The organism is Escherichia sp. E10V10 (assembly GCF_004211985.1).
Classification (GTDB): Bacteria; Pseudomonadota; Gammaproteobacteria; order Enterobacterales; family Enterobacteriaceae; genus Escherichia.
The window spans coordinates 173,015-266,296 of the sequence record NZ_RHJO01000005.1 but is presented as its reverse complement, the minus strand read 5'-3'; the positions used below and the strand labels follow the sequence as shown (position 1 = coordinate 266,296).

Genomic DNA, 93,282 nt, shown 5'->3' with positions numbered 1-93,282 from the left:
AAAATAATTTTCCGAATGCGCGTTTTTTCAGCAAAACACCTGTAAGCGTGCCATAAAACAAGCAATTTGCCGTTTTTGCAACCGCAATCACACTTCCAGGTGGCATACTAAAGAGGAATAAAAAGAAAAAGGAAGATAAGTAATGCCTTTAAGCGCACAACAGTTAGCTGCACAGAAAAACCTTTCATATGTTCTGGCTGAGAAGCTGGCACAACGAATCTTAAAAGGTGAATACGCACCTGGCACCATTTTGCCGGGTGAAATTGAACTGGGTGAGCAATTTGGTGTGAGTCGTACTGCGGTACGCGAAGCGGTCAAGACGTTAACGGCAAAGGGGATGGTTTTACCGCGTCCACGAATTGGTACTCGGGTCATGCCACAATCCAACTGGAACTTTCTTGATCAGGAATTACTCACCTGGTGGATGACAGAAGAGAACTTTCATCAGGTCATTGATCACTTTTTGGTTATGCGTATCTGTCTGGAGCCGCAAGCCTGTTTACTGGCTGCAACGGTAGGAACAGCAGAACAGAAGGCGCATCTCAACACGCTAATGGCCGAAATGGTCGCATTAAAAGATAACTTTCGCCGAGAACGTTGGGTTGAGGTCGATATGGCCTGGCATGAGCACATCTATGAAATGAGCGCCAATCCGTTTTTGACCTCTTTCGCTTCGCTATTCCATTCGGTTTATCACACTTACTTCACGTCAATAACCAGTGACACAGTGATAAAGCTGGATCTGCACCAGGCGATCGTCGATGCGATTATCCAAAGCGATGGCAACGCGGCATTTAAAGCTTGTCAGGCGCTACTACACACTCCGGATAAGTGATAATAACCAGACAAAGGGACATTGAATGAGCGAGAAAAAGAAGCGCAGTATGGCGGGTTTGCCATGGATTGCGGCGATGGCTTTCTTCATGCAGGCACTTGATGCCACCATCCTGAATACAGCCCTACCCGATATCGCTCATAGTCTTAATCGCTCCCCCCTCGCTATGCAATCGGCCATCATCAGTTACACGCTGACGGTGGCGATGCTTATTCCGGTCAGCGGATGGCTGGCCGATCGCTTCGGCACACGCCGCGTTTTCACCATTGCCGTTAGCTTGTTCACGTTGGGTTCTCTGGCCTGCGCACTCTCAAACTCGCTGCCACAACTGGTTATCTTCCGTGTTATTCAGGGGATAGGCGGCGCAATGATGATGCCGGTCGCTCGCCTGGCGTTACTGCGCGCATACCCACGCAATGAACTCCTCCCGGTACTGAATTTTGTCGCCATGCCGGGTCTGGTAGGGCCGATTTTAGGGCCCGTTCTTGGGGGCATGTTAGTCACGTGGGCAACATGGCACTGGATCTTTTTAATCAATATTCCCATTGGTATTGCGGGCCTTCTTTACGCTCGCAAACATATGCCCAACTTCACCACAGCACGTCGAAAATTTGATATCACTGGTTTTTTACTGTTTGGTCTTAGCCTTGTGCTCTTCTCAAGTGGAATAGAACTGTTTGGTGAGAAAATTGTTGAAACCTGGATTGCCTTAACGGTCATTGTGGCCAGCATAGTGTTACTGCTTCTCTATATTCTCCATGCGCGACGAACGCCAAACCCATTAATTTCATTAAATTTATTTAAAACCCGCACTTTCTCGATCGGTATCGTAGGCAATATTGCAACCCGTCTGGGGACCGGCTGTGTACCGTTCCTTATGCCATTGATGTTACAGGTAGGATTTGGTTATCAGGCGTTTATTGCCGGCTGCATGATGGCACCGATAGCGTTAGGCTCCATTATTGCGAAATCGATGGTTACGCAGGTTTTACGGCGTCTGGGCTATCGCCATACGTTAGTGGGAATTACGGTGATTATTGGTTTGATGATCGCCCAGTTCTCATTGCAATCTCCGGCAATGGCGATCTGGATGCTAATTTTGCCGTTGTTTATTTTAGGGATGGCGATGTCAACGCAATTTACCGCGATGAATACCATAACACTTGCCGATCTGACCGATGACAACGCCAGCAGTGGTAACAGCGTCCTGGCGGTCACGCAACAGTTATCGATCAGTTTAGGCGTAGCCGTTAGCGCAGCCGTTCTTCGCGTTTACGAAGGGATGGAAGGTACGACGATTGTTGAACAATTCCACTATACGTTTATTACGATGGGGATTATTACGGTTGCTTCAGCAGCGATGTTCATGCTCCTGAAGGCAACTGATGGTAATAATTTGATTAAACGCCAGCAAAAATCTAAGCCGAGCCGCGCGCCATCAGAATCGGAGTAAGTTGTAATCGTTGTTGCTGTAAGGTTGGCTGCGCCATTCGATGGATGAGTACATCAATCGCCAGCTCTCCCAATTCATCTTTCGGTTGATGGATAGTGGTGAGCGGTGGCGTCATATAACGTGCCAGTTCAATATCGTCATAACCAATCACCGCGATATCCTGCGGGACATGCAATCCAGCCTGGTACAACGCCTGGTAAACACCCACTGCCATTGCGTCATTTCCGGTAAAGACCGCCTGAGGACGCAGCGAATGTGATAACAGCTGTCGCATAGCGTTAAACCCGCCGTTAAATTCAAAATCGCCAGTCACTTCATAACCATCAGGAATGTCGAGGCCAGCACGTTTCATCGCTGCCCGATAACCTTCCAGTCGCAAGCGTGCAGGCGTTTTATCCAGAGGTCCGGTAATACAGGCGATACGAGTATGACCTTTGTCGATCAGATATTGCGTCGCTAAATCTCCGCCCAGCAACGAGTTATCCTGAATGAGATCGCTGTCGCCATCGAACGGCGCCCAGTCCATCATCACGGTTGGCACTGTCGGATAACGTTGCATGATTTCACGCGAAGGCTGATGCGTTTCGGTGCACAGTAACAGCAAGCCATCAACGCGTTTTTGCATCAACGTTTCCAGATTACGATTCATTCGCTGCTCATCGCCTTCGGTATTACAAAGGACAAGACTATAGCCGCGTTCGAAGCAACTGCGTTCAACACCACGCACCAGTTCAGAATAGAAAGGATTAGTACTGGCGGTGATCAACATGCCAATGGTATGTGTTTGATTAAGCTTGAGACTACGCGCCAGAGCTGATGGCGCGTAATTGAGTTCTTTAATCGCCGCTTCAACTTTGGCGGTAATCGCTTCACTGACGAAGCGATCTTTATTGATGACGTGAGAAACTGTTGAGGTAGAAACGCCCGCCAGGCGGGCAACATCTTTCATTGTAGCCAAGCGTCACCTCTGCCTGTCTAAAAATGCGTCGATCTCTTCACGCCACGGTACGGAAGGTTGTGCGCCTTTACGTGTTACGGCAATCGCAGCTGCGGCATGGGCAAAACGAATCGCCTCTGGCAATGGTTTTTCTTCCAACAACGCCGTGATTAACGCGCCGTTAAAGGTATCTCCGGCAGCAATGGTATCGACAGCCTGCACCCGGAATCCAGGAACGCGCTGACCTTCACCATTCACGCTAGCCCATACACCACGACTTCCTAAAGTAATCAGTACAGTTCGGATACCTTTCTCATGCAGTACCTGCGCCGCCTTCGCTGCATCTTCATCACTTTCAACACGAATACCGGTGAGCTTTTCTGCTTCCGTTTCGTTTGGCGTAATAATGTCCACCAGCGCCAACAGTTCGTCAGGAAGTTCGCGAGCCGGAGCCGGGTTAAGCGCAACGATAGTCTTATTTTGATGGGCGATTTTCGCCGCTGCCATCACACTTTCGAGTGGTGATTCCAGCTGCATTAATAATGCTGAGGCATTCGCAATACGCTCGCGTTGTGCTTCTACCAGCACAGGGGAAAGGGCGGCGTTAGCGCCGGAATGAATACCGATGACGTTCTCGCCTTCACTATTAACAAAAATCAGCGCCACACCTGTTGATTCGCCTTTGATCACGCTGACCGGAGAAATATCAATGTTATCAGTAGCGAGCTGCTGACGTACGCTCTCGCCAATACTGTCATCGCCCGTGCAGGCTATAAACGCGATATTCGCACCGCTACGCCCTGCTGCCACCGCCTGATTCGCACCTTTGCCGCCAAATGCGACTTGATAGTGGTTACCGGTTACGGTTTCGCCTGGAGTAGGAAAAGATTGAAGATTAAGGATATGGTCAGCATTAATGCTGCCAAGAACAACGAGGCTGCCTGCGTTTTGCATATTCGGGATGTCCATAAAATGCGCCACCGGGTTAGGGTGGCGCGTGCCCTGCTTTTCTTTATATTACACGTTCATCTGTCGATGACGTATTGATGCCACTATCAGGTTATAAAACCTGACCAAGACTACTACTGCTTAACAACCAGTTTCAGATCAACCGGATATTTCGCCTGAACTTTTTCGCCTTTCAGAACTTTATCCGCGGTTTCGACACCTTTCGCGCCAATCTGATCGGGTAACTGAGCGATAGTCGCTGCCAGTTTGCCATCATTTACTGCTTTTTCGCCATCAGGTGTACCGTCAAATCCGACGACCATCACATCCGATTTACCAGCAGTTTGCAGCGCACGCAGTGCGCCCAGCGCCATTTCATCGTTCTGCGCAAACACTGCCTGCACATCCGGATGAGCGGTCAGTAGGTTCTGCATTACGTTCAAACCTTTGGTACGGTCGAAGTCCGCCGGCTGGCTGGCAAGGACGTTAAATTTGTGAGCAGCAACAGCCTGCTGGAAGCCTTCGCCACGTTCACGGGCTGCGGATGTACCGGCAATGCCTTGCAGCTCGATAACTTTGGCACCTTCGCCCGCTTTCTTCGCGATGTAATCACCGGCGATTTTGCCACCCAGTACGTTATCAGAAGCAATGTGGCTCACCACTTCGCCTTTCGTGGCCTGACGGTCAAGGGTGATAACCGGGATGTTCGCCTGGTTTGCCATCTTCACGGCGTTACCCACCGCGTCGGAGTCAGTCGGGTTAATCAGCAGAATTTTGGTGCCGCGAACGGTTAAGTCCTGCACGTTCGCCAGCTCTTTCGCCGGGTTGTTCTGGGAGTCCAGCACCACCAGGTTATAGCCGAGTTTATCCGCCTCTTTCTGCGCGCCATCTTTCAGCGATACAAAGAACGGGTTATTGAGTGTGGAAACCACCAGCGCAATGGTGTCTTTTGCCATTGCATTCGCACTAACGGTGGCGCTTAGCGCAACAGCAGAAACCAGGGTAGCCAGTTTTTTCATGTTCATATTCAAGATGTCCTGTAGTCGTTATTACTGCTTTTTGTTGTCTACCAGCACCGCCAGCAAAATCACCACAGCTTTGACGATCATCTGGTAATAGGAGGAAACACCTAACAAATTCAATCCATTATTAAGGAAGCCAAGAATTAATGCGCCGATCAACGTCCCAACAATGCGACCTTTTCCGCCCGCCAGGCTCGTACCGCCCAGAACCACTGCCGCAATAGCATCCAGCTCATAGCCAGTCCCCGCCGTGGGTTGTGCAGAGGAGAGACGCGCCACTTCAATGATCCCGGCCAGCGATGCCAGCAGACCACAAAGAGAATAGACGATGATTTTGATTTTATTGACGTTGATACCAGAAAGACGCGTTGCCGCTTCGTTGCCGCCCAGCGCATAGATGTAACGCCCCAGACGCGTGTGATGCAGCATGTACCAGGCCGCGAGGAAGACAATTCCCATGATCCAGACTGGCGTCGGTACGCCCAGCGGACGACCAATACCAAACCAGCCAAACAGATCGGCGTTCTCAGTAAAGCCGGTATTCACTGGGCTACCGTTGGTATAAACCATGGTCACACCGCGCAGTAAAAGCATCATAACCAGCGTAGCGATAAACGCCTGGACGCGGCCTTTCGCCACAATCACCCCTGTTACCGCACCAATTGCGGCACCTAATGCCAGTGCGGCAGCGACAGCCACCAGCGCATTGACTTCAATGCCGACGATAGACGCAGCAACTGCGCCAGTCAGCGCCAACAGAGAACCGACGGACAGGTCGATGCCCGACGTCAGGATCACCAGCGTCATGCCGACCGCCATAATGGCGTTCACCGAGGTTTGCTGGAGAATATTGAATAAGTTATTGATGGTGAAAAAGTTCGGGCTTAACGTCGAGACAATCGCGATCAGCACCAGCAGAGCGATAAGCGATTTCTGCTCCATCAGCCACGCTTTCGTGAAATAACGGCGACCAGAGACAGTCTGGGTTGTCATTTTTTTACTCCTGATTCACGCGATTAAGCTTGCCCACAGCGGCAGCCATTAACACTTCCTGGGTGGCTTGCTCACGAGTAAATTCCCCGCTGAGATGCCCTTCATGCATGACGATGATGCGATCGCTCATGCCTAATACTTCTGGCATCTCCGATGACACCAGAATGATGCTCAAGCCATCGGCTTTGAACTGGTTAATCAGTTGATAGATCTCTTTTTTCGCGCCGACATCTACACCACGGGTAGGTTCATCAAGGATAAGTACTTTCGGGCGCGTCATCAGACCGCGGGCAATCGCCACTTTTTGCTGATTGCCACCGGAGAGCAGGCCAATTGCCTGTTCCATTGACGGCGTTTTCACATTGAACAGGCGAATAAAATCACTCACAGCCTGTTGTTCATCGGCATGCTTCAAACTGCCGCCAGTACGGCTGAAGTAGCGCAGCGCAGTCAGCGACATATTTTCTTTTACTGACATGCCCAAGACTAAACCGTCGCGTTTACGGTCTTCAGAGATATACACAATGCCGTTTGCCAGGCCATCCTGCGGTGAACGAGTAATAACTTCATGCCCATCCAGCGTGACATAACCGCTGGTGCGCGGTAGTGCGCCGTAGAGCACTTTCATCAGTTCGGTACGACCTGCGCCCATCAAACCAGAGACGCCAAGAATTTCGCCTTTGCGTAAAGTAAAAGAGACATCGTTAACGCCAGGTCCGCAGAGATTATCGACTTTCAGGCGGATATCTCCCGGCGCTTTGTCCAGGTGTGGATACTGCTCTTCCAGCTTGCGGCCCACCATCATCTCAATCAGCGAATCTTCGGTCAGTGATGCCACTTCACGCTCGGCAATAAATTGCCCGTCACGAAAAATGGTAACGTCATCGCAAATCTCGAAGATTTCTTTCATGCGGTGGGAGATATAGACAATGCCGCGCCCTTGCGATTTCAGCTCGCGAATGACGCGGAACAGGGATTCGGTTTCGGTATCAGTCAGCGCATCTGTCGGTTCATCCATAATGATGACTTTCGACTCAAAGCTCAGCACTTTGGCAATTTCAACCATTTGCTGGTCACCGATGGAAAGATCGCCCACCAGCTTGTCGCTTTTAAAGCGCAGGTTAAGTTTAGCCAGCAATTTATCCGCTTCGGCATACATGGTTTTCCAGTCAATTTTGCCAAAGCGATTAACAAACTCACGACCGAGGAAAATGTTTTCGGCAATGGTCAACTGCGGGATCAGGTTCAGCTCCTGGTGGATAATCCCAATCCCGGCTTCCTGGGAAGATTTCGGCCCGGTAAATGTCGTTTCTTTCCCCAGCCATAAAAGCGTACCGGCATCGCGAGTATAGATACCGGTAAGCACTTTCATCATGGTGGATTTACCCGCGCCGTTTTCGCCTACCAGCGCCATCACGCGACCCGGATAGACATTTAACGCGGCGCCCGAGAGGGCTTTTACGCCCGGAAAGGCTTTATCAATGCCTTTAAGCTGTAGTAATGCTTCCATGACGACCTCAGAACGTCACGCCAGCACAGAGAATGATATTCGCATACGGAGAACATTCTCCGCTGCGAATTACCGCCTGACTTTCTGCGGTTAGTTGTTTGAATTGTTCATGCGTGGTGTAACGAATTTCAATGGCGTTTCCCTGGTGTTGTTGCAGCTGCTCAAGGTGAGTGAGCAACGTTTCGTGGAGTTGCGGATTATGTTGTTTGATCTCTTCCGCGATAATGGCTGCCTCAACCTGCATTTCACTCGTAACAACTCCCAGTACCTGCATAAAAGAAGGTACGCCCTGGGTTAATGCCACATCGATACGCGTTGTACTTTTTGGGATGGGTAAACCAGCATCACACACCACCAGCGTATCGGTATGCCCCAGACGGGAGATCACCGACGAAATATCAGAATTAAGAACGGTGCCTTTTTTCATTTTTTTCTCCATCAGCGAAACGTTTCGCTGACCAGCAGTTTAATCCTGACTGAACAGAGAAAACCATCGCAACGTTACTGAAATGTGATCAATATCGAAACGTTTTACATCGTGATTAAGCATGAAAAACAAAAACGCCCCCTTTATGGAGAAAGGAGGCGTCTGGCGTTAGATTTCGACCTGAGTACCCAGTTCAATAACCCGGTTTGGTGGGATTTCAAACTGATCTGGTGCACGCAGTGCATTACGCTGCAACAGCAAGTACAGTTTGCCACGCAAACGTAAGTACCACGGGCGTTTGCCGAGGATCAACGACTCATGGGACATAAAGAAGGAGGTTTCCATCATCCGGCAACTTAACCCTTCCAGGCCACAGCGGTGGAAAACTTCTTCCACGTTTGGCGTTTCTCGCCAACCATAACTTGCCACCACGCGCCAGAAAGTGGGCGACAGTTGTTCAATCTGTACCCGACGGACGTTATGGACATATGGCGCGTCTTCGGTGCGCAGAGTTAACAGAATCACCCGCTCATGCAATACCTTGTTATGTTTAAGGTTATGCATCAGCGCAAAGGGAATGACGTTGATTGCACGCGACATATACACCGCGGTCCCGGGCACGCGAACAGGCGGTGATTTCTCCAGCGAAGCAATCATCGCTTCCAGAGAGTTACCATGTTCATGCATCCGCCGCAGCAAGCGGAAACGCTCGCTCTTCCAGGTGGTCATCACGATAAACATCACCGTACCGAGGCTCAATGGCAACCAGCCGCCGGAGAGCAGTTTATCGAGGTTAGCGGTGAACAATGGAATATCGACACAAAGGAAGGCTATCAGGATCAGCGCAACAAAATACTTATTCCAGTGCCAGTTCTGACGCGCCACGGTAGTCGAAAGAATAGACGTCAGCACCATGGTTCCGGTTACCGCAATCCCATACGCCGCCGCCAGGTTACTGGAGTGCTCAAAGCTGACAATCACAATCACGACCGCGACATAGAGCATCCAGTTCACAAACGGAATATAGATTTGCCCTGACTCCATTTCGGAGGTGTGAATAATGCGCATCGGCGAAAGATATCCCAGACGTACCGCCTGACGCGTCAATGAGAAGACGCCAGAGATAACTGCCTGCGAGGCAATCACCGTTGCCAGTGCAGCGATGATCAGCAGCGGGATCAGCGCCCAATCCGGTGCTAACAGGAAGAACGGGTTCTTAATCGCTTCCGGGTTCTTTAACAACAGCGCTCCCTGGCCGAAGTAATTAAGGGTTAAGGAAGGCAAGACGACAGTGAACCACGCCAGGCGAATCGGGAACTTACCAAAATGCCCCATATCGGCATACAGCGCCTCGACTCCGGTAATCGACAGCACCACCGCCCCTAATGCAATAAAAGAAACCGTTTTGTATTCAAGGAAGAAATGCACCGCCCACACCGGATTTAGCGCATGCAGCACTTCCGGGTTAGCAATAATGCTACGTAACCCCAGCCCTGCCAGAATCAAAAACCAGGTCAGCATGATCGGCGCAAACAGCTTACCGACCATAGCAGTGCCATGTTTTTGAATCATAAACAGTAAAGTAAGAACGATGATTGAGAGGGGAACTATCCAGGTATCCAGTTGCGGGGCGACGATTTCCAGACCTTCAATGGCAGACATCACCGAAATAGCGGGAGTAATGACGACTTCACCATAGAAAAAGCTGCCACCGATTAGCCCCATAATCACTAACATTGAAGTCGTTCGAGCCGACGTATTACGCCCGGCAAGCGACATCAACGTCAGAATACCCCCTTCTCCGGCGTTATCCGCGCGCATCACGAAGGTAAGATATTTGATGGAAACCACAAAGATTAGCAGCCAGAAGATCAGCGATAAAAAGCCAAACACGGCATCGCGTTCAACGCCAAAACCAAACTGGCCGGACAAACATTCACGAAGTGTATATAACGGGCTGGTACCAATATCGCCGTAGACAACTCCAATCGCCGCGAGGGTTATCGCGGGCAACGATTGCTTATTATCAGTGCTCATAGACTAGTCTTTCGTTGAAATATGAAATGTGTGCGTAGTCCCTTGGCCCACAAAAAAGCGCTCAGTATGCACGATTAACGGCAAAATCGTACTCCTAAATGCGGCCACATTAACCTGGCTCAAAGAAAAATATCCCTTCTTTGAGACTATTTTTGCCACCAGCAAGAAACGTCTATACTCGCAATTTACGCAGAACTTTTGACGAAAGGACGCCACTTCATTATGGCTCACCCTCATTTATTAGCGGAAAGAATTTCCCGCCTGAGCAGCGCGCTGGAAAAGGGGCTTTATGAACGTAGCCACGCCATCCGCCTGTGTTTGTTAGCGGCATTAAGTGGTGAAAGCGTGTTCCTGCTTGGCCCCCCAGGTATTGCTAAAAGTCTGATCGCCCGTCGCTTAAAATTCGCCTTCCAGAATGCGCGCGATTTTGAATATCTGATGACCCGCTTCTCCACCCCGGAAGAAGTTTTTGGCCCCCTTTCCATTCAGGCGTTAAAAGATGAGGGACGCTATGAACGCTTAACCAGCGGTTACCTGCCGGAAGCAGAAATCGTCTTTCTGGATGAAATCTGGAAAGCTGGCCCGGCAATTCTTAATACCCTGCTAACCGCTATTAACGAACGTCAATTCCGTAACGGTGCTCATGTCGAAAAAATCCCGATGCGCTTGCTCGTGGCGGCCTCCAACGAGCTGCCGGAAGCAGACAGCAGTCTGGAAGCGTTATATGACCGCATGCTGATTCGTCTGTGGTTAGATAAAGTGCAGGATAAAGCGAATTTCCGCTCCATGCTGACCAGCCAACAAGATGAAAATAACAATCCGGTTCCTGCCGCCTTGCAGGTCACTGATGAAGAATATGAACGCTGGCAGAAAGAGATTAGTGAAATTACGCTGCCCGATCATGTATTTGAGCTGATTTTTATGCTGCGCCAGCAACTGGATAAATTACCAGATGCGCCTTACGTCTCCGATCGTCGCTGGAAAAAAGCGATCCGCTTATTGCAGGCCAGCGCTTTTTTTAGTGGTCGCAGTGCTGTTGCCCCGGTTGATCTTATCTTGCTGAAAGATTGCCTGTGGTATGACGCGCAAAGCCTGAATTTGATTCAACAACAAATTGATTTATTGATGACCGGTCATGCCTGGCAACAGCAAGGGATGTTGACCCGCCTGGGCGCGATTGTGCAACGTCGTCTGCAACTCCAGCAGCAACAAAGCGATAAAACAGCCTTAACGGTAATTCGTCTGGGCGGCATTTTCAGCCGTCGTCAGCAGTATCAGCTTCCTGTCAACGTTACGGATTCCAATCTGACTCTGCTGCTGCAAAAACCGTTAAAACTGCATGATATGGAAGTAGTTCATATCTCCTTTGAGCGTAGCGCGCTGGAACAGTGGCTGAGCAAAGGTGGTGAAATTCGTGGCAAACTGAACGGTATCGGCTTTGCCCAGAAACTGAATCTGGAGGTTGATAGCGCCCAACATCTGGTTGTACGCGATGTAAGTTTACAAGGCAGTATGCTGGCGCTCCCCGGTTCATCGGCTGAAGGTCTGCCAGGTGAAATAAAACAACAACTGGACGAGCTTGAAAGCGACTGGCGTAAGCAACACGTTTTATTCAGCGAACAGCAAAAATGTCTGTTTATCCCTGGCGACTGGTTAGGTCGCATTGAAGCCAGCCTACAGGATGTCGGCGCCCAGATTCGCCAGGCGCAACAATGCTAACACTGGATACGCTCAATGTGATGCTGGCCGTCAGCGAAGAGGGATTGATCGAAGAGATGATCATCGCGCTGCTGGCCTCACCGCAGCTGGCGGTATTCTTTGAAAAATTCCCGCGCCTCAAGGCGGCAATCACCGATGATATTCCCCGCTGGCGTGAGGTGCTGCATAGCCGCCTGAAAGATGCGCGTGTCCCGCCGGAACTCACTGAAGAGGTCATGTGCTATCAGCAAAGCCAGCTTCTCTCCACGCCGCAGTTTATTGTGCAGCTACCCCAGATTCTGGACTTACTGCATCGTCTGAATTCCCCGTGGGCCGAACAAGCCCGACAGCTGGTTGATGCTAACAGCACTATCACTCCGTCATTGCATACGCTTTTTCTCCAGCGTTGGCGCTTAAGCCTGATTGTGCAAGCGACGACCCTGAATCAGCAGTTATTAGAAGAAGAACGCGAACAACTGTTGAGCGAAGTTCAGGAACGCATGACATTAAGCGGGCAGCTCGAACCTGTTCTGGCAGATAACAACACCGCAGCCGGTCGTCTGTGGGATATGAGCGCCGGTCAGCTTAAACGCGGCGACTATCAGTTGATTGTGAAATACGGGGAATTTCTTAACGAACAGCCGGAACTGAAACGTCTGGCGGAACAGCTGGGACGTTCGCGGGAGGCCAAATCAATCCCCCGCAACGATGCGCAGATGGAAACCTTCCGCACCATGGTGCGCGAACCAGCAACCGTTCCTGAGCAGGTTGATGGCCTGCAACAAAGCGATGATATTTTACGCCTTCTGCCGCCGGAACTGGCGACACTGGGCATCACTGAACTGGAATATGAATTTTATCGTCGGCTGGTGGAAAAACAGTTGCTCACCTATCGCCTGCACGGTGAGTCGTGGCGTGAAAAAGTGATCGAACGCCCGGTGGTGCATAAAGATTACGACGAACAGCCGCGCGGACCGTTTATTGTCTGCGTGGATACTTCCGGCTCAATGGGCGGCTTTAATGAACAGTGTGCGAAAGCGTTCTGCCTGGCCTTGATGCGCATAGCCCTAGCTGAAAATCGACGCTGCTATATTATGTTATTTTCCACCGAGATCGTCCGTTACGAGCTTTCAGGCCCACAAGGTCTTGAACAAGCGATCCGCTTTTTAAGTCAGCAGTTTCGTGGCGGCACCGATCTGGCCAGTTGCTTTCGCGCCATTATGGAACGCTTACAAAGTCGGGAATGGTTTGACGCTGATGCGGTGGTGATTTCTGATTTTATCGCCCAGCGGTTGCCTGACGATGTGACGAGTAAAGTGAAAGAGTTGCAGCGGGTACATCAGCATCGCTTTCATGCCGTGGCGATGTCGGCACACGGCAAACCCGGCATCATGCGCATTTTCGATCATATCTGGCGCTTTGATACCGGGATGCGAAGCCGCCTGCTCAGACGCTGGCGGCGATAAACGATTACAGCAGAGAAGGGACGCTCTCGCGAACAGCTGCCGGCCATACACCACACTGAACCTGGCCGATATGCGGCAGTTGCAGCAGCAGCATAGTCAAACGAGACTGGCCGATACCGCCGCCGATGGTCTGCGGCATTTCACCACGCAGCAGTGCCTGATGCCATTCCAGCTGCAGACGATCTTCATCACCGGTCAGCGCCAGTTGATGCTTCAGTGTGTCGGCATCCACGCGGATCCCCATGGAAGAAAGCTCAAACGCATCTTCCAGTACCGGGTTCCATACCAGAATATCGCCGTTCAGACCCGCATGACCCAGCTCTGACGGGGTGCTCCAGTCATCATAATCCGGTGCGCGCACGTCGTGGCGATGACCATCACTCAGCTTGCCACCAATCCCGACGAGGAATACCGCGCCAAGATCTTTCGCAATCGCCCGCTCACGCCCTTTGGCATCGAGATCCGGATAACGAGCCAGTAACTCCTGGCTGTGTACGAAGTGGATCTGATCCGGCAGGAACGGTGCCAGACCAAACTCTTCGCTAACAGCAGCTTCGGTTGCTTTAATTCCCGCCCAGATCGCCTCTACTGTGCTTTTCAGAGTGGAGAATTGACGCTCACCGTCGCCCATTACGCGTTCCCAGTCCCACTGGTCAACATAGACCGAGTGCAGCGGGGAAAGACGGTCTTCATCGGGGCGAAGGGCTTTCATGTGCGTGTACAGCCCCTCGCCCACGCTGAAGTCGTGTTGCCCTAATGTCTGACGTTTCCACTTCGCCAGTGAATGAACCACTTCGAACTGGGCATCAGGCAGAGCTTTCACTTTTACCTGTACCGCTTTTTCACAGCCCGACAAGTTATCCTGCGTGCCATCCCCCACACGGCTAAGAATCGGTGCCTGGACTTCAATCAGCCCTAAGCGTTCTTCCAGTTGACGAGAAAAGTGAGATTTCACGAAGCTAATTTGACGTTGTTTGGCAATGTAAGCGGTTTTCATTTTTTATACTCCTGCGTCCTGTTGCTTATGATTAAGCAACAAAAACCGACACACATGCAATAATCATTCAATAAAAAGCCTAACTCACTTTTGATTCGTCAAAAAAGAAGGCTAAAATAGAATAAATCATCAATACACATAAGAAAATCCTATGGAAAATTATCTGATCGACAATCTGGACCGCGGCATCCTGGAAGCGTTAATGGGCAATGCACGCACCGCTTACGCCGAACTGGCGAAACAATTTGGCGTAAGCCCGGGGACGATTCACGTTCGTGTAGAGAAAATGAAGCAGGCGGGGATCATTACCGGTGCCCGTATCGACGTCAGCCCAAAACAGCTCGGTTATGACGTAGGCTGTTTTATCGGCATTATCCTGAAGAGCGCAAAAGACTATCCTTCCGCGCTGGCAAAGCTGGAAAGTCTCGACGAAGTCACCGAAGCCTATTACACCACCGGCCACTACAGCATCTTTATAAAAGTAATGTGCCGCTCGATCGACGCCCTCCAGCATGTACTTATCAACAAGATCCAAACAATTGATGAAATTCAGTCCACCGAGACATTGATCGTCCTGCAGAACCCGATCATGCGTACCATTAAGCCCTGATCAGCTTTTTTAATCCCATACTTTTCCACAGGTAGATCCCAGCGCGTTCACAGCGTACAATACGCCACTCTTAATAAAGGTGGCGGTTTATGGCAGATATCACTCTTATCAGCGGCAGCACCCTGGGCGGTGCCGAATATGTAGCAGAACACCTGGCTGAAAAGCTGGAAGAGGCGGGTTTTACCACCGAAACGCTGCACGGTCCGCTGTTAGAAGATTTATCTGCCTCTGGGATCTGGCTGGTTATCAGCTCAACCCACGGTGCCGGAGACATTCCGGACAACCTTTCTCCTTTCTATGAAGCATTGCAGGAACAAAAGCCCGATCTTTCTGCGGTGCGCTTTGGCGCAATCGGTATTGGCAGTCGTGAATACGACACTTTTTGTGGGGCCATAGATAAACTCGAGGCAGAACTCAAAAATTCCGGTGCCAAACAGATTGGTGAAACACTGAAGATCAACGTTCTTGATCACGACATTCCGGAAGATCCGGCAGAAGAATGGCTGGGATCGTGGATTAATTTACTCAAATAAGTATACAGATCGTGCGATCTACTGTGGATAACTCTGTCAGGAAGCTTGGATCAACCGGTAGTTATCCAAAGAACAACTGTTGTTCAGTTTTTGAGTTGTGCATAACCCATCATTCTGATCCCAGCTTATACTGTCCAGGATCACCGATCATTCACAGTTAATGATCCTTTCCAGGTTGTTGATCTTAAAAGCCGGATCCTTGTTATCCACAGGGCAGTGCGATCCTAATAAGAGATCACAATAGAACAGATCTCTAAATAAATAGATCTTCTTTTTAATACCCAGGATCCCGGGGCTTTCTCAAGCCGACAAAGTTGAGTAGAATCCACGGCCCGGGCTTCAATCCATTTTCATACCGCGTTATGCGAGGCAATCACCATGTTTTATCCGGATCCTTTTGACGTCATCATCATTGGCGGGGGTCATGCAGGCACCGAGGCTGCGATGGCCGCGGCGCGTATGGGTCAACAGACTCTGCTTTTGACACACAATATCGACACTCTGGGGCAGATGAGCTGCAACCCGGCGATCGGCGGTATTGGGAAGGGACATCTGGTAAAAGAAGTGGATGCACTCGGCGGTCTGATGGCGAAAGCGATCGATCAGGCAGGTATCCAGTTTAGGATACTAAACGCCAGCAAAGGGCCGGCGGTTCGCGCTACTCGCGCTCAGGCGGATCGTGTGCTCTATCGTCAGGCGGTACGCACGGCGCTGGAGAACCAACCGAATCTGATGATCTTCCAGCAGGCAGTTGAGGATCTTATTGTCGAAAACGATCGCGTGGTTGGTGCTGTTACCCAAATGGGACTGAAGTTCCGTGCCAAAGCCGTCGTGCTCACCGTTGGAACGTTTCTCGACGGTAAAATTCATATCGGTCTGGATAATTACAGCGGTGGCCGTGCTGGTGATCCGCCATCCATTCCGCTTTCTCGCCGTTTGCGTGAACTGCCGCTGCGCGTTGGTCGTCTGAAAACCGGGACGCCGCCGCGTATCGATGCGCGCACTATCGACTTCAGCGTGCTGGCGCAACAGCATGGCGATAACCCAATGCCGGTATTCTCGTTCATGGGCAATGCGGCCCAGCACCCCCAGCAGGTGCCGTGTTATATCACCCATACCAACGAGAAAACCCATGATGTGATCCGCAGTAACCTCGATCGTAGCCCAATGTACGCAGGTGTGATCGAAGGTGTCGGCCCACGCTACTGCCCGTCGATCGAAGACAAAGTCATGCGCTTTGCCGACAGAAATCAGCATCAGATCTTCCTTGAACCGGAAGGGCTGACGTCTAACGAAATTTATCCGAACGGTATCTCCACCAGCCTGCCGTTCGATGTGCAGATGCAAATCGTCCGCTCCATGCAGGGGATGGAAAATGCGAAGATCGTGCGTCCGGGTTATGCCATCGAATATGACTTCTTCGATCCGCGCGACCTGAAACCGACGCTGGAGAGTAAGTTTATCCAGGGGCTGTTCTTTGCTGGTCAGATTAACGGCACTACCGGTTATGAAGAAGCCGCTGCGCAAGGTTTGCTGGCCGGTCTTAACGCTGCCCGTCTGTCCGCAGACAAAGAAGGTTGGGCGCCTGCGCGTTCCCAGGCTTATCTTGGTGTGCTGGTGGACGACCTCTGCACGCTGGGTACCAAAGAACCGTACCGTATGTTTACCTCCCGCGCAGAATATCGTCTGATGCTGCGCGAAGATAACGCGGATCTGCGTTTGACTGAAATCGGTCGTGAACTGGGTCTGGTAGATGACGAACGCTGGGCGCGCTTTAACGAGAAGCTTGAGAACATCGAGCGTGAGCGTCAGCGTCTGAAATCGACCTGGGTAACCCCGTCGGCGGAAGCGGCAGCCGAAGTGAATGCTCACCTGACTGCGCCGCTTTCCCGTGAAGCCAGCGGTGAAGATCTGCTGCGTCGTCCGGAAATGACGTATGAAAAATTAACCACGCTGACGCCGTTTTCCCCTGCGTTGACAGACGAACAGGCGGCGGAACAGGTTGAGATTCAGGTTAAATACGAAGGTTATATTGCGCGCCAGCAAGATGAGATCGAAAAGCAACAGCGTAACGAGAACACGCTGCTGCCTGCGACGCTGGATTACCGCCAGGTATCCGGTCTGTCTAACGAAGTGATCGCCAAACTTAACGATCACAAACCGGCCTCTATCGGTCAGGCTTCGCGTATTTCTGGCGTCACACCTGCGGCCATCTCCATTCTGCTGGTGTGGCTGAAAAAACAGGGTATGCTGCGTCGTAGCGCATAACGCATTAAAAATGCCAGGTAAGCACCCGCTTACCTGGCAACGCATCAAGAACAGGTAATCACCGTGCTCAACAAACTCTCTTCACTGCTGAAAGACGCAGGAATTTCGCTTACCGATCACCAGAAAAATCAGCTTATTGCCTACGTAAATATGCTGCATAAATGGAATAAGGCGTACAACCTGACCTCGGTCCGCGATCCTAACGAGATGCTGGTACGCCATATTCTCGACAGCATTGTCGTTGCTCCATATTTGCAAGGTGAGCGTTTTATCGATGTGGGAACCGGACCGGGGTTGCCTGGCATACCGCTTTCCATCGTGCGTCCTGAAGCCCATTTCACGCTGCTGGATAGCCTTGGTAAACGCGTGCGTTTCCTCCGTCAGGTGCAACATGAACTGAAACTGGAAAACATTGAACCAGTACAGAGCAGGGTAGAAGAGTTTCCGTCAGAGCCGCCGTTTGATGGCGTAATTAGCCGCGCTTTTGCGTCTTTGAACGATATGGTGAGCTGGTGCCATCATCTTCCTGGTGAGCAAGGCCGTTTTTATGCGTTGAAAGGTCAAATGCCGGAAGATGAAATCGCTTTGCTGCCTGAAGAATATCAGGTCGAATCAGTGGTTAAACTTCAGGTTCCCGCTCTGGATGGCGAACGTCATCTGGTGGTGATTAAAGCAAATAAAATTTAATTTTTATCAAAAAAATAATAAAAAATTGACCGGTTAGACTGTTAACAACAACCAGGTTTTCTACTGATATAACTGGTTACATTTAACGCCACGTTCACTATTTTGCATCAACAAAGTAACGTGGCTTTTTTTGGTAAGCAGAAAATAAGTCATTAGTGAAAATATCAGGCTGCTAAAAATTGGCGCTAAGAACCATAATTGTCTGTTAAAGTTTTATTAAGAATGTCAATGGGTGGTTTTTGTTGTGTAAATGCTATTTGTGAAAAGAGTATCTGTTTTTAGACTGAAATATCAGAAGCTTGCAAAGGCATCATTTGCCAAGTAAATAAATATGCTACGGGTGAACATGCTCGATATGTGATCTGAAGCACGCTTTACCACTAGTGTTTACGCGTTATTTACAGTTTTTCATGATCCACCACGGTTAGCAGAAAAGTCGCAATTGTATGCACTGGAAAAATATTTAAACATTTATTCACCTTTTGGCTACTTATTGTTTGAAATCACGGGGGCGCACCGTATAATTTGACCGCTTTTTGATGCTTGACTCTAAGCCTTAAAGAAAGTTTTATACGACACGCGGCATACCTCGAAGGGAGCAGGAGTGAAAAACGTGATGTCTGTGTCGCTCTTGAGTCGAAACGTTGCTCGGAAGCTTCTGCTCGTTCAGTTACTGGTGGTGATAGCAAGTGGATTGCTGTTCAGCCTCAAAGACCCCTTCTGGGGCGTCTCTGCGTTAAGTGGAGGCCTGGCAGTCTTTCTGCCTAACGTTTTTTTTATGATATTTGCCTGGCGTCACCAGGCGCATACACCAGCGAAAGGCCGGGTGGCCTGGACGTTCGCATTTGGCGAAGCTTTCAAAGTTCTGGCGATGTTGGTGTTACTGGTGGTGGCGTTGGCTGTTTTAAAGGCGGTATTCTTGCCGCTGATCGTTACGTGGGTTTTGGTGCTGGTGGTTCAGATACTGGCACCGGCTGTAATTAACAACAAAGGGTAAAAGGCATCATGGCTTCAGAAAATATGACGCCGCAGGATTACATAGGACACCACCTGAATAACCTTCAGCTGGACCTGCGTACATTCTCGCTGGTGGATCCGCATAACCCCCCAGCCACCTTCTGGACAATTAATATTGACTCCATGTTCTTCTCGGTGGTGCTGGGTCTGTTGTTCCTGGTTTTATTCCGTAGCGTAGCCAAAAAGGCGACCAGCGGTGTGCCAGGTAAGTTTCAGACCGCGATTGAGCTGGTGATCGGCTTTGTTAATGGTAGCGTGAAAGACATGTACCATGGCAAAAGCAAGCTGATTGCTCCGCTGGCCCTGACGATCTTCGTCTGGGTATTCCTGATGAACCTGATGGATTTACTGCCTATCGACCTGCTGCCGTACATTGCTGAACATGTACTGGGTCTGCCTGCACTGCGTGTGGTTCCGTCTGCGGACGTGAACGTAACGCTGTCTATGGCACTGGGCGTATTTATCCTGATTCTGTTCTACAGCATCAAAATGAAAGGCATCGGCGGCTTCACGAAAGAGTTGACGCTGCAGCCGTTCAATCACTGGGCGTTCATTCCTGTCAACTTAATCCTTGAAGGGGTAAGCCTGCTGTCCAAACCAGTTTCACTCGGTTTGCGACTGTTCGGTAACATGTATGCCGGTGAGCTGATTTTCATTCTGATTGCTGGTCTGTTGCCGTGGTGGTCACAGTGGATCCTGAATGTGCCGTGGGCCATTTTCCACATCCTGATCATTACGCTGCAAGCCTTCATCTTCATGGTTCTGACGATCGTCTATCTGTCGATGGCGTCTGAAGAACATTAATTTACCAACACTACTACGTTTTAACTGAAACAAACTGGAGACTGTCATGGAAAACCTGAATATGGATCTGCTGTACATGGCTGCCGCTGTGATGATGGGTCTGGCGGCAATCGGTGCTGCGATCGGTATCGGCATCCTCGGGGGTAAATTCCTGGAAGGCGCAGCGCGTCAACCTGATCTGATTCCTCTGCTGCGTACTCAGTTCTTTATCGTTATGGGTCTGGTGGATGCTATCCCGATGATCGCTGTAGGTCTGGGTCTGTACGTGATGTTCGCTGTCGCGTAGTAAGCGTTGCTTTTATTTAAAGAGCAATATCAGAACGTTAACTAAATAGAGGCATTGTGCTGTGAATCTTAACGCAACAATCCTCGGCCAGGCCATCGCGTTTGTCCTGTTCGTTCTGTTCTGCATGAAGTACGTATGGCCGCCATTAATGGCAGCCATCGAAAAACGTCAAAAAGAAATTGCTGACGGCCTTGCTTCTGCAGAACGAGCACATAAGGACCTTGACCTTGCAAAGGCCAGCGCGACCGACCAGCTGAAAAAAGCGAAAGCGGAAGCCCAGGTAATCATCGAGCAGGCGAACAAACGCCGCTCGCAGATTCTGGACGAAGCGAAAGCTGAGGCAGAACAGGAACGTACTAAAATCGTGGCCCAGGCGCAGGCGGAAATTGAAGCCGAGCGTAAACGTGCCCGTGAAGAGCTGCGTAAGCAAGTTGCTATCCTGGCTGTTGCTGGCGCCGAGAAGATCATCGAACGTTCCGTGGATGAAGCTGCTAACAGCGACATCGTGGATAAACTTGTCGCTGAACTGTAAGGAGGGAGGGGCTGATGTCTGAATTTATTACGGTAGCTCGCCCCTACGCCAAAGCAGCTTTTGACTTTGCCGTCGAACACCAAAGTGTAGAACGCTGGCAGGACATGCTGGCGTTTGCCGCCGAGGTAACCAAAAACGAACAGATGGCAGAGCTTCTCTCTGGTGCACTGGCACCAGAAACGCTCGCCGAGTCGTTTATCGCAGTTTGTGGTGAGCAACTGGACGAAAACGGTCAGAACCTAATTCGGGTTATGGCTGAAAATGGTCGTCTTAACGCGCTCCCGGATGTTCTGGAGCAGTTTATTCACCTGCGTGCCGTGAGTGAGGCTACCGCTGAGGTAGACGTCATTTCCGCTGCTGCATTGAGTGAACAACAGCTCGCGAAAATTTCTGCTGCGATGGAAAAACGTCTGTCACGCAAAGTTAAGCTGAATTGCAAAATCGATAAGTCTGTAATGGCAGGCGTTATCATCCGAGCGGGTGATATGGTCATTGATGGCAGCGTACGCGGTCGTCTTGAGCGCCTTGCAGACGTCTTGCAGTCTTAAGGGGACTGGAGCATGCAACTGAATTCCACCGAAATCAGCGAACTGATCAAGCAGCGCATTGCTCAGTTCAATGTTGTGAGTGAAGCTCACAACGAAGGTACTATTGTTTCTGTAAGTGACGGTGTTATCCGCATTCACGGCCTGGCCGATTGTATGCAGGGTGAAATGATCTCCCTGCCGGGTAACCGTTACGCTATCGCACTGAACCTCGAGCGCGACTCTGTAGGTGCGGTTGTTATGGGGCCGTACGCTGACCTTGCCGAAGGCATGAAAGTTAAGTGTACTGGCCGTATCCTGGAAGTTCCGGTTGGCCGTGGCCTGCTGGGCCGTGTGGTTAACACTCTGGGTGCACCAATCGACGGTAAAGGTCCGCTGGATCACGACGGCTTCTCTGCTGTAGAAGCAATCGCTCCGGGCGTTATCGAACGTCAGTCCGTAGATCAGCCGGTACAGACCGGTTATAAAGCTGTTGACTCCATGATCCCAATCGGTCGTGGTCAGCGTGAATTGATCATCGGTGACCGTCAGACCGGTAAAACCGCACTGGCTATCGATGCCATCATCAACCAGCGCGATTCCGGTATCAAATGTATCTATGTCGCTATCGGCCAGAAAGCGTCCACCATTTCTAACGTGGTACGTAAACTGGAAGAGCACGGCGCACTGGCTAACACCATCGTTGTGGTAGCAACCGCGTCTGAATCCGCTGCACTGCAATACCTGGCACCGTATGCCGGTTGCGCAATGGGCGAATACTTCCGTGACCGCGGTGAAGATGCGCTGATCATTTACGATGACCTGTCTAAACAGGCTGTTGCTTACCGTCAGATCTCCCTGTTGCTCCGTCGTCCGCCAGGACGTGAAGCATTCCCGGGCGACGTATTCTACCTCCACTCTCGTCTGCTGGAGCGTGCTGCGCGTGTTAACGCCGAATACGTTGAAGCCTTCACCAAAGGTGAAGTGAAAGGGAAAACCGGTTCTCTGACTGCACTGCCGATTATCGAAACTCAGGCGGGTGACGTTTCTGCGTTCGTTCCGACCAACGTAATCTCCATTACCGATGGTCAGATCTTCCTGGAAACCAACCTGTTCAACGCCGGTATTCGTCCTGCGGTTAACCCGGGTATCTCCGTATCCCGTGTTGGTGGTGCAGCACAGACCAAAATCATGAAAAAACTGTCCGGTGGTATCCGTACCGCTCTGGCACAGTATCGTGAACTGGCAGCGTTCTCTCAGTTTGCATCCGACCTTGACGATGCAACTCGTAAGCAGCTTGACCACGGTCAGAAAGTGACCGAACTGCTGAAACAGAAACAGTATGCGCCGATGTCTGTAGCGCAACAGTCTCTGGTTCTGTTCGCAGCAGAACGTGGTTACCTGGCGGATGTTGAACTGTCGAAAATCGGCAGCTTCGAAGCCGCTCTGCTGGCTTACGTCGACCGTGATCACGCTCCGTTGATGCAAGAGATCAACCAGACCGGTGGCTACAACGACGAAATCGAAGGCAAGCTGAAAGGCATCCTCGATTCCTTCAAAGCAACCCAATCCTGGTAACGTCTGGCGGCTTGCCTTAGGGCAGGCCGCAAGGCATTGAGGAGAAGCTCATGGCCGGCGCAAAAGAGATACGTAGTAAGATCGCAAGCGTCCAGAACACGCAAAAGATCACTAAAGCGATGGAGATGGTCGCCGCTTCCAAAATGCGTAAATCGCAGGATCGCATGGCGGCCAGCCGTCCTTATGCAGAAACCATGCGCAAAGTGATTGGTCACCTTGCGCACGGTAATCTGGAATATAAGCACCCATACCTGGAAGAACGCGACGTTAAACGCGTGGGCTACCTGGTGGTGTCGACCGACCGTGGTTTGTGCGGTGGTTTGAACATTAACCTGTTCAAAAAACTGCTGGCGGAAATGAAGACCTGGACCGACAAAGGCGTTCAATGCGACCTCGCAATGATCGGCTCGAAAGGTGTGTCGTTCTTCAACTCCGTGGGCGGCAATGTTGTTGCCCAGGTCACCGGCATGGGGGATAACCCTTCCCTGTCCGAACTGATCGGTCCGGTAAAAGTGATGTTGCAGGCCTACGACGAAGGCCGTCTGGACAAGCTTTACATTGTCAGCAACAAATTTATTAACACCATGTCTCAGGTTCCGACCATCAGCCAGCTGCTGCCGTTACCGGCATCAGATGATGATGATCTGAAACATAAATCCTGGGATTACCTGTACGAACCCGATCCGAAGGCGTTGCTGGATACCCTGCTGCGTCGTTATGTCGAATCTCAGGTTTATCAGGGCGTGGTAGAAAACCTGGCCAGCGAGCAGGCCGCCCGTATGGTGGCGATGAAAGCCGCGACCGACAATGGCGGCAGCCTGATTAAAGAGCTGCAGTTGGTATACAACAAAGCTCGTCAGGCCAGCATTACTCAGGAACTCACCGAGATCGTCTCGGGGGCCGCCGCGGTTTAAACAGGTTATTTCGTAGAGGATTTAAGATGGCTACTGGAAAGATTGTCCAGGTAATCGGCGCCGTAGTTGACGTCGAATTCCCTCAGGATGCCGTACCGCGCGTGTACGATGCTCTTGAGGTGCAAAATGGTAATGAGCGTCTGGTGCTGGAAGTTCAGCAGCAGCTCGGCGGCGGTATCGTGCGTACCATCGCAATGGGTTCCTCCGACGGTCTGCGTCGCGGTCTGGATGTAAAAGACCTCGAACACCCGATCGAAGTCCCGGTAGGTAAAGCGACTCTGGGCCGTATCATGAACGTACTGGGCGAACCGGTCGACATGAAAGGCGAGATCGGTGAAGAAGAGCGTTGGGCGATTCACCGCGCAGCACCTTCCTACGAAGAGCTGTCAAACTCTCAGGAACTGCTGGAAACCGGTATCAAAGTTATCGACCTGATGTGTCCGTTCGCTAAGGGCGGTAAAGTTGGTCTGTTCGGTGGTGCGGGTGTAGGTAAAACCGTAAACATGATGGAGCTTATTCGTAACATCGCGATCGAGCACTCCGGTTACTCTGTGTTTGCGGGCGTAGGTGAACGTACTCGTGAGGGTAACGACTTCTACCACGAAATGACCGACTCCAACGTTATCGACAAAGTATCCCTGGTGTATGGCCAGATGAACGAGCCGCCGGGAAACCGTCTGCGCGTTGCTCTGACCGGTCTGACCATGGCTGAGAAATTCCGTGACGAAGGTCGTGACGTTCTGCTGTTCGTTGACAACATCTATCGTTACACCCTGGCCGGTACGGAAGTATCCGCACTGCTGGGCCGTATGCCTTCAGCGGTAGGTTATCAGCCGACCCTGGCGGAAGAGATGGGCGTTCTGCAGGAACGTATCACCTCCACCAAAACCGGTTCTATCACCTCCGTACAGGCAGTATACGTACCTGCGGATGACTTGACTGACCCGTCTCCGGCAACCACCTTTGCGCACCTTGACGCAACCGTGGTACTGAGCCGTCAGATCGCGTCTCTGGGTATCTACCCGGCCGTTGACCCGCTGGACTCCACCAGCCGTCAGCTGGACCCGCTGGTGGTTGGTCAGGAACACTACGACACCGCGCGTGGCGTTCAGTCCATCCTGCAACGTTATCAGGAACTGAAAGACATTATCGCCATCCTGGGTATGGATGAACTGTCTGAAGAAGACAAACTGGTGGTAGCGCGTGCTCGTAAGATCCAGCGCTTCCTGTCCCAGCCGTTCTTCGTGGCAGAAGTATTCACCGGTTCTCCGGGTAAATACGTCTCCCTGAAAGACACCATCCGTGGCTTTAAAGGCATCATGGAAGGCGAATACGATCACCTGCCGGAGCAGGCGTTCTACATGGTCGGTTCCATCGAAGAAGCTGTGGAAAAAGCCAAAAAACTTTAACGCCTTAATCGGAGGGTGATATGGCAATGACTTACCACCTGGACGTCGTCAGCGCAGAGCAACAAATGTTCTCTGGTCTGGTCGAGAAAATCCAGGTAACGGGTAGCGAAGGTGAACTGGGGATCTACCCTGGCCACGCACCGCTGCTCACCGCCATTAAGCCTGGTATGATTCGCATCGTGAAACAGCACGGTCACGAAGAGTTTATCTATCTGTCTGGCGGCATTCTTGAAGTGCAGCCTGGCAACGTGACCGTTCTGGCCGACACCGCAATTCGCGGCCAGGATCTCGACGAAGCGCGAGCCATGGAAGCGAAACGTAAGGCTGAAGAGCACATTAGCAGCTCTCACGGCGACGTAGATTACGCTCAGGCGTCTGCGGAACTGGCCAAAGCGATCGCGCAGCTGCGCGTTATCGAGTTGACCAAAAAAGCGATGTAACACCGGCTTGAAAAGCACAAAAGCCAGTCTGGAAACAGGCTGGCTTTTTTTTCGCGCGCCGCAGCGAGATTGGTTCTGCTATATCCTGCGCATTTTTATATCCCGCAATTAAACTCGTTTTTATAATTACGCGAAATCCTTCGCTGATTTTCCTGTTTATTCATTGATCGAAATAAGAGCAAAAACATCAGTCTGACGCTTAAATGAAGGTGGTGTCTTACTTTTATGAAGACAAAAGGCGTGACGATGGTCGAAAATGGCTCTTTCGCCAGCGGGGATAATCCGTTATTGAGCAATTTATCCCCTGTCCATTTCACGATGAAAAAAATGTAGTTTTTTCAATGTGAAGCGGTTTAAATTCGTTCTCAAATTACAGTCAGGACGCGTATGTTGAATAATGCTATGAGCGTAGTGATCCTTGCAGCAGGCAAAGGCACTCGCATGTATTCCGATCTTCCGAAAGTGCTGCATACCCTTGCCGGGAAAGCGATGGTTCAGCATGTCATTGATGCTGCGAATGAATTAGGTGCAGCGCACGTTCACCTGGTATACGGTCACGGCGGCGATCTGCTTAAACAGGCGCTGAAAGACGACAACCTGAACTGGGTGCTTCAGGCAGAACAGCTGGGTACGGGTCATGCAATGCAGCAGGCCGCACCTTTCTTTGCCGATGATGAAGACATTTTAATGCTCTACGGCGACGTGCCGCTGATCTCTGTTGAAACACTCCAGCGCCTGCGTGATGCTAAACCGCAGGGCGGCATTGGCCTGCTGACAGTGAAACTGGATGATCCGACCGGTTATGGTCGTATTACCCGTGAAAACGGCAAAGTTACTGGCATTGTTGAGCATAAAGATGCCACTGACGAGCAGCGTCAAATTCAGGAAATCAACACTGGCATTCTGATCGCCAACGGCGCAGATATGAAACGCTGGCTGGCGAAGCTGACCAACAATAACGCTCAGGGTGAATACTACATCACCGATATTATTGCGCTGGCGTATCAGGAAGGACGTGAAATCGTTGCCGTTCACCCGCAACGTTTAAGCGAAGTTGAAGGCGTGAATAACCGTCTGCAACTCTCTCGTCTGGAGCGCGTTTACCAGTCCGAACAGGCTGAAAAACTGTTGTTAGCAGGCGTTATGTTGCGCGATCCGGCCCGTTTTGATCTGCGCGGTACGCTTACTCACGGGCGCGATGTTGAAATTGATACTAACGTTATCATCGAGGGTAACGTTACTCTCGGTAATCGCGTGAAAATCGGTACTGGTTGCGTGATTAAAAACAGCGTGATTGGTGATGATTGCGAAATTAGCCCGTATACCGTAGTGGAAGATGCTAATCTGGCTGCGGCCTGTACCATCGGCCCGTTTGCGCGCCTGCGCCCCGGTGCTGAGTTGCTGGAAGGCGCACACGTCGGTAACTTCGTTGAGATGAAAAAAGCGCGTCTGGGTAAAGGTTCGAAAGCCGGTCATCTGACTTACCTGGGCGATGCGGAGATCGGCGATAACGTTAACATCGGTGCGGGAACCATTACCTGCAACTATGATGGAGCGAATAAATTCAAAACCATTATCGGCGATGATGTCTTTGTCGGTTCCGACACCCAGCTGGTGGCTCCTGTAACGGTGGGTAAAGGCGCGACGATTGCTGCCGGTACAACTGTGACGCGTAATGTTGGCGAAAACGCATTATCTATCAGCCGCGTGCCGCAGTCGCAAAAAGAAGGCTGGCGTCGTCCGGCAAAGAAAAAGTAATTCTGGCTGGGTAAATCCGGCCTCCTGGGATGAGGAGATAACATAATCTCCCTCCCACAAGCAGTAACTATAAAAATAACCCCACTCTCTACAAGGCTCGGGGCGCCCGAAAAAACGGGCATACAGGTTGACCGACAACGATATAAACCGGAATCAAAAACTATGTGTGGAATTGTTGGCGCGATCGCGCAACGTGATGTAGCAGAAATCCTTCTTGAAGGTTTACGTCGTCTGGAATACCGCGGTTATGACTCTGCTGGTCTGGCCGTTGTTGACGCAGAAGGTCATATGACCCGCCTGCGTCGTCTCGGTAAAGTCCAGATGCTGGCTCAGGCAGCGGAAGAACATCCTCTGCATGGCGGCACGGGAATTGCTCATACTCGCTGGGCGACGCACGGCGAACCTTCAGAAGTGAATGCGCATCCGCATGTTTCTGAACACATTGTGGTGGTGCATAACGGCATCATCGAAAACCATGAACCGCTGCGTGAAGAGTTAAAAGCCCGTGGCTATACCTTCGTTTCTGAAACCGACACCGAAGTGATTGCGCACCTGGTGAACTGGGAACTGAAACAGGGTGGCACTCTGCGTGAAGCTGTTCTGCGTGCTATTCCACAGCTGCGTGGCGCTTATGGCACGGTAATTATGGACACCCGTCACCCGGATACCCTGCTGGCGGCACGTTCTGGTAGTCCGTTGGTGATTGGCCTCGGTATGGGCGAAAACTTTATCGCTTCTGACCAGTTGGCTCTGCTGCCAGTGACTCGTCGCTTTATCTTCCTCGAAGAGGGCGATATTGCCGAAGTGACCCGCCGTTCGGTAACTATCTTCGATAAATCAGGCGCGGAAGTGAAACGTCAGGATATCGAATCCAATCTGCAATATGACGCGGGCGATAAAGGTATTTACCGTCACTACATGCAGAAAGAGATCTACGAACAGCCGAACGCGATCAAAAACACCCTTACCGGGCGCATCAGCCACGGCCAGGTGGATTTAAGCGAGCTGGGGCCGAACGCCGACGAACTGCTGTCGAAGGTTGAGCATATTCAGATCCTCGCCTGTGGTACTTCTTACAACTCCGGTATGGTTTCCCGTTACTGGTTTGAATCGCTGGCAGGTATTCCGTGCGACGTCGAAATCGCTTCTGAATTCCGCTATCGCAAATCTGCCGTGCGCCGTAACAGCCTGATGATCACCCTGTCGCAGTCTGGCGAAACCGCGGATACCCTGGCGGGCCTGCGTCTGTCGAAAGAACTGGGTTATCTTGGTTCGCTGGCAATCTGTAACGTTGCAGGCTCTTCTCTGGTACGTGAATCCGATCTGGCGCTGATGACTAATGCCGGTACTGAAATCGGCGTGGCGTCCACCAAAGCATTCACCACCCAGTTAACCGTGTTGTTGATGCTGGTGGCGAAACTGTCTCGCCTGAAAGGTCTGGATGCCTCCATTGAGCATGATATCGTGCATGGTCTGCAGGCGCTGCCGAACCGTATTGAGCAGATGCTGTCTCAGGACAAACGAATTGAAGCCCTGGCGGAAGATTTCTCTGACAAGCATCATGCGCTGTTCCTGGGCCGTGGCGATCAGTACCCAATCGCGCTGGAAGGCGCATTGAAGCTGAAAGAGATCTCTTACATTCACGCTGAAGCCTACGCTGCAGGCGAACTGAAACACGGCCCGCTGGCGCTGATTGACGCCGATATGCCGGTTATCGTCGTCGCGCCGAACAACGAGTTGTTGGAAAAACTGAAATCCAACATTGAAGAGGTTCGTGCGCGTGGCGGTCAACTGTACGTCTTCGCCGATCAGGATGCTGGTTTTGTAGGTAGCGATAACATGCACATCATCGAGATGCCGCATGTGGAAGAGGTGATTGCACCGATCTTCTACACCGTTCCGCTGCAGCTACTGGCTTATCACGTCGCGCTGATCAAAGGCACCGACGTTGACCAGCCGCGTAACCTGGCGAAATCGGTAACGGTTGAGTAAAACAGAACACGCATAATGAAAGGGTTGCCATCTGGCGGCCCTTTTTTTTCATAAATAACATTAATAAAATTATGATTTATATATTAGGCAATATGAATATATTCTGATTTGTTTTTAATGTCTGATTGTACACTTGATTTTATACATTTTTTATAATATTTAAATAATAAATTTATATTCAAATTCAAATAATTAATATTATTTTTAGCTAATTTTATTTCGTTGATGTAGTATGTCCGCGAATCATAAACACACTTATTAATATAAGTGATGATTCAGGTTAAAGGATATATTATATCAATGGAGTTTCTATGAAACGTAATATTATAGGTAGTGCACTCACTCTGGCTTCTTTAATGTTGGCCGGGCATGCACTGGCAGAGGATGGTGTTGTTCATTTTGTCGGTGAAATTGTCGACACTACTTGTGAAGTTACCTCCGATACAGCCGATCAAACCGTTCCACTGGGTAAAGTCAGTAAAAATGCATTTTCAGGTGTAGGTAGTCTAGCGTCACCACAGCAGTTCAGTATTAAACTTGAAAAGTGCCCGGCAACCTACACTCAGGCAGCCGTTCGTTTTGATGGTACCGAAGCGCCTGGCGGAGACGGTGACCTGAAAGTAGGTACACCAATTACTGCGAGCGATCCGGGTGATTATACTGGCACAGGAGCTGCAATAGTTGCTACTGGCGTCGGCATCCGTATTTTTAACCAGTCCGATAATTCGCAGGTTAAACTTTATAACGACTCTGCTTATACCGCTATCGACGCTGAAGGCAAGGCAGAAATGAAGTTTATTGCACGCTATGTGGCAACCAATGTGACCGTAACGGCGGGTACGGCGAACGCTGATTCACAATTTACCGTCGAATATAAGAAATAATTTATCAAGGGCCTTTTTATTCAGTTGGCTTTGGCCAGGGAGTCGTTATGTCCAGAAAAAGTTGTTTAATCAGGCTCTTTAAAACAACAGTTTCATGTAAGTTATTTATCGCTATTATACTAAGCCTTTTTCTAGGCCAGTCAGCATTAACCTATGCAGGTGTTGTCATTGGCGGTACGCGGGTAGTTTACTTAAGTAATAATGCCGATAAATCTATTTCTGTATTTAGCAAAGAAGAAAAAATACCTTACCTCATCCAGGCTTGGGTAGATCCGTTTAATAAAGAGGATAAAAGTAAAGCGCCGTTTACCGTTATTCCTCCGGTATCACGATTAGAACCCGCGCAAGAAAAAGTATTACGCATTATTCACACCAAAGGTGTGTCATTGCCTGATGATCGCGAGTCAGTCTTCTGGCTGAATATTAAAAATATTCCGCCCTCTGCGAGCAACAAAGCGGCGAACTCGCTAGAAATCGCAGTCAAAACGCGTATCAAGCTGTTCTGGCGACCAGCAAATATCCGCCTTATTCCCGAAGAGGCTGCATCGAAGGTGAAGTGGCGCCGGGAAGGGCGAAATCTCATAGCAGAGAATCCCAACCCAATTCATATCAGTGTGATGGATGTCATCGTTGATGGTCATGATGTGCCTCTCAACATGATCCGTCCTTTTGAAACGCTCACGTTACCTTTACCTGCTAATTCTGCGGGAGGTCAAATGACCTGGCGATTTATTAATGATTACGGCGCAGTCAGTGACCCGATAAAAATGATGCTGTAAGCAAGGGATAAGGATAGGCGTATTATGATGACGACCAGAATAGTGGTTGGCCTCACGGCAGGGACGTGTCTGATTTTCTCGCAAAGCCTGATGGCCGAGGTCAGTGTATTCAATCCGGCGCTTCTGGAAATCGACCATAAATCCGAAGTCGATATTCGTCAGTTTAACCGGGCAAATATGATGCCTCCTGGCATTTATAGCGTTGATATTTTTATTAATGGGAAAATGTTTGAACGTCAGGATGTTACTTTTGTTCAGGATAACCCCGATGCCGATCTACACGCCTGCTTTATTGCCATTAAAAAAACGCTGGCCTCTTTTGGCGTAAAAGTTGATGCCTTGAAGTCGCTCAATAACGTGGATGAAACGACCTGCCTTGATCCTGCGCCACGTATTGAAGGCTCATCCTGGCAGTTCGACAGTGATAAATTACAACTGAATATATCCATTCCCCAAATCTACATGGACGCGATGGCTTTTGATTACATAAGCCCCACGCGTTGGGATGAGGGGATTAACGCGCTCACTATCAACTACGATTTTTCTGGTTCACATACCCTGCGTTCGGATTATGGTTCTGAGGAGACAGATACCAGTTATCTCAATTTGCGCAACGGGCTGAATATTGGGTCATGGCGGCTACGTAATTACAGTACCTTAAACACCACTGATGGTCGGGCGGAATACAACTCTATCAGCACCTGGATACAGCGTGATATTGCGGCATTAAGAAGCCAGATTATGATCGGCGATACGTGGACGGCGAGCGATATTTTTGACAGTACACAAATCCGCGGAGCACGCCTGTATACCGACAACGACATGTTACCTGCCAGCCAGAATGGGTTTGCGCCAGTAGTTCGGGGAATTGCAAAATCCAATGCCACTGTCATCATTCGCCAGAATGGCTACGTGATTTATCAATCTGCCGTTCCACAAGGTGCCTTTGAAATCACCGACCTCAACACTGCCAGCACAGGTGGCGATCTGGACGTGACTATCAAAGAAGAAGATGGTAGCGAACAACGATTCACCCAACCTTATGCCTCTTTGGCGATCCTCAAGCGTGAAGGTCAGACTGATGTTGATGTCAGTGTGGGGGAATTGCGCGATGAAGATGGCTTTACCCCTGATGTTCTTCAGGCACAGATCCTTCATGGTTTTCCCCATGGTTTTACATTGTATGGTGGCATACAGGCTGCTGAAAATTATGGTTCTGCCGCTCTGGGCGTGGGTAAAGATCTAGGTTCTCTGGGCGCAATTTCTTTTGATGTGACACATGCCCGCGCGAAATTTAGTCATGATGATACGGAAACCGGTCAGTCTTATCGCTTTCTGTATTCGAAACGTTTTGATGATACGGATACCAGCTTGCGCCTGGTTGGCTATCGTTACTCCACCGAAGGCTATTATACCCTCAATGAATGGGCGTCCCGGCGTAATAATCCTGAAGATTTTTGGGAAACCGGTAACCGCCGCAGCCGTGTGGAAGGAACGCTAACGCAATCACTGGGCAGAGATTATGGCAACTTATATCTGACATTAAGTCGCCAACAGTACTGGCATACCGATGATGTTGAACAATTAATGCAATTTGGCTACAGCAGTAGCTGGAAGCGTCTCTCGTGGAACGTCTCCTGGAGTTATTCCAATACTGCCCGGCAGGGGACGGGTAACAACCATGCCAGTGATAACACCAGTGAGCAGATCTACATGCTCTCTTTATCTGTTCCTTTATCGGGCTGGTGGGGAAATAGTTACGCCACCTATTCTGTTTCACAAAACGATAATTCCGGTAGCTCACATCAACTTGGACTCAGTGGTACGGCTCTGGAGAGAAATAATCTTTCCTGGAATTTAATGCAGTCCTATAACAGCCGTGATGATGAAGTCGGCGGTAATATGTCACTGACCTATGACGGAACTTACGGCACAGTGAACGGCAGTTATAACTACAGCCAAAATTCCCAGCGACTTAATTATGGTATCAGGGGCGGCATTCTGGCGCACAGTGAAGGAGTAACGTTAAGCCAGGAATTGGGTGAAACAATCGCTCTCGTTAAAGCGCCAGGGGCCGCCGGTTTGGAAATCGATAATATGCGTGGTGCAGCAACGGACTGGCGTGGCTATACGGTCAAGACACAGCTAAACCCTTATGATGAAAACCGGGTAGCAATCAGCGATAACTATTTCTCGAAGTCGAATATAGAACTTGATAATACCGTCGTTACGATGGTTCCCACCCGTGGCGCGGTGGTTAAAGCAGAATTTGTTACTCACGTGGGCTATCGCGTTCTTTTCAGAGTAATGAATGCAAAAGGTAAGCCAGCACCTTTTGGCGCTATTGCTTCTGTACAAAATACAAGCTCCGCTGATTCAGGAATTGTCGGTGACCAGGGAGAACTTTATCTCTCGGGCCTTCCTGAAAAGGGGCAGGTGATGCTCTCCTGGGGTGAAAATGCCGTCACTAAATGCACCTTCGATTATTCCCTTTCAATACCAGAAAGTGAGAGCGGCTTAATTGAACAAGGTGTGACATGTCATTAAAAGGATTTTTATGAATAAGTATATTATACAGTGGTGCTTTGCTGTCTTTATCTTCTCCTTTAGTGGCGTGGCACTTGCAGCCCCGAAAGGTATTTGTACCCCTGATAATGGTGTATTTCATAGTGTACTTGATTTTTCAGGTTTTCTGATTACGGCAAACGAGAACAGAGTCGGAACGACATTTAATACCGTAGTGACAAACGGAGACTCTTATCCTGCACATTGTCATTGTGATACAGGAACAGTGGGAGAGTTTCCTTATATATATTATACAGCAAGAATAAACGATGCCTTAAGTTATAAGGGGGTTCACTCTAATGTAAAATACTATGACCTGAATCCTAACCTTGATGTAGGGATATCAATAGACATTCTTGGTGTAGGGTATATTAACGCCCCTTTTGAATATCAGGCCAACAGGCCTTCCGGTAAATACAAATGTGATCGCACTGAACCATTAAATGCTTCCAGCGGGGCAAAAGCGAGAATTTATTTTTATGTCAAGAAAACATTTGCGGGGAAATTGATTGTTCCTCAAACGCTTGTGGCGAAATTGTACGGCACTATAAGTAATGATACGCCGGTTGACTATTCGCAACCGATGGCTGATATTTATATTAGTGGTGATATCACCGCGCCGCAGAGTTGTGAAATTAATAACTTACAGACGATTAATTTTGATTTTAGAAAAATTCCAGCGGCAGATTTTTCATCTGTTGTCGGGAGTACAGTAACAACGCATAAAATTACTAAAACGGTCACTATTGAATGTGAAAATTTAGGCGTATTGAGTACTGATGATATCAGTACCTCTTTTTATGCTACCGAACCCAGTACTGACAACTCAATGGTCGTGACATCAAACCCGAACGTTGGGATAAAAATTTATGATAAAAATAATAAGGAAATCAACGTTAACGGTGGTGAACTGCCGACAGATATGGGTAAATCAACCGTCCTTGGTGAAAAAGACGGTAGCGTCACTTTTTCTGCTGCTCCTGCAAGCCTCACGGGGGCTCGCCCCGCGCCAGGAACATTTACCGCTACTGCAACGATAACGGTTGAGATTGTTCGCTAAACTAACTGGACAACGGCGCTTCCACTCGCCGTTGCCATCTTACGCATTTTTCCCGCTATTCTTTAACATGACATGACAAAAAGATGACATCGTTTTTCTTTTTGTTGGCCATGAAAATCAATAAGTTAATCAATAAATTTGCTTTGTCATAAAACTGTCATATTCCATACATATAACTGTCACCTGTTTGTCCTATTTTGCTTCTCGTAGCCAACAAACAATGCTTTATGAATCCTCCCAGGAGACATTATGAAAGTTATGCGTACCACCGTCGCAACTGTTGTCGCCGCGACCTTATCGATGAGTGCTTTCTCTGTGTTTGCAGAAGCAAGCCTGACAGGTGCAGGTGCAACCTTTCCTGCGCCGGTGTATGCCAAATGGGCTGACACTTACCAGAAAGAAACCGGTAATAAAGTTAACTACCAGGGTATCGGTTCTTCCGGTGGCGTAAAACAGATTATCGCTAATACCGTTGATTTTGGTGCCTCTGACGCGCCGCTGTCTGATGAAAAATTGGCTCAGGAAGGCCTGTTCCAGTTCCCGACCGTGATTGGCGGCGTGGTGCTGGCGGTTAACTTACCGGGTCTGAAATCTGGCGAACTGGTGCTGGATGGTAAAACCCTCGGCGATATCTACCTGGGCAAAATTAAAAAGTGGGATGATGAAGCCATCGCCAAATTGAATCCGGGTCTGAAACTGCCTTCACAGAATATCGCTGTAGTGCGCCGTGCAGATGGCTCCGGGACTTCCTTCGTCTTCACCAGCTACCTGGCGAAAGTGAACGAAGAGTGGAAAAACAACGTTGGTACTGGCTCTACCGTAAAATGGCCGATTGGTCTGGGTGGTAAAGGTAACGACGGTATTGCCGCGTTCGTTCAGCGTCTGCCGGGTGCAATTGGTTACGTTGAATATGCTTACGCGAAGCAGAACAACCTGGCGTACACCAAACTGATCTCCGCTGACGGTAAACCGGTTAGTCCGACCGAAGAAAACTTCGCTAATGCAGCAAAAGGTGCAGACTGGAGCAAAACATTCGCTCAGGATCTGACCAACCAGAAAGGCGAAGATGCGTGGCCTATTACCTCTACCACGTTCATTCTGATCCACAAAGATCAGAAGAAACCAGAACAAGGCACAGAAGTGCTGAAGTTCTTCGACTGGGCGTACAAAACCGGGGCTAAACAGGCGAACGACCTGGATTATGCCAGCCTGCCGGATAGCGTAGTTGAACAGGTTCGCGCTGCGTGGAAGACCAATATTAAAGACAGTAGCGGTAAGCCGCTGTACTAATAAAACTCCAGGCCGGGTACGGTGTTTTACGCCGCATCCGGCATTACAAAATGACTTTGTAAACGCGTTTAACTGAAGAGTAACTTATGGCTGCAACCAAGCCTGCTTTTAACCCACCGGGTAAAAAGGGCGACATAATTTTCAGCGTGCTGGTAAAACTGGCGGCGCTGATTGTGCTATTGATGTTGGGTGGCATTATTGTCTCTCTGATCATCTCCTCCTGGCCGAGCATTCAGAAATTTGGTCTGGCTTTCCTGTGGACCAAAGAGTGGGATGCACCGAACGATATCTACGGGGCGCTGGTGCCGATCTACGGTACGTTGGTAACTTCGTTTATCGCGCTGCTGATCGCCGTCCCGGTGAGTTTCGGTATCGCCCTGTTCCTGACCGAGCTTGCGCCTGGCTGGCTGAAGCGCCCGCTGGGTATCGCCATTGAGCTGCTGGCAGCCATTCCAAGTATCGTTTACGGCATGTGGGGCCTGTTTATCTTCGCGCCGCTGTTTGCTGTTTACTTCCAGGAGCCGGTCGGCAATATCATGTCGAATATCCCGATTGTCGGCGCGCTGTTCTCCGGCCCGGCCTTTGGTATCGGTATCCTCGCAGCAGGCGTGATCCTCGCCATCATGATCATTCCGTACATTGCGGCGGTAATGCGCGATGTGTTCGAACAAACCCCGGTGATGATGAAAGAGTCGGCCTACGGTATTGGCTGCACCACCTGGGAAGTTATCTGGCGTATTGTTCTTCCGTTCACCAAAAATGGGGTAATCGGCGGCATTATGCTGGGTCTGGGGCGCGCGCTCGGTGAAACGATGGCGGTGACCTTTATCATCGGTAACACCTACCAGCTCGACAGCGCCTCGCTGTACATGCCGGGCAACAGTATCACCTCTGCACTGGCCAACGAATTTGCCGAAGCGGAATCCGGTCTGCACGTTGCCGCACTGATGGAACTGGGCCTGATCCTGTTTGTGATTACCTTCATCGTCCTCGCCGCATCGAAGTTTATGATTATGCGCCTGGCTAAGAATGAGGGGGCACGCTAATGGCTATGGTTGAAATGCAAACCACTGCGGCGCTGGCAGAATCCCGCCGCAAAATGCAGGCGCGTCGCCGCCTCAAAAATCGTATTGCACTGACGCTCTCGATGGCGACGATGGCCTTCGGTCTGTTCTGGCTGATCTGGATTTTAATGTCCACCATCACTCGCGGTATCGATGGTATGTCGCTGGCGCTGTTCACTGAAATGACGCCGCCGCCAAATACGGAAGGCGGTGGTCTGGCGAACGCCCTGGCGGGTAGCGGGCTGTTAATTTTGTGGGCCACGGTATTCGGTACGCCGCTGGGCATTATGGCGGGGATTTATCTGGCGGAATATGGTCGTAAATCCTGGCTGGCAGAAGTGATTCGCTTTATTAACGACATTCTGCTCTCCGCGCCGTCGATTGTGGTTGGTCTGTTTGTTTACACCATCGTGGTGGCGCAGATGGAGCACTTCTCCGGCTGGGCGGGTGTGATTGCACTGGCGCTGTTACAGGTGCCGATTGTTATCCGCACCACCGAGAACATGCTGAAACTGGTGCCGGACAGCCTGCGTGAAGCGGCTTATGCGCTGGGTACGCCGAAGTGGAAGATGATCTCCGCGATTACGCTGAAAGCGTCGGTGTCCGGGATTATGACCGGTATCCTGCTGGCGATTGCCCGTATTGCTGGTGAAACCGCGCCGCTGCTGTTTACCGCGCTCTCCAACCAGTTCTGGAGCACGGACATGATGCAACCGATCGCCAACCTGCCGGTAACGATCTTTAAGTTTGCGATGAGTCCGTTTGCGGAATGGCAGCAACTGGCCTGGGCCGGGGTGTTGATCATTACCCTGTGCGTACTGCTGCTGAACATTCTGGCGCGCGTTGTATTTGCGAAGAATAAACACGGTTAACACTTTGCCGGATGCGGCGTGAACGCCTTATCCGGCCTACGGTAAGCCTGATTAGCGAAGTGCATCAGGCACGATGAGGAAAAGATTGCAATGAGTATGGTTGAAACTGCCCCGAGTAAAATTCAGGTTCGTAATTTGAACTTCTACTACGGCAAATTCCATGCCCTGAAAAACATCAACCTGGATATCGCTAAAAACCAGGTTACGGCGTTTATCGGGCCGTCCGGCTGCGGTAAATCGACGCTGCTGCGTACCTTCAACAAAATGTTTGAACTGTATCCAGAGCAGCGCGCGGAAGGTGAAATTCTGCTCGATGGCGACAACATCCTGACCAACACTCAGGATATCGCTCTGCTGCGTGCGAAAGTGGGCATGGTGTTCCAGAAACCGACGCCGTTCCCGATGTCCATTTACGACAACATCGCCTTTGGCGTGCGTCTGTTTGAGAAGCTCTCCCGTGCTGACATGGACGAGCGCGTGCAGTGGGCATTGACCAAAGCCGCATTGTGGAACGAAACCAAAGATAAATTGCACCAGAGCGGTTACTCTCTCTCTGGCGGTCAGCAACAGCGTCTGTGTATTGCGCGTGGTATCGCCATTCGCCCGGAAGTGCTGCTGCTCGACGAACCGTGTTCGGCGCTCGACCCCATCTCTACCGGGCGTATTGAAGAGCTGATCACCGAACTGAAGCAGGATTACACCGTGGTGATTGTAACCCACAACATGCAGCAGGCTGCGCGTTGTTCCGACCACACGGCGTTTATGTATCTGGGCGAATTGATTGAGTTCAGCAACACGGACGATCTGTTCACCAAGCCAGCGAAGAAACAAACAGAAGACTACATCACCGGTCGTTACGGTTGATTCAGGAGTGCGTTATGGACAGTCTCAATCTTAATAAACATATTTCCGGCCAGTTCAACGCCGAACTGGAAAGCATCCGCACGCAGGTGATGACCATGGGCGGCATGGTGGAGCAGCAGCTTTCTGATGCAATCACCGCGATGCACAACCAGGACAGCGATCTGGCGAAGCGGGTCATCGAAGGCGATAAAAACGTCAACATGATGGAAGTGACAATCGATGAAGCCTGCGTGCGCATTATTGCCAAACGTCAGCCGACGGCGAGCGACCTGCGTCTGGTGATGGTGATCAGCAAAACCATTTCCGAACTGGAGCGTATTGGCGACGTGGCGGATAAAATCTGTCGCACTGCACTGGAGAAATTCTCCCAGCAGCATCAGCCGTTGCTGGTAAGCCTGGAATCACTGGGGCGTCACACTATCCAGATGTTGCATGACGTGCTGGACGCGTTTGCGCGCATGGATATTGACGAAGCGGTGCGTATTTATCGTGAAGATAAAAAAGTCGATCAGGAGTACGAAGGTATCGTGCGCCAGCTGATGACTTACATGATGGAAGATTCGCGCACCATTCCGAGCGTACTTACTGCGCTGTTTTGCGCACGTTCAATCGAACGTATCGGCGACCGCTGCCAGAATATCTGCGAATACATCTTCTACTACGTGAAGGGGCAGGATTTCCGTCACGTCGGCGGCGATGAGTTGGATAAATTGCTGGCAGAGAAAGATTCGAAAGCGTAACGCTAAGCGTGCGCTGCACCAGGCACTCTGTCCGGTAAAACTTACCGGACAGAGTAGCATTACGAAAAATCGCCCCACAGTCTCAGCTTGCCGCAGTGGAGACAGCGGAACAGATACCCCTGACAATCACCGCCGTTTTGCAAACATTTAGCTAGATCTGAATTTTTAATACCGAAATTTTCACAATCTTCTTCAAGATTGGCAAATTCATCGAGGCGATCTTTTATCTCATTCCAGCCCACATAGCCGATAAAAGCACAGAAATCGCCACAATGTGCGAGCCAGAATTCCTGCTGCCATCCATGATAACCTGGCGTGCGTTCAACCAACTCTTTCAGCATTTCGTCAGGATATGTGTTCTTAACACCGGCAAATTCGTCCTCTTCATCATACTCAAATTCAACGCCTTCAATGTTTGTATCATCCTGAAAACTACCTGCAAACTTTTCTGCCGCAGAACCGTCCGCAATGCACCACGGACAGAGATATTCAACTTCATCAACACAATAAAAAGGACCAGAGTAATAAACTGACGTCGGTTGTTCACAGCAATCGCACTCTACGGTTTTATCCTGCTTAAATGCGCCTGTTTCCAGTGGTTTTGGATGATATTTGAATAGGGGTAACGGCCTGATATTTTGAGTCATAGAAACATCCTGTCTGCTTTTGAGTAGCTTAAAGATAAAGCATCCCGCTTAGCGTAAAGAGTCTGTTTCAGGATATTAAATACCGAATCCTGGTAGACGCGTGATGCATTACCCGACGTTGAACTGACATATCAAACTCCCTTTGCTTACCTTTGAGCGCCTTGCCGGGCGGGGTAAGTGAAGGGAGTTTGAAGCGTTATGCCGTAATATTCCAGCCTCGTTCCTTCCAGAGCGCAGGTAACTGCGCCAACTCGGTAAAGGTGGTGACTTTCGGATGAACGATCGGCTTATTGTGCGGGTCAGCGCAGAAGTAAAACACTTCCATACCGGCATCGATTCCTGACTGCGCACCGGCGCTGGAGTCATCGACCAGAATGCAGTTTTCAACGTTCACATTCATCGCTTTTGCCGCATGGAACATTAATGCCGGGTCGGGCTTCCAACGCTGAATGTCGTAACCGCTGAACAGTTTTTCCGGGAAATAGTGCAGCATGTTGAGCTTACCAAGCGAATGCTGCATCTTGCTGACCGGGCCGTTAGAGACGACGCACATCGGCACTTTCACACTAGCCAGCAATTCGTTCGCTCCTGCAATCACCTCAAGCTCGCTATCAAACAGGCGCGCCACTTCCGCACGGTAAACGTGTTCGGCATCGGCACGGACCATTTCTACGCCCTGTTCTTTGCTAATGATGTCGATGATTTCGTAGAGTTTTACGCCTTTAAAGCGGGTAAAAATTTCTTCCAGGTCAACGTTAATGCCAAATTCCCTGAACATCGTGACATAGGCTCGAGAGCAAATAACCTCACTGTCGACCAGCGTACCGTCGCAGTCGAAAAATACCGCTTCTATCTGGGACATGTCTTTCCTTTATCGTTAGTTTAACGTTTTCGTCAGGCATATTCGCATGACGCAATCGTTGCCGTATAAGCAAATACAATGAAAAAAAGTTATCTTCAGCCGTCCATATTGTCTCATTTTGGTATACGATAGCGACGTATTTTCCCTCCTTGTTCGGAAATAGATAATGAGTCAACAACACACAACCCAGGCTTCTGGCCAGGGGATGCTGGAACGCGTGTTTAAACTGCGCGAACATGGCACGACGGCACGGACCGAAGTGATCGCCGGTTTTACCACCTTCCTGACGATGGTTTACATCGTTTTTGTTAACCCGCAAATTCTCGGCGTTGCTGGCATGGACACCAGCGCCGTCTTCGTCACCACCTGTCTGATTGCTGCGTTCGGCAGTATTCTGATGGGGCTGTTTGCTAACCTACCAGTCGCGCTGGCACCCGCCATGGGGCTGAACGCATTCTTCGCCTTTGTCGTTGTGCAGGCGATGGGCTTACCGTGGCAGGTCGGGATGGGCGCAATCTTCTGGGGCGCTATTGGTCTGCTGTTACTGACAATCTTCCGCGTTCGCTACTGGATGATTGCCAACATTCCGGTGAGTCTGCGTGTGGGGATCACCAGCGGTATCGGCCTGTTCATCGGCATGATGGGGCTGAAAAACGCAGGTGTGATTGTCGCTAATCCGGAAACGCTGGTGAGTATCGGTAATCTGACTTCTCACAGTGTGCTGCTGGGTATCCTCGGTTTCTTCATCATCGCCATTCTGGCCTCACGTAACATTCACGCAGCGGTGCTGGTTTCTATCGTGGTGACAACGCTACTAGGCTGGATGCTGGGTGATGTGCACTACAACGGCATTGTCTCCGCGCCGCCGAGCGTGATGACCGTGGTGGGGCATGTGGATTTAGCTGGTTCATTCAACCTCGGACTGGCTGGCGTGATTTTCTCTTTCATGCTGGTTAACCTGTTTGACTCCTCCGGTACGCTGATTGGCGTGACTGATAAAGCAGGTCTGGCGGATGAGAAAGGTAAATTCCCGCGCATGAAGCAGGCGCTGTATGTCGACAGTATCTCTTCCGTGACCGGTTCGTTTATCGGTACTTCTTCTGTTACAGCGTATATTGAGTCCTCCTCCGGTGTTTCCGTTGGTGGGCGTACTGGTCTGACGGCAGTGGTTGTTGGTTTGCTGTTCCTGCTGGTTATCTTCCTGTCGCCGCTGGCGGGGATGGTGCCTGGCTACGCCGCGGCTGGCGCGCTCATTTACGTTGGCGTACTGATGACCTCAAGTCTTGCGCGTGTGAAATGGCAGGATCTCACCGAATCCGTTCCGGCGTTTATTACTGCCGTGATGATGCCGTTTAGCTTCTCGATTACCGAAGGTATTGCGCTGGGCTTTATCTCCTACTGCGTGATGAAAATCGGTACAGGCCGTCTGCGCGACCTTAGCCCGTGCGTGATTATCGTGGCGCTGCTGTTTGTGCTGAAAATTGTCTTTATCGACGCCCACTAAAATCGATAGCGCGTTAAAAACCCGCCATGCATGATTGCTGGCGGGTTTTTTATTTAGATCTTAACGCGTTGAATAAACTCGCCAAATGCGGTCAACTGCCCGGTCAGGTGGTCCAGCGTTCCCGGATCAATCACTTCTCCAGTCTGTGGATCGACTTTGTTCTGAATCACGCCGCCCATAAACTCTGGTTTGTTCATTACCATTGCATCCAGGAAGACCAGAATCTGGCGCAGATGATACTGACAGCGTGCGCCGCCAATTACGCCCATTGAGCTGGTCTGAATCAACACCGGTTTACCGGCCAATGGCTGATCGGGCAGGCGGGAAAGCCAGTCGATGGCATTTTTCAGTCCACCCGGCACCGAGTAGTTATATTCCGGCGTCACGATCACCACACCATCCGCCTGACGAATCTGTTCCGCCAGAGCTTCAACCGTTGCTGGAAAACCGTCTTCCTGCTGTACGTCTGCGTCATATAAGGGAATGTCAGCAATAGATGGCAACGCGTTAACTTCCATACCCGCTGGGGCAATTTTCGGCAGGGTACGTGCAACCATGCCATTAAATGAACCTTTGCGCAGGCTTCCCAATAACGTAACCACCTTCAATTTTTCAGACATGATGACTCCTGTGGTTGTCTATCAATTTGGCAAAAATGACTTCACGGTAGAGAGCTGGGCAAAACGCATCATCCGGCTGGTAGGATTATTGGCGCGGCTGTGAATATCCGGCAGGCTTTTCCAGCCTTGCTTGCCATCAAACTCCCAGACATTGAGCTTTTCAATCGCTGGGCTGACCGCCACGGACCATACCAGCACTTCCTCTGCGTCGCATATCGCTTCTACATGATTTACATGGGCACATTTCAGGCGTCCCGCAATGGGCATCAACTGCAGATTTCGCGGGTCGTCATTCAAAACATCACCGGTAAGTTTTAGCACGCTTCGGCGCAGCGTGATGAGCTGCGCTCGCGCTTCGTTAGGATCGTTTTGCTTACTGATCCATAGTGATTCATTGCTGGAAAAAGCATGGTTATCGGGCGCGTGAGGGCTATGAAACCCACGAGTCGCGCGCTGTAGTTCCATATCGAGGCCACATTCACCTTCAGTTGTTAATGCCACTCCGACCATGTTTCCGGCATAGGCTATTGAAAATGATGGTAAATTTCTATCGTGGAAAACCGGCTTTCCTTTTGCCTGGGTGACGATTTCCGGCAATTCACTAATGCCGTACAGCAAGAACATCAGTTCTGCGAGTAAACCTCTGGACGCCAGGAAACGACTTTGACGATGAGGGGGAAGATTTAGGGCTTCTTGATGACACTGGGAGGGTAGACGAACAGATATCAGGTGTCCTTCCGTTAAAATCCCTCGGGCAAAGTGAGTCGCCATTTTTCGCTCCATGCTTAATGGTCCATTATGAATACAGAGTAATCATTTACTGAAATTATGGACAGACTAAAGCGGCGAAAAGTTCGATTCAGACAAATTTATTACATGTTTTTTACATTTTATCGCGAAATATGGTCGCGTTTTATACGATTTAATTATGTCATCGAGGCGTAAAGATTTTTAATGGTTTCCCGTAACCAGACGATCTTCGGGTTATGGCTGTTCCGTTTGTGCCACAGCAGAGTAAACGGCACTTCCAGCTTTTTTTGCTGGATTTCGTCAAACGGGAGAGGGAGTGCAACCAGTGGCAGCTGGTGGAGTTGGTTGTAATACTGACAGTAGCGCGGTGCGGTCGCCAGTAGCAAATTGTCTGGCTGCGCCGCCATAAACAGTGACTGCTCGAATTCCGGCAGACTCATGGCAATCGTGCGTTCGCGCCCTGATTCCTGCAACACATTGTCCAGCGCCCAGGTATCGCTCTGTTCCCAGCAAATGCTGATATGTGGATAACGTAAAAAAGTATCCAGATCCCATTCTTCACGCAGCGCCGGATGATCTTTGCGCAACCAGACGCACGGTAAGTCTGTAAATAATACGTCATAATCAATAGACAACGGCAGAAGACTAAGCTGTTCTCGCGAGCGAGGGTGGCTTTCTCGTCCGGTAAAACCGATATCCACTTCGCCACGAATAATTGCATCCAACGAGTCATAATCCCAGTTGCGCAGTTTAATCGTCGCCTGTGGGTAACGCTGGTAAATATGTTTCGACAGCGCATTAAACATAATCATCATCAGCGGCGATTCTGCTGCCAGCTCAAACTTCAGACCACGTGGCGTTTGGTGGTGCGGTTTATCCAGCAGCAGATTGCTCATTTGCATCCACTCCGCCAGATTTTGCTCCATGCTGACCATCAGCGGCGTTGGCGTCAGGCCCAGCGGTGAGTTCACAAAGAGCAGGTCATCAAACCATATCCGAAGCTTTGCCAGAGATTTGCTCACCGCCGAAGGCGTCACGTTCATCCGCTTCGCCGCTTTGGTCACGCTGCGCTCCTGCATCAGCAGTTGCAGGCAGAGCAGCAAATTCAGATCAAGTGTGGTGATGGATTTCTTCATGAGCGGTAACGGGGCGTCCAGGCGCGACGAGCATAATCAGCAACAGGCTCACTATGCTACAGGCAATCAGAATCCCGATCAGCATATTCCATGCGCCTACGCCGACTACCGCCGCTAGCCAAATCCACAGTGATGAACCGCAAACCTGTGCAATGCCTAATGTCGAACTGGCTACGCCCGCGCGTAATGAAAACGGCCCTAACGCCTGACTCATTGCCACGCCGAATCCCACTGAAAAACCAGCGCAAATCAATGTGATGCCAAACAGCGAAACAGCATGGGAAGGCGAAACTGCAAGAATGATTCCCGCCGCCAGAAATAACACCTGCGAGGTGATCATCAACGTACGTGGCTTAAAAATCCCCAACGCAAATGGCGTGGAGAATGATACGGTCATGCTAACACCTGCGGTCAACGCCATAATGGTGGCGTATTCTCCGCGCGCAAAGCCCATGATTTCCATCATCAATACTGGCGACGTATTCACGAAGGTAAGTATGACTGAGACGCTGAGGGTGGTGATAAGCACTCGGCTGAGGAAAAAGCGGTTAAGCAACGACTCGGTATTTTCTCGTGTTTTGCCCGAAGCGGCAGGTGCCGCAGGGCGGGTTTCTTTTAAAATAAACAATGACAACACGAGTACCGCGACACCCATCAGCGCCATTACCCAGAACAGGCTCTGCCACGGGAACTTAAGCATAATCAGGTGGCCAAGCACTGGCGCTAACACCGGAATGATGCAAGTAATGCCGTTGAGTAATGACAGCACTTTTGCCCGACGTCGATCGTCCAGCGTGTCGCGTAAAATCGCGAATGCCACCACATAACAACAGCCCGCGCCGAGTCCCTGCAGAAAGCGTCCTGCAAGAAATAACGCGCTGGTTTCAGCCAGTGAACAGAGCACAGAGGCGATAATAAATAGCGCCGCGCCGGGGATGGCGACAGGTTTTCTCCCTGAACGGTCGGCCACTTTCCCGGCAAATAACATTGCTGCTGCCATCCCCGCAAGGTAAACGGAGAACGCAATATGCAACTGCGCTTCGCTGGCATTGAGATCGGTGGCGATGCGCGGTAAGCCGACCAGGTACATATCAATACCTGCGGGATAGAGTAAAACCAGAGCAAAACTACAAATTAAAAAGCGGGACATGGGATAAAGCGTCCTGACGGGAAGGTGACGCAAAGCATACGTGGTGAAGGAGAATCAGGCGAGTTGCCATTTGGACAAAAGAGATTTCCTTTCAGGCAAGAAGCCAGCGAATGACCGCTGGCTTCTTTAAGGGCTTAGCCAAATTTAGGTAACACGTTAAATACGTTGCCGAACCAGCACAAAATCACGGTGATACCAAAGAGAATGACAATCGCCGGAATAAGATTGCCGCCCCAGACCGTAAATATCTGATTGGGAAACTTCTTGCGAGCTTTGATTGCCAGCACCGCGGGGATAATGACCGCCCAGATGGTGGCGCACAGTCCGGCACCGCCAATCCCGTAAATAAAGCCATTCGGGAAGACGAGATACAACAAAGCGGGTGGCAGGAAGGTTAACAGCACGGTTTTGAAACGTCCGCCGTGGGAGTTATCAATCTTAAACAGATCCGCCAGGTAATCGAACAGCCCAAGCGTGACGCCAAAGAACGAACTGGCGACAGCTAAGTTGGAGAACACCAGCAGGCAAAATTCGATAATGCCATGCTGTTTGGTGCCGAGGAACGTTTTTACCAGTGAATCAACGTTGCCGCCCGAGGAGATAATCGCTTTAAAACTTTCTCGCGAGATATTCCCCATCGTGCAATAAAGCCAGAAGAGATAAATCACCAGTGCCAGCAGCGAGCCGAAAACTACGCTTTTGATTAGTTTATCTTTCTTTTTGCCATAGCAAATAATCAGACTGGGAATATTGCCGTGGAAACCAAATGACGCCAGACACACCGGCAAAGCCATAAAGATATACGGGAAGTAAGACGTCCCCGCAGTCGTGCTGGTGGAATCGCGCAGAATGGAATAATCGACCTGGAAGAAGAAAGAACCAAACACGATCACAAAGGAGATAATCTTCAGCCCGAGGAACAACGAGGTAATACGACTGGCGGCTAAAGAGCTTATCCACAATACGCTGGCAACGAAAATGGCCGTACAGATCCCGACAATGCGTGGATTAGCGTGATAGCCCAAATTCATCGATATCGTTTCGCTAATGATTGCGCCGTTAGCAGAGATATAAGCATAAGTGAGAATATAGAGAACGAAGGCAACGGTAATACCGCTAATAATGTTCCAGGTGTTGCCAATTAAATCTTTGGTGATGGTGTTAAAACTGGAGCCGACGGGATAATTTAAGTTCGCTTCTAATAATAATAGGCCTGAATGTAACATTGAAAACCAGGCGATAATAAGAATAAAAGCGCCCCAAAAAAACCAGGCACCGGCAAGGTCAACAGGTAAAGCAAACATCCCACCGCCAATTACTGTACCGGCTATAACCATAACACCCCAAAATGCAGAGTGCTTTTTTTCTGATTGATCAGTCATGATGCCACCTTTAGAGGAAGGCTATTTTTGTTATTGAGGGTGTAGGGGAAATAGAGTGGCTAACATCCTTATAGCCACTCTGTAGTGTTAATTAAACTTCTTTCAGTTTTGCGGTGAAGTGACGCAATACTTTTGGTTCGTAGGTAAAGGTTAATCCTTTAATATTTGTCGCGTTCTCTTTCACATGTTTGAAGGCTTCAATAATGAAGTCCATATGTGTTTGGGTATATGTTGCGCGTGGAATGGTTAAACGCAGCAGTTCTGCCGGGCAAGGCAGTTGTTTACCGGTTTTCGGATCGCGACCTAACAGGAAGGAACCAATTTCTACCGCACGGATACCGGCGACTTTATACAATTCGCACGCCAGTGCCTGTGCCGGGAATTGATCTGCCGGGATATGTGGCAACAGTTTACCGGCATCAACGAACGCCGCATGACCGCCCGCCTGCTGGCATACTACGCCAATCTCTTCCAGACCATCGACCAGATACTGCACCTGCGCAATACGATAAGCCAGCCAGTCATGGTTCATGCCGTCATACAGACCCACCGCCAGACGCTCCATCGCACCGCCTTCCAGACCACCATAAGTCGGGAAGCCTTCCTGCACTACGCACAGCGTTCTGCATTCGGTGTAGACATCGAAGAAGCTGTCGTCTTTCACGCACAGCAGGCCGCCCATCGGTACCATCGCATCTTTCTTGGCGGACATCGCCAGCATATCGGCATATTTATAGGTTTCGCGAGTGATCTGCTCGATAGTCCAGTCTTTATATTCCGCTTCACGCTGTTTGATGAAATAGGCGTTTTCGGCAAAGCGCGCGGAGTCCATCACTACCGGAATATCGTATTTCTTCGCAATGCTGTACATCGCTTTCATATTTGCCAGTGAAACCGGCTGGCCACCTGCGGAGTTGCTGGTAATGGTCGCAACGATATACGGCACGTTATTCGGGCCAACTTCTTCAATACCGCGTTCTAATCCTTCGAGGTCAAAGTTGCCTTTAAAGTCGTAACGTACGCCAGTATCGAAGGCTTCTTTGATATAGACGTTACGCACGGTACAGCCGTTAATCTGGCTATGGCCCTGAGTGGTATCGAAGAAATAGTTAGAGAACGCCACCATTTTGCTGCGATCCAGACCTTTTTCCTGCTCGCGTTTTTTAATCAGTACTGGAATATAGATTTGCTCTGCGCCACGGCCCTGGTGGGTCGGAATAGTGTATTGATAACCAAAGATATTTTTTACTGATTCGGCTAACGCATAGTAGCTGCGGCTGCCACTGTAGGCTTCGTCGCCGCGCATCATCGCTGCTTGCATACTTTGGGTTACCGCCCCGGTGCCGCTGTCGGTCAGTAAATCGATAAACACATCTTCGCTATCCAGCAGGAACGGGTTCATACCAGATTTAATAATCGCTTCTTCACGGTAAGCGCGAGTCGTACGTTTTACTGGCTCAATAACACGAATGCGGAACGGTTCAGGGAGATGTTTAAAGTTTTCCATTGCATAATCCTTCATTTATTTTAATTACAGTGATCCCTGTGAATATTGCGTCTGCAATAACCATTAATTCACCATAATTATGTATACGAGTACATTTATTTAGACGAGCAAATAGATAAAGCAATAATGGCTTGTCTAAAAGGTAAAATTAAGGCATGGCAAACTAATAGATCACATTGAATCTAATTGGTTTGACTCTGGTGATAGCTACAGAAGGGCAAATTAAGGGCGGTGATCGACAATCCTGTTGTCAATATTGAACCACTTTGAGGTCACACATATATGTAAGATATTCATAATGCACTTATCCTCGAAAGACATGTTGCTACACTATTACATTAAGATTTTTATATCTATTCCTAAGTTTATTAAATGTGAATCGAATCACAATCGTTCGAGATGCATTATTAAATGTTTTTTTCAGAAAAATACGCTGCATTAAAATTTTAATCTTTATAAGATGAATTGATTAATAAAAAGAATGCAAACAGGAAAACAAAGCCGCATCCTGACTACCAGATGCGGCTTCGTAAGTGCGGTTACTTACCGATACAGAAGCTGGAGAAAATCCGCCCCAGTAGGTCGTCAGAGGTAAACTCCCCGGTAATCTCGCTCAAGTTCTGCTGCGCCAGGCGCAGCTCTTCCGCCAGCAATTCGCCAGCCCATGCGCCCAACAGCTGTGCTTTACCTTGCTGCAAATGCTCCGCCGCCTGTTCCAGCGCCTGTAGGTGACGACGGCGCGCCAGGAAGCCGCCTTCCATGTTGGTGTCAAAGCCCATGCTCTGTTTGAGATGGTTACGCAGCACGTCCACACCTTCACCAGTTCTTGCCGAGAGACGAATTAACGCGTGACCGTTCACTTCGCTCATTCCCAGCGTTTCGCCGGTGATATCGGCTTTATTGCGCACCACGGTGATCGGTAGTTTCGCAGGCAGACGGGCGATAAATTCCGGCCAGATCTCTGCCGGATCAACAGCGTCTGTCGTGGTGCCATCGACCATAAACAGCACGCGGTCGGCCTGTTCAATTTCCTGCCACGCGCGCTCGATACCAATACGTTCCACTTCGTCACTGGCCTCACGTAGCCCGGCGGTATCGATGATATGCAGCGGCATTCCGTCAATGTGGATATGCTCACGCAGCACGTCACGCGTGGTTCCTGCGATATCGGTTACGATTGCTGCTTCACGGCCCGCCAGCGCGTTTAACAGGCTCGATTTACCGGCGTTAGGACGTCCGGCAATCACCACTTTCATCCCTTCGCGCAACAAACTACCCTGACGAGCTTCGGCGCGCACAGCATCAAGATCGGCAATTACATCATTGAGCTGGGCTTCAATTTTGCCGTCGGAGAGGAAATCGATCTCTTCATCGGGGAAATCAATTGCCGCTTCGACGTAAATGCGCAAGTGGGTGAGGGCTTCCACCAGATGGTTGACCCGTGCGGAGAATGCGCCTTGCAGCGAGTTAAGTGCCGAACGGGCTGCCTGTTCCGAACTGGCATCGATAAGATCGGCAATCGCCTCGGCCTGGGCTAAGTCGAGTTTATCGTTAAGAAACGCGCGTTCGGAAAACTCACCCGGTCGGGCAATCCGCAGGCCGGGAATGGTCAGAATACGTTTTAACAGCAGGTCGAGGATCACCGGACCGCCATGACCCTGCAGTTCCAGCACATCTTCGCCGGTGAACGAGTTCGGGCCAGGGAACCATAGCGCAATCCCCTGATCGAGCACGCTGCCGTCGGCGTCTTTAAACGGAAGATAATCGGCGTAGCGCGGCTTAGGCAGTTTACCCAGCACGGTTTCGGCAACTTCACGGGCTTTGAGGCCGGAGATGCGCAGGATGCCAACGCCGCCACGTCCCGGAGGCGTGGCCTGGGCTACGATAGTGTCATTATCGCTCATGATGTTCCTGTTGCTTTGTGTGGCGGATGCGCGGCGCTTATCCGCCCTACGAAAAGAAAAAAGGCGGTCAACTGACCGCCCTTATTTTAGCGAAAACTCACCGAATCAGGATTTTTTCTTCTCGCGGCTATGCAGGCCACGTTTTTCCAGACCACGGTAAATCAGCTGCTGCTGAATAATGGTAACCAGGTTGCTGACGATATAGTACAGCACCAGACCTGACGGGAACCACAGGAAGAACACGGTGAAGATGACCGGCATAAAGGTCATGATCTTCTGCTGCATCGGGTCGGTCACAGTGGTCGGCGACATCTTCTGAATGAAGAACATCGTTACGCCCATCAGGATCGGCAGGATGTAGTACGGGTCCTGTGCAGACAGGTCGTGGATCCACAGTGCAAACGGCGCCTGACGCAGTTCAACGGAACCCATCAGCATGTAGTACAACGCCAGGAAGATTGGCATCTGGATAATCAGCGGGAAGCAGCCGCCCAGCGGGTTAACCTTCTCAGCTTTGTACAGCGCCATCATTTCCTGGCTGATACGCTGTTTGTCATCGCCCAGACGCTCACGCATAGCCTGAATCTTCGGCTGCAGCATACGCATCTTCGCCATGGAGGTGTACTGCGCTTTGGTCAGCGGGTACATGATGCCACGAACGATAAAGGTGATGATGATAATGGAGAAGCCCCAGTTACCCACAAAGCTATGGATCCATTTCAGCAGTTTGAACAGCGGCTGAGAGATGAACCACAACCAACCGTAATCAACGGTCAGATCCAGGTGCGGAGCAACAGCTGCCATTTTGTCCTGAATTTCAGGGCCGACCCACAGGGTGCTGTTCATCGCGCCAGTCTGACCTGGCTGAACCAGTACCGGCTGAGATTTATAGCCGATAGCGGCGATGCCGTTACCCAGATTAGCGGTGTAGAAGTTGTTGGTGCCGTCGTTATGCGGGATCCACGCAGTCGCGAAATACTGTTGCAGCATCGCCACCCAACCACCTTTCGAAGAGATGTTCAGGTTTTCGTTATCGGCAATGGTATCGAACTTGTATTTCTCGTACTTCTCGTCAGGCGTGGAGTACGCCGCGCCACGGAAGGTATGCAGTGCGAAGTTGCTGCTTCCAGTATCGAGATGCGGTGGCAGATTGATGGATTGCTTCAACTGGCCAAAGGTGGAGATCTCCAGCGGTTTTTCGCCAGCGTTCTGCACGTTGTAGTTGACGTTGACAGCGTAATCACCACGTTTCAGGACAAACGTTTTGGTAAACGTGTTGCCTGCCGCGTCGGTATACGTCATCGGCACCTGCAGTTCGTTTTGACCTTCAGCCAGCACATAAGCGTCTTTTTCAACGTTATACAGCGGACGCGGGCCGTTAGCCGGGTTATCCGGGCCATCACGACCGGTCAGACCGCTCTGTGCCTGATAAATAAACTGCGGTGAAGTTTCCAGCAGCTGGAACGGCTGGGTAGAGTTCAGCTCTTTCGGGTAAGCCGGGAGCAGAGCCTGTTCAACATCACCACCACGGGTGTTGATGGTCAGATCAAGCACGTCGGTCTTAACCGAAATCAGTTTCCCCTGGCCACTGGCCGGTACGCCCTGGTCGGCGGCGCTACCCGCTGCGGTGGTCGTTGTCTGCGTGGTCTGTTGGGCCTGAGGTTGCGGGTTTTTATCCTGCTCCCAGGCTTGCCAGATCATGAAAGACACGAACAGCAAAGCGATGACTAAAAGATTGCGTTGCGAATCCATCGTTAGTGTTCTCTGGTATCAAATGGTCCGGGCGGGACGGGATCGTCACCACCAGGGTGTAAAGGGTGGCATTTTAATACGCGTTTCACCGTCAACCAACTGCCTTTTATCACTCCAAACCTGCGCAATGCCTCAATTCCGTAGCTTGAACAGGTTGGAGTGAAACGACAATGCGGCCCGAGTAGCGGACTAATCAGGCGTTGATAGACCCGAATGAGGGCTATCAGGACCCGCGAGCCAGGCGACAGTGGCGGCGCCATAATTTTTCCAACGCTTCCGAGAGAGCACGGTTATCGAGGTCGGCAACCCCTTTTTTCGCCACCACCACGAAATCCATAGCCGGGAGTTCATGTTGGCGCAGACGGAAGCTTTCACGCGTCAGACGTTTAATCCGATTGCGTTCATGCGCGCGTCGAACGTTTTTCTTGGCGACAGTAAGACCGATACGGGGATGCCCCAGCGAATTCAGGCGGCCGAGAATGGTAATTTGCGGCGTGCCAGCCCGTTGTGGCTGCTGGAAGACGAATGTGAATTGACTGGGAGTTAACAAACGTAACTCCCTGGGAAATGCGAGCTTAACCACGCAGGGGTTAGCTATATTACTTAGAAACGGTCAGACGAGCGCGGCCTTTAGCACGACGACGTGCCAGAACCTGACGACCATTTTTAGTAGCCATACGAGCACGGAAGCCGTGAGAACGGTTGCGCTTCAGTACAGACGGTTGAAAAGTGCGTTTCATGGCGATTTCTACCTAAACTTGAATAAATTCAATGGCTTTATTGGATATCCGCCGAAAAATGAAACGATGGACACCGAAGCCATGGGTGATTAAAGAGGCCGGATTGTAATAATTGTACACTCCGGAGTCAATTCTCTTTCCTTATTTACCGCGCTTTTCCGCACCTTTTCGCTGGGAAAATGTACGGCTTCACACCAGTGAAAACCAGCATGGCGCGCCGGGGCGAGGATTATACGGGCTACCGGGTAAAGCGCAAGGATCGTCCAGGATCTTTATTAGATCGATTAAGCCTAATTTTGTCTAAGGTCATTAAATTTTCCAATATGCGGCGTAAATCGTGCTCGCCTTGCGGCAGGATCGTTTACACTTAGCGAGTTCTGGAAAGCCCTGTGGATAAATCGGGAAAATCTGTGAGAAACAGAAGATCTCTTGCGCAGTTTAGGCTATGATCCGCGGTCCCGATCGTTTTGCAGGATCTTGATCGGGCATATAACCGCAGACAGCGGTTCGTGCGTCACCCTCATGCAGGGTCTTTTCGACGTGCGTCAACAATCATGAATGTTTCAGCCTTAGTCATAATCGACTTTTGTTCGAGTGGAGTCCGCCGTGTCACTTTCGCTTTGGCAGCAGTGTCTTGCCCGATTGCAGGATGAGTTACCAGCCACAGAATTCAGTATGTGGATACGCCCATTGCAGGCGGAACTGAGCGATAACACGCTGGCCTTGTACGCGCCAAACCGTTTTGTCCTCGATTGGGTAAGGGACAAGTACCTCAATAATATCAATGGACTGCTAACCAGTTTCTGTGGAGCGGATGCCCCACAGCTGCGTTTTGAAGTGGGCACAAAGCCCGTGACACAAACGCTGAAAGTCCCTGCCAGCAATACAGTTGCACCCGCTCAGGCAGCGCAGGTGCAGCCGCAACGCGCTGCGCCTTCTACGCGCTCAGGCTGGGATAACGTTCCGGCTCCGGCAGAACCGACCTATCGTTCCAACGTCAACGTTAAACATACGTTTGATAACTTCGTCGAAGGTAAATCTAACCAACTGGCGCGCGCGGCGGCTCGCCAGGTGGCAGACAACCCGGGCGGCGCCTATAACCCGCTGTTCCTTTATGGCGGCACGGGGCTGGGTAAAACTCACCTGCTTCATGCGGTGGGTAATGGCATTATGGCGCGCAAGCCGAATGCCAAAGTGGTTTATATGCACTCCGAACGCTTTGTTCAGGACATGGTAAAAGCCCTGCAAAACAATGCGATCGAAGAGTTTAAACGCTACTACCGTTCCGTTGATGCGCTGCTGATCGACGATATTCAGTTTTTCGCCAATAAAGAACGATCCCAGGAAGAGTTTTTCCATACCTTTAACGCCCTGCTGGAAGGTAATCAGCAGATCATCCTCACGTCGGATCGCTATCCGAAAGAGATCAACGGTGTTGAGGATCGTTTGAAATCTCGCTTCGGCTGGGGGCTGACTGTGGCGATCGAACCGCCAGAGCTGGAAACCCGCGTGGCGATCCTGATGAAAAAGGCCGACGAAAACGACATTCGTTTGCCGGGCGAAGTGGCGTTCTTTATCGCCAAGCGTCTACGATCTAACGTACGTGAGCTGGAAGGGGCGCTGAACCGCGTCATTGCTAACGCCAACTTTACCGGACGGGCGATCACGATTGACTTCGTACGTGAGGCGCTGCGCGACTTACTGGCTTTGCAGGAAAAACTGGTCACTATCGACAATATTCAGAAGACGGTGGCAGAGTACTACAAGATCAAAGTCGCGGATCTCCTTTCCAAACGTCGATCCCGCTCGGTAGCGCGTCCACGTCAGATGGCGATGGCGCTGGCGAAAGAACTGACTAACCACAGTCTGCCGGAGATTGGCGATGCGTTTGGTGGTCGTGACCACACGACGGTGCTTCATGCCTGCCGTAAGATCGAGCAATTGCGTGAAGAGAGCCACGATATCAAAGAAGATTTCTCTAATTTAATCAGAACATTGTCATCGTAAACCTATGAAATTTACCGTAGAACGTGAGCATTTATTAAAACCGCTACAACAGGTGAGCGGTCCGTTAGGTGGTCGTCCTACGCTACCGATTCTCGGTAATCTGCTGTTACAGGTTGCTGACGGTACGTTGTCGCTGACCGGTACTGATCTCGAGATGGAAATGGTGGCACGCGTTGCGCTGGTTCAGCCGCACGAACCAGGGGCGACGACCGTTCCGGCGCGCAAATTCTTTGATATCTGCCGTGGTCTGCCTGAAGGCGCGGAAATTGCCGTGCAGCTGGAAGGTGAGCGGATGCTGGTGCGCTCCGGGCGCAGCCGTTTTTCGCTTTCCACCCTGCCAGCGACAGATTTCCCGAACCTCGATGACTGGCAGAGCGAAGTCGAATTTACCCTGCCACAGGCGACGATGAAGCGTCTGATTGAAGCGACCCAGTTTTCTATGGCGCATCAGGACGTTCGTTATTACTTAAACGGTATGCTGTTTGAAACCGAAGGTGAAGAACTGCGCACCGTGGCGACCGACGGCCACCGTCTGGCGGTCTGTTCAATGCCAATTGGTCAATCTTTGCCAAGCCATTCGGTGATCGTGCCGCGTAAAGGCGTGATTGAACTGATGCGTATGCTCGACGGCGGCGACAATCCGCTGCGTGTACAGATTGGCAGCAACAATATTCGCGCTCACGTTGGCGACTTTATCTTCACCTCCAAACTGGTGGACGGTCGCTTCCCGGATTACCGCCGCGTATTGCCGAAGAACCCGGACAAACATCTGGAAGCTGGCTGCGATCTGCTCAAGCAGGCGTTTGCTCGTGCGGCAATTCTCTCTAACGAGAAATTCCGCGGTGTGCGTCTGTATGTCAGCGAAAACCAGCTGAAAATCACCGCCAATAACCCGGAACAGGAAGAAGCGGAAGAGATCCTCGACGTTACCTATAGCGGTGCGGAGATGGAAATCGGCTTCAACGTCAGCTATGTGCTGGATGTCCTGAACGCGCTGAAATGCGAAAACGTGCGCATGATGCTGACCGATTCGGTTTCCAGCGTGCAGATTGAAGATGCCGCATCACAGTCGGCTGCCTATGTTGTCATGCCAATGAGACTGTAATGTCCCTCACCCGCTTGTTGATCCGCGATTTCCGCAATATCGAAACCGCGGATCTCGCTTTATCTCCCGGCTTTAACTTTCTGGTAGGTGCCAACGGCAGTGGCAAAACCAGCGTGCTGGAAGCCATCTATACGCTCGGCCACGGTCGGGCGTTTCGCAGTTTGCAGATTGGTCGCGTTATTCGCCATGAGCAGGAAGCGTTTGTGCTCCACGGGCGTTTGCAGGGCGAAGAGCGCGAGACGGCAATTGGCTTAACCAAAGACAAACAGGGCGACAGCAAAGTCCGCATCGACGGTACTGACGGGCATAAAGTCGCGGAGCTGGCGCATCTGATGCCAATGCAGCTGATAACGCCAGAAGGGTTTACTTTACTCAACGGCGGCCCCAAATACAGAAGAGCATTCCTCGACTGGGGATGCTTTCACAACGAACCTGGATTTTTCACCGCCTGGAGCAATCTCAAGCGGTTGCTCAAGCAGCGTAATGCGGCGCTGCGCCAGGTGACACGTTACGAACAGCTACGCCCGTGGGATAAAGAATTGATCCCGCTGGCGGAGCAAATCAGCACCTGGCGCGCGGAGTATAGCGCCGGTATCGCGGCCGATATGGCTGATACCTGTAAGCAATTTCTCCCTGAGTTTTCTCTGACTTTCTCTTTTCAGCGCGGCTGGGAGAAAGAGACAGAGTACGCTGAGGTGCTGGAACGTAATTTTGAACGCGATCGCCAGCTAACCTACACCGCGCATGGCCCGCATAAAGCGGACTTACGCATTCGCGCCGACGGTGCGCCGGTGGAAGATACCTTATCGCGTGGGCAGCTTAAGCTGTTGATGTGCGCCTTACGTCTGGCGCAAGGAGAGTTCCTCACCCGTGAAAGCGGGCGGCGGTGTCTCTACCTGATAGATGATTTTGCCTCTGAGCTTGATGATGAGCGTCGCGGGCTGCTTGCCAGCCGCTTAAAAGCGACGCAATCACAGGTCTTTGTCAGCGCGATCAGTGCTGAACACGTTATAGACATGTCGGACGAAAATTCGAAGATGTTTACCGTGGAAAAGGGTAAAATAACGGATTAACCCAAGTATAAATGAGCGAGAAACGTTGATGTCGAATTCTTATGACTCCTCCAGTATCAAAGTCCTGAAAGGGCTGGATGCGGTGCGTAAGCGCCCGGGTATGTATATCGGCGACACGGATGACGGCACCGGTCTGCACCACATGGTATTCGAGGTGGTAGATAACGCTATCGACGAAGCGCTCGCGGGTCACTGTAAAGAAATTATCGTCACCATTCACGCCGATAACTCTGTCTCTGTACAGGACGACGGGCGCGGCATTCCGACCGGTATTCACCCGGAAGAGGGCGTATCGGCGGCGGAAGTGATCATGACCGTCCTGCACGCAGGCGGTAAATTTGACGATAACTCCTATAAAGTGTCCGGCGGTCTGCACGGCGTTGGTGTTTCGGTAGTAAACGCCCTGTCGCAAAAACTGGAGCTGGTTATCCAGCGCGAGGGTAAAATTCACCGTCAGATCTACGAACACGGTGTACCGCAGGCTCCGCTGGCGGTTACTGGCGACACCGATAAAACCGGTACGATGGTGCGTTTCTGGCCCAGCCTCGAAACCTTCACCAATGTGACCGAGTTCGAATATGAAATTCTGGCGAAACGTCTGCGTGAGTTGTCGTTCCTCAACTCCGGCGTCTCCATTCGTCTGAAAGACAAGCGTGATGGTAAAGAAGACCACTTCCACTATGAAGGCGGTATCAAGGCGTTCGTTGAGTATCTGAACAAGAACAAAACGCCGATCCACCCGAATATCTTCTACTTCTCCACCGAAAAAGACGGTATCGGCGTTGAAGTGGCGCTGCAGTGGAACGATGGCTTCCAGGAAAACATCTACTGCTTTACCAACAACATTCCGCAGCGTGACGGCGGTACTCACCTGGCAGGCTTCCGTGCGGCGATGACCCGTACCCTGAACGCCTACATGGATAAAGAAGGCTACAGCAAAAAAGCCAAAGTCAGTGCCACTGGCGATGATGCGCGTGAAGGCCTGATTGCCGTTGTCTCCGTGAAAGTGCCGGACCCGAAATTCTCCTCCCAGACCAAAGACAAACTGGTTTCTTCTGAGGTGAAATCGGCGGTTGAACAGCAGATGAACGAACTGCTGGCAGAATACCTGCTGGAAAATCCGGCCGACGCGAAAATCGTGGTTGGCAAAATTATCGATGCTGCCCGCGCCCGTGAAGCTGCGCGTCGCGCTCGTGAAATGACCCGTCGTAAAGGTGCGCTGGACTTAGCAGGCCTGCCGGGCAAACTGGCGGACTGTCAGGAACGCGATCCGGCGCTCTCCGAACTGTACCTTGTGGAAGGGGACTCTGCGGGCGGCTCTGCAAAACAGGGGCGTAACCGCAAGAACCAGGCGATTCTGCCGTTGAAAGGTAAAATCCTCAACGTCGAGAAAGCCCGCTTCGATAAGATGCTGGCTTCCCAGGAAGTGGCGACGCTGATCACCGCGCTTGGTTGCGGTATCGGTCGTGACGAGTACAACCCGGACAAACTGCGTTATCACAGCATCATCATCATGACCGATGCGGACGTCGACGGCTCGCACATTCGTACGCTGCTGTTGACCTTCTTCTATCGTCAGATGCCGGAAATCATCGAACGCGGTCACGTTTACATTGCCCAACCGCCGCTGTACAAAGTGAAGAAAGGTAAGCAGGAACAGTACATTAAAGACGATGAAGCGATGGATCAGTACCAAATCTCCATCGCACTGGATGGTGCTTCCTTACATACCAACGCCAGCGCACCCGCTTTAGCGGGTGAAGCGTTAGAAAAACTGGTGTCTGAGTACAATGCGGCGCAGAAAATGATCGTGCGTATGGAGCGTCGTTATCCGAAAGCAATGCTGAAAGAGCTTATCTATCAGCCAACGCTGACGGAAGCCGACCTTTCCAACGAGCAGACCGTTACCCGCTGGGTGAACGCGCTGGTCAGCGAACTGAACGACAAAGAACAGCACGGCAGCCAATGGAAGTTTGATGTCCACACCAATGCCGAGAAAAACCTGTTCGAGCCGATTGTTCGCGTGCGTACCCACGGCGTGGATACTGACTACCCGCTGGATCACGAGTTCATCACTGGTGGCGAATATCGTCGTATTTGCACGCTGGGTGAGAAACTGCGTGGCTTGCTGGAAGAAGATGCGTTTATCGAACGTGGTGAGCGTCGTCAGCCGGTAGCCAGCTTCGAGCAGGCGCTGGACTGGCTGGTGAAAGAGTCCCGTCGCGGCCTCTCCATCCAGCGTTATAAAGGTCTGGGCGAGATGAACCCGGAACAGTTGTGGGAAACCACGATGGACCCGGAAAGCCGTCGTATGCTGCGCGTTACCGTTAAAGATGCGATTGCCGCCGACCAGCTGTTCACCACGCTGATGGGCGATGCCGTTGAACCGCGTCGTGCATTTATCGAAGAGAACGCCCTGAAAGCGGCGAATATCGATATTTAATGGCGTTAACAATGCGAGCGTGCCTGATGCGCTACGCTTATCAGGCCTACAAGACTTATGCAATGTATTGAATTTTCATGATTTTGTAGGCTGGAGAAGGCGTTAACGCCGCATCCGGCAAGAAGCTTTAAGAAAAGGGCGGAGATTATCTCCGCCCTTTTTATTTCTGCAATCCGCAATTATCATCCCGCAGAACTATACTTTTTGAGTCAACACGTAACGCTTTACAGGTGATTATCATGGGGCTTTTTGATGAAGTTGTCGGTGCCTTTCTGAAAGGCGATGCGGGGAAATATCAGGCGATTTTAAGTTGGGTTGAGGAGCAGGGCGGCATTCAGGTGCTGCTGGAAAAACTGCAAAGTGGCGGCTTAGGTGCCATTCTCACATCCTGGTTGAGTAACCAACAAAGTAATCAACCGGTGAGCGGAGAACAACTGGAGTCGGCGCTCGGCACAAATGCGGTGTCCGATCTTGGACAAAAACTCGGTGTTGATACCAGTGCTGCTTCCAACATGCTGGCGGAACAATTGCCGAAGATTATTGATGCTCTATCGCCGCAGGGCGAAGTTTCGCCACAAGCCAATAACGATTTGCTTTCCGCAGGCATGGAATTGCTGAAAGGAAAACTTTTCCGCTAAGCAAAAGGGGAGCACGCAACGCGCGTTGCATCCCCGTTTTCCATCAGGTGTTGTACTGATTTTTGAGCGCAATCGCGTTAGCATGGGTCAGGAAACAATCTACCTGGGGAACTCATGGCTATCAAACTCATTGCTATCGATATGGATGGCACCCTTCTGCTGCCCGATCACACCATTTCACCCGCCGTTAAAAATGCGATTGCCGCAGCTCGCGCCCGTGGCGTGAATGTCGTGCTAACGACGGGGCGCCCTTATGCAGGCGTTCACAACTACCTGAAAGAACTGCACATGGAACAGCCCGGCGACTACTGCATTACTTACAACGGCGCGCTGGTACAGAAGGCTGCTGATGGCAGCACCGTGGCGCAAACAGCATTGAGCTATGACGACTATCGTTTCCTGGAAAAACTTTCTCGCGAAGTCGGTTCTCATTTTCACGCCCTGGACCGCACCACGCTGTACACCGCCAACCGCGATATCAGCTACTACACGGTGCATGAATCCTTCGTTGCCACCATTCCGCTGGTATTCTGCGAAGCGGAAAGAATGGACCCCAATATACAGCTCCTGAAAGTGATGATGATTGATGAACCCGCCATCCTCGACCAGGCTATCGCGCGTATTCCGCAGGAAGTGAAAGAGAAATACACCGTGCTGAAAAGTGCGCCGTACTTCCTCGAAATCCTCGATAAACGCGTTAACAAAGGCACTGGTGTGAAATCATTGGCCGACGTGTTGGGCATTAAACCGGAAGAAATTATGGCGATTGGCGATCAGGAAAACGACATCGCAATGATTGAATATGCAGGTGTTGGTGTGGCAATGGATAACGCTATTCCTTCGGTGAAAGAAGTGGCGAACTTTGTCACCAAATCCAACCTTGAAGATGGCGTGGCATTTGCTATTGAAAAGTATGTGCTGAATTAATCAGTGGACGGGCAAACAGCATGAATGCGTTTGCCCGCTTACTGATTATTGGTTTACTGCATATACAACCAGAAATTGCAGCGGTGCAGTGATGATGTCCAGCGTAACAGTCACTGGCAGTAATGCTGCGGTAACACCATCCGGAATGCCACTGGATGAATAGTATTCATAAAATCGCACTTTAAATGGATGGTAGAAAGCCATCACCTTTGAGTAATCCATGTTTTTATTTTTCTCATGGATTGTGCCTTTGAGGTTTTCCAGTGACTTGGTACAGTGTTGAACACCACAGGCAAAACCATAATGCGTTGCCAGTGCCTTTTCTTCTTCGTTATTCCAGTAGTAGTAAAGCGATAACGTGCCGGTAAATTTCTTTTTCCCCGCGTTTAAAACAAATCTTGCGTCGTCAGCAACCTGAATATTATGCCTGTTTAGTGCTGGATCATTGAGCATCTTAACGATGTCATCGGCGCCGTCAGTGATAAGGTAATCCAGAGATTCCCCCACAAAAACATAGCCTTTTGTTCCGTTACTATCTTTTGCCTGCGATAGCCCCGTGATGGTGTCTGACTGCGATTGATACTTTCCTGAAGTACCCTTTGCGGTATGGGAAACCAGGGCATACGAGATACAGCCTGAAAGCATCAGCGCCAGTGGGAATAAACCGGCAGCCTTAAAAAATCCCTTAAAATTCAACTTCATGATTAATCCTTTAAACAAGAGTGCTAAGCCGTTGAAAGCATACTCTTATTTCCCTCCTGATTAGCGCCCGACATCCCTTTTCAGATTTCTGCCCGGCGCATGTCATTTTTCATGCATTGTTCTTTTTGTGATCTAAATTGTAGTACAACAATATAACTTTGTACTACATTACACGCACAGTAAACGCGAACGTCATCACGCTGGTACTACAAAGTTGCCGCGTTATGCATCGATCGGGGTAAAGTAGGGAAGAACATACAGAGCACAAGGACTCTCCATGACTCTCAATAAAACCGATCGCATCGTCATTACGCTGGGTAAACAGATCGTTCACGGCAAATACGTGCCAGGCTCGCCGCTTCCGGCCGAGGCGGAACTCTGTGAGGAGTTTGCAACCTCGCGCAACATCATCCGTGAAGTGTTCCGTTCGCTGATGGCGAAGCGACTGATTGAAATGAAACGTTATCGCGGGGCGTTTGTAGCACCGCGTAACCAGTGGAATTACCTCGACACTGACGTACTGCAATGGGTGCTGGAAAACGACTACGACCCACGGCTTATCAGTGCAATGAGCGAAGTACGAAATCTGGTGGAACCTGCGATTGCCCGCTGGGCGGCGGAGCGCGCGACCTCCAGCGATCTGGCGCAGATTGAGTCCGCGCTGAACGAGATGATTGCCAACAATCAGGATCGCGAGGCGTTTAACGAAGCGGATATTCGCTATCACGAGGCGGTGTTGCAGTCGGTGCATAACCCGGTGTTACAGCAACTTAGCATTGCGATCAGTTCGTTGCAGCGAGCGGTTTTTGAACGAACCTGGATGGGCGATGAGGCCAACATGCCGCAAACGCTCCAGGAACATAAGGCGCTGTTCGATGCGATACGGCATCAGGACGGCGATGCGGCAGAGCAGGCGGCGCTTACCATGATCGCCAGCTCGACACGAAGGTTAAAGGAAATCACATGACAGTGTGCTACATCGCAATTGACTGGGGAATATCTCTATAATCCCCAGCGTGTGCCTCTCTCATGACGATAACCACAATGATATGCGTGGTGAAGAAACCCAATTGCACGGCGCGCAGGCACCGGGCAATCCGTAGAACGTACCACGTAGCAGGCAGCAGCATTTGTTAAGGCGTATCGAGAGGCAGTGCAATGAAAATCACCAAAATTACCACGTATCGTTTACCTCCCCGTTGGATGTTCCTGAAAATTGAAACCGATGAAGGCGTGGTCGGTTGGGGCGAGCCCGTGATCGAAGGCCGCGCCCGTACGGTGGAAGCGGCAGTTCACGAGCTGAGCGACTATTTGATTGGTCAGGATCCATCGCGCATCAACGACTTATGGCAAGTGATGTATCGCGCCGGATTTTATCGTGGCGGTCCAATCCTGATGAGCGCCATCGCCGGGATCGACCAGGCGTTATGGGATATCAAAGGCAAAGTGCTGAATGCGCCAGTCTGGCAACTGATGGGCGGCCTGGTTCGCGACAAAATCAAAGCCTACAGTTGGGTCGGCGGCGATCGTCCGACGGATGTTATCGACGGCATTAAAACCCTGCGTGAAATTGGCTTCGATACCTTCAAACTGAACGGTTGTGAAGAACTGGGGCTAATTGATAACTCCCGCGCGGTAGATGCGGCAGTCAACACCGTGGCACAAATTCGTGAAGCTTTTGGCAATCAGATTGAGTTTGGTCTTGATTTCCACGGTCGCGTCAGCGCGCCGATGGCGAAAGTACTGATTAAAGAACTGGAACCGTATCGCCCGCTGTTTATTGAAGAGCCGGTGCTGGCGGAACAAGCCGAATACTATCCGAAACTGGCGGCACAAACGCATATTCCACTGGCGGCGGGTGAGCGCATGTTCTCACGCTTCGATTTTAAACGCGTGCTGGAGGCGGGCGGTATTTCGATTCTGCAACCGGATCTCTCCCACGCAGGCGGTATTACCGAATGCTACAAAATTGCCGCAATGGCAGAAGCCTATGATGTGACCCTTGCGCCGCACTGTCCGCTTGGACCGATTGCACTGGCGGCTTGCCTGCATATCGACTTTGTTTCCTATAACGCGGTACTTCAGGAACAAAGTATGGGCATTCATTACAACAAAGGCGCGGAGTTACTCGACTTTGTGAAAAACAAAGAAGACTTCAGCATGGTTGGCGGCTTCTTTAAACCGCTAACGAAACCGGGCTTAGGCGTGGAAATCGACGAAGCTAAAGTTATTGAGTTCAGTAAAAATGCCCCGGACTGGCGTAATCCGCTCTGGCGTCATGAAGATAACAGCGTAGCAGAGTGGTAATTCCTGCCACGTAAGCCCCTCATCGGGCACTAAAACAGCAATACAAAAATATAACCCTCTGTACATTACAGGGCATGGTGAGCGGCTTCGCTATGCCCAAAATCTGGAGACAGCTCGCTATGGATATTCCCGTTAATGCAGCAAAGCCGGGGCGTCGGCGTTATCTGACGCTGGTGATGATCTTTATTACGGTGGTCATTTGTTATGTTGACCGCGCTAACCTGGCCGTGGCTTCCGCCCATATTCAGGAAGAGTTCGGTATTACCAAAGCGCAAATGGGCTATGTATTTTCGGCCTTCGCCTGGCTTTATACGCTATGTCAGATCCCCGGCGGTTGGTTTTTAGATCGCGTAGGTTCTCGCGTGACTTATTTTATTGCGATATTTGGCTGGTCAGTGGCGACTTTATTCCAGGGCTTTGCCACGGGATTAATGTCATTAATTGGTCTGCGCGCAATAACCGGTATTTTCGAAGCGCCCGCTTTCCCGACCAATAACCGGATGGTGACCAGCTGGTTCCCGGAACATGAACGCGCTTCCGCCGTTGGTTTTTATACGTCTGGTCAGTTTGTCGGTCTGGCGTTTTTGACTCCGCTGCTGATCTGGATTCAGGAAATGTTGAGCTGGCACTGGGTGTTCATTGTCACCGGTGGTATCGGCATTATCTGGTCGCTGATTTGGTTTAAGGTTTATCAGCCGCCGCGCCTGACCAAAGGCATCAGCAAAGCTGAACTGGATTACATTCGTGATGGCGGCGGTCTGGTGGATGGCGATGCGCCGGTGAAAAAAGAGGCGCGTCAGCCGTTAACAGCCAAAGACTGGAAACTGGTGTTCCACCGTAAACTGATCGGCGTCTATCTTGGGCAATTTGCGGTGGCTTCTACACTGTGGTTTTTCTTAACCTGGTTCCCGAACTATTTAACCCAGGAAAAAGGAATCACCGCGCTGAAAGCAGGCTTTATGACCACGGTGCCATTCCTTGCGGCATTTGTCGGCGTCCTGCTCTCTGGCTGGGTCGCGGATCTGCTGGTACGTAAGGGCTTTTCACTGGGCTTTGCGCGTAAAACGCCGATTATCTGCGGCTTGCTGATCTCCACCTGCATTATGGGCGCTAACTACACCAACGATCCGATGATGATTATGTGCCTGATGGCGCTGGCATTCTTTGGCAACGGTTTTGCTTCGATTACCTGGTCGCTGGTTTCTTCTCTGGCACCGATGCGCCTGATTGGTTTAACCGGCGGCGTGTTTAACTTTGCCGGTGGTCTGGGCGGCATCACCGTTCCGCTGGTGGTGGGGTACCTGGCGCAGGGTTACGGTTTCGCACCTGCACTGGTTTATATTTCCGCCGTCGCGTTGATTGGCGCACTCTCTTACATCCTGCTCGTGGGCGATGTGAAGCGCGTTGGATAATCTTTCAACTGTGGAATATGCGCCACACCACTGCGCATAATCCACTTTCTTGAAGCCGGTGCGGTCAGGCATCGGCTTTTTACTATCTTGCCGAAGAGTTTTAAACGCAGTTTGCGGGTGGCGCGCCAGTAGGCGGCGTTGCTCTTCTCCGGCTGCTTCAGTAACACCGAACGCAGAATGTCTGCACTATCCAGCGCATAGCTAATCCCCTCCAGCGAGCTGGCGCTGATAAATCCCGCCGCTTCGCCAATCAGAAAGGCGTTGTCCTTACCGCAGACAAAATCCTGCCAGCGTGAGGGAAACAGCACCGTGCATTTTTCGCTTTTCACCGCCTTACCAAACTGGAACTGAAAGGCGCTCATTTTCTCTTTCAGCGTCGTGAAACGCGTCTGACCATCTTTCATTGGATAAGCACCGCCAAAGATAAAATAACCGTCTTTGCTAATACTCCATGAATAACAGTCAGTTATCGCATTATCAAAGATGCAGGAGTAGAACGGCACCGGATGTTTCTCTGCGAACCACTGCTGGATAGCGACATATTTACGAATTTGATGGTCCGGGTAGAGATGTCGCCGCACCATCGAGTTGGCACCATCGGCACCGACCAGATAGCGGGCGGTAATATGCTGCTCCCAGCCGTCTGCGCGAAAAATGACATGCCATTTATCATCCTCACGCCAGATTTTTCGGCACAGGCTATCGTGGTAAACCTCAACGCTGGCGGGGATCAGCGATTTCATCCACAAGTCGAAAGCATGGCGATTAATATTGATATAGCTTCGCTGGTAGTTACGCGTGAGCGATGCGGCGACGTCGACGGTTTTGACGCTGAAAATCTGCGGGTTGGCGATCACATCGACAGGAAGCGTCAGTCCATCGCGAATAAAAGAACGCTGCGCGTCCGGTGCCAGCAGACCGCCACAAGGCTTGCTGAAACCTTCAGTACCGCACTGGTGCTTTTTATCCAGCGCGATCACCTGCATTTTGCCTGCTAACTTTCGCGCCAACGCCGACCCTGCCGGGCCGAGGCCAATAATCGCCACGTCAAAATGTTCCATCTTTTCACTCACATTCATCACGATGGCAAAAGACTAATGTCTGAAAGTGAAGTCCTTGTGAAGTATGATGGCGGGAACCGTTTTGTATCAGGACCGCGCCATGAAACAGATAACCTTTGCTCCCCGTAATCACCTGCTCACCAATACCAATACCTGGACGCCCGACAGCCAGTGGCTGGTGTTTGACGTGCGTCCTTCTGGCGCGTCGTTTACCGGTGAGACCATTGAGCGTGTGAATATCCATACCGGCGAGGTCGAGGTTATCTACCGCGCGTCACAGGGCGCGCACGTCGGCGTGGTGACCGTTCATCCAAAGTCAGAGAAGTATGTCTTCATCCACGGCCCTGAAAATCCTGATGAAACATGGCATTACGATTTCCATCACCGTCGCGGCGTGGTTGTTGAAGACGGCAAGGTGAGCAATCTCGATGCAATGGATATTACTGCTCCGTACACCCCAGGGGCGTTACGCGGCGGCAGTCATGTACATGTCTTTAGCCCAAACGGTGAAATGGTGAGTTTTACCTATAACGACCACGTGCTGCATGAACGCGATCCAGCGCTGGATTTGCGAAACGTCGGGGTGGCAGCGCCGTTTGGTCCGGTCAATGTGCAAAAACAGCATCCGCGTGAATACAGCGGTAGCCACTGGTGCGTGCTGGTGAGTAAAACAACGCCCACGCCGCAGCCTGGCAGCGATGAAATCAATCGTGCTTATGAAGAAGGATGGGTAGGAAACCACGCTCTGGCGTTTATTGGCGATACGCTTTCGCAAAAGGGCGAGAAAGTGCCGGAGCTGTATATTGTTGAATTGCCGCAAGATGAAAACGGCTGGAAATTGCCGGGCGACGCGCCGTTAAGCGGAACGGAATCAACTCTGCCCGCGCCACCGCGTGGCGTCGTGCAGCGACGTTTAACCTTTACCCACCATCGGGCTTATCCGGGGTTAGTCAACGTCCCGCGCCACTGGGTGCGGTGTAACCCGCAAGGAACGCAAATCGCGTTTTTAATGCGTGATGATCACGGTATTGTGCAACTGTGGCTTATCTCGCCACAGGGCGGCGAACCGCGCCAGTTAACCCATAACAAAACGGATATTCAGTCAGCATTCAACTGGCATCCATCGGGAGAATGGCTGGGCGTTGTGCTGGATAACCGTATTGCCTGCGTACACGCGCAAAGCGGCGAAGTTGAGTATTTAACCGAAAATCACGCCAACTCACCTTCAGCGGACGCGGTGGTCTTCTCGCCGGATGGTCAATGGCTGGCGTGGATGGAAGCCGGCCAGTTGTGGATAACCAAAACTGGCCGCTAAATCAGTTCACGGGCATTCTGGCTGGTGGAATGACGGCATTGATGGCTTGCGCGTCGGCTTCGCTTTTTTCCACGCGCGAGCGCACTGAACTGTCTTTGCGGAACGCATCCCATGGCAGAAGTAGCGTATCCATGACTGCGGTAAATGGCATATCGAGAATTGCCAGCGATTTGGTTCCCCAGTTTGTTGTGTCATCACCAATCATGGTGGCACTGGCGCGGGTGCCGGGATACGTTCCCTCCTTCCCCCCGGTATGGGACATTACGCTGGAGCATCCTCCGAGTAATGCCATTCCGCTGCATATCATGAACGCTAACAACACATTTCTTATCATAATAAATTCATCTATTGATCGTGGGTGTTGGCATGATGTGTTATAGCGATCCCTTGCTGAAAATAACATCATCATTACGTCGCACTGTGGCGGCTATCGCACTTTAACGTTTCGTGCTGCCCCCCAGTCTATGCAATAGACCACAAACTGCAAAAAAAAGTCCGTCGAAAAGACTTGAAAAGTGCATATCCAGACCCATTTTTACATCGTAGCCGATGAGGACGCGCCTGATGGGTGTTCTGGCTACCTGACCTGTCCATTGTGGAAGGTCTTACATTCTCGCTGATTTCAGGAGCTATTTATTATGCGTAACTTTGATTTATCCCCGCTTTACCGTTCTGCTATTGGATTTGATCGTTTGTTTAACCACTTAGAAAACAACCAGAGCCAGAGTAATGGCGGCTACCCTCCGTACAATGTTGAACTGGTAGACGAAAACCATTACCGCATTGCTATCGCGGTGGCTGGCTTTGCCGAAAGTGAACTGGAAATTACCGCCCAGGACAATCTGCTGGTGGTGAAAGGTGCTCACGCCGACGAACAAAAAGAGCGCACCTATCTGTACCAGGGCATCGCTGAACGCAACTTTGAACGTAAATTCCAGTTAGCTGAGAACATCCATGTTCGTGGCGCTAACCTGGTAAATGGTTTGCTGTATATCGATCTCGAACGCGTGATTCCGGAAGCGAAAAAACCGCGCCGTATCGAAATCAACTAATTCCCTAAGGCCGCAGTGCGCGGCCTGACATGTGATGCTCGCCGTCAGGGAGCATATGCGAATCTTCGGATTTGCAGGTACTTACTCGCTTCTTAGAAGGAGAAATGACTATGCGTAACTTCGATTTATCCCCACTGATGCGTCAATGGATCGGTTTTGACAAACTGGCCAACGCACTGCAAAACGCCGGTGAAAGCCAGAGCTTCCCGCCGTACAACATTGAGAAAAGCGACGATAACCACTACCGCATTACCCTTGCGCTGGCAGGTTTTCGTCAGGAAGATTTAGAGATTCAACTGGAAGGAACGCGCCTGAGCGTAAAAGGCACGCCGGAGCAGCCAAAAGAAGAGAAGAAATGGCTGCATCAAGGGCTTATGAATCAGCCGTTTAGCCTGAGCTTTACACTGGCTGAAAATATGGAAGTCTCTGGCGCAACCTTCGTTAATGGTTTACTGCATATTGATTTAATTCGTAATGAGCCTGAACCCATCGCAGCGCAGCGTATCGCTATCAGCGAACGTCCCGCGTTAAATAGCTAATTAGCTATTCTCTTTGCCCCGCCAGTTTGGTGGGGCTTTTTTTTGCCTGCAATCTTCAACAATGTTTTAATTTTCGCCAATTTAAGATGTTCCGGCACTTTCTTTACCGTGATAATGTGCGCCATAAGGCAAATCTGCTTCACCGATTCAGCCATAATCCGTAGCAATTAAAATGTTATTTCAAGAGAAATGGACGATGAGTGATATAGCATTAACGGTCAGTATTCTGGCTTTGGTGGCGGTCGTCGGGTTGTTTATCGGCAACGTCAAGTTTCGTGGTGTTGGATTGGGCATTGGCGGCGTGCTGTTCGGTGGGATCATCGTCGGCCATTTTGTTTCACAGGCGGGGATGACATTAAGTAGCGACATGCTGCATGTTATCCAGGAATTTGGTCTGATCCTGTTCGTTTATACTATCGGTATTCAGGTGGGGCCGGGCTTCTTTGCCTCGTTGCGTGTCTCCGGATTACGCCTCAATTTGTTTGCTGTTTTGGTTGTCATCCTCGGTGGTCTGGTCACCGCCATCCTGCATAAACTTTTCGATATTCCACTTCCCGTGGTACTGGGGATTTTCTCCGGCGCGGTCACCAATACGCCTGCGCTGGGGGCAGGGCAGCAGATCTTGCGTGACCTGGGGACACCGATGGAGATGGTCGATCAAATGGGGATGAGCTATGCGATGGCGTATCCATTTGGGATTTGCGGCATTTTGTTCACTATGTGGATGCTGCGGGTTATTTTCCGCGTCAATGTTGAGACGGAGGCGTTGCAACACGAGTCCACGCGGACTAACGGTAGCGTGCTGATCAGGACCATTAACATCCGTGTTGATAACCCTAACTTACATAATTTAGCGATTAAAGATGTACCGATTCTCAATGGCGATAAAGTTATCTGCTCGCGATTGAAACGAGAGGAAACCCTCAAAGTACCTTCTCCGGAAACCATTATTCAGTTGGGCGATTTGCTTCATCTGGTGGGGCAGCCTGCGGATTTACATAATGCGCAATTGGTGATTGGTCAGGAAGTGGATACCTCGCTGTCGACGAAAGGCACCGATCTGCGCGTCGAACGCGTGGTGGTCACCAATGAGAATGTGCTTGGTAAACGTATTCGCGACCTGCACTTTAAGGAGCGCTATGACGTCGTTATTTCGCGCCTGAACCGTGCTGGCGTTGAATTAGTTGCAAGTAGCGATATTAGCCTGCAATTTGGCGATATTCTCAACCTGGTTGGACGCCCGTCCGCGATTGATGCCGTTGCTAATGTATTAGGTAATGCGCAGCAAAAATTGCAGCAGGTACAAATGTTACCGGTGTTTATTGGTATTGGGCTTGGCGTATTGTTGGGCTCCATTCCGGTGTTTGTGCCTGGATTCCCGGCTGCGTTGAAGTTGGGGCTGGCGGGTGGTCCGCTGATTATGGCGCTGATCCTCGGGCGTATCGGTAGCATTGGTAAGCTTTACTGGTTTATGCCGCCAAGTGCCAACCTGGCGCTGCGCGAACTGGGTATCGTACTGTTTCTCTCGGTAGTTGGCCTGAAATCCGGCGGCGATTTTATCCATACACTGGTGGATGGCGAAGGGTTAAGCTGGATAGGCTATGGCGCATTGATTACTGCAATTCCGCTGATCACGGCTGGCATTCTGGCGCGGATGTTAGTCAAAATGAATTATCTCACGATGTGCGGGATGCTCGCGGGTTCAATGACCGATCCTCCGGCGCTGGCGTTTGCCAATAATCTTCATCCTACCAGTGGCGCGGCAGCGCTCTCTTACGCCACGGTGTATCCATTAGTCATGTTCCTGCGCATTATCACACCGCAGTTACTGGCGGTGCTTTTCTGGAGCATCGGCTAACTCCTTTTTGGGTGGAGTTACCGTCAATGGTACTCCACCTGGTATTCACAATGCATTTCTGAACATTACCGCGTTGCTTAAACCAGTGAACCGCCGGTCAGGAAGGAAAAGATAAGGAATATCAGCAAAATGCTGCACACGATGCCGATACCAAAAAGCAAGGTATGGAAAGCCAGCGTCCCGCCGCCAAATACCAATGCGCCTCGAATGCCCCAGCGATTTTCCTTACGCATACCGCCAATAAATGCGCAAAGTAGCGCAGCAATGGCCAGTGCGATACCGCTTTGATCGAGGATTTTATCGACATCAACCGTCTCTTTTTTCTCCACCGTAGTAATTTTTTCACCTTTTATTCCGGCGAGGAGACCTCTTTTAATTTCAGCCGTTTTGTCCGCCACGATGCTTTCCAGCGTTGGTGGTGGCGCGGCAAAAGGGCCGAATGAAAAGTGGATAATACCCATCAATAAAGCGATGGCACCGAACAGCATGCCCAGTGAACTGCTTTTATTTTGCGCTATGATACCCATCAGACCTCCTTGTAATGGATGGCAAAAGCATATCAGGAAACGGGCGGACGAAATTCTTAAAAATAACCGCTAAATGCAGAGCGTTAGTGAAAGTGCAAAGGAGCAACAATGAAAATATCCCGCCTCGGAGAAGCGCCTGATTACCGCTTTTCGTTGGCTAATGAACGTACATTTCTGGCATGGATCCGTACCGCGTTGGGATTTCTGGCGGCGGGCGTCGGGCTGGATCAACTTGCGCCAGACTTCGCCACGCCCGTCATTCGTGAGCTGCTGGCGTTATTGTTATGCCTGTTTTCCGGCGGGTTAGCGATGTATGGCTATCTGCGCTGGTTACGCAATGAAAAAGCGATGCGTCTGAAAGAGGACTTACCCTATACCAACAGCTTATTAATCATCAGTTTAATATTGATGATCGTAGCGGTAATAGTCATGGGGCTGGTGCTGTATGCCGGATAGTCGCAAAGCCAGACGCATTGCTGATCCCGGACTTCAGCCAGAACGGACATCGTTGGCGTGGTTTCGCACCATGCTGGGCTATGGCGCGCTGATGGCGCTGGCAATTAAACACAACTGGCATCAGGCCGGCGCGTTGTTCTGGATTTCTATTGGCATCCTCGCCATTGTGGCATTAATACTTTGGCGCTATACCCGTAATCGTAATTTAATGGATGTGACTAATAGTGATTTTTCTCAATTTAACGTAATCCGTGACAAATTTATGATCTCCCTCGCGGTGTTATCTCTTGCAATACTGTTTGCTGTAACGCATATACATCAACTAATCGTATTGATTGAGAGAGTCGCATGACAGGAAGTCAGGTTGTAAATGCTGAAGAGGACAGGCATAAATTGGTTGTAGAGTATAAAGATGCGCTACAACCTGCCGATTTTTATCAGAATTTCAAACAGCGGGGTCTTCGCTCCGTGCAAATTATTCCCCATATAGAATTTGATGACCGGGGCGAGCTGACAGCTTCTTCGGTGACGGCTGAACTGTGGGGACAATTTTTAATCGCACTGTTCGAGCATTGGGTGCGTGCAGATATTGGTCGTATATCAGTCGAACTTTTTGACGCCACGCTGCAAAAATGGTGCGGGAGCGAAAACGTACAACTTCGGCGGGAGTGTCAGGAGTGCGACTGGCATCGCTTGTGCCGGCATTCCCAGGAGGATTCTCCTGGCAACGTGCTTTGTGTTGGCTATCAAGCTTTTTATTCCCACTCTGCGCCGCACATGCGGGTGATGCGTGACCTGATAAAGCAGCATCGTTCTCCCATGGAGTTGATGACGATGCTGCGGTGACGTGAGCTTAAACAGGCTGCCCCTGATGCGACATCCGCGTCGCCAGCGGTAGCCAGCACAGCACGATCAACAATCCCATTAAGGTCATCAACAACCCCAGGCTGCTCTGACCGGTTTGCGGCAGCATCGCGGAGAGCGACGCCAGCACGCCGGAACCAATGTTTTGCAGGCCGCCGACCAGCGCACCAGCCGTGCCAGCCAGGAAGGGGAATGGCTCCATTGCGCCACTGGTTGCGAGCGGAAACAGCATCCCGGCACCGAAAAAGAACAGCGCGGCGGGAACGAGCAACGTCCAGACATTCATCACGCTAAACCAGCCGGGGATCCACATCATCATTCCTGCCAACAGGCAGCAGATAACCGACTGCCACATTAACGTAGAGAAGCGTTTATTCGGTCGACCAGCAAACCATGCGCCGAAGAATGCCGCTGGAATTGGCAGAATAAACAAAATACTGACTGTCATGCTGCTCAACCCTAACACTGCCCCCATCAACACACCGGAACAGGCTTCGAAAGCGGCAATCCCTGCCAGACCACCAATTAACATCAGCAAATAGCAGTTAAAGCTGCCATTGCCAAAGAGTGTTTTATAACTGGTGAGCAGGCGCGTACGCGGCGCATCGACAGGGCGTGTTTCCGGCATCCAGCGCGCCATGCTGAACGTCACACTGGCACAAAGCACCAGTAAAAACAGATAACAGGCCCGCCAGCTCCACAGGGTATTCAGCAGGCCGCCAATGAGTGGTGCGAGCAACGGACTTACGAGAATCCCCATATTTAACATGCTATTAGCGTGACGAAGCTGTGTCCGTTCATATAAATCACGCGGCAATGTACGCGCCATTACGCCGCCGACCCCGGTCCCCATCCCCTGAATCGCACTGGCGGCAATTAACACCGTCAGGCTGGAAGTGGTGACTGCCACCAGTGTCGCCAACATAAAAATGGACATTCCGACGAGGATTACCGGGCGGCGTCCCACTCTGTCGGAAATTGGGCCATAAAATAGTTGTGAGATACCGTAGGTCAGCAGATAAGCGCCCATTACGCTCTGCACCGCCCCTTCACGGACGTTGAGATCTTGTGCCATATCGGCAATAGCAGGAATATAAATAGTTTGTGCCATCTGACCGACGGCCACGAGTAATACCAACATCAATAATAAATTGACGTTTCTATGCCTTTTCATTATCACGGACGCTTTTAAAAATATATTTAGAATAAGTTACTACGCATTCGAATAAATGCAGGAGAGGAATCTATCACATTGATAAATGTTAGCCAGATATATATACGGAATGATGAATAACAAAACGGCAGAAAATATAAACAACAGCGGCAATAAATGTTGCCGGAAGGACTTTGGCTTAAATAAATACTGTGGGCCGGATAAGATGCGTCAGCATCGCATACGACACCAATCTGCCAGCAGAATATGAAAGGGGAGCGGTTTCCCGCTCCCCTTTAGTGCGGCTTGAATCTGAATCACTTCAGGTATTTCAGAACAGCATCAAGCAGTTGCAGTGCAGCAACAATGAGTTTGAGGATAAGAATGGCAATATCCACCAGGCTCATACGCGTCTCCTGTGGTTCAGGAGCACTGCCAGCTGACGTACCTTTCCGCTGCCTGTTGCCAGCTGTTGCGCACGCAGCTTCTTCAGAAGAAACGTTGTGCTTGTTGACATAACACAGTGTGCTCACGCGGGGTTAAGGCGCTGACGGCACCACCCGTTTCAGCCAGGACTTAGTGCGCCGGGTAACGATGCGGCCCCGCATAACACATTGCGTACAGTGATATTATAGAATTATACTGTATAAATAAACAGTAAAAATTAGACAAAATCAAAACTGTGATCGATACTCAATTATGCGCTAAATAAGTCAAAATTCGTGCCGAAATTGCGCGTTCTGCGCGGAACACGTATACTTTCAGTGTTGACATAACACAGTGTGCTTTGCGGTTACCAACCGCGGGCGGCTGACAAAACCTCGCTCCGGCGGGGTTTTTTGTTACCTGCGTTTCAGTACAAAACGTGATCGACTCCCCAATTATTCCTTGATGAAAAATTTTCCATTGTCTCCCCTGTAAAGCTGTGCTTGTATAAATATTGTTAAACACAAAACCAACAAGGTCCCCAATGATTACTTCCATGCTCAACGCGAAACTACTACCAACTGCGCCATCCGCCGCAGTGGTCGTCGTGCGTGTGGTGGTGGTCGTCGGCAATGCGCCGTAGGGACTGGAACAACACACGATTCCAAAACCCCGCCGGCGCAAACCGGGCGGGGTTTTTCGTTTAAACACCTCCCGGAAAGTCGGCCCAGAAGAAAAGGACTGGAGCATGGCAAGTTCGGGCACAACATCGACACGTAAGCGTTTTACTGGCGCAGAATTTATCGTTCATTTTCTGGAACAGCAGGGCATTAAGATTGTGACGGGGATTCCGGGCGGTTCGATTCTCCCTGTTTACGACGCCTTAAGCCAAAGCACGCAAATCCGCCATATTCTGGCCCGTCATGAACAGGGCGCGGGCTTTATCGCCCAGGGAATGGCGCGTACCGACGGCAAACCGGCGGTCTGTATGGCCTGTAGCGGGCCAGGTGCGACTAACCTGGTGACCGCCATTGCCGATGCGCGGCTGGACTCCATTCCGCTGATTTGCATCACCGGCCAGGTTCCCGCCTCGATGATCGGCACCGACGCCTTCCAGGAAGTGGACACCTACGGCATCTCTATCCCCATCACCAAACACAACTATCTGGTCAGACATATCGAAGAACTCCCGCAGGTCATGAGCGATGCCTTCCGCATTGCGCAATCAGGCCGCCCTGGCCCGGTGTGGATAGACATTCCTAAGGATGTGCAAACGGCGGTTTTTGAAATTGAAGAACAGCCCGCGGCGGCAGAAAAAACCGCCGCGCCCGCCTTTAGCGAAGAAAGTATTCGTGACGCTGCGGCAATGATTAACGCCGCCAAACGCCCGGTGCTTTATCTGGGGGGCGGTGTCATTAACGCACCCGCGCGGGTGCGTGAACTGGCTGAGAAAGCGCAGCTGCCCACCACCATGACCTTAATGGCGCTGGGCATGTTGCCAAAAGCACATCCGCTGTCGCTGGGCATGCTGGGGATGCACGGCGTGCGCAGCACCAACTATATCTTGCAGGAGGCGGACCTGCTGATTGTTCTCGGTGCGCGTTTTGATGACCGGGCAATTGGCAAAACTGAAGAGTTCTGCCCGAATGCCAAAATTATTCATGTGGATATCGACCGCGCGGAGCTGGGTAAAGTTAAGCAACCGCACGTGGCGATTCAGGCGGATGTTGATGATGTGCTGGCGCAGCTGATCCCGCAGGTGGAAGCCCGGCCGCGTACAGAGTGGCACCAACTGGTGGCTGATTTACAACATGAATTCCCGTGTCCTATTCCGAAAGCGTGCGATCCATTAACACATTACGGGCTGATTAATGCCGTTGCCGCCTGTGTCGATGACAATGCGATTATCACCACCGACGTGGGTCAGCATCAGATGTGGACAGCGCAGGCCTATCCGCTCAATCGACCACGTCAGTGGCTGACTTCTGGTGGGCTGGGAACGATGGGCTTCGGTTTACCCGCAGCGATAGGTGCGGCGCTGGCTAACCCGGATCGCAAAGTGTTGTGTTTCTCCGGCGACGGCAGCCTGATGATGAATATTCAGGAGATGGCGACCGCCAGTGAAAACCAGCTGGATGTCAAAATCATCCTGATGAATAACGAAGCACTGGGACTGGTGCATCAGCAACAGAGTCTGTTCTACAAGCAGGGAGTTTTTGCGGCCACCTATCCGGGAAAAATCAACTTTATGCAAATTGCGGCCGGGTTCGGCCTCGAAACCTGCGATTTGAATAATGAAACCGATCCGCAGGCGGCATTACAGGAAATTATCAATCGCCCTGGTCCGGCGCTGATCCATGTGCGCATTGATGCCGAAGAAAAAGTGTACCCAATGGTGCCGCCAGGCGCGGCAAATACTGAAATGGTGGGGGAATAAGCCATGCAAAACACAACTCATGACAACGTGATTCTGGAACTCACCGTTCGCAACCATCCCGGTGTAATGACCCACGTGTGTGGGCTTTTTGCCCGTCGTGCTTTTAACGTCGAAGGCATTCTTTGTCTGCCGATTCAGAACAGTGATAAAAGCCACATCTGGTTACTGGTCAATGACGATCAGCGACTGGAACAAATGATAAGCCAAATCGACAAACTGGAGGATGTGGTGAAAGTGCAGCGTAATCAGTCCGACCCGACAATGTTTAACAAGATAGCCGTATTTTTTCAGTAACCGCTCAAGGCTTGAACAGTGGCGCGCTTATCGTTAAGGTAAGCGCGTTTTTTTTACCCGCCAGGACAAGACCATGATAACCGTTGCCCTTATAGACGATCACCTTATCGTCCGCTCCGGCTTTGCGCAGCTGCTGGGGCTGGAACCTGATTTGCAGGTAGTTGCCGAGTTTGGTTCCGGGCGTGAGGCGCTGACTGGCTTACCTGGGCGCGGTGTTCAGGTGTGTATTTGCGATATCTCAATGCCGGATATTTCCGGGCTGGAGCTGTTAAGCCAGCTACCGAAAGGTATGGCGACAATTATGCTCTCCGTTCACGATAGTCCGGCGCTGGTTGAACAGGCGCTTAACGCGGGGGCGCGCGGCTTTCTCTCTAAACGCTGTAGCCCGGACGAGCTGATCGCTGCCGTGCATACGGTTGCAACTGGCGGCTGTTATCTGACGCCGGATATCGCTATTAAACTGGCATCGGGCCGTCAGGACCCGCTAACCAAACGCGAACGCCAGGTGGCAGAAAAACTGGCGCAAGGGATGGCGGTGAAAGAGATTGCTGCCGAACTGGGGTTGTCGCCAAAAACTGTGCATGTACATCGTGCCAATCTGATGGAAAAACTGGGCGTCAGCAACGACGTTGAACTGGCGCGCCGCATGTTTGATGGCTGGTGATGAAGACATTTTTCTCCCGCTTAAATACTGTAGTTTCCTGCTTTTTTATCTTCTCTGCCGCATGGTTTTGCCTGTGGAGTATCAGCCTGCACCTGGTTGAACGACCGGATCTGGCGGTATTGCTGTTTCCGTTCGGTCTGCGACTGGGGCTGATGTTGCAATGCCCGCGCAGATACTGGCTGGTGCTGATGGGCGCAGAATGGCTGCTGATTTACTGGCTGACGCAGGCGGTTGGGTTAACGCATGAACCGTTATTGATGATCGGTAGTTTGCTGACGTTACTTCCTGTGGCGTTGATTTCTCGTTATCGCCACCAGCGCGACTGGCGCACGTTGCTGTTACAGGGCGCGGCACTGACGGCGGCGGCGTTATTACAGTCATCCCCCTGGCTTTGGCATGGGTACGGAAACGAGCCCTGGAACGCCCTACTGATGACCTTAACCGGCGGCCTGACGCTGGCCCCCATTTGCCTGGTGTTCTGGCACTATCTGGCGAATAACACCTGGCTGCCGCTGGGGCCATCGCTGGTTTCCCAGCCGATCAACTGGCGTGGGCGGCATCTGGTCTGGTATTTGCTGTTGTTTGTTATCAGCCTGTGGTTGCAACTGGGGCTGCCGAACGAACTTTCGCGCTTTACCCCGTTTTGTCTGGCGCTGCCGATTATCGCCCTGGCCTGGCACTATGGCTGGCAAGGGGCGCTGATTGCGACGCTGATGAACGCCATCGCGCTGATCGCCAGTCAAACCTGGCGCGATCATCCGGTCGATTTATTGCTTTCACTGCTGGTGCAAAGCCTCACTGGCCTGTTACTGGGCGCAGGCATCCAGCGGTTGCGTGAACTTAACCAGTCGCTGCAAAAGGAACTGGCGCGTAATCAACATCTTGCCGAGCGGTTGCTTGAAACCGAAGAGAGTGTGCGTCGCGACGTAGCGCGTGAACTGCACGATGATATCGGCCAGACCATCACCGCCATTCGTACTCAGGCTGGCATTGTCCAGCGGCTGGCGGCGGATAACGCCAGTGTGAAACAGAGCGGGCAGTTAATTGAACAGTTGTCGCTGGGCGTTTACGACGCGGTGCGCCGCTTGTTAGGGCGGTTACGTCCGCGCCAGTTGGATGATCTGACCCTGGAGCAGGCCATCCGTTCATTGATGCGGGAAATGGAGCTGGAAGGGCGCGGCATTGTCAGTCATCTCGAATGGCGGATAGATGAATCAGCGCTAAGTGAAAACCAGCGCGTAACCCTATTTCGTATCTGTCAGGAGGGGCTGAACAACATTGTGAAACATGCAGATGCCAGTGCGGTTATCCTGCAAGGCTGGCAGCAGGATGAGCGTTTAATGCTGGTGATTGAAGACGATGGTAGTGGTCTGCCGCCAGGCTCCGGGCAGCAAGGTTTTGGCCTCACCGGAATGCGCGAGCGCGTCACCGCGCTGGGCGGCACCTTGACCATCTCCTGCCTGCACGGCACGCGTGTCAGTGTCTCTCTACCTCAACGTTATGTTTAAGGCTTGATGATGTTGCCGTTTCTGAAAGCGCCTGCCGACGCACCGCTGATCAGCGATAAAAGTGAAATTGATGCTCGCTACCGCTACTGGCGTCGGCATATTTTGCTGACCATCTGGCTGGGCTATGCGCTGTTTTACTTCACGCGTAAAAGTTTTAACGCCGCCGTACCAGAAATCCTTGCCAACGGCGTGCTCAGTCGTAGCGACATCGGCCTGTTAGCAACGCTGTTTTACATTACCTACGGCGTATCGAAATTTGTCTCCGGCATTGTCAGTGACCGCTCTAATGCCCGTTATTTTATGGGGATTGGGCTTATCGCCACTGGCATCATCAACATTCTGTTTGGCTTCTCCACCTCGTTGTGGGCGTTTGCCGTGCTGTGGGTGCTGAACGCCTTTTTCCAGGGCTGGGGTTCGCCGGTTTGTGCGCGTCTGTTGACTGCCTGGTATTCTCGTACCGAGCGCGGCGGTTGGTGGGCGCTATGGAATACGGCGCATAACGTCGGCGGTGCGCTCATTCCCATTGTGATGGCAGCGAGCGCGCTGCATTACGGCTGGCGTGCCGGGATGATGATTGCCGGTTGTATGGCGATAGTCGTGGGGATTTTTCTTTGTTGGCGGCTGCGCGATCGCCCGCAGGCGTTAGGTTTACCGGCGGTCGGAGAATGGCGGCACGATGCGCTGGAAATCGCCCAACAACAAGAAGGGGCGGGGCTGACGCGTAAAGAGATCCTCACCAAATATGTGTTGCTGAATCCGTATATCTGGCTGCTTTCGTTCTGTTATGTGCTGGTCTATGTGGTTCGTGCGGCGATCAACGACTGGGGCAACCTGTATATGTCCGAGACGCTGGGCGTCGATCTGGTCACGGCGAATACGGCAGTAACGATGTTTGAACTGGGCGGGTTTATCGGTGCGCTGGTTGCAGGTTGGGGCTCGGACAAACTGTTTAACGGCAACCGTGGGCCGATGAATTTGATTTTTGCTGCGGGGATTTTGCTTTCCGTCGGCTCGCTGTGGTTGATGCCATTTGCCAGCTACGTGATGCAGGCAACCTGCTTCTTCACCATTGGTTTTTTTGTCTTTGGCCCGCAGATGTTAATCGGTATGGCAGCGGCAGAGTGTTCCCACAAAGAGGCGGCAGGTGCGGCGACGGGGTTTGTCGGCTTGTTTGCTTATCTGGGGGCGTCGCTTGCCGGTTGGCCGCTGGCGAAAGTGCTGGATACCTGGCACTGGAGTGGTTTTTTCGTGGTTATCGCCATTGCCGCCGGGGTCTCGGCACTGTTGTTACTGCCCTTTTTGAACGCCCAGGCTCCACGCGAAGCGTGATGCATCTCACTTTTCTACCTCATATCCGGCAAAACTAAGAAATTTTCCTGGTTTTGCCTGGACGCTATCTCAAGCCTGATTTGCTGAAGGTTTTTACAATGCCATCATTCGTTAATTCTTTCCCAAAATAATTCAAGTTGCAGGAACGCGAGCAGCTAAGGCACCTGCGGCCTGAAGTATGAAGGGAAATCAGGAGTAACCCATGCTGGCTTTCTTAAACCAGGTTCGCAAGCCGACCCTGGATCTTCCGCTCGAAGTGCGGCGCAAAATGTGGTTCAAACCGTTCATGCAATCCTATCTGGTGGTCTTTATTGGCTACCTGACGATGTACCTGATTCGCAAGAACTTCAACATCGCACAGAACGACATGATCTCGACCTACGGGTTGAGCATGACGCAGCTGGGGATGATTGGCCTGGGCTTCTCCATCACTTACGGCGTGGGTAAAACGCTGGTTTCCTACTACGCCGACGGCAAAAATACCAAACAATTCCTGCCGTTCATGCTGATCCTGTCTGCTATTTGTATGCTGGGCTTCAGCGCCAGCATGGGCAGCGGCTCGGTTAGCCTGTTCCTGATGATTGCCTTCTACGCCTTAAGCGGTTTTTTCCAGAGCACCGGCGGTTCATGCAGTTACTCCACGATTACCAAATGGACGCCGCGTCGTAAGCGCGGGACCTTCCTCGGTTTCTGGAACATTTCCCACAACCTCGGCGGCGCGGGGGCGGCGGGTGTGGCGCTATTCGGCGCAAATTACCTGTTCGACGGTCACGTGATCGGCATGTTTATCTTCCCGTCGATTATCGCGTTGATTGTCGGTTTTATCGGTCTGCGTTATGGCAGCGACTCCCCTGAAGCGTATGGTCTTGGCAAAGCTGAAGAACTATTCGGTGAAGAGATTAGCGAAGAGGACAAAGAGACGGAATCCACCGATATGACCAAGTGGCAGATCTTTGTCGAATATGTTTTGAAAAACAAAGTGATCTGGCTGCTGTGCTTCGCCAATATCTTCCTGTACGTGGTACGCATTGGTATCGACCAGTGGTCAACCGTGTACGCTTTTCAGGAACTGAAACTTTCTAAATCGGTGGCGATTCAGGGCTTTACGCTGTTTGAAGCCGGTGCTCTGGTTGGCACGCTGCTGTGGGGCTGGCTCTCTGACCTGGCGAACGGGCGCCGTGGCCTGGTGGCGTGTGTTGCACTGGCGCTGATTATCGCCACGCTTGGTGTGTATCAACACGCCAGCAACCAATATATCTATCTGGCTTCTCTCTTTGCATTAGGTTTCCTGGTATTTGGTCCGCAACTGTTGATTGGCGTGGCGGCTGTTGGCTTCGTACCGAAAAAAGCGATCGGCGCTGCCGATGGGATTAAAGGCACTTTCGCCTACCTGATTGGTGACAGCTTTGCCAAATTAGGTCTGGGAATGATTGCCGATGGTACGCCAGTGTTCGGCCTCACCGGCTGGGCTGGCACCTTCGCCGCACTGGATATCGCCGCTATTGGCTGTATCTGCCTGATGGCGATAGTCGCGGTGATGGAAGAACGAAAAATCCGCCGCGAGAAAAAATTCAGCAGTTGACAGTGGCATAAACGTAACTGGTGACTTTTGCCCGGCATGACGCCGGGCTTTTTTTTATTATTCAGAGATTTCCAGCGCGGTGAAGGCAAACTTCTCGCCATCAAACAGCCCCTGACTGGTCAGTTTCAGTGCGGGGATCACCGGCAGGGAAAGAAACGCCATCTGAATAAATGGTTCATCGGGTAACGGACCACATTCACGGGCAGCGACTTTTAACGCGTCAATTTGCTCCGCCAGTGACTGCGCCGTGTCGGTGCTCATCAGCCCGGCAATGGGCAACGGCAGATGACTCTGTACCTGGCCGTTACGGACCACGCACAGCCCGCCGCCATCCTGAATCACCTGATTGACCGCCAGCGCCATCTCTTCTGCGCTACGACCGATCACCACAATATTATGGCTGTCATGGCTGACTGTCGCTGCCAGCGCGCCTTCATTCAGGCCAAAGCCGCCGAGCAAACCACAGGCCGGAGCCAGACGTTGCCCGTAACGCTCAAGTACGGCAATAAAGCACACATCATCGAGATCAAAACCATTTTCGCTGTAGACGCTGGAGCGGGAGTGCGTGATCAGTTCGTTATGGATGACATCAATGACGCGATAGCGTTTTCCGGGGGTAAATTGCAGGGCAAAGTCGCTGGCGGAAACTGGCTGGCGATCAATGGTATTGCCATATGGCGGGGCGGATTGTGCCAGTCTCGCCGACTCTTCTGCCTGCAAGGTTTGTGCGTCAATCGGTTCGCCTTTCACCAGTACCTGTTGCACTGTGACTTTACGCGCGTCACTTAATAGGACAATGTCGGCCTGCTTGCCGGGAGCCAGTAAACCGAGATGATTCAGACCAAAATGGCGCGCCGTCGACCAGCTGGCTACGCGATATGCCACATGCAACGGAACATTGTGTTGTTCAATCAGGCGGCGAATTAAGGCGTCGATATGCCCTTCGTGAGCGATTTCCCACGGGTTACGGTCATCAGTACAAAGCATGCATTGTGGGCTGTTAAATTCGTTGATCAACGGAGCCAGCGCGTTGAGATTGCGGGCAGCGGACCCTTCGCGGATCATCAACGACATGCCGAGTTGTAATTTTCGGCGTCCTTCTTCCAGCTGATAACTTTCGTGGCAGTTTTCAATACCCGCGGCAATATAGGCGTTAAGTTCTTTACCGCTTAGACCGGGGCAGTGACCATCCAGTGTCAGATGGCGAAAGGCGTCCAGTTTATCGAGCAGCGCATTTTGTCCGCTAATTACGCCAGGGTAGTCCATCATTTCGGCCAGACCAGTAACCTGAGGATGGTCGCGCCAGGCGAGCATCTGTTCGAGGGTAAAACTGGCACCGTTAACATCGCAGCCTTCCAGGGCGGGTACGCAAGAGCTGACCTGCAAATACTGGTTTTGCTTTGCCTGTTCGGCACAGCGAGCAAACCAGGCAAACCCGGCTTCGCCCATCACGTTGACGATTTCATGAGGGTCGCAAATAACAGTCGTCAGGCCGCGTGGCAGAGTGGCGGTTTCAAAGGTGACTGGGGTCATCATGCTGGATTCAATATGCAGGTGAGCATCAATAAACCCCGGTACTGCCGTTGCGCCGTGGGCGTCAATTCGGCGCGAAGCCGGAGCATCAGCGTATTCTGCGCCGACACCGGCAATGTAACGTCCTTTAATCACGATTGGGCCGGGAATTTCTCCGCCATTGATTAGATCCAGAATAGAGACATTATCAATAATATAATCGGCAGCGGCTTCGCCACGGGAAACGGCTAACAATTCCTGGTATTCTACCCGACTAATGTGATGAAATTTATGGCTAATAGAATTGTTCATATTTTTTCTCATTTTGATTTTATCAATTTGATTATTATTTATCATAAAGAAACGTCGCGAGATTATTAAAGAATATCCATTAATGTGCAATTGAAATGTGATAATTATCACTGAACCGTTGTTGTCATTTGTTTTACAAAAGCAAGGGATTAAATCTCCTCCAATGGACAAAAAAATGAATAATGACAATACCGATTACGTGAGTAATGAATCAGGGACGCTTTCGCGATTATTTAAACTACCGCAACACGGGACAACCGTTCGCACAGAATTGATTGCGGGTATGACTACTTTTTTAACTATGGTGTACATCGTTTTTGTTAACCCACAAATTCTTGGTGCAGCGCAAATGGACCCAAAGGTGGTGTTTGTTACTACCTGTTTGATTGCGGGCATTGGCAGTATTGCGATGGGAGTTTTTGCTAATCTTCCCGTCGCGCTGGCGCCTGCGATGGGGCTGAATGCGTTTTTCGCCTTCGTGGTGGTGGGGGCGATGGGTATCACCTGGCAGACGGGAATGGGCGCTATTTTCTGGGGCGCAATTGGGCTATTTTTGCTGACTCTTTTTCGTATCCGTTACTGGATGATCTCCAACATTCCGTTAAGTTTACGTATTGGTATCACCAGTGGTATCGGGCTATTTATTGCCTTAATGGGATTAAAAAATACCGGTGTTATTGTCGCCAATAAAGACACGCTGGTGATGATTGGTGATTTAAGTTCCCACGGCGTGTTGTTAGGTATTTTAGGTTTTTTTATTATAACCGTGTTGTCATCGCGTAATTTTCATGCGGCGGTGTTGGTTTCTATCGTCGTCACTTCCTGCTGTGGATTATTTTTCGGAGATGTTCATTTCAGCGGAATCTATTCTATTCCACCTGATATTAGCGGTGTTATTGGCGAGGTTGATTTGAGCGGGGCATTATCGCTTGAGCTTGCCGGTATCATTTTCTCCTTTATGCTGATCAACCTATTTGATTCATCAGGAACATTAATTGGTGTAACTGATAAAGCTGGCTTAATAGATAGTAACGGTAAATTCCCTAACATGAATAAGGCGCTATATGTTGATAGCGTGAGTTCGGTGGCTGGCGCGTTTATCGGAACTTCCTCTGTTACTGCCTATATTGAAAGTACTTCTGGCGTGGCGGTCGGCGGTCGCACGGGGCTGACTGCGGTTGTTGTTGGCGTTATGTTCCTGTTAGTTATGTTCTTCTCGCCGCTGGTGGCGATGGTTCCACCTTACGCAACCGCCGGGGCGTTAATCTTTGTTGGCGTGTTGATGACATCGAGCCTTGCACGCGTTAACTGGGATGATTTTACCGAATCGGTACCCGCATTTATCACCACGGTGATGATGCCCTTTACGTTCTCGATCACTGAAGGGATTGCGCTCGGCTTTATGTCTTACTGCATCATGAAAGTGTGCACCGGGCGCTGGCGCGATCTGAATCTGTGTGTGGTAGTTGTAGCGACATTGTTTGCGCTGAAAATCATCCTGGTGGATTAGTATCTGATAAGTGTTTCCAGATATCATGAGTGCCGGTTACGCAGGAGAACTCATGATCTGGATAATGCTCGCTACGCTGGTGGTGGTGTTTGTGGTTGGTTTTCGGGTGCTGACATCCGGGGCCAGAAAAGCGATTCGCCGCCTCAGCGATCGGCTGAATATTGATGTTGTACCCGTTGAGTCAATGGTCGATCAAATGGGAAAGTCAGCCGGTGACGAATTTTTACGTTATCTGCATCGCCCGGATGAGTCGCACCTGCAAAATGCCGCGCAGGTGTTGCTTATCTGGCAGGTTGTCATTGTCGATGGTAGCAAGCAGAACCTGCTGCAATGGCATCGGATTTTACAAAAAGCCCGCCTTGCCGCGCCGATTACCGATGCTCAGGTCAGGCTGGCGCTGGGTTTTCTGCGCGAAATAGAGCCTGAAATGCAGGAGATTAATGCATTCCAGATGCGCTACAACGCATTTTTTCAGCCTGCTGAGGGCGTTTACTGGCTGCATTAAAACCGCTTTGCCTGATGCGACGCTGGCGCGTCTTATCAGGCCTACAGACCGAGTACGGATAAGGCGTTCACGCCGTATCCGCTATCGGATCTGACAGTAGACGGACGCATTCTCTACGTTCTATTTACAGCAGCACCTCTAGCCCGTGTTTTTGCACAATACTAAGTAGTTTTAATGACATGCCGCTGGGGCGTTTAGCGCCACTTTCCCATTTTTGTACAGTTGAAACGCTGGTATTGAGATAGTGAGCGAAGACGGGTTGACTCACTTTTAATTTTTCCCGTAGTGCTTTTATCTCAACAGGTTGTAAGTCTGGTACGCTGGTCAGGCAGGCTTTGTCAAAAGTACGCATTGTTTCGGCAGAAATGGCATCAACGCTGGACAATCCAGCAGCCGCGCTGTGAATGGCCTCAAATGCAGGGCTTTTGAATTTAGTTTTTGCAGTCATAGCAGATCTCTGTCAGTTCTTTACTGTTAATCATTGCTGTCAGTTGGGCTTTCGTCAGGAAGGCATAATGCTTTGCGAGTTCACGAAATCCAGACAGTTCCTGACTACTGATGTTCGACATATCCTGTTTTGCATATAAAAACGTGTAAAACCAATTGCTACCCCCTTTCGCCAGAATAATCGCACGCTCACGATTTTGGTGAAGGCGCTTTTTAAAAACGCCACCACCAAGCGCATCAGCTTTACCCTGATCTGTTTCTAAAATGGCCCGGCATAACTCTTCATCTGTTATTGCATGAGACTTGGCTTCCCTTGCAAACCATTTGGTTTTAAACACACGCATATCGTTGATGTCCTGTTATTAAAGCATATCACTAAGTGCGATACTTTATCCCTTGTTTCCAACGAAATCGCGTCAATGCATATCACCTTGCCATATGATTTTTATTTCCTCGAGCAGCCTCGAATTTTTCCCACAACACTGTAAAAGTTGCAAAAACGTTAAATGCATCACACATTTCAATGTTAGACTGGTCGGCTTTTCCCCTGAAACATGCCACGGGTAACACCATGAGTGAATATATCGAAGAAAACCGCGGCGCGGACGCCATTACCCGACCGAACTGGTCAGCCGTTTTCTCGGTGGCGTTTTGCGTCGCCTGTCTGATTATCGTTGAGTTTTTGCCCGTCAGTTTGTTGACGCCGATGGCGCACGATTTAGGCATTTCGGAAGGGGTTGCCGGGCAATCGGTGACCGTAACCGCTTTTGTGGCGATGTTTGCCAGTTTGTTTATTACCCAGACCATTCAGGCCACTGACCGCCGCTACGTTGTCATTCTGTTCGCCGTTTTGCTGACGCTTTCCTGCTTGCTGGTTTCCTTTGCCAACTCATTCAGTCTGCTGTTAATCGGTCGCGCCTGTCTGGGGCTGGCGCTGGGTGGATTCTGGGCGATGTCGGCGTCGCTGACCATGCGCCTGGTACCGCCTCGTACAGTGCCGAAGGCGCTGTCGGTGATCTTCGGCGCGGTGTCCATTGCGCTGGTAATTGCCGCGCCATTGGGCAGTTTTTTAGGCGAGCTTATCGGTTGGCGCAATGTCTTTAATGCGGCGGCGGTGATGGGCGTGCTGTGTATTATCTGGATTATCAAATCATTGCCTTCGCTGCCTGGCGAACCGTCACATCAGAAACAAAATGCCTTTCGCCTGTTGCAGCGTCCGGGGGTGATGGCCGGGATGATCGCCATCTTTATGTCCTTCGCCGGACAGTTTGCTTTTTTCACTTATATTCGCCCAGTGTATATGAATCTGGCGGGATTCGGCGTTGATGGCTTAACGCTGGTGCTGTTGAGTTTTGGTATCGCCAGTTTTGTTGGTACATCGCTTTCGTCGTTCATTCTCAAACGTTCGGTGAAACTGGCCTTAGCGGGCGCACCGTTTGTGCTCGCCCTGAGCGCGCTGGTACTGACGCTGTGGGGAAGCGATAAAATTGTTGCTACCGGTGTGGCGATTATCTGGGGGCTGACCTTTGCTTTAATTCCTGTTGGCTGGTCAACGTGGATCACTCGCTCATTGGCCGATCAGGCAGAAAAGGCTGGGTCTATTCAGGTGGCCGTTATTCAGCTTGCCAATACCTGCGGTGCGGCAATCGGCGGTTATGCGTTGGATAACATTGGTCTGACTTCGCCGCTGATGTTGTCCGGCACATTGATGTTGCTGACTGCATTGTTGGTTACTGCCAAGGTGAAAATGAAGAAATCCTGATATCAGGTAAAGAAGCGTTGGTCAGTGGTTGTTGCCGTTCTTACATATCCGGGCATTCTACCTTACCCAACGCTTCCCAATAATTGCTCTGATTATTACGTTCCATCGCCACGATGGCCTCGCGTATATGTTGTTTATTGTTTTCATCTGACAACATTAACTTTTCCCACGCTTCATCTGACAACGATGCCTTCGGGGTGCAAATTTTCCGCAAATCCTCTAATACCGTATTTTTCTCTTTTGCGGACTGCAGTGAGCTAAAAGGCGACTCGGCGTATACGATGCCTGGCATAGCGAAAAAAGTGAAAATAAGCAGTAGTGTCGTTGGTTTCATGGATTCAACCTTTTACAAATGTGTATCGAATGAAGCATAAGTGTAGTTTGCTTTCATCGCTCTCATCATGCTGTACGAAACGCGCTTGCGTGGTCAGTAAGAAGTGCCAGACCTTATATTCCACTTTTATTCCTTTTTATTCTTATCGATAGCGTTTCGTTTTTTAAACCGCAGCGACCTTACCGCTATAGTCAGGTAATCATTAATAAAAGGATAAAAAAATGAAACTGACAACACATCATCTACGGACAGGGGCAGCATTATTTCTGGCGGGGATCCTGCTGGCAGGCTGCGACCAGCAAAACAGCGATGCAAAACACATTAAAGTTGGCGTCATTAACGGTGCCGAACAGGATGTGGCAGAAGTCGCTAAAAAAGTGGCCAAAGAGAAGTATGGTCTTGAAGTTGAATTGGTTGGATTTAGTGGTTCGTTGTTGCCGAACGATGCAACTAATCAGGGTGAACTGGATGCCAATGTCTTCCAGCATCGTCCTTTCCTTGAACAGGATAATCAGGCGCACGGTTACAAACTGGTGGCGGTAGGAAATACCTTTGTCTTCCCCATGGCTGGCTATTCGAAAAAAATTAAAACAGTCGATCAGCTAAAAGAAGGAGCGACTGTAGCGATTCCGAATGATCCGACCAATCTGGGGCGTGCGCTGTTACTGTTGCAAAAAGAGAAACTTATTACCTTAAAAGAGGGGAAAGGTTTACTGCCAACGGCGTTGGATATTACTGAGAATCCACGCCATTTGCAGATAATGGAGCTGGAAGGGGCACAGTTGCCACGTGTACTGGACGACCCGAAAGTGGATGTAGCGATTATCAGCACCACTTACATCCAGCAAACAGGACTTTCTCCGGTGCACGACAGCGTATTTATTGAAGATAAAAATTCACCGTATGTGAACATTCTGGTGGCGCGGGAAGATAATAAGGATGCAGAAAACGTGAAGGCGTTTCTGCAATCTTATCAGTCACCAGAAGTTGCTAAAGCGGCAGAAACCCTCTTTAACGGTGGCGCGGTGCCTGGCTGGTAATGATCAACCGTACCGCGCCGGACGATTACATTTTTCTGGCGCGGCGGCGGGAATCCATTGAAATCAAAATCACCGATGACAGAATCAGCAGCGTTCCCAGCCAATCTGGTAATGTGAAGGTGATCCCCAGCAACAGCAAAGAGAGCAGTGCGCTACTTAATGGTTCTGCACAACTCAAAATACTGGCTTTCGGCCCGCCAATTAACTGTGCACCTTTCAGATACAGACTAAAGGTCAGCGAAGTTCCAATTACCACCAGATAGAAAAAAGCCAGGATCAGGCTGCCATTAACCACGAAATTTGTTCCTTGCCCGGCATAAAAGGGCAGCAGGACCATCCCACCAATGAGCATACTCCAGCCGACGACGGGCAGCGTGCCGTAACGGGCAATGAGCGTTGAGGGGTATGTCGTATAGAATGCGGCAGCAAAGGCTGAAGCAACCCCCCAGAACAGCGCAGCAGGAGAGATCGACAACGATGTTGGATTACCGTGGGTGACCAGCAAAAATGTGCCTATCAGGGAGGTCAAAATCGCGGTAAATACCAGAATACCGGGGCGCGATTTTCGTACCAGTGAGAACCAGGCCACGATAATCGTTGGTGATAAAAATTGCAGCACCGTTGCTGTAGCTGCATTGGATTTTTCAATCGTCAGTAAGAAAGTTAGCTGGACGGTCAGGGCGCCAACAATGGAAAAAATAAGCAGGCTGATGGCATCTTTATGATTCTTAATGATTGAGAAGACTTTATCGCCGTGGACAAAAGAGAGCGTCAGTAGAATAAATCCGGCAAATATCAGCCGCGTCATGGTCAGAAACTGCGATGACATCTGACTTTGTTCCATGATGTATTGCGCGCAAACGCCTGAACTTCCCCATAATACGGCGGCAATCAGAACGTTTATCATCCCCTTTCTGGTGGAACCCATTTTTCCCTCTGCATGCTGTTTTGTCGTTTATGTATGCAGGCATGATAGCAAAAATGGTGAGAATGACCCCTTCAGGTAAACCCGTCATTTGATGGGGCGAGCATTTATGAAACGAGTGAAATACTTGTTAAACCGTCAGGTTATGACGTTATCATTTTGTTCTGACAGCGTGCTACTGTTCGCTTTTTAAACGCGAAGAATGTTATGCAAATCCATAAAGTAGTAACCCCCGAGTTTGTGAAGAAGTTTGCCTGCGTCGGCCCCAACTGCCTGATTTCCTGCTGTCAGGGATGGCAGATACACATCGACAAGAAAACCCATCATACTTACCTCAACGAACAACACCCGAAAATTGCCCAGTTGGCGAAAGAGAATTTATTACGGGTGAGAAATGGTAAAAGCCGCTATTCGATAATCAAACTGGACGCGCAGGGTCAGTGTCCGTTTCTCGATGAAAATAAATTCTGCCTGGTCCATCGCGATCTGGGAGAAAAAGCACTTTCAGAAACCTGTTCTACTTATCCACGTAGCAAAAAGTACTACGCGGATACAACTCGCCATTCGATGGTGCTCTCATGTCCAGAAGTAGCCCGACTGGTATTGTTTGATGCCGACAGCATGTTAGTGTACGAACAGGATGATCTGTTGGCGAAGGCGAAAAACACCTTCACCGCCAGGCAGCCGGTTAATCAGATCCACCAGATTGTGCATCTCTTTGCCTGGCACCTCCTGCAGGCGCCATCGTTGAACGTTGAAGAAAACCTGATGGCGCTGGCACAGTTTATGGTTTACCTGCAGCGCATTGAGTTCGATCTGCACAACCATTTTGCGCAGGCTGAACAGTACCATCAGGAGCTATTAAGCGAGCTGGCGGCCGGTATTAGCCTGATGAGTCAATCAACGCCTACGGAGTCGGTGGGATTGAAGGTGCGTGCGCTGACGGTATTGGGGTCGCTTGTCGCGAATAAGAGCAGCAGGGATCGTATTATTGCTGACGCGCATCGTAAGATGGCGGTGTATTTAGACGTGGCAAACAGCCCGGATAAGCAGGCTCTGGCTGATAAGTTTGCTGTCCTGAATAAACAGTGGCAGCAGCTTTGCCAGGATTCTATCCTTAGCGCCCCGCATGTATTGCGCAATTTACTGACCTACAAAATTTACCACTGCCATTTTCCGGATGCTGATTTCTCAACGGTCATGCGCCAGGTTTACCGTTTAATTCTCGACTATTTCTATATTAAGCATTTGTTGAGTCTGACATCGCTGGAAGCAACTCTGGATGAGGCAACGGTACTGAAAATTGTGGCGAGCCTTGCCGAGTCAACCTTGCATTCGTCAACGATAAACCAGCGAATGAATGAAGCGATCGACATGATCAATGCCGGGGACGATCTCTCCTGCCTGCTGTTGATTCGTTAAATTCGCCTGTCGGGGACTGGGTTAAGCGTTTGTCTGACATCTCGCTTCCGCTGTAATAAATATTAAGAACAACTTCGGTAAAGCAGG

89 protein-coding genes, 4 pseudogenes and 1 other annotated feature are annotated in these 93,282 nt (G+C 50.7%); of the genes and pseudogenes, 59 read left to right on the top strand and 34 right to left on the bottom strand.

Features of this window, described 5'->3' with window-relative positions; genetic code table 11:
• The first annotated feature begins 142 nt into the window (after positions 1-142).
• Together D9736_RS12230 and mdtD are read left to right on the top strand one after the other, a co-directional pair.
• The gene (locus tag D9736_RS12230) at positions 143-835 is read left to right on the top strand and encodes a FadR/GntR family transcriptional regulator (RefSeq protein WP_130222537.1); all 693 of its coding nucleotides are present in this window, start codon (positions 143-145) and stop codon (positions 833-835) included.
• A 25-nt stretch (positions 836-860) separates the two neighbouring features.
• Positions 861-2,288, top strand: coding sequence for a multidrug transporter subunit MdtD (gene mdtD, locus D9736_RS12225; RefSeq protein ID WP_130215066.1), 1,428 nt, complete (start codon positions 861-863; stop codon positions 2,286-2,288).
• Here the strand turns inward: mdtD and rbsR are convergent.
• The 7 genes from rbsR to kup all read right to left on the bottom strand — a co-directional run bounded on the left by rbsR (position 2,254) and on the right by kup (position 10,162).
• Positions 2,254-3,246, bottom strand: coding sequence for a ribose operon transcriptional repressor RbsR (rbsR, locus tag D9736_RS12220; protein ID WP_130258407.1), 993 nt, complete (start codon positions 3,244-3,246; stop codon positions 2,254-2,256). The two genes, mdtD and rbsR, sit on opposite strands and share 35 nt — an antisense overlap.
• A 3-nt stretch (positions 3,247-3,249) precedes the next feature.
• A complete protein-coding gene (gene rbsK / locus D9736_RS12215) occupies positions 3,250-4,179 on the bottom strand; it encodes a ribokinase (protein WP_130258410.1) in 930 nt (309 codons plus the stop codon).
• Positions 4,180-4,307: 128 nt separating this feature from the next.
• Positions 4,308-5,198, bottom strand: coding sequence for a ribose ABC transporter substrate-binding protein RbsB (rbsB, locus tag D9736_RS12210; RefSeq protein ID WP_001056273.1), 891 nt, complete (start codon positions 5,196-5,198; stop codon positions 4,308-4,310).
• 24 nt (positions 5,199-5,222) lie between these two features.
• Positions 5,223-6,188, bottom strand: coding sequence for a ribose ABC transporter permease (rbsC, locus tag D9736_RS12205; protein ID WP_000211858.1), 966 nt, complete (start codon positions 6,186-6,188; stop codon positions 5,223-5,225).
• Between the two features lie 4 nt (positions 6,189-6,192).
• A complete protein-coding gene (rbsA, locus tag D9736_RS12200) occupies positions 6,193-7,698 on the bottom strand; it encodes a ribose ABC transporter ATP-binding protein RbsA (protein WP_130258406.1) in 1,506 nt (501 codons plus the stop codon).
• 7 nt (positions 7,699-7,705) lie between these two features.
• Positions 7,706-8,125 carry a D-ribose pyranase gene (rbsD, locus tag D9736_RS12195; protein WP_130258405.1) on the bottom strand — a complete coding sequence of 140 codons (420 nt, stop codon included), beginning with the start codon at positions 8,123-8,125 and terminating at the stop codon, positions 7,706-7,708.
• Between the two features lie 168 nt (positions 8,126-8,293).
• Positions 8,294-10,162: a low affinity potassium transporter Kup gene (kup, locus tag D9736_RS12190; protein WP_086218933.1), complete on the bottom strand. Its 1,869-nt coding sequence runs from the start codon at positions 10,160-10,162 to the stop codon at positions 8,294-8,296.
• Positions 10,163-10,384: 222 nt separating this feature from the next.
• Between kup and ravA the strand changes: the two genes are divergently transcribed.
• Together ravA and viaA are read left to right on the top strand one after the other, a co-directional pair.
• On the top strand, positions 10,385-11,881 hold the full coding sequence (gene ravA / locus D9736_RS12185; RefSeq protein WP_130258404.1) for an ATPase RavA: 1,497 nt from the start codon (positions 10,385-10,387) through the stop codon (positions 11,879-11,881).
• Positions 11,875-13,326: an ATPase RavA stimulator ViaA gene (viaA, locus tag D9736_RS12180; protein ID WP_130215076.1), complete on the top strand. Its 1,452-nt coding sequence runs from the start codon at positions 11,875-11,877 to the stop codon at positions 13,324-13,326. Before ravA ends, viaA begins: the two co-directional genes overlap by 7 nt.
• A 4-nt stretch (positions 13,327-13,330) precedes the next feature.
• Here viaA and asnA read toward each other — a convergent pair whose 3' ends face one another.
• Positions 13,331-14,323 (bottom strand): aspartate--ammonia ligase, encoded by a 993-nt coding sequence (gene asnA, locus D9736_RS12175; protein ID WP_046081397.1) that lies wholly within the window; start codon positions 14,321-14,323, stop codon positions 13,331-13,333.
• Between the two features lie 151 nt (positions 14,324-14,474).
• Here asnA and asnC point away from each other — a divergent pair, with 151 nt between their 5' ends.
• The 24 genes from asnC to phoU all read left to right on the top strand — a co-directional run bounded on the left by asnC (position 14,475) and on the right by phoU (position 39,793).
• Positions 14,475-14,933 (top strand): transcriptional regulator AsnC, encoded by a 459-nt coding sequence (gene asnC, locus D9736_RS12170; RefSeq protein ID WP_000432970.1) that lies wholly within the window; start codon positions 14,475-14,477, stop codon positions 14,931-14,933.
• A gap of 89 nt (positions 14,934-15,022) precedes the next feature.
• Positions 15,023-15,466 (top strand): FMN-binding protein MioC, encoded by a 444-nt coding sequence (gene mioC, locus D9736_RS12165; RefSeq protein WP_130258403.1) that lies wholly within the window; start codon positions 15,023-15,025, stop codon positions 15,464-15,466.
• Between the two features lie 378 nt (positions 15,467-15,844).
• Positions 15,845-17,734 (top strand): tRNA uridine-5-carboxymethylaminomethyl(34) synthesis enzyme MnmG, encoded by a 1,890-nt coding sequence (gene mnmG, locus D9736_RS12160; protein WP_130206830.1) that lies wholly within the window; start codon positions 15,845-15,847, stop codon positions 17,732-17,734.
• 63 nt (positions 17,735-17,797) lie between these two features.
• Positions 17,798-18,421, top strand: coding sequence for a 16S rRNA (guanine(527)-N(7))-methyltransferase RsmG (gene rsmG, locus D9736_RS12155; RefSeq protein WP_033804388.1), 624 nt, complete (start codon positions 17,798-17,800; stop codon positions 18,419-18,421).
• 616 nt (positions 18,422-19,037) lie between these two features.
• Positions 19,038-19,418, top strand: a complete 381-nt coding sequence (atpI, locus tag D9736_RS12150; protein ID WP_130206826.1) for a F0F1 ATP synthase subunit I — start codon at positions 19,038-19,040, stop codon at positions 19,416-19,418.
• 8 nt (positions 19,419-19,426) lie between these two features.
• On the top strand, positions 19,427-20,242 hold the full coding sequence (gene atpB, locus D9736_RS12145) for a F0F1 ATP synthase subunit A (protein ID WP_000135618.1): 816 nt from the start codon (positions 19,427-19,429) through the stop codon (positions 20,240-20,242).
• A gap of 46 nt (positions 20,243-20,288) precedes the next feature.
• Entirely contained in the window at positions 20,289-20,528 is a 240-nt protein-coding gene (gene atpE, locus D9736_RS12140) for a F0F1 ATP synthase subunit C (RefSeq protein ID WP_000429386.1), read from the top strand.
• Positions 20,529-20,589: 61 nt separating this feature from the next.
• Positions 20,590-21,060 carry a F0F1 ATP synthase subunit B gene (atpF, locus tag D9736_RS12135; RefSeq protein ID WP_001052219.1) on the top strand — a complete coding sequence of 157 codons (471 nt, stop codon included), beginning with the start codon at positions 20,590-20,592 and terminating at the stop codon, positions 21,058-21,060.
• Between the two features lie 14 nt (positions 21,061-21,074).
• The gene (atpH, locus tag D9736_RS12130; protein ID WP_001288587.1) at positions 21,075-21,608 is read left to right on the top strand and encodes a F0F1 ATP synthase subunit delta; all 534 of its coding nucleotides are present in this window, start codon (positions 21,075-21,077) and stop codon (positions 21,606-21,608) included.
• Positions 21,609-21,620: 12 nt separating this feature from the next.
• Positions 21,621-23,162: a F0F1 ATP synthase subunit alpha gene (gene atpA, locus D9736_RS12125; protein ID WP_001176745.1), complete on the top strand. Its 1,542-nt coding sequence runs from the start codon at positions 21,621-21,623 to the stop codon at positions 23,160-23,162.
• 50 nt (positions 23,163-23,212) lie between these two features.
• Positions 23,213-24,076 (top strand): F0F1 ATP synthase subunit gamma, encoded by an 864-nt coding sequence (atpG, locus tag D9736_RS12120; RefSeq protein WP_000896501.1) that lies wholly within the window; start codon positions 23,213-23,215, stop codon positions 24,074-24,076.
• A gap of 26 nt (positions 24,077-24,102) precedes the next feature.
• The gene (gene atpD / locus D9736_RS12115; protein WP_000190506.1) at positions 24,103-25,485 is read left to right on the top strand and encodes a F0F1 ATP synthase subunit beta; all 1,383 of its coding nucleotides are present in this window, start codon (positions 24,103-24,105) and stop codon (positions 25,483-25,485) included.
• 20 nt (positions 25,486-25,505) lie between these two features.
• Positions 25,506-25,925, top strand: coding sequence for a F0F1 ATP synthase subunit epsilon (locus D9736_RS12110; protein ID WP_001251965.1), 420 nt, complete (start codon positions 25,506-25,508; stop codon positions 25,923-25,925).
• Positions 25,926-26,312: 387 nt separating this feature from the next.
• Complete coding sequence (gene glmU / locus D9736_RS12105) at positions 26,313-27,683, top strand: bifunctional UDP-N-acetylglucosamine diphosphorylase/glucosamine-1-phosphate N-acetyltransferase GlmU (RefSeq protein WP_130258402.1); 1,371 nt, start codon at positions 26,313-26,315, stop codon at positions 27,681-27,683.
• Positions 27,684-27,845: 162 nt separating this feature from the next.
• On the top strand, positions 27,846-29,675 hold the full coding sequence (glmS, locus tag D9736_RS12100; RefSeq protein ID WP_130258401.1) for a glutamine--fructose-6-phosphate transaminase (isomerizing): 1,830 nt from the start codon (positions 27,846-27,848) through the stop codon (positions 29,673-29,675).
• Between the two features lie 311 nt (positions 29,676-29,986).
• A complete protein-coding gene (gene lpfA-O113, locus D9736_RS12095) occupies positions 29,987-30,559 on the top strand; it encodes a long polar fimbria major subunit LpfA-O113 (protein ID WP_130258400.1) in 573 nt (190 codons plus the stop codon).
• Between the two features lie 47 nt (positions 30,560-30,606).
• Positions 30,607-31,338 (top strand): long polar fimbrial chaperone LpfB-O113, encoded by a 732-nt coding sequence (lpfB-O113, locus tag D9736_RS12090; RefSeq protein ID WP_130258399.1) that lies wholly within the window; start codon positions 30,607-30,609, stop codon positions 31,336-31,338.
• Positions 31,339-31,362: 24 nt separating this feature from the next.
• Positions 31,363-33,885, top strand: a complete 2,523-nt coding sequence (gene lpfC-O113 / locus D9736_RS12085) for a long polar fimbrial usher protein LpfC-O113 (RefSeq protein WP_130258398.1) — start codon at positions 31,363-31,365, stop codon at positions 33,883-33,885.
• Positions 33,886-33,895: 10 nt separating this feature from the next.
• Entirely contained in the window at positions 33,896-34,963 is a 1,068-nt protein-coding gene (locus tag D9736_RS12080) for a fimbrial protein (RefSeq protein WP_130258397.1), read from the top strand.
• 249 nt (positions 34,964-35,212) lie between these two features.
• On the top strand, positions 35,213-36,253 hold the full coding sequence (pstS, locus tag D9736_RS12075) for a phosphate ABC transporter substrate-binding protein PstS (protein WP_000867162.1): 1,041 nt from the start codon (positions 35,213-35,215) through the stop codon (positions 36,251-36,253).
• A gap of 86 nt (positions 36,254-36,339) precedes the next feature.
• Positions 36,340-37,299 carry a phosphate ABC transporter permease PstC gene (gene pstC, locus D9736_RS12070; protein ID WP_000741620.1) on the top strand — a complete coding sequence of 320 codons (960 nt, stop codon included), beginning with the start codon at positions 36,340-36,342 and terminating at the stop codon, positions 37,297-37,299.
• Positions 37,299-38,189 (top strand): phosphate ABC transporter permease PstA, encoded by an 891-nt coding sequence (gene pstA, locus D9736_RS12065; RefSeq protein ID WP_001251991.1) that lies wholly within the window; start codon positions 37,299-37,301, stop codon positions 38,187-38,189. Before pstC ends, pstA begins: the two co-directional genes overlap by 1 nt.
• 90 nt (positions 38,190-38,279) lie before the next feature.
• The gene (gene pstB, locus D9736_RS12060) at positions 38,280-39,053 is read left to right on the top strand and encodes a phosphate ABC transporter ATP-binding protein PstB (protein ID WP_000063126.1); all 774 of its coding nucleotides are present in this window, start codon (positions 38,280-38,282) and stop codon (positions 39,051-39,053) included.
• A gap of 14 nt (positions 39,054-39,067) precedes the next feature.
• Entirely contained in the window at positions 39,068-39,793 is a 726-nt protein-coding gene (gene phoU, locus D9736_RS12055) for a phosphate signaling complex protein PhoU (protein WP_130258396.1), read from the top strand.
• A gap of 59 nt (positions 39,794-39,852) precedes the next feature.
• Here the strand turns inward: phoU and cbrC are convergent, their stop codons facing one another.
• Both cbrC and yieH read right to left on the bottom strand, forming a co-directional pair.
• Positions 39,853-40,440 (bottom strand): PF03691 family colicin E2 tolerance protein CbrC, encoded by a 588-nt coding sequence (gene cbrC, locus D9736_RS12050; protein ID WP_130222515.1) that lies wholly within the window; start codon positions 40,438-40,440, stop codon positions 39,853-39,855.
• 196 nt (positions 40,441-40,636) lie between these two features.
• On the bottom strand, positions 40,637-41,302 hold the full coding sequence (gene yieH, locus D9736_RS12045; RefSeq protein ID WP_130258395.1) for a 6-phosphogluconate phosphatase: 666 nt from the start codon (positions 41,300-41,302) through the stop codon (positions 40,637-40,639).
• A gap of 166 nt (positions 41,303-41,468) precedes the next feature.
• Here yieH and adeP point away from each other — a divergent pair, with 166 nt between their 5' ends.
• The gene (gene adeP / locus D9736_RS12040) at positions 41,469-42,806 is read left to right on the top strand and encodes an adenine permease AdeP (protein ID WP_064525932.1); all 1,338 of its coding nucleotides are present in this window, start codon (positions 41,469-41,471) and stop codon (positions 42,804-42,806) included.
• A gap of 53 nt (positions 42,807-42,859) precedes the next feature.
• On the opposite strand, the gene yieF is transcribed toward adeP, so the two are convergent.
• From yieF to D9736_RS11975, 13 genes are all read right to left on the bottom strand, one after another.
• Positions 42,860-43,426 carry a class I chromate reductase YieF gene (yieF, locus tag D9736_RS12035; protein WP_130215096.1) on the bottom strand — a complete coding sequence of 189 codons (567 nt, stop codon included), beginning with the start codon at positions 43,424-43,426 and terminating at the stop codon, positions 42,860-42,862.
• Between the two features lie 21 nt (positions 43,427-43,447).
• Positions 43,448-44,197, bottom strand: a complete 750-nt coding sequence (locus tag D9736_RS12030; protein WP_130258394.1) for a 4'-phosphopantetheinyl transferase superfamily protein — start codon at positions 44,195-44,197, stop codon at positions 43,448-43,450.
• Between the two features lie 155 nt (positions 44,198-44,352).
• Positions 44,353-45,312: an HTH-type transcriptional regulator YidZ gene (gene yidZ / locus D9736_RS12025; protein ID WP_130258393.1), complete on the bottom strand. Its 960-nt coding sequence runs from the start codon at positions 45,310-45,312 to the stop codon at positions 44,353-44,355.
• Positions 45,287-46,462, bottom strand: coding sequence for a multidrug efflux MFS transporter MdtL (gene mdtL, locus D9736_RS12020; protein ID WP_130258392.1), 1,176 nt, complete (start codon positions 46,460-46,462; stop codon positions 45,287-45,289). The genes yidZ and mdtL overlap by 26 nt, the downstream gene beginning before the upstream one ends.
• Before the next feature lie 134 nt (positions 46,463-46,596).
• The gene (tnaB, locus tag D9736_RS12015) at positions 46,597-47,844 is read right to left on the bottom strand and encodes a low affinity tryptophan permease TnaB (RefSeq protein WP_130215102.1); all 1,248 of its coding nucleotides are present in this window, start codon (positions 47,842-47,844) and stop codon (positions 46,597-46,599) included.
• A gap of 91 nt (positions 47,845-47,935) precedes the next feature.
• Entirely contained in the window at positions 47,936-49,351 is a 1,416-nt protein-coding gene (gene tnaA / locus D9736_RS12010; protein WP_130206804.1) for a tryptophanase, read from the bottom strand.
• A 222-nt stretch (positions 49,352-49,573) separates the two neighbouring features.
• Complete coding sequence (tnaC, locus tag D9736_RS12005; RefSeq protein WP_127447239.1) at positions 49,574-49,648, bottom strand: tryptophanase leader peptide; 75 nt, start codon at positions 49,646-49,648, stop codon at positions 49,574-49,576.
• Between the two features lie 242 nt (positions 49,649-49,890).
• The gene (mnmE, locus tag D9736_RS12000; protein ID WP_001282361.1) at positions 49,891-51,255 is read right to left on the bottom strand and encodes a tRNA uridine-5-carboxymethylaminomethyl(34) synthesis GTPase MnmE; all 1,365 of its coding nucleotides are present in this window, start codon (positions 51,253-51,255) and stop codon (positions 49,891-49,893) included.
• Positions 51,256-51,360: 105 nt separating this feature from the next.
• Positions 51,361-53,007 carry a membrane protein insertase YidC gene (gene yidC, locus D9736_RS11995; RefSeq protein WP_064525945.1) on the bottom strand — a complete coding sequence of 549 codons (1,647 nt, stop codon included), beginning with the start codon at positions 53,005-53,007 and terminating at the stop codon, positions 51,361-51,363.
• A 2-nt stretch (positions 53,008-53,009) separates the two neighbouring features.
• A complete protein-coding gene (gene yidD / locus D9736_RS11990) occupies positions 53,010-53,267 on the bottom strand; it encodes a membrane protein insertion efficiency factor YidD (RefSeq protein ID WP_001307474.1) in 258 nt (85 codons plus the stop codon).
• Positions 53,231-53,590: a ribonuclease P protein component gene (rnpA, locus tag D9736_RS11985; RefSeq protein ID WP_000239730.1), complete on the bottom strand. Its 360-nt coding sequence runs from the start codon at positions 53,588-53,590 to the stop codon at positions 53,231-53,233. Before rnpA ends, yidD begins: the two co-directional genes overlap by 37 nt.
• Before the next feature lie 16 nt (positions 53,591-53,606).
• Positions 53,607-53,747, bottom strand: coding sequence for a 50S ribosomal protein L34 (gene rpmH / locus D9736_RS11980; RefSeq protein WP_000831330.1), 141 nt, complete (start codon positions 53,745-53,747; stop codon positions 53,607-53,609).
• 238 nt (positions 53,748-53,985) lie between these two features.
• On the bottom strand, positions 53,986-54,057 hold the full coding sequence (locus D9736_RS11975) for a hypothetical protein (protein WP_123057980.1): 72 nt from the start codon (positions 54,055-54,057) through the stop codon (positions 53,986-53,988).
• A 296-nt stretch (positions 54,058-54,353) separates the two neighbouring features.
• On the opposite strand from D9736_RS11975, the gene dnaA reads away from it, so the two are divergent.
• The 6 genes from dnaA to yidA all read left to right on the top strand — a co-directional run bounded on the left by dnaA (position 54,354) and on the right by yidA (position 61,940).
• Positions 54,354-55,754 (top strand): chromosomal replication initiator protein DnaA, encoded by a 1,401-nt coding sequence (gene dnaA, locus D9736_RS11970; RefSeq protein ID WP_000059100.1) that lies wholly within the window; start codon positions 54,354-54,356, stop codon positions 55,752-55,754.
• Between the two features lie 4 nt (positions 55,755-55,758).
• Entirely contained in the window at positions 55,759-56,859 is a 1,101-nt protein-coding gene (gene dnaN / locus D9736_RS11965) for a DNA polymerase III subunit beta (RefSeq protein ID WP_032236956.1), read from the top strand.
• Positions 56,859-57,932 (top strand): DNA replication/repair protein RecF, encoded by a 1,074-nt coding sequence (recF, locus tag D9736_RS11960; protein WP_000060112.1) that lies wholly within the window; start codon positions 56,859-56,861, stop codon positions 57,930-57,932. Before dnaN ends, recF begins: the two co-directional genes overlap by 1 nt.
• 28 nt (positions 57,933-57,960) lie before the next feature.
• A complete protein-coding gene (gene gyrB, locus D9736_RS11955) occupies positions 57,961-60,375 on the top strand; it encodes a DNA topoisomerase (ATP-hydrolyzing) subunit B (protein ID WP_130258391.1) in 2,415 nt (804 codons plus the stop codon).
• 239 nt (positions 60,376-60,614) lie between these two features.
• Complete coding sequence (locus D9736_RS11950; protein ID WP_205712847.1) at positions 60,615-61,013, top strand: YidB family protein; 399 nt, start codon at positions 60,615-60,617, stop codon at positions 61,011-61,013.
• Positions 61,014-61,127: 114 nt separating this feature from the next.
• Complete coding sequence (gene yidA, locus D9736_RS11945) at positions 61,128-61,940, top strand: sugar-phosphatase (RefSeq protein WP_130215106.1); 813 nt, start codon at positions 61,128-61,130, stop codon at positions 61,938-61,940.
• 45 nt (positions 61,941-61,985) lie between these two features.
• On the opposite strand, the gene yidX is transcribed toward yidA, so the two are convergent.
• The gene (gene yidX / locus D9736_RS11940; RefSeq protein ID WP_130258390.1) at positions 61,986-62,642 is read right to left on the bottom strand and encodes a protein YidX; all 657 of its coding nucleotides are present in this window, start codon (positions 62,640-62,642) and stop codon (positions 61,986-61,988) included.
• A 277-nt stretch (positions 62,643-62,919) separates the two neighbouring features.
• Here yidX and dgoR point away from each other — a divergent pair, with 277 nt between their 5' ends.
• From dgoR to D9736_RS11915, 5 genes and pseudogenes are all read left to right on the top strand, one after another.
• Positions 62,920-63,609, top strand: a complete 690-nt coding sequence (gene dgoR, locus D9736_RS11935) for a D-galactonate utilization transcriptional regulator DgoR (RefSeq protein WP_000174305.1) — start codon at positions 62,920-62,922, stop codon at positions 63,607-63,609.
• Positions 63,610-63,637: 28 nt separating this feature from the next.
• A pseudogene (locus D9736_RS11930) lies at positions 63,638-63,739 on the top strand (2-oxo-3-deoxygalactonate kinase); the annotation flags it as partial.
• Positions 63,733-63,804, top strand: a pseudogene (locus D9736_RS11925) (2-dehydro-3-deoxy-6-phosphogalactonate aldolase); the annotation flags it as partial. The pseudogenes D9736_RS11930 and D9736_RS11925, both read left to right, overlap by 7 nt.
• Positions 63,801-64,949 (top strand): galactonate dehydratase, encoded by a 1,149-nt coding sequence (dgoD, locus tag D9736_RS11920; RefSeq protein WP_130258389.1) that lies wholly within the window; start codon positions 63,801-63,803, stop codon positions 64,947-64,949. The pseudogene D9736_RS11925 and the gene dgoD, both read left to right, overlap by 4 nt.
• Positions 64,950-65,023: 74 nt before the next feature.
• Positions 65,024-66,361, top strand: coding sequence for an MFS transporter (locus D9736_RS11915; RefSeq protein ID WP_165383157.1), 1,338 nt, complete (start codon positions 65,024-65,026; stop codon positions 66,359-66,361).
• Here D9736_RS11915 and cbrA read toward each other — a convergent pair.
• Positions 66,322-67,422 (bottom strand): colicin M resistance lipid reductase CbrA, encoded by a 1,101-nt coding sequence (gene cbrA, locus D9736_RS11910; protein WP_130258388.1) that lies wholly within the window; start codon positions 67,420-67,422, stop codon positions 66,322-66,324. The two genes, D9736_RS11915 and cbrA, sit on opposite strands and share 40 nt — an antisense overlap.
• Before the next feature lie 100 nt (positions 67,423-67,522).
• On the opposite strand from cbrA, the gene D9736_RS11905 reads away from it, so the two are divergent.
• Entirely contained in the window at positions 67,523-68,737 is a 1,215-nt protein-coding gene (locus D9736_RS11905) for a DUF3748 domain-containing protein (RefSeq protein ID WP_205712924.1), read from the top strand.
• 1 nt (position 68,738) lies between these two features.
• Here D9736_RS11905 and D9736_RS11900 read toward each other — a convergent pair whose 3' ends face one another.
• On the bottom strand, positions 68,739-69,071 hold the full coding sequence (locus D9736_RS11900) for a YceK/YidQ family lipoprotein (protein WP_130215114.1): 333 nt from the start codon (positions 69,069-69,071) through the stop codon (positions 68,739-68,741).
• Positions 69,072-69,309: 238 nt separating this feature from the next.
• Positions 69,310-69,382, top strand: a sequence feature (ROSE (Repression Of Heat Shock gene Expression) occurs in the 5'-region of heat shock genes and acts as an RNA thermometer to modulate expression.).
• Here D9736_RS11900 and ibpA point away from each other — a divergent pair.
• The 3 genes from ibpA (at position 69,376) to D9736_RS11885 (ending at position 72,186) form a co-directional block, all read left to right on the top strand.
• Positions 69,376-69,789, top strand: coding sequence for a small heat shock chaperone IbpA (gene ibpA / locus D9736_RS11895; RefSeq protein ID WP_001243437.1), 414 nt, complete (start codon positions 69,376-69,378; stop codon positions 69,787-69,789). It overlaps the preceding feature by 7 nt.
• Positions 69,790-69,899: 110 nt before the next feature.
• Positions 69,900-70,328, top strand: coding sequence for a small heat shock chaperone IbpB (gene ibpB / locus D9736_RS11890; RefSeq protein ID WP_001243431.1), 429 nt, complete (start codon positions 69,900-69,902; stop codon positions 70,326-70,328).
• A 196-nt stretch (positions 70,329-70,524) separates the two neighbouring features.
• Entirely contained in the window at positions 70,525-72,186 is a 1,662-nt protein-coding gene (locus D9736_RS11885) for a putative transporter (protein ID WP_130206782.1), read from the top strand.
• A gap of 77 nt (positions 72,187-72,263) precedes the next feature.
• Here the strand turns inward: D9736_RS11885 and yidI are convergent, their stop codons facing one another.
• Positions 72,264-72,713 carry a protein YidI gene (gene yidI, locus D9736_RS11880; protein ID WP_130222499.1) on the bottom strand — a complete coding sequence of 150 codons (450 nt, stop codon included), beginning with the start codon at positions 72,711-72,713 and terminating at the stop codon, positions 72,264-72,266.
• A gap of 108 nt (positions 72,714-72,821) precedes the next feature.
• Here yidI and D9736_RS11875 point away from each other — a divergent pair, with 108 nt between their 5' ends.
• The 3 genes from D9736_RS11875 to D9736_RS11865 are packed head-to-tail and all read left to right on the top strand — an operon-like array spanning position 72,822 to position 74,015.
• Positions 72,822-73,169 carry a YidH family protein gene (locus D9736_RS11875; protein ID WP_000703955.1) on the top strand — a complete coding sequence of 116 codons (348 nt, stop codon included), beginning with the start codon at positions 72,822-72,824 and terminating at the stop codon, positions 73,167-73,169.
• Positions 73,159-73,521, top strand: coding sequence for a DUF202 domain-containing protein (locus tag D9736_RS11870; protein WP_130206779.1), 363 nt, complete (start codon positions 73,159-73,161; stop codon positions 73,519-73,521). The genes D9736_RS11875 and D9736_RS11870 overlap by 11 nt, the downstream gene beginning before the upstream one ends.
• Positions 73,518-74,015 (top strand): radical SAM protein, encoded by a 498-nt coding sequence (locus D9736_RS11865; protein ID WP_130215118.1) that lies wholly within the window; start codon positions 73,518-73,520, stop codon positions 74,013-74,015. The genes D9736_RS11870 and D9736_RS11865 overlap by 4 nt, the downstream gene beginning before the upstream one ends.
• Positions 74,016-74,022: 7 nt before the next feature.
• On the opposite strand, the gene emrD is transcribed toward D9736_RS11865, so the two are convergent.
• Both emrD and tisB read right to left on the bottom strand, forming a co-directional pair.
• A complete protein-coding gene (gene emrD, locus D9736_RS11860) occupies positions 74,023-75,207 on the bottom strand; it encodes a multidrug efflux MFS transporter EmrD (RefSeq protein WP_130215120.1) in 1,185 nt (394 codons plus the stop codon).
• Between the two features lie 296 nt (positions 75,208-75,503).
• Positions 75,504-75,593 carry a type I toxin-antitoxin system toxin TisB gene (gene tisB / locus D9736_RS11855; RefSeq protein WP_000060506.1) on the bottom strand — a complete coding sequence of 30 codons (90 nt, stop codon included), beginning with the start codon at positions 75,591-75,593 and terminating at the stop codon, positions 75,504-75,506.
• Positions 75,594-76,156: 563 nt separating this feature from the next.
• Here tisB and ivbL point away from each other — a divergent pair.
• The 7 genes and pseudogenes from ivbL (at position 76,157) to uhpT (ending at position 83,437) form a co-directional block, all read left to right on the top strand.
• Entirely contained in the window at positions 76,157-76,255 is a 99-nt protein-coding gene (gene ivbL / locus D9736_RS11850; protein WP_130215122.1) for an ilvB operon leader peptide IvbL, read from the top strand.
• A gap of 105 nt (positions 76,256-76,360) precedes the next feature.
• Positions 76,361-78,049, top strand: coding sequence for an acetolactate synthase large subunit (gene ilvB, locus D9736_RS11845; protein ID WP_130258387.1), 1,689 nt, complete (start codon positions 76,361-76,363; stop codon positions 78,047-78,049).
• Between the two features lie 3 nt (positions 78,050-78,052).
• Positions 78,053-78,343, top strand: coding sequence for an acetolactate synthase small subunit (gene ilvN / locus D9736_RS11840; RefSeq protein WP_104920000.1), 291 nt, complete (start codon positions 78,053-78,055; stop codon positions 78,341-78,343).
• Positions 78,344-78,416: 73 nt separating this feature from the next.
• Complete coding sequence (gene uhpA, locus D9736_RS11835; protein ID WP_047612689.1) at positions 78,417-79,007, top strand: transcriptional regulator UhpA; 591 nt, start codon at positions 78,417-78,419, stop codon at positions 79,005-79,007.
• Positions 79,007-80,515 (top strand): signal transduction histidine-protein kinase/phosphatase UhpB, encoded by a 1,509-nt coding sequence (uhpB, locus tag D9736_RS11830; RefSeq protein ID WP_130222490.1) that lies wholly within the window; start codon positions 79,007-79,009, stop codon positions 80,513-80,515. The genes uhpA and uhpB overlap by 1 nt, the downstream gene beginning before the upstream one ends.
• Positions 80,516-80,524: 9 nt before the next feature.
• Positions 80,525-81,844, top strand: a complete 1,320-nt coding sequence (uhpC, locus tag D9736_RS11825) for an MFS transporter family glucose-6-phosphate receptor UhpC (protein ID WP_130206854.1) — start codon at positions 80,525-80,527, stop codon at positions 81,842-81,844.
• Between the two features lie 202 nt (positions 81,845-82,046).
• A pseudogene (gene uhpT / locus D9736_RS11820) lies at positions 82,047-83,437 on the top strand (hexose-6-phosphate:phosphate antiporter).
• A gap of 46 nt (positions 83,438-83,483) precedes the next feature.
• On the opposite strand, the gene adeD reads toward uhpT, so the two are convergent.
• Entirely contained in the window at positions 83,484-85,250 is a 1,767-nt protein-coding gene (adeD, locus tag D9736_RS11815) for an adenine deaminase (RefSeq protein ID WP_130258385.1), read from the bottom strand.
• Positions 85,251-85,425: 175 nt separating this feature from the next.
• On the opposite strand from adeD, the gene adeQ reads away from it, so the two are divergent.
• On the top strand, positions 85,426-86,760 hold the full coding sequence (gene adeQ / locus D9736_RS11810; RefSeq protein ID WP_130215132.1) for an adenine permease AdeQ: 1,335 nt from the start codon (positions 85,426-85,428) through the stop codon (positions 86,758-86,760).
• A 52-nt stretch (positions 86,761-86,812) separates the two neighbouring features.
• Positions 86,813-87,265, top strand: a complete 453-nt coding sequence (locus D9736_RS11805) for a DUF1198 family protein (RefSeq protein ID WP_130258384.1) — start codon at positions 86,813-86,815, stop codon at positions 87,263-87,265.
• Between the two features lie 124 nt (positions 87,266-87,389).
• Here D9736_RS11805 and D9736_RS11800 read toward each other — a convergent pair whose 3' ends face one another.
• Together D9736_RS11800 and D9736_RS11795 are read right to left on the bottom strand one after the other, a co-directional pair.
• The gene (locus D9736_RS11800; protein ID WP_130206761.1) at positions 87,390-87,713 is read right to left on the bottom strand and encodes a DNA-binding transcriptional regulator; all 324 of its coding nucleotides are present in this window, start codon (positions 87,711-87,713) and stop codon (positions 87,390-87,392) included.
• On the bottom strand, positions 87,697-88,050 hold the full coding sequence (locus D9736_RS11795) for a type II toxin-antitoxin system RelE/ParE family toxin (RefSeq protein ID WP_130206759.1): 354 nt from the start codon (positions 88,048-88,050) through the stop codon (positions 87,697-87,699). The genes D9736_RS11800 and D9736_RS11795 overlap by 17 nt, the downstream gene beginning before the upstream one ends.
• A 233-nt stretch (positions 88,051-88,283) precedes the next feature.
• Here D9736_RS11795 and nepI point away from each other — a divergent pair, with 233 nt between their 5' ends.
• Positions 88,284-89,474, top strand: coding sequence for a purine ribonucleoside efflux pump NepI (gene nepI, locus D9736_RS11785; protein ID WP_130215134.1), 1,191 nt, complete (start codon positions 88,284-88,286; stop codon positions 89,472-89,474).
• A 40-nt stretch (positions 89,475-89,514) separates the two neighbouring features.
• On the opposite strand, the gene yicS is transcribed toward nepI, so the two are convergent.
• Positions 89,515-89,808, bottom strand: coding sequence for a protein YicS (gene yicS / locus D9736_RS11780; RefSeq protein ID WP_064526021.1), 294 nt, complete (start codon positions 89,806-89,808; stop codon positions 89,515-89,517).
• Positions 89,809-90,029: 221 nt separating this feature from the next.
• Here yicS and nlpA point away from each other — a divergent pair, with 221 nt between their 5' ends.
• On the top strand, positions 90,030-90,848 hold the full coding sequence (gene nlpA / locus D9736_RS11775; protein WP_130258383.1) for a lipoprotein NlpA: 819 nt from the start codon (positions 90,030-90,032) through the stop codon (positions 90,846-90,848).
• A 3-nt stretch (positions 90,849-90,851) separates the two neighbouring features.
• On the opposite strand, the pseudogene D9736_RS11770 reads toward nlpA, so the two are convergent.
• Positions 90,852-91,776 (bottom strand): annotated as a pseudogene (locus D9736_RS11770) (carboxylate/amino acid/amine transporter).
• A 204-nt stretch (positions 91,777-91,980) separates the two neighbouring features.
• Between D9736_RS11770 and fliB the strand changes: the two are divergent.
• Positions 91,981-93,195, top strand: coding sequence for a flagellin lysine-N-methylase (fliB, locus tag D9736_RS11765; protein WP_130258381.1), 1,215 nt, complete (start codon positions 91,981-91,983; stop codon positions 93,193-93,195).
• Positions 93,196-93,282 lie beyond the last annotated feature (87 nt).

Bases quoted from the DNA above. Each gene is read 5' to 3' on its own strand.
- D9736_RS12230 (WP_130222537.1), top strand. From the start codon at position 143: ATGCCTTTAAGCGCACAACAGTTAGCTGCACAGAAAAACCTTTCATAT.
- mdtD (WP_130215066.1), top strand. From the start codon at position 861: ATGAGCGAGAAAAAGAAGCGCAGTATGGCGGGTTTGCCATGGATTGCG.
- rbsK (WP_130258410.1), bottom strand. From the start codon at position 4,179: ATGCAAAACGCAGGCAGCCTCGTTGTTCTTGGCAGCATTAATGCTGAC.
- rbsB (WP_001056273.1), bottom strand. From the start codon at position 5,198: ATGAACATGAAAAAACTGGCTACCCTGGTTTCTGCTGTTGCGCTAAGC.
- rbsC (WP_000211858.1), bottom strand. From the start codon at position 6,188: ATGACAACCCAGACTGTCTCTGGTCGCCGTTATTTCACGAAAGCGTGG.
- rbsA (WP_130258406.1), bottom strand. From the start codon at position 7,698: ATGGAAGCATTACTACAGCTTAAAGGCATTGATAAAGCCTTTCCGGGC.
- rbsD (WP_130258405.1), bottom strand. From the start codon at position 8,125: ATGAAAAAAGGCACCGTTCTTAATTCTGATATTTCGTCGGTGATCTCC.
- kup (WP_086218933.1), bottom strand. From the start codon at position 10,162: ATGAGCACTGATAATAAGCAATCGTTGCCCGCGATAACCCTCGCGGCG.
- ravA (WP_130258404.1), top strand. From the start codon at position 10,385: ATGGCTCACCCTCATTTATTAGCGGAAAGAATTTCCCGCCTGAGCAGC.
- viaA (WP_130215076.1), top strand. From the start codon at position 11,875: ATGCTAACACTGGATACGCTCAATGTGATGCTGGCCGTCAGCGAAGAG.
- asnA (WP_046081397.1), bottom strand. From the start codon at position 14,323: ATGAAAACCGCTTACATTGCCAAACAACGTCAAATTAGCTTCGTGAAA.
- asnC (WP_000432970.1), top strand. From the start codon at position 14,475: ATGGAAAATTATCTGATCGACAATCTGGACCGCGGCATCCTGGAAGCG.
- mioC (WP_130258403.1), top strand. From the start codon at position 15,023: ATGGCAGATATCACTCTTATCAGCGGCAGCACCCTGGGCGGTGCCGAA.
- mnmG (WP_130206830.1), top strand. From the start codon at position 15,845: ATGTTTTATCCGGATCCTTTTGACGTCATCATCATTGGCGGGGGTCAT.
- atpI (WP_130206826.1), top strand. From the start codon at position 19,038: ATGTCTGTGTCGCTCTTGAGTCGAAACGTTGCTCGGAAGCTTCTGCTC.
- atpB (WP_000135618.1), top strand. From the start codon at position 19,427: ATGGCTTCAGAAAATATGACGCCGCAGGATTACATAGGACACCACCTG.
- atpE (WP_000429386.1), top strand. From the start codon at position 20,289: ATGGAAAACCTGAATATGGATCTGCTGTACATGGCTGCCGCTGTGATG.
- atpH (WP_001288587.1), top strand. From the start codon at position 21,075: ATGTCTGAATTTATTACGGTAGCTCGCCCCTACGCCAAAGCAGCTTTT.
- atpA (WP_001176745.1), top strand. From the start codon at position 21,621: ATGCAACTGAATTCCACCGAAATCAGCGAACTGATCAAGCAGCGCATT.
- atpG (WP_000896501.1), top strand. From the start codon at position 23,213: ATGGCCGGCGCAAAAGAGATACGTAGTAAGATCGCAAGCGTCCAGAAC.
- atpD (WP_000190506.1), top strand. From the start codon at position 24,103: ATGGCTACTGGAAAGATTGTCCAGGTAATCGGCGCCGTAGTTGACGTC.
- D9736_RS12110 (WP_001251965.1), top strand. From the start codon at position 25,506: ATGGCAATGACTTACCACCTGGACGTCGTCAGCGCAGAGCAACAAATG.
- glmU (WP_130258402.1), top strand. From the start codon at position 26,313: ATGTTGAATAATGCTATGAGCGTAGTGATCCTTGCAGCAGGCAAAGGC.
- glmS (WP_130258401.1), top strand. From the start codon at position 27,846: ATGTGTGGAATTGTTGGCGCGATCGCGCAACGTGATGTAGCAGAAATC.
- lpfA-O113 (WP_130258400.1), top strand. From the start codon at position 29,987: ATGAAACGTAATATTATAGGTAGTGCACTCACTCTGGCTTCTTTAATG.
- lpfB-O113 (WP_130258399.1), top strand. From the start codon at position 30,607: ATGTCCAGAAAAAGTTGTTTAATCAGGCTCTTTAAAACAACAGTTTCA.
- lpfC-O113 (WP_130258398.1), top strand. From the start codon at position 31,363: ATGATGACGACCAGAATAGTGGTTGGCCTCACGGCAGGGACGTGTCTG.
- D9736_RS12080 (WP_130258397.1), top strand. From the start codon at position 33,896: ATGAATAAGTATATTATACAGTGGTGCTTTGCTGTCTTTATCTTCTCC.
- pstS (WP_000867162.1), top strand. From the start codon at position 35,213: ATGAAAGTTATGCGTACCACCGTCGCAACTGTTGTCGCCGCGACCTTA.
- pstC (WP_000741620.1), top strand. From the start codon at position 36,340: ATGGCTGCAACCAAGCCTGCTTTTAACCCACCGGGTAAAAAGGGCGAC.
- pstA (WP_001251991.1), top strand. From the start codon at position 37,299: ATGGCTATGGTTGAAATGCAAACCACTGCGGCGCTGGCAGAATCCCGC.
- pstB (WP_000063126.1), top strand. From the start codon at position 38,280: ATGAGTATGGTTGAAACTGCCCCGAGTAAAATTCAGGTTCGTAATTTG.
- phoU (WP_130258396.1), top strand. From the start codon at position 39,068: ATGGACAGTCTCAATCTTAATAAACATATTTCCGGCCAGTTCAACGCC.
- cbrC (WP_130222515.1), bottom strand. From the start codon at position 40,440: ATGACTCAAAATATCAGGCCGTTACCCCTATTCAAATATCATCCAAAA.
- yieH (WP_130258395.1), bottom strand. From the start codon at position 41,302: ATGTCCCAGATAGAAGCGGTATTTTTCGACTGCGACGGTACGCTGGTC.
- adeP (WP_064525932.1), top strand. From the start codon at position 41,469: ATGAGTCAACAACACACAACCCAGGCTTCTGGCCAGGGGATGCTGGAA.
- yieF (WP_130215096.1), bottom strand. From the start codon at position 43,426: ATGTCTGAAAAATTGAAGGTGGTTACGTTATTGGGAAGCCTGCGCAAA.
- D9736_RS12030 (WP_130258394.1), bottom strand. From the start codon at position 44,197: ATGGCGACTCACTTTGCCCGAGGGATTTTAACGGAAGGACACCTGATA.
- yidZ (WP_130258393.1), bottom strand. From the start codon at position 45,312: ATGAAGAAATCCATCACCACACTTGATCTGAATTTGCTGCTCTGCCTG.
- mdtL (WP_130258392.1), bottom strand. From the start codon at position 46,462: ATGTCCCGCTTTTTAATTTGTAGTTTTGCTCTGGTTTTACTCTATCCC.
- tnaB (WP_130215102.1), bottom strand. From the start codon at position 47,844: ATGACTGATCAATCAGAAAAAAAGCACTCTGCATTTTGGGGTGTTATG.
- tnaA (WP_130206804.1), bottom strand. From the start codon at position 49,351: ATGGAAAACTTTAAACATCTCCCTGAACCGTTCCGCATTCGTGTTATT.
- mnmE (WP_001282361.1), bottom strand. From the start codon at position 51,255: ATGAGCGATAATGACACTATCGTAGCCCAGGCCACGCCTCCGGGACGT.
- yidC (WP_064525945.1), bottom strand. From the start codon at position 53,007: ATGGATTCGCAACGCAATCTTTTAGTCATCGCTTTGCTGTTCGTGTCT.
- yidD (WP_001307474.1), bottom strand. From the start codon at position 53,267: ATGGCGCCGCCACTGTCGCCTGGCTCGCGGGTCCTGATAGCCCTCATT.
- rpmH (WP_000831330.1), bottom strand. From the start codon at position 53,747: ATGAAACGCACTTTTCAACCGTCTGTACTGAAGCGCAACCGTTCTCAC.
- dnaN (WP_032236956.1), top strand. From the start codon at position 55,759: ATGAAATTTACCGTAGAACGTGAGCATTTATTAAAACCGCTACAACAG.
- recF (WP_000060112.1), top strand. From the start codon at position 56,859: ATGTCCCTCACCCGCTTGTTGATCCGCGATTTCCGCAATATCGAAACC.
- gyrB (WP_130258391.1), top strand. From the start codon at position 57,961: ATGTCGAATTCTTATGACTCCTCCAGTATCAAAGTCCTGAAAGGGCTG.
- D9736_RS11950 (WP_205712847.1), top strand. From the start codon at position 60,615: ATGGGGCTTTTTGATGAAGTTGTCGGTGCCTTTCTGAAAGGCGATGCG.
- yidA (WP_130215106.1), top strand. From the start codon at position 61,128: ATGGCTATCAAACTCATTGCTATCGATATGGATGGCACCCTTCTGCTG.
- yidX (WP_130258390.1), bottom strand. From the start codon at position 62,642: ATGAAGTTGAATTTTAAGGGATTTTTTAAGGCTGCCGGTTTATTCCCA.
- dgoR (WP_000174305.1), top strand. From the start codon at position 62,920: ATGACTCTCAATAAAACCGATCGCATCGTCATTACGCTGGGTAAACAG.
- dgoD (WP_130258389.1), top strand. From the start codon at position 63,801: ATGAAAATCACCAAAATTACCACGTATCGTTTACCTCCCCGTTGGATG.
- D9736_RS11915 (WP_165383157.1), top strand. From the start codon at position 65,024: ATGGTGAGCGGCTTCGCTATGCCCAAAATCTGGAGACAGCTCGCTATG.
- cbrA (WP_130258388.1), bottom strand. From the start codon at position 67,422: ATGGAACATTTTGACGTGGCGATTATTGGCCTCGGCCCGGCAGGGTCG.
- D9736_RS11905 (WP_205712924.1), top strand. From the start codon at position 67,523: ATGAAACAGATAACCTTTGCTCCCCGTAATCACCTGCTCACCAATACC.
- D9736_RS11900 (WP_130215114.1), bottom strand. From the start codon at position 69,071: ATGATAAGAAATGTGTTGTTAGCGTTCATGATATGCAGCGGAATGGCA.
- ibpA (WP_001243437.1), top strand. From the start codon at position 69,376: ATGCGTAACTTTGATTTATCCCCGCTTTACCGTTCTGCTATTGGATTT.
- ibpB (WP_001243431.1), top strand. From the start codon at position 69,900: ATGCGTAACTTCGATTTATCCCCACTGATGCGTCAATGGATCGGTTTT.
- D9736_RS11885 (WP_130206782.1), top strand. From the start codon at position 70,525: ATGAGTGATATAGCATTAACGGTCAGTATTCTGGCTTTGGTGGCGGTC.
- yidI (WP_130222499.1), bottom strand. From the start codon at position 72,713: ATGGGTATCATAGCGCAAAATAAAAGCAGTTCACTGGGCATGCTGTTC.
- D9736_RS11875 (WP_000703955.1), top strand. From the start codon at position 72,822: ATGAAAATATCCCGCCTCGGAGAAGCGCCTGATTACCGCTTTTCGTTG.
- D9736_RS11870 (WP_130206779.1), top strand. From the start codon at position 73,159: ATGCCGGATAGTCGCAAAGCCAGACGCATTGCTGATCCCGGACTTCAG.
- D9736_RS11865 (WP_130215118.1), top strand. From the start codon at position 73,518: ATGACAGGAAGTCAGGTTGTAAATGCTGAAGAGGACAGGCATAAATTG.
- emrD (WP_130215120.1), bottom strand. From the start codon at position 75,207: ATGAAAAGGCATAGAAACGTCAATTTATTATTGATGTTGGTATTACTC.
- tisB (WP_000060506.1), bottom strand. From the start codon at position 75,593: ATGAGCCTGGTGGATATTGCCATTCTTATCCTCAAACTCATTGTTGCT.
- ivbL (WP_130215122.1), top strand. From the start codon at position 76,157: ATGATTACTTCCATGCTCAACGCGAAACTACTACCAACTGCGCCATCC.
- ilvB (WP_130258387.1), top strand. From the start codon at position 76,361: ATGGCAAGTTCGGGCACAACATCGACACGTAAGCGTTTTACTGGCGCA.
- ilvN (WP_104920000.1), top strand. From the start codon at position 78,053: ATGCAAAACACAACTCATGACAACGTGATTCTGGAACTCACCGTTCGC.
- uhpA (WP_047612689.1), top strand. From the start codon at position 78,417: ATGATAACCGTTGCCCTTATAGACGATCACCTTATCGTCCGCTCCGGC.
- uhpB (WP_130222490.1), top strand. From the start codon at position 79,007: ATGAAGACATTTTTCTCCCGCTTAAATACTGTAGTTTCCTGCTTTTTT.
- uhpC (WP_130206854.1), top strand. From the start codon at position 80,525: ATGTTGCCGTTTCTGAAAGCGCCTGCCGACGCACCGCTGATCAGCGAT.
- adeD (WP_130258385.1), bottom strand. From the start codon at position 85,250: ATGAACAATTCTATTAGCCATAAATTTCATCACATTAGTCGGGTAGAA.
- adeQ (WP_130215132.1), top strand. From the start codon at position 85,426: ATGAATAATGACAATACCGATTACGTGAGTAATGAATCAGGGACGCTT.
- D9736_RS11805 (WP_130258384.1), top strand. From the start codon at position 86,813: ATGATCTGGATAATGCTCGCTACGCTGGTGGTGGTGTTTGTGGTTGGT.
- D9736_RS11800 (WP_130206761.1), bottom strand. From the start codon at position 87,713: ATGACTGCAAAAACTAAATTCAAAAGCCCTGCATTTGAGGCCATTCAC.
- nepI (WP_130215134.1), top strand. From the start codon at position 88,284: ATGAGTGAATATATCGAAGAAAACCGCGGCGCGGACGCCATTACCCGA.
- yicS (WP_064526021.1), bottom strand. From the start codon at position 89,808: ATGAAACCAACGACACTACTGCTTATTTTCACTTTTTTCGCTATGCCA.
- nlpA (WP_130258383.1), top strand. From the start codon at position 90,030: ATGAAACTGACAACACATCATCTACGGACAGGGGCAGCATTATTTCTG.
- fliB (WP_130258381.1), top strand. From the start codon at position 91,981: ATGCAAATCCATAAAGTAGTAACCCCCGAGTTTGTGAAGAAGTTTGCC.